125 protein-coding genes, 2 tRNA genes and 1 pseudogene (2 of these 128 running past the window's edge) are annotated in these 112,987 nt (G+C 41.3%); 75 read left to right on the top strand and 53 right to left on the bottom strand.

Going from position 1 to position 112,987, the window contains the following annotated elements; all coding sequences use genetic code 11:
* Positions 1-1,124, bottom strand: the 5' portion of a protein-coding gene (locus ACRAD_RS09770; RefSeq protein WP_005019325.1) for a deoxyguanosinetriphosphate triphosphohydrolase. It extends 208 nt beyond the left edge of the window; the window shows 1,124 of its 1,332 coding nt (coding positions 1-1,124); it begins with the start codon at positions 1,122-1,124; its stop codon lies beyond the left edge, outside the window.
* 2 nt (positions 1,125-1,126) lie between these two features.
* Between ACRAD_RS09770 and ACRAD_RS16490 the strand changes: the two genes are divergently transcribed.
* Entirely contained in the window at positions 1,127-1,291 is a 165-nt protein-coding gene (locus ACRAD_RS16490) for a hypothetical protein (RefSeq protein ID WP_010699840.1), read from the top strand.
* Positions 1,292-1,674: 383 nt separating this feature from the next.
* On the top strand, positions 1,675-5,508 hold the full coding sequence (purL, locus tag ACRAD_RS09765) for a phosphoribosylformylglycinamidine synthase (RefSeq protein WP_005027044.1): 3,834 nt from the start codon (positions 1,675-1,677) through the stop codon (positions 5,506-5,508).
* A 57-nt stretch (positions 5,509-5,565) separates the two neighbouring features.
* Here purL and ACRAD_RS09760 read toward each other — a convergent pair whose 3' ends face one another.
* Positions 5,566-6,417, bottom strand: coding sequence for an SDR family oxidoreductase (locus ACRAD_RS09760; protein WP_005027042.1), 852 nt, complete (start codon positions 6,415-6,417; stop codon positions 5,566-5,568).
* A 118-nt stretch (positions 6,418-6,535) separates the two neighbouring features.
* Between ACRAD_RS09760 and ACRAD_RS09755 the strand changes: the two genes are divergently transcribed.
* Positions 6,536-6,850, top strand: coding sequence for an NIF3 1 (locus ACRAD_RS09755; protein ID WP_005027041.1), 315 nt, complete (start codon positions 6,536-6,538; stop codon positions 6,848-6,850).
* A gap of 228 nt (positions 6,851-7,078) precedes the next feature.
* Here the strand turns inward: ACRAD_RS09755 and ACRAD_RS09750 are convergent, their stop codons facing one another.
* Together ACRAD_RS09750 and ACRAD_RS09745 are read right to left on the bottom strand one after the other, a co-directional pair.
* Complete coding sequence (locus ACRAD_RS09750) at positions 7,079-7,861, bottom strand: nitroreductase family protein (protein ID WP_005027039.1); 783 nt, start codon at positions 7,859-7,861, stop codon at positions 7,079-7,081.
* 107 nt (positions 7,862-7,968) lie between these two features.
* Complete coding sequence (locus tag ACRAD_RS09745) at positions 7,969-8,817, bottom strand: enoyl-CoA hydratase (protein ID WP_005027035.1); 849 nt, start codon at positions 8,815-8,817, stop codon at positions 7,969-7,971.
* 98 nt (positions 8,818-8,915) lie between these two features.
* Between ACRAD_RS09745 and ACRAD_RS09740 the strand changes: the two genes are divergently transcribed.
* Entirely contained in the window at positions 8,916-9,485 is a 570-nt protein-coding gene (locus ACRAD_RS09740) for a nicotinate-nicotinamide nucleotide adenylyltransferase (RefSeq protein WP_005019331.1), read from the top strand.
* A 183-nt stretch (positions 9,486-9,668) separates the two neighbouring features.
* Here the strand turns inward: ACRAD_RS09740 and ACRAD_RS09735 are convergent, their stop codons facing one another.
* The 5 genes from ACRAD_RS09735 to dapD form a co-directional block, all read right to left on the bottom strand.
* Positions 9,669-10,136 carry a peroxiredoxin gene (locus ACRAD_RS09735; protein WP_005027032.1) on the bottom strand — a complete coding sequence of 156 codons (468 nt, stop codon included), beginning with the start codon at positions 10,134-10,136 and terminating at the stop codon, positions 9,669-9,671.
* Between the two features lie 51 nt (positions 10,137-10,187).
* On the bottom strand, positions 10,188-10,598 hold the full coding sequence (locus tag ACRAD_RS09730) for a hypothetical protein (RefSeq protein ID WP_005019333.1): 411 nt from the start codon (positions 10,596-10,598) through the stop codon (positions 10,188-10,190).
* A 16-nt stretch (positions 10,599-10,614) separates the two neighbouring features.
* On the bottom strand, positions 10,615-11,283 hold the full coding sequence (gene queC / locus ACRAD_RS09725; RefSeq protein WP_005019336.1) for a 7-cyano-7-deazaguanine synthase QueC: 669 nt from the start codon (positions 11,281-11,283) through the stop codon (positions 10,615-10,617).
* Positions 11,284-11,314: 31 nt separating this feature from the next.
* Complete coding sequence (gene queE, locus ACRAD_RS09720) at positions 11,315-12,025, bottom strand: 7-carboxy-7-deazaguanine synthase QueE (RefSeq protein ID WP_005027030.1); 711 nt, start codon at positions 12,023-12,025, stop codon at positions 11,315-11,317.
* A gap of 79 nt (positions 12,026-12,104) precedes the next feature.
* The gene (dapD, locus tag ACRAD_RS09715) at positions 12,105-12,926 is read right to left on the bottom strand and encodes a 2,3,4,5-tetrahydropyridine-2,6-dicarboxylate N-succinyltransferase (protein WP_005027028.1); all 822 of its coding nucleotides are present in this window, start codon (positions 12,924-12,926) and stop codon (positions 12,105-12,107) included.
* Positions 12,927-13,218: 292 nt separating this feature from the next.
* Between dapD and carO the strand changes: the two genes are divergently transcribed.
* Complete coding sequence (carO, locus tag ACRAD_RS09710) at positions 13,219-13,947, top strand: ornithine uptake porin CarO (protein ID WP_005027026.1); 729 nt, start codon at positions 13,219-13,221, stop codon at positions 13,945-13,947.
* An 87-nt stretch (positions 13,948-14,034) separates the two neighbouring features.
* On the opposite strand, the gene ACRAD_RS09705 is transcribed toward carO, so the two are convergent.
* The 6 genes from ACRAD_RS09705 to ACRAD_RS09680 form a co-directional block, all read right to left on the bottom strand.
* Positions 14,035-14,958: a CysB family HTH-type transcriptional regulator gene (locus ACRAD_RS09705; protein ID WP_005019342.1), complete on the bottom strand. Its 924-nt coding sequence runs from the start codon at positions 14,956-14,958 to the stop codon at positions 14,035-14,037.
* Between the two features lie 49 nt (positions 14,959-15,007).
* Positions 15,008-16,069 (bottom strand): sulfate/molybdate ABC transporter ATP-binding protein, encoded by a 1,062-nt coding sequence (locus tag ACRAD_RS09700; RefSeq protein WP_005019343.1) that lies wholly within the window; start codon positions 16,067-16,069, stop codon positions 15,008-15,010.
* 11 nt (positions 16,070-16,080) lie between these two features.
* A complete protein-coding gene (gene cysW, locus ACRAD_RS09695) occupies positions 16,081-16,974 on the bottom strand; it encodes a sulfate ABC transporter permease subunit CysW (protein WP_005019344.1) in 894 nt (297 codons plus the stop codon).
* Entirely contained in the window at positions 16,971-17,804 is an 834-nt protein-coding gene (gene cysT, locus ACRAD_RS09690) for a sulfate ABC transporter permease subunit CysT (RefSeq protein ID WP_005019345.1), read from the bottom strand. The genes cysW and cysT overlap by 4 nt, the downstream gene beginning before the upstream one ends.
* An 86-nt stretch (positions 17,805-17,890) precedes the next feature.
* Positions 17,891-18,502, bottom strand: coding sequence for an RBBP9/YdeN family alpha/beta hydrolase (locus ACRAD_RS09685; protein WP_005027023.1), 612 nt, complete (start codon positions 18,500-18,502; stop codon positions 17,891-17,893).
* A gap of 27 nt (positions 18,503-18,529) precedes the next feature.
* Positions 18,530-19,543 (bottom strand): sulfate ABC transporter substrate-binding protein, encoded by a 1,014-nt coding sequence (locus ACRAD_RS09680; RefSeq protein ID WP_005027021.1) that lies wholly within the window; start codon positions 19,541-19,543, stop codon positions 18,530-18,532.
* A 168-nt stretch (positions 19,544-19,711) separates the two neighbouring features.
* Between ACRAD_RS09680 and pabC the strand changes: the two genes are divergently transcribed.
* The 3 genes from pabC to tmk are packed head-to-tail and all read left to right on the top strand — an operon-like array spanning position 19,712 to position 22,189.
* Entirely contained in the window at positions 19,712-20,524 is an 813-nt protein-coding gene (gene pabC / locus ACRAD_RS09675) for an aminodeoxychorismate lyase (RefSeq protein ID WP_005027019.1), read from the top strand.
* A gap of 3 nt (positions 20,525-20,527) precedes the next feature.
* Complete coding sequence (gene mltG, locus ACRAD_RS09670; protein ID WP_005027017.1) at positions 20,528-21,571, top strand: endolytic transglycosylase MltG; 1,044 nt, start codon at positions 20,528-20,530, stop codon at positions 21,569-21,571.
* A gap of 9 nt (positions 21,572-21,580) precedes the next feature.
* Complete coding sequence (tmk, locus tag ACRAD_RS09665) at positions 21,581-22,189, top strand: dTMP kinase (protein WP_005027015.1); 609 nt, start codon at positions 21,581-21,583, stop codon at positions 22,187-22,189.
* A 30-nt stretch (positions 22,190-22,219) separates the two neighbouring features.
* Here the strand turns inward: tmk and nadB are convergent, their stop codons facing one another.
* Positions 22,220-23,878, bottom strand: a complete 1,659-nt coding sequence (nadB, locus tag ACRAD_RS09660) for an L-aspartate oxidase (RefSeq protein ID WP_169332033.1) — start codon at positions 23,876-23,878, stop codon at positions 22,220-22,222.
* Between the two features lie 220 nt (positions 23,879-24,098).
* Here nadB and ACRAD_RS09655 point away from each other — a divergent pair, with 220 nt between their 5' ends.
* From ACRAD_RS09655 to miaE, 11 genes are all read left to right on the top strand, one after another.
* The gene (locus tag ACRAD_RS09655) at positions 24,099-25,481 is read left to right on the top strand and encodes a Do family serine endopeptidase (RefSeq protein ID WP_005027010.1); all 1,383 of its coding nucleotides are present in this window, start codon (positions 24,099-24,101) and stop codon (positions 25,479-25,481) included.
* Between the two features lie 123 nt (positions 25,482-25,604).
* Entirely contained in the window at positions 25,605-26,048 is a 444-nt protein-coding gene (locus ACRAD_RS09650) for an acyl-CoA thioesterase (RefSeq protein ID WP_005019361.1), read from the top strand.
* A 174-nt stretch (positions 26,049-26,222) separates the two neighbouring features.
* The gene (gene lepA, locus ACRAD_RS09645; protein WP_005027005.1) at positions 26,223-28,040 is read left to right on the top strand and encodes a translation elongation factor 4; all 1,818 of its coding nucleotides are present in this window, start codon (positions 26,223-26,225) and stop codon (positions 28,038-28,040) included.
* A 21-nt stretch (positions 28,041-28,061) separates the two neighbouring features.
* Positions 28,062-28,889 (top strand): signal peptidase I, encoded by an 828-nt coding sequence (gene lepB, locus ACRAD_RS09640; RefSeq protein WP_005019366.1) that lies wholly within the window; start codon positions 28,062-28,064, stop codon positions 28,887-28,889.
* Positions 28,890-28,910: 21 nt separating this feature from the next.
* The gene (locus tag ACRAD_RS09635) at positions 28,911-29,276 is read left to right on the top strand and encodes a DUF4845 domain-containing protein (protein WP_005027002.1); all 366 of its coding nucleotides are present in this window, start codon (positions 28,911-28,913) and stop codon (positions 29,274-29,276) included.
* Complete coding sequence (gene rnc / locus ACRAD_RS09630) at positions 29,257-29,949, top strand: ribonuclease III (RefSeq protein ID WP_005019370.1); 693 nt, start codon at positions 29,257-29,259, stop codon at positions 29,947-29,949. The genes ACRAD_RS09635 and rnc overlap by 20 nt, the downstream gene beginning before the upstream one ends.
* Positions 29,950-29,954: 5 nt before the next feature.
* On the top strand, positions 29,955-30,983 hold the full coding sequence (gene era, locus ACRAD_RS09625; protein ID WP_005026999.1) for a GTPase Era: 1,029 nt from the start codon (positions 29,955-29,957) through the stop codon (positions 30,981-30,983).
* A gap of 40 nt (positions 30,984-31,023) precedes the next feature.
* Positions 31,024-31,197: an NF038104 family lipoprotein gene (locus ACRAD_RS09620; RefSeq protein ID WP_282437611.1), complete on the top strand. Its 174-nt coding sequence runs from the start codon at positions 31,024-31,026 to the stop codon at positions 31,195-31,197.
* A gap of 9 nt (positions 31,198-31,206) precedes the next feature.
* Positions 31,207-31,917, top strand: coding sequence for a DNA repair protein RecO (gene recO, locus ACRAD_RS09615; RefSeq protein WP_005026995.1), 711 nt, complete (start codon positions 31,207-31,209; stop codon positions 31,915-31,917).
* Positions 31,918-31,930: 13 nt separating this feature from the next.
* Entirely contained in the window at positions 31,931-32,656 is a 726-nt protein-coding gene (gene pdxJ, locus ACRAD_RS09610; protein WP_005026992.1) for a pyridoxine 5'-phosphate synthase, read from the top strand.
* Between the two features lie 2 nt (positions 32,657-32,658).
* Positions 32,659-33,315: a tRNA-(ms[2]io[6]A)-hydroxylase gene (gene miaE, locus ACRAD_RS09605; RefSeq protein WP_005026990.1), complete on the top strand. Its 657-nt coding sequence runs from the start codon at positions 32,659-32,661 to the stop codon at positions 33,313-33,315.
* Positions 33,316-33,432: 117 nt separating this feature from the next.
* Here miaE and ACRAD_RS09600 read toward each other — a convergent pair.
* A tRNA-Asn gene (locus ACRAD_RS09600) sits at positions 33,433-33,508 on the bottom strand.
* Positions 33,509-33,746: 238 nt separating this feature from the next.
* On the opposite strand from ACRAD_RS09600, the gene ACRAD_RS09595 reads away from it, so the two are divergent.
* Positions 33,747-34,205, top strand: a complete 459-nt coding sequence (locus ACRAD_RS09595; RefSeq protein WP_005026988.1) for a hypothetical protein — start codon at positions 33,747-33,749, stop codon at positions 34,203-34,205.
* Positions 34,206-34,384: 179 nt separating this feature from the next.
* Here the strand turns inward: ACRAD_RS09595 and ACRAD_RS09590 are convergent, their stop codons facing one another.
* Positions 34,385-34,822 (bottom strand): PaaI family thioesterase, encoded by a 438-nt coding sequence (locus ACRAD_RS09590; protein ID WP_005026986.1) that lies wholly within the window; start codon positions 34,820-34,822, stop codon positions 34,385-34,387.
* Positions 34,823-34,930: 108 nt separating this feature from the next.
* On the opposite strand from ACRAD_RS09590, the pseudogene ACRAD_RS09585 reads away from it, so the two are divergent.
* Positions 34,931-35,245, top strand: a pseudogene (locus tag ACRAD_RS09585) (winged helix-turn-helix transcriptional regulator); the annotation flags it as partial.
* Between the two features lie 113 nt (positions 35,246-35,358).
* Here the strand turns inward: ACRAD_RS09585 and ACRAD_RS09580 are convergent.
* Positions 35,359-36,594 (bottom strand): pyridoxal phosphate-dependent aminotransferase, encoded by a 1,236-nt coding sequence (locus ACRAD_RS09580; protein ID WP_005019381.1) that lies wholly within the window; start codon positions 36,592-36,594, stop codon positions 35,359-35,361.
* A gap of 212 nt (positions 36,595-36,806) precedes the next feature.
* Between ACRAD_RS09580 and ACRAD_RS16485 the strand changes: the two genes are divergently transcribed.
* A complete protein-coding gene (locus ACRAD_RS16485; protein ID WP_005026981.1) occupies positions 36,807-36,974 on the top strand; it encodes a hypothetical protein in 168 nt (55 codons plus the stop codon).
* A gap of 49 nt (positions 36,975-37,023) precedes the next feature.
* Here ACRAD_RS16485 and ACRAD_RS09575 read toward each other — a convergent pair whose 3' ends face one another.
* Positions 37,024-38,457: a sensor domain-containing diguanylate cyclase gene (locus ACRAD_RS09575; RefSeq protein WP_005026979.1), complete on the bottom strand. Its 1,434-nt coding sequence runs from the start codon at positions 38,455-38,457 to the stop codon at positions 37,024-37,026.
* Positions 38,458-38,678: 221 nt separating this feature from the next.
* A complete protein-coding gene (locus ACRAD_RS09570; RefSeq protein WP_005019388.1) occupies positions 38,679-39,482 on the bottom strand; it encodes an A1S_2505 family phage non-structural protein in 804 nt (267 codons plus the stop codon).
* Between the two features lie 193 nt (positions 39,483-39,675).
* On the opposite strand from ACRAD_RS09570, the gene uvrB reads away from it, so the two are divergent.
* From uvrB to proB, 8 genes are all read left to right on the top strand, one after another.
* Positions 39,676-41,697: an excinuclease ABC subunit UvrB gene (uvrB, locus tag ACRAD_RS09565; protein ID WP_005019389.1), complete on the top strand. Its 2,022-nt coding sequence runs from the start codon at positions 39,676-39,678 to the stop codon at positions 41,695-41,697.
* Between the two features lie 123 nt (positions 41,698-41,820).
* A complete protein-coding gene (locus ACRAD_RS09560) occupies positions 41,821-42,405 on the top strand; it encodes a lipocalin family protein (protein WP_005019391.1) in 585 nt (194 codons plus the stop codon).
* A 131-nt stretch (positions 42,406-42,536) separates the two neighbouring features.
* On the top strand, positions 42,537-43,472 hold the full coding sequence (rarD, locus tag ACRAD_RS09555) for an EamA family transporter RarD (protein ID WP_005026975.1): 936 nt from the start codon (positions 42,537-42,539) through the stop codon (positions 43,470-43,472).
* Positions 43,473-43,735: 263 nt separating this feature from the next.
* Complete coding sequence (locus ACRAD_RS09550) at positions 43,736-45,193, top strand: glyceraldehyde-3-phosphate dehydrogenase (RefSeq protein WP_005019394.1); 1,458 nt, start codon at positions 43,736-43,738, stop codon at positions 45,191-45,193.
* A gap of 149 nt (positions 45,194-45,342) precedes the next feature.
* Positions 45,343-46,053: an MFS transporter gene (locus tag ACRAD_RS09545; protein WP_171063941.1), complete on the top strand. Its 711-nt coding sequence runs from the start codon at positions 45,343-45,345 to the stop codon at positions 46,051-46,053.
* A 12-nt stretch (positions 46,054-46,065) separates the two neighbouring features.
* Positions 46,066-46,755: a hypothetical protein gene (locus ACRAD_RS09540; RefSeq protein ID WP_005026972.1), complete on the top strand. Its 690-nt coding sequence runs from the start codon at positions 46,066-46,068 to the stop codon at positions 46,753-46,755.
* Between the two features lie 224 nt (positions 46,756-46,979).
* On the top strand, positions 46,980-48,188 hold the full coding sequence (cgtA, locus tag ACRAD_RS09535) for an Obg family GTPase CgtA (RefSeq protein ID WP_005026967.1): 1,209 nt from the start codon (positions 46,980-46,982) through the stop codon (positions 48,186-48,188).
* A 17-nt stretch (positions 48,189-48,205) separates the two neighbouring features.
* Positions 48,206-49,339 (top strand): glutamate 5-kinase, encoded by a 1,134-nt coding sequence (gene proB / locus ACRAD_RS09530; RefSeq protein ID WP_005019402.1) that lies wholly within the window; start codon positions 48,206-48,208, stop codon positions 49,337-49,339.
* Between the two features lie 27 nt (positions 49,340-49,366).
* On the opposite strand, the gene ACRAD_RS09525 is transcribed toward proB, so the two are convergent.
* The gene (locus ACRAD_RS09525; RefSeq protein WP_005026966.1) at positions 49,367-50,020 is read right to left on the bottom strand and encodes an HAD family hydrolase; all 654 of its coding nucleotides are present in this window, start codon (positions 50,018-50,020) and stop codon (positions 49,367-49,369) included.
* Positions 49,987-51,171 (bottom strand): DUF1615 family protein, encoded by a 1,185-nt coding sequence (locus tag ACRAD_RS09520; protein ID WP_005019404.1) that lies wholly within the window; start codon positions 51,169-51,171, stop codon positions 49,987-49,989. Before ACRAD_RS09520 ends, ACRAD_RS09525 begins: the two co-directional genes overlap by 34 nt.
* A gap of 240 nt (positions 51,172-51,411) precedes the next feature.
* On the opposite strand from ACRAD_RS09520, the gene ACRAD_RS09515 reads away from it, so the two are divergent.
* The 3 genes from ACRAD_RS09515 to ACRAD_RS09505 all read left to right on the top strand — a co-directional run bounded on the left by ACRAD_RS09515 (position 51,412) and on the right by ACRAD_RS09505 (position 54,995).
* The gene (locus ACRAD_RS09515; protein ID WP_005019405.1) at positions 51,412-52,647 is read left to right on the top strand and encodes an acetamidase/formamidase family protein; all 1,236 of its coding nucleotides are present in this window, start codon (positions 51,412-51,414) and stop codon (positions 52,645-52,647) included.
* A gap of 294 nt (positions 52,648-52,941) precedes the next feature.
* The gene (locus ACRAD_RS09510; protein WP_005019406.1) at positions 52,942-53,124 is read left to right on the top strand and encodes a hypothetical protein; all 183 of its coding nucleotides are present in this window, start codon (positions 52,942-52,944) and stop codon (positions 53,122-53,124) included.
* Between the two features lie 344 nt (positions 53,125-53,468).
* Entirely contained in the window at positions 53,469-54,995 is a 1,527-nt protein-coding gene (locus tag ACRAD_RS09505; RefSeq protein ID WP_005026963.1) for a TerC family protein, read from the top strand.
* A gap of 145 nt (positions 54,996-55,140) precedes the next feature.
* Here ACRAD_RS09505 and ACRAD_RS09500 read toward each other — a convergent pair whose 3' ends face one another.
* A complete protein-coding gene (locus tag ACRAD_RS09500; RefSeq protein ID WP_005026961.1) occupies positions 55,141-56,715 on the bottom strand; it encodes a sensor domain-containing diguanylate cyclase in 1,575 nt (524 codons plus the stop codon).
* A 382-nt stretch (positions 56,716-57,097) separates the two neighbouring features.
* On the opposite strand from ACRAD_RS09500, the gene ACRAD_RS09495 reads away from it, so the two are divergent.
* Together ACRAD_RS09495 and dusB are read left to right on the top strand one after the other, a co-directional pair.
* Positions 57,098-57,280, top strand: coding sequence for a hypothetical protein (locus tag ACRAD_RS09495; protein WP_005019410.1), 183 nt, complete (start codon positions 57,098-57,100; stop codon positions 57,278-57,280).
* A 566-nt stretch (positions 57,281-57,846) separates the two neighbouring features.
* A complete protein-coding gene (gene dusB, locus ACRAD_RS09490; RefSeq protein ID WP_010699835.1) occupies positions 57,847-58,821 on the top strand; it encodes a tRNA dihydrouridine synthase DusB in 975 nt (324 codons plus the stop codon).
* 56 nt (positions 58,822-58,877) lie between these two features.
* On the opposite strand, the gene ACRAD_RS09485 is transcribed toward dusB, so the two are convergent.
* Positions 58,878-59,939, bottom strand: coding sequence for an NAD(P)H-dependent flavin oxidoreductase (locus tag ACRAD_RS09485; protein ID WP_005026956.1), 1,062 nt, complete (start codon positions 59,937-59,939; stop codon positions 58,878-58,880).
* Between the two features lie 309 nt (positions 59,940-60,248).
* Here ACRAD_RS09485 and ACRAD_RS09480 point away from each other — a divergent pair, with 309 nt between their 5' ends.
* The 3 genes from ACRAD_RS09480 to ACRAD_RS09470 are packed head-to-tail and all read left to right on the top strand — an operon-like array spanning position 60,249 to position 62,900.
* Positions 60,249-61,508, top strand: a complete 1,260-nt coding sequence (locus tag ACRAD_RS09480) for a putative DNA modification/repair radical SAM protein (RefSeq protein WP_005019414.1) — start codon at positions 60,249-60,251, stop codon at positions 61,506-61,508.
* Positions 61,509-62,315: a TIGR03915 family putative DNA repair protein gene (locus ACRAD_RS09475; RefSeq protein WP_005026952.1), complete on the top strand. Its 807-nt coding sequence runs from the start codon at positions 61,509-61,511 to the stop codon at positions 62,313-62,315.
* A 54-nt stretch (positions 62,316-62,369) separates the two neighbouring features.
* Positions 62,370-62,900 (top strand): hypothetical protein, encoded by a 531-nt coding sequence (locus tag ACRAD_RS09470; protein WP_005026949.1) that lies wholly within the window; start codon positions 62,370-62,372, stop codon positions 62,898-62,900.
* A 33-nt stretch (positions 62,901-62,933) separates the two neighbouring features.
* Here the strand turns inward: ACRAD_RS09470 and ACRAD_RS09465 are convergent, their stop codons facing one another.
* Positions 62,934-64,145 (bottom strand): YeeE/YedE family protein, encoded by a 1,212-nt coding sequence (locus tag ACRAD_RS09465; RefSeq protein ID WP_005026947.1) that lies wholly within the window; start codon positions 64,143-64,145, stop codon positions 62,934-62,936.
* Between the two features lie 302 nt (positions 64,146-64,447).
* Here ACRAD_RS09465 and ACRAD_RS09460 point away from each other — a divergent pair, with 302 nt between their 5' ends.
* On the top strand, positions 64,448-64,705 hold the full coding sequence (locus ACRAD_RS09460) for a hypothetical protein (protein WP_005026946.1): 258 nt from the start codon (positions 64,448-64,450) through the stop codon (positions 64,703-64,705).
* A gap of 45 nt (positions 64,706-64,750) precedes the next feature.
* Here the strand turns inward: ACRAD_RS09460 and ACRAD_RS09455 are convergent, their stop codons facing one another.
* Together ACRAD_RS09455 and ACRAD_RS09450 are read right to left on the bottom strand one after the other, a co-directional pair.
* Positions 64,751-65,959 (bottom strand): IS256 family transposase, encoded by a 1,209-nt coding sequence (locus ACRAD_RS09455; protein ID WP_004672268.1) that lies wholly within the window; start codon positions 65,957-65,959, stop codon positions 64,751-64,753.
* 114 nt (positions 65,960-66,073) lie between these two features.
* Complete coding sequence (locus ACRAD_RS09450) at positions 66,074-68,566, bottom strand: acyl-CoA dehydrogenase (RefSeq protein ID WP_005026943.1); 2,493 nt, start codon at positions 68,564-68,566, stop codon at positions 66,074-66,076.
* 422 nt (positions 68,567-68,988) lie between these two features.
* Between ACRAD_RS09450 and ACRAD_RS16480 the strand changes: the two genes are divergently transcribed.
* Positions 68,989-69,153, top strand: coding sequence for a hypothetical protein (locus ACRAD_RS16480; RefSeq protein ID WP_005019422.1), 165 nt, complete (start codon positions 68,989-68,991; stop codon positions 69,151-69,153).
* A 66-nt stretch (positions 69,154-69,219) separates the two neighbouring features.
* Here the strand turns inward: ACRAD_RS16480 and lipA are convergent, their stop codons facing one another.
* The gene (gene lipA / locus ACRAD_RS09445; RefSeq protein ID WP_005026942.1) at positions 69,220-70,233 is read right to left on the bottom strand and encodes a lipoyl synthase; all 1,014 of its coding nucleotides are present in this window, start codon (positions 70,231-70,233) and stop codon (positions 69,220-69,222) included.
* A 205-nt stretch (positions 70,234-70,438) separates the two neighbouring features.
* Between lipA and sthA the strand changes: the two genes are divergently transcribed.
* On the top strand, positions 70,439-71,854 hold the full coding sequence (sthA, locus tag ACRAD_RS09440; protein ID WP_005019425.1) for a Si-specific NAD(P)(+) transhydrogenase: 1,416 nt from the start codon (positions 70,439-70,441) through the stop codon (positions 71,852-71,854).
* Between the two features lie 152 nt (positions 71,855-72,006).
* Here sthA and ACRAD_RS16700 read toward each other — a convergent pair whose 3' ends face one another.
* From ACRAD_RS16700 to map, 4 genes are all read right to left on the bottom strand, one after another.
* Positions 72,007-72,141 (bottom strand): hypothetical protein, encoded by a 135-nt coding sequence (locus ACRAD_RS16700; protein ID WP_005019426.1) that lies wholly within the window; start codon positions 72,139-72,141, stop codon positions 72,007-72,009.
* Positions 72,134-73,348 (bottom strand): MFS transporter, encoded by a 1,215-nt coding sequence (locus tag ACRAD_RS09435; protein WP_005026940.1) that lies wholly within the window; start codon positions 73,346-73,348, stop codon positions 72,134-72,136. Before ACRAD_RS09435 ends, ACRAD_RS16700 begins: the two co-directional genes overlap by 8 nt.
* A 169-nt stretch (positions 73,349-73,517) precedes the next feature.
* On the bottom strand, positions 73,518-74,618 hold the full coding sequence (locus tag ACRAD_RS09430) for an OmpW/AlkL family protein (RefSeq protein WP_005026938.1): 1,101 nt from the start codon (positions 74,616-74,618) through the stop codon (positions 73,518-73,520).
* Positions 74,619-74,899: 281 nt separating this feature from the next.
* A complete protein-coding gene (map, locus tag ACRAD_RS09425; RefSeq protein ID WP_005026935.1) occupies positions 74,900-75,727 on the bottom strand; it encodes a type I methionyl aminopeptidase in 828 nt (275 codons plus the stop codon).
* Positions 75,728-75,934: 207 nt separating this feature from the next.
* On the opposite strand from map, the gene rpsB reads away from it, so the two are divergent.
* Entirely contained in the window at positions 75,935-76,681 is a 747-nt protein-coding gene (gene rpsB / locus ACRAD_RS09420; protein ID WP_005019432.1) for a 30S ribosomal protein S2, read from the top strand.
* Positions 76,682-76,824: 143 nt separating this feature from the next.
* Positions 76,825-77,700 (top strand): translation elongation factor Ts, encoded by an 876-nt coding sequence (tsf, locus tag ACRAD_RS09415; RefSeq protein ID WP_005026932.1) that lies wholly within the window; start codon positions 76,825-76,827, stop codon positions 77,698-77,700.
* Between the two features lie 158 nt (positions 77,701-77,858).
* On the opposite strand, the gene ACRAD_RS09410 is transcribed toward tsf, so the two are convergent.
* The 8 genes from ACRAD_RS09410 to ACRAD_RS09375 form a co-directional block, all read right to left on the bottom strand.
* Positions 77,859-78,311 carry an Mpo1 family 2-hydroxy fatty acid dioxygenase gene (locus ACRAD_RS09410; protein ID WP_005026930.1) on the bottom strand — a complete coding sequence of 151 codons (453 nt, stop codon included), beginning with the start codon at positions 78,309-78,311 and terminating at the stop codon, positions 77,859-77,861.
* Positions 78,312-78,581: 270 nt separating this feature from the next.
* A complete protein-coding gene (locus ACRAD_RS09405; RefSeq protein WP_005019438.1) occupies positions 78,582-79,193 on the bottom strand; it encodes a septal ring lytic transglycosylase RlpA family protein in 612 nt (203 codons plus the stop codon).
* Positions 79,194-79,479: 286 nt separating this feature from the next.
* Positions 79,480-80,481: a lytic murein transglycosylase B gene (gene mltB / locus ACRAD_RS09400; RefSeq protein WP_005026928.1), complete on the bottom strand. Its 1,002-nt coding sequence runs from the start codon at positions 80,479-80,481 to the stop codon at positions 79,480-79,482.
* 17 nt (positions 80,482-80,498) lie between these two features.
* Positions 80,499-81,641, bottom strand: coding sequence for a rod shape-determining protein RodA (gene rodA / locus ACRAD_RS09395; RefSeq protein ID WP_005019443.1), 1,143 nt, complete (start codon positions 81,639-81,641; stop codon positions 80,499-80,501).
* A gap of 180 nt (positions 81,642-81,821) precedes the next feature.
* Positions 81,822-82,472 (bottom strand): hypothetical protein, encoded by a 651-nt coding sequence (locus ACRAD_RS09390; RefSeq protein WP_005026924.1) that lies wholly within the window; start codon positions 82,470-82,472, stop codon positions 81,822-81,824.
* Positions 82,473-82,497: 25 nt separating this feature from the next.
* Positions 82,498-83,310 (bottom strand): NADPH-dependent 7-cyano-7-deazaguanine reductase QueF, encoded by an 813-nt coding sequence (gene queF, locus ACRAD_RS09385; RefSeq protein ID WP_005026922.1) that lies wholly within the window; start codon positions 83,308-83,310, stop codon positions 82,498-82,500.
* Positions 83,307-84,080, bottom strand: a complete 774-nt coding sequence (locus ACRAD_RS09380; RefSeq protein WP_005026920.1) for an ABC transporter permease — start codon at positions 84,078-84,080, stop codon at positions 83,307-83,309. The genes queF and ACRAD_RS09380 overlap by 4 nt, the downstream gene beginning before the upstream one ends.
* Entirely contained in the window at positions 84,077-85,012 is a 936-nt protein-coding gene (locus tag ACRAD_RS09375) for an ABC transporter ATP-binding protein (RefSeq protein WP_005026918.1), read from the bottom strand. The genes ACRAD_RS09380 and ACRAD_RS09375 overlap by 4 nt, the downstream gene beginning before the upstream one ends.
* Positions 85,013-85,190: 178 nt before the next feature.
* On the opposite strand from ACRAD_RS09375, the gene ACRAD_RS09370 reads away from it, so the two are divergent.
* Both ACRAD_RS09370 and ACRAD_RS09365 read left to right on the top strand, forming a co-directional pair.
* Positions 85,191-85,267: transfer RNA gene (locus ACRAD_RS09370), tRNA-Arg, on the top strand.
* A 167-nt stretch (positions 85,268-85,434) separates the two neighbouring features.
* Complete coding sequence (locus ACRAD_RS09365) at positions 85,435-86,715, top strand: tyrosine-type recombinase/integrase (protein WP_005026917.1); 1,281 nt, start codon at positions 85,435-85,437, stop codon at positions 86,713-86,715.
* On the opposite strand, the gene ACRAD_RS09360 is transcribed toward ACRAD_RS09365, so the two are convergent.
* The 10 genes from ACRAD_RS09360 to ACRAD_RS09320 all read right to left on the bottom strand — a co-directional run bounded on the left by ACRAD_RS09360 (position 86,710) and on the right by ACRAD_RS09320 (position 93,993).
* The gene (locus tag ACRAD_RS09360) at positions 86,710-86,979 is read right to left on the bottom strand and encodes a helix-turn-helix transcriptional regulator (RefSeq protein WP_005026915.1); all 270 of its coding nucleotides are present in this window, start codon (positions 86,977-86,979) and stop codon (positions 86,710-86,712) included. The genes ACRAD_RS09365 and ACRAD_RS09360 overlap by 6 nt on opposite strands.
* A complete protein-coding gene (locus ACRAD_RS09355; RefSeq protein ID WP_005026912.1) occupies positions 86,976-87,338 on the bottom strand; it encodes a hypothetical protein in 363 nt (120 codons plus the stop codon). The genes ACRAD_RS09360 and ACRAD_RS09355 overlap by 4 nt, the downstream gene beginning before the upstream one ends.
* Entirely contained in the window at positions 87,331-87,729 is a 399-nt protein-coding gene (locus tag ACRAD_RS09350; protein ID WP_005026910.1) for a hypothetical protein, read from the bottom strand. Before ACRAD_RS09350 ends, ACRAD_RS09355 begins: the two co-directional genes overlap by 8 nt.
* Entirely contained in the window at positions 87,729-88,049 is a 321-nt protein-coding gene (locus ACRAD_RS09345; RefSeq protein WP_005026907.1) for a hypothetical protein, read from the bottom strand. The genes ACRAD_RS09350 and ACRAD_RS09345 overlap by 1 nt, the downstream gene beginning before the upstream one ends.
* 80 nt (positions 88,050-88,129) lie before the next feature.
* Entirely contained in the window at positions 88,130-89,053 is a 924-nt protein-coding gene (locus tag ACRAD_RS09340) for a hypothetical protein (RefSeq protein WP_005026905.1), read from the bottom strand.
* Positions 89,053-89,196 carry a hypothetical protein gene (locus ACRAD_RS16475; RefSeq protein ID WP_005026903.1) on the bottom strand — a complete coding sequence of 48 codons (144 nt, stop codon included), beginning with the start codon at positions 89,194-89,196 and terminating at the stop codon, positions 89,053-89,055. The genes ACRAD_RS09340 and ACRAD_RS16475 overlap by 1 nt, the downstream gene beginning before the upstream one ends.
* A 57-nt stretch (positions 89,197-89,253) precedes the next feature.
* Positions 89,254-90,882: a recombinase RecT gene (locus ACRAD_RS09335; RefSeq protein ID WP_005026901.1), complete on the bottom strand. Its 1,629-nt coding sequence runs from the start codon at positions 90,880-90,882 to the stop codon at positions 89,254-89,256.
* 20 nt (positions 90,883-90,902) lie between these two features.
* A complete protein-coding gene (locus ACRAD_RS09330; protein ID WP_005026899.1) occupies positions 90,903-91,721 on the bottom strand; it encodes a RecB family exonuclease in 819 nt (272 codons plus the stop codon).
* The gene (locus ACRAD_RS09325; protein ID WP_227548688.1) at positions 91,721-91,915 is read right to left on the bottom strand and encodes a hypothetical protein; all 195 of its coding nucleotides are present in this window, start codon (positions 91,913-91,915) and stop codon (positions 91,721-91,723) included. Before ACRAD_RS09325 ends, ACRAD_RS09330 begins: the two co-directional genes overlap by 1 nt.
* A gap of 317 nt (positions 91,916-92,232) precedes the next feature.
* Positions 92,233-93,993: an AAA family ATPase gene (locus ACRAD_RS09320; protein ID WP_005026895.1), complete on the bottom strand. Its 1,761-nt coding sequence runs from the start codon at positions 93,991-93,993 to the stop codon at positions 92,233-92,235.
* Positions 93,994-94,004: 11 nt separating this feature from the next.
* On the opposite strand from ACRAD_RS09320, the gene ACRAD_RS09315 reads away from it, so the two are divergent.
* Positions 94,005-95,213, top strand: a complete 1,209-nt coding sequence (locus ACRAD_RS09315; RefSeq protein WP_004672268.1) for an IS256 family transposase — start codon at positions 94,005-94,007, stop codon at positions 95,211-95,213.
* Positions 95,214-95,235: 22 nt separating this feature from the next.
* Here the strand turns inward: ACRAD_RS09315 and ACRAD_RS09310 are convergent, their stop codons facing one another.
* Both ACRAD_RS09310 and ACRAD_RS09305 read right to left on the bottom strand, forming a co-directional pair.
* The gene (locus ACRAD_RS09310; protein WP_005026893.1) at positions 95,236-95,742 is read right to left on the bottom strand and encodes an SMEK domain-containing protein; all 507 of its coding nucleotides are present in this window, start codon (positions 95,740-95,742) and stop codon (positions 95,236-95,238) included.
* A gap of 67 nt (positions 95,743-95,809) precedes the next feature.
* Complete coding sequence (locus tag ACRAD_RS09305; RefSeq protein WP_005026892.1) at positions 95,810-96,511, bottom strand: LexA family protein; 702 nt, start codon at positions 96,509-96,511, stop codon at positions 95,810-95,812.
* Positions 96,512-96,603: 92 nt separating this feature from the next.
* Between ACRAD_RS09305 and ACRAD_RS09300 the strand changes: the two genes are divergently transcribed.
* The 29 genes from ACRAD_RS09300 to ACRAD_RS09170 form a co-directional block, all read left to right on the top strand.
* Positions 96,604-96,792 carry a Cro/CI family transcriptional regulator gene (locus tag ACRAD_RS09300; RefSeq protein ID WP_005026888.1) on the top strand — a complete coding sequence of 63 codons (189 nt, stop codon included), beginning with the start codon at positions 96,604-96,606 and terminating at the stop codon, positions 96,790-96,792.
* Between the two features lie 58 nt (positions 96,793-96,850).
* On the top strand, positions 96,851-97,339 hold the full coding sequence (locus tag ACRAD_RS09295) for a phage regulatory CII family protein (RefSeq protein WP_005026886.1): 489 nt from the start codon (positions 96,851-96,853) through the stop codon (positions 97,337-97,339).
* A gap of 46 nt (positions 97,340-97,385) precedes the next feature.
* A complete protein-coding gene (locus ACRAD_RS16470; RefSeq protein WP_005026884.1) occupies positions 97,386-97,547 on the top strand; it encodes a hypothetical protein in 162 nt (53 codons plus the stop codon).
* Entirely contained in the window at positions 97,544-98,344 is an 801-nt protein-coding gene (locus ACRAD_RS09290) for a replication protein (protein WP_005026882.1), read from the top strand. The genes ACRAD_RS16470 and ACRAD_RS09290 overlap by 4 nt, the downstream gene beginning before the upstream one ends.
* On the top strand, positions 98,341-99,702 hold the full coding sequence (locus ACRAD_RS09285; RefSeq protein ID WP_005026879.1) for a replicative DNA helicase: 1,362 nt from the start codon (positions 98,341-98,343) through the stop codon (positions 99,700-99,702). Before ACRAD_RS09290 ends, ACRAD_RS09285 begins: the two co-directional genes overlap by 4 nt.
* Complete coding sequence (locus ACRAD_RS09280) at positions 99,699-100,244, top strand: hypothetical protein (protein ID WP_005026877.1); 546 nt, start codon at positions 99,699-99,701, stop codon at positions 100,242-100,244. The genes ACRAD_RS09285 and ACRAD_RS09280 overlap by 4 nt, the downstream gene beginning before the upstream one ends.
* 68 nt (positions 100,245-100,312) lie before the next feature.
* On the top strand, positions 100,313-100,654 hold the full coding sequence (locus tag ACRAD_RS09275; protein WP_227548687.1) for a hypothetical protein: 342 nt from the start codon (positions 100,313-100,315) through the stop codon (positions 100,652-100,654).
* Positions 100,651-100,956, top strand: coding sequence for a hypothetical protein (locus ACRAD_RS09270; protein WP_005026870.1), 306 nt, complete (start codon positions 100,651-100,653; stop codon positions 100,954-100,956). Before ACRAD_RS09275 ends, ACRAD_RS09270 begins: the two co-directional genes overlap by 4 nt.
* On the top strand, positions 100,953-101,231 hold the full coding sequence (locus tag ACRAD_RS09265; RefSeq protein ID WP_005026867.1) for a hypothetical protein: 279 nt from the start codon (positions 100,953-100,955) through the stop codon (positions 101,229-101,231). Before ACRAD_RS09270 ends, ACRAD_RS09265 begins: the two co-directional genes overlap by 4 nt.
* Positions 101,231-101,698, top strand: coding sequence for a hypothetical protein (locus tag ACRAD_RS09260; RefSeq protein WP_005026864.1), 468 nt, complete (start codon positions 101,231-101,233; stop codon positions 101,696-101,698). Before ACRAD_RS09265 ends, ACRAD_RS09260 begins: the two co-directional genes overlap by 1 nt.
* The gene (locus tag ACRAD_RS16465) at positions 101,691-101,867 is read left to right on the top strand and encodes a hypothetical protein (protein WP_005026862.1); all 177 of its coding nucleotides are present in this window, start codon (positions 101,691-101,693) and stop codon (positions 101,865-101,867) included. Before ACRAD_RS09260 ends, ACRAD_RS16465 begins: the two co-directional genes overlap by 8 nt.
* Entirely contained in the window at positions 101,860-102,372 is a 513-nt protein-coding gene (locus ACRAD_RS09255) for a RusA family crossover junction endodeoxyribonuclease (RefSeq protein ID WP_005026861.1), read from the top strand. Before ACRAD_RS16465 ends, ACRAD_RS09255 begins: the two co-directional genes overlap by 8 nt.
* 11 nt (positions 102,373-102,383) lie before the next feature.
* Complete coding sequence (locus tag ACRAD_RS09250) at positions 102,384-102,626, top strand: hypothetical protein (protein ID WP_005026858.1); 243 nt, start codon at positions 102,384-102,386, stop codon at positions 102,624-102,626.
* Positions 102,627-102,644: 18 nt separating this feature from the next.
* A complete protein-coding gene (locus tag ACRAD_RS09245) occupies positions 102,645-103,085 on the top strand; it encodes a hypothetical protein (RefSeq protein WP_005026857.1) in 441 nt (146 codons plus the stop codon).
* 281 nt (positions 103,086-103,366) lie between these two features.
* Positions 103,367-103,669, top strand: a complete 303-nt coding sequence (locus ACRAD_RS09240; protein ID WP_005026855.1) for a hypothetical protein — start codon at positions 103,367-103,369, stop codon at positions 103,667-103,669.
* A 141-nt stretch (positions 103,670-103,810) separates the two neighbouring features.
* Complete coding sequence (locus tag ACRAD_RS16460) at positions 103,811-103,969, top strand: hypothetical protein (protein WP_005026852.1); 159 nt, start codon at positions 103,811-103,813, stop codon at positions 103,967-103,969.
* 111 nt (positions 103,970-104,080) lie between these two features.
* Positions 104,081-104,302, top strand: coding sequence for a hypothetical protein (locus ACRAD_RS09235; protein WP_005026850.1), 222 nt, complete (start codon positions 104,081-104,083; stop codon positions 104,300-104,302).
* Entirely contained in the window at positions 104,244-104,519 is a 276-nt protein-coding gene (locus ACRAD_RS16630; protein ID WP_010700307.1) for a DUF968 domain-containing protein, read from the top strand. Before ACRAD_RS09235 ends, ACRAD_RS16630 begins: the two co-directional genes overlap by 59 nt.
* Positions 104,519-104,746 carry a hypothetical protein gene (locus ACRAD_RS09225; protein ID WP_016801212.1) on the top strand — a complete coding sequence of 76 codons (228 nt, stop codon included), beginning with the start codon at positions 104,519-104,521 and terminating at the stop codon, positions 104,744-104,746. The genes ACRAD_RS16630 and ACRAD_RS09225 overlap by 1 nt, the downstream gene beginning before the upstream one ends.
* Before the next feature lie 518 nt (positions 104,747-105,264).
* Positions 105,265-105,798 carry a terminase small subunit gene (locus ACRAD_RS09215; protein ID WP_005026847.1) on the top strand — a complete coding sequence of 178 codons (534 nt, stop codon included), beginning with the start codon at positions 105,265-105,267 and terminating at the stop codon, positions 105,796-105,798.
* Positions 105,788-107,191, top strand: coding sequence for a phage terminase large subunit (gene terL, locus ACRAD_RS09210; RefSeq protein WP_005026845.1), 1,404 nt, complete (start codon positions 105,788-105,790; stop codon positions 107,189-107,191). Before ACRAD_RS09215 ends, terL begins: the two co-directional genes overlap by 11 nt.
* Before the next feature lie 9 nt (positions 107,192-107,200).
* Positions 107,201-108,664 carry a phage portal protein family protein gene (locus tag ACRAD_RS09205; RefSeq protein ID WP_005026844.1) on the top strand — a complete coding sequence of 488 codons (1,464 nt, stop codon included), beginning with the start codon at positions 107,201-107,203 and terminating at the stop codon, positions 108,662-108,664.
* Positions 108,664-108,867: a hypothetical protein gene (locus tag ACRAD_RS09200; protein ID WP_005026842.1), complete on the top strand. Its 204-nt coding sequence runs from the start codon at positions 108,664-108,666 to the stop codon at positions 108,865-108,867. The genes ACRAD_RS09205 and ACRAD_RS09200 overlap by 1 nt, the downstream gene beginning before the upstream one ends.
* A complete protein-coding gene (locus tag ACRAD_RS09195; protein WP_005026840.1) occupies positions 108,845-110,050 on the top strand; it encodes a phage head morphogenesis protein in 1,206 nt (401 codons plus the stop codon). Before ACRAD_RS09200 ends, ACRAD_RS09195 begins: the two co-directional genes overlap by 23 nt.
* Positions 110,051-110,109: 59 nt before the next feature.
* A complete protein-coding gene (locus tag ACRAD_RS09190; protein WP_005026838.1) occupies positions 110,110-111,093 on the top strand; it encodes a hypothetical protein in 984 nt (327 codons plus the stop codon).
* Positions 111,094-111,096: 3 nt separating this feature from the next.
* Complete coding sequence (locus tag ACRAD_RS09185) at positions 111,097-111,471, top strand: hypothetical protein (RefSeq protein WP_005026836.1); 375 nt, start codon at positions 111,097-111,099, stop codon at positions 111,469-111,471.
* 5 nt (positions 111,472-111,476) lie between these two features.
* Positions 111,477-112,556, top strand: coding sequence for a major capsid protein (locus ACRAD_RS09180; protein WP_005026833.1), 1,080 nt, complete (start codon positions 111,477-111,479; stop codon positions 112,554-112,556).
* 10 nt (positions 112,557-112,566) lie between these two features.
* Positions 112,567-112,938 carry a hypothetical protein gene (locus tag ACRAD_RS09175; protein ID WP_005026830.1) on the top strand — a complete coding sequence of 124 codons (372 nt, stop codon included), beginning with the start codon at positions 112,567-112,569 and terminating at the stop codon, positions 112,936-112,938.
* A gap of 8 nt (positions 112,939-112,946) precedes the next feature.
* Positions 112,947-112,987, top strand: partial view of a gp436 family protein gene (locus ACRAD_RS09170; RefSeq protein WP_005026825.1) — the start only. 400 nt of this gene lie beyond the right edge of the window; only the first 41 of its 441 coding nucleotides appear in the window; it begins with the start codon at positions 112,947-112,949; its stop codon lies off the right edge, out of view.

Genomic DNA, 112,987 nt, shown 5'->3' with positions numbered 1-112,987 from the left:
TCCAGAATGTGCTGCAAGCTCATATGCGCGATAATTTCTAGATCTGATTTCTGCCGGTGCTCAAAAATCTTGTTTCGGGCCATATTCTTGGCAGTTTCTATACCTTCACAAATATCTTTGGGGCAATACTGCAACAAGCTGCCTTTAAGCTGGCCAGTTAAAATTTCAAAATGATGGCGTGCAAAAGCAGAAGTTACTTCGTCTACCAGACGTTTCATGGCCCGACCACGTAAGGCCGCGATTTTTTGCTGCCAGGTGGTATTCTCAAAATTCAGTTCTTCTGGCTGACCATAATCTGCAATCAGATTCAGGAAAATCGGCTCGACTTCTTCATAACTCAGCATATTTAAAATAATGCCATCTTCCAGGTCGATCAGGGCGTAACAGATATCATCCGCCGCTTCTAGTAGATAAGTAAGTGGATGGCGGCAATAATGATAATCACCGAGCTGAATCAGTCCAAGCTGTTCGGCAATCTGCTTTAAAATTTCTTTTTCAGACTGATAGCAGCCGAACTTGGCCCGTTGGTGTGATGGCTGGTCATCAATGCGTTTAGACAGCCAGGGATATTTTAAATAAGCGCCCAAAGTCGCATAAGTCAGGCGCATTCCACCATCATTCGGATGATAATCAATTCGGGTGAGCAGACGCAGTCCCTGTGCATTACCTTCAAACTGACGGACGTCGGCTTCCTGCTCAGGAGTTAATTCTCTCAGCAAGTCATTATGAGATGCATCATCAAACCATTCCCGAATCGCATATTCACCTGCATGTCCAAAGGGCGGGTTACCAATATCATGGGCCAGACACGCAGCCTGAATAATGGCTCCTACATCTGCTGGGGAAATCCATACCGGTAACTCATCCTTGATTTTTTCAGCTGCAAGCATACCCATTGAACGGCCAATACATGATACCTCCAGTGAGTGGGTCAGACGAGTATGGATACCATCATGCTGGGTAAGCGGGTGCACTTGGGTCTTGCGGTTTAACTGTCTAAAGCTTTGCGAAAAAATAATGCGGTCATAATCTTTATGAAAAGGGCTACGGGCCAGTTCTGAAGTACTCTTTTTACTTCCCAGACGCACCGCCGAGAGAAGCTCTAACCAACGCATTTGTTCCATTTATGATTATTCAGTTGATTCAAAACCTGATCATGCCAAAAAATCCTATAATTCGCCAGCCAGAAGCGACAGTAATTGTCGGGCTTGGCTTAGATGTTTTATATTCAGCCGAGCTTGGCCTTTTGGCTGGCAGACAGAACAGTCATTTAAAACTGCGTTTAACTTAAGTCTCTAAAGTATTCATAAAAGCAGTACCCTAATAAATTTCCTAAATATCGCCTCTAATGCCAGATTAGACATCAGAAATAGCTGAAAATTACAGTAAATTTTTATATTTTTAACTCTGGAATAGTTTGAAAATTATACAATATTTAGAAATTACATGAAGTAAGAATATTTATTTTTAATCTGTGAATAGTATGCCTGAACACCGAGATGATAAGAGCTAGGCGAAGGTTAAGCTCTTATTTTTTTAAAATAAAGCGTAGGAAAATGAGCTTTTCATGGCTTTATCACTAGCCCCAAATAGGCTTTCACAGTAGAATATGCGCTCTCTTCAAGTCACATTGCGGCATGGTCGCTCAGGCCTGCCCGTGGAGCCAAAATCAGCATGTTTATCGTGGCCGGTGCACCAGCACATTCTTCTTTCAAGAAAACTCAACTATTATCACGTTTAGCGTCAATTAGTTCTGTTCAATCTTTTGACAGCCAGTGGGTTTATCTGTTTGATCAAGCGCTCAGCGAGCAGCAGCATCAATCTGCTTTGCAACTTCTGAATGATGGTGAAATCTTTGAATTGCGCCAAGTTTCAGATGATGAAATACAAATTCTGGTAACACCACGCGTGGGAACCATTTCGCCATGGTCATCTAAAGCGACTGATATTTTCAAGAACTGTAATGTGCCGGTACATCGTCTGGAACGCGGTATTCTTTATACTTTAAAAGGAATTCCTGAGGTTTCTGCTGATGTGAAACTGGCTCTGCATGACCGTATGACCGAAAGTGTATTTGCTCAGATTGAAGATGCACAGGCGTTATTTAATGAGACTGCACCAAAACCTTTAAATTCAATTGATATTTTAGGGCAAGGTAAAGAGGCACTGGTTAAAGCCAATAATGAGTTTGGTTTTGCCCTGTCTGATGAAGAGATTGATTATCTGACCCAAGCTTTTACTAATATGGGCCGTAATCCGAATGATGTTGAGCTGATGATGTTTGCTCAGGCTAACTCTGAACATTGCCGTCATAAAATCTTTGGATCAGAATGGACAGTAGATGGTGAAAAACAGCCATTATCCTTGTTTCAAATGATCAAAAATACTTATAAAGAATCTCCAACCGATGTTCTGTCTGCTTATAAAGATAATGCCTCTGTAATTGTAGGCTATGACACACAACGCTTTTATCCAAAACAGGATGAAAGTGGTCATTATGTGTATAAATATAAAAGTCAGGCTGCCCATATTTTAATGAAGGTAGAAACCCATAATCACCCAACAGCGATTTCTCCATTTGCTGGTGCAGCTACAGGCTCAGGTGGCGAAATCCGTGATGAAGGCGCAACAGGCCGTGGAGGTAAGCCAAAAGCAGGTTTAACCGGCTTTACTGTGTCTAACCTCAATATCCCTGGCTTTGAACAGCCTTGGGAAGAAAATTATGGTAAGCCATCTCGTATGGCGTCTCCGTTACAAATCATGATTGAAGGGCCACTGGGTGGCGCTGCCTTCAATAATGAATTTGGCCGTCCGGCATTAAATGGCTATTTCCGTACCTTTGAACAAAACGTAAATGGTGAAGTTAAAGGATTTCATAAACCCATCATGATTGCTGGCGGTTACGGCAATATTCGTCCTGACCATGTTGAAAAAGATGCGATTCAACCGGGTGACCTGTTGATTGTACTCGGTGGGCCAGCTATGTTGATCGGTTTAGGTGGTGGTGCAGCATCTTCTGTTGACAGTGGTACGATGGGAGAAAATCTTGATTTTGCTTCGGTACAGCGTGAAAACCCTGAAATGGAACGCCGTTGTCAGGAAGTGATTGATACCTGCTGGCGTCTGGAAGATTTCAACCCGATTGTTTCTATTCATGACGTCGGCGCGGGTGGTTTATCTAATGCCATGCCTGAATTGGTCAATGACCATGAGCTGGGAGCTGTACTTAACCTGCGCAAGATTCCTTCGCTTGAGTCAGGCATGTCGCCAATGGAAATCTGGTCGAATGAAGCTCAGGAGCGTTATGTACTGGCAATCCGTCCAGAATCTCTGCAGCAATTTGAAGAAATCTGTGCTCGTGAACGCTGTCCGTTTGCTGTATTGGGTGAAGCAACGGAAGCACGTCATCTTACGGTTGAAGACCCGCTATTTGCGAACAAACCGGTAGATATGCCGATGCAGGTTATGCTGGGCGGCACACCACGCATGCAGCGTTCTTATGAGACAGCGCCTCGTCAGGGTAATGATTTTGATGCCTCAAAAGTTGATTTAAACGATGCAATTTTCCGTGTTTTGAAAAATCCGACAGTTGCTTCAAAATCTTTCCTCATCACCATTGGTGACCGCTCAATTACCGGTATGGTTGCGCGTGACCAGATGGTAGGGCCTTGGCAGGTTCCTGTCGCTGATGCAGCAGTAACTACCACCAGCCTGCAAGGCTATACGGGTGAAGCAATGGCAATGGGAGAGCGTCCTCCTGTAGCTTTACTGAATCCGGCAGCATCAGCACGTCTGGCAGTAGCAGAAGCAATTACCAACATTGCCTGTGCCAATATTGAACAGATTAGTGATATCAAGCTTTCTGCCAACTGGATGGCTGCAGCAGGCCAAAAAGGTGAAGATCAGGCCCTGTTTGAAGGTGTAAAAGCGATCGGTATGGAAATGTGCCCAGCCTTAGGAATTGCAATTCCGGTTGGTAAGGATTCACTTTCCATGCGTACCACTTGGAATGATAACGGTGAAGATAAAGCTGTAACTTCTCCAATGACCGGTGTGATTACAGCATTTGCACCTGTTGGTGATGTGCGTAAAACCATGACGCCCGAGCTGAAGAAACTTGAAGATTCAGTACTGGTACGTATTGATCTGTCTAAAGGCCAGTTCCGTCTGGGTGGTTCTATTTTGGCACAGGTTTATAAAGCAATCGGTACAGTTACACCAGATGTAGATAACTTTGATGAGTTTAAAGCGTTTTTTGCACTGATTCAGGATTGGAACAACCGTGGCCTGATTCAGGCATATCATGACATCGGTGATGGTGGCCTGCTGGCAACTGTTACAGAAATGATGTTCGCCTCACGTCTGGGTGTGGCACTAGAAGAGCAGTCAGTTGAAAGTCTGTTTGCAGAAGAAATTGGTGCAGTATTACAACTTAAGGCCACTGATTGGGAAGCACTGCAGGCAGAAATTTCCGAGTCTCTACTTAAAGACGCTATCAGCCTGATTGGTTCGGTGAATACGACCGATACTTTAAATGTAAATGGTTTAACGCTAGCACGCTCTGACTTGCAGCAGGCCTGGTCGGAGGTTTCTCATCAGATTCAACGTTTACGTGATAATGTTGAAACGGCAGATCAGGAATATTCACTGATTACCAATGCTGACCATCAAGGTATTATTGCTAAACCAACCTTTGACTTAAATGAGCCAATTGAGGCACCATTTATCAATACGCGTCGTCCAAATATGGCAATTCTGCGTGAACAAGGTGTAAACGGACATGTAGAAATGGCCGCGGCATTTGATAAAGTGGGTTTCAACAGTATCGATGTGCATATGAGTGACCTTTTAGCTGGTCGCGTAAGTCTGGATGAATTCGAAGGTCTGGTAACCTGTGGTGGTTTCTCTTATGGTGATGTGCTTGGAGCAGGTGGAGGCTGGGCAAAATCAGTCCTGTTTAATACCAAGTTGCGTGACCAGTTCGAGCAGTTTTTCCATCGTGAAGAAACATTCTCTTTAGGGATCTGTAATGGTTGTCAAATGTTGTCACAGTTGGCGCCGTTGATACCTGGCGCAGAAAACTGGCCACGTTTTCACCGTAATACTTCTGAAGTATTTGAAGCCCGTACTGTAAACGTACGAGTAGAAAAATCAAATTCTGTAGTGTTAGAAGGAATGGAAGGTTCTATTCTGCCAATAGCCGTTGCACATGGTGAAGGTCGTGCAGTAATTTCTGATAACAGCTTGAGTAGCCTGAATGCTAATGGTCAAATTGCTCTGCGTTATGTCGATAGCCATGGCAACCCGACCCAGCAGTATCCTCTTAACCCGAACGGTTCTCCAGAAGCAGTGACTGGTGTAACCTCTAGAGATGGACGCGCGACTATTATGATGCCACATCCAGAGCGTACTTTCCGTGCGATCCAGCATTCATGGAAACCGGAAGAGTGGAAGGAAGATGGAGCATGGTTACGCATGTTCCGTAATGCTCGCAAGTTTATCGGTTAATTATACACATATAAAAAAGCCACCTCAGGTGGCTTTTTTTTATAAAAAAATTTTTGACTATTTATCCTCAGATGCCTTGGTATAGGGCTCAAGCTCATAAGCCTTTTCAACTTGTGGATGACGTTTCTTGTCGGTACTCACTTTTTTGGTCCAGAGTTCATCTTCAGATTTCTGTAACTGATCATTCATCTCCTGAGGCACAACATTTCTAAACAGATCACTTTTACCTTCAACGACGTCAGCAATAACCTGATAAACTATTTCAGGATCAAACTGTTCATGAGGAAAGGCCATTTGAGAGTAATCAAAGATCCACTCTTCAGGGTTATTTCCCCAAGTTTTCCAGTCTTCAAACATCCGGTCATTGAAGCCTGTCAAAAAAGGTCCCGGATTTACAGTTGCAACCTGTACGCCAAATTCTTGCAGTTCACCATCCAGTGCTTTGGCAAATGCTTCAATCGCATGTTTGGAGCCTGAATAAGCTCCAATCAGGGGCCCGGCAGAAAGTCCGGCAACACTTGAAATGAAAATAATTTTTCCGCTATGTTTATCTACCATTTTACGAGCGAACTCTTGTGTTAACAGCATTGTGCCGAAAACGTTCACTTCAAATTGTTCACGCAAATTTTTCTCAGGTATATCGACCAAAGAGCCGGCTTTTGAAATCCCTGCATTATTAACCAAGACATCAATGTCCCAAGCTGCAGCTTTTTCACGATCTTTTGGATCCGCAATATCAAGCTTTTCAAAGCGAATATTATCAAGTCCCTGAGCCTTAGCTTCCTGTTCCAGACTAAAAATCTGTGCTGCAATCTCGACACCTGCAATCACTTGATAATTCTTTGCCAAGAGAAATGCTGCGCCTTTACCAAAGCCAGTGCCCGCACCTGTAATTAGTACTGTTGCCATAAAATAATCCTGAGATTGTCATGAATTTTTTTACTATTCGGTAATTTATTCAGCTTGCCTAGTGACAATAACGTTGGCTATACGATATTAAAGATAGAGATAACAAAAAGGAGGTTCTATGTTAAAGCTGATTTACTTCGTTCCTGATGAGTATCTGGATTCTACCAAACAAGCAATCTTTGCCGCCGGAGCAGGAGGAATAGGAGATTATGAACATTGTGTATGGCAGGTAAAGGGAATTGGGCAGTTTAGACCAATGCAAGGAGCGGACCCACATATTGGTCAGGTCGGAAAAATTGAACAAGTAGAGGAATGGCGGGTAGAATCAATTGTACCTGAAGAAAAAGCTGCTGCTGTTGCTCGGGCGCTAAAGAACAGCCATCCTTATGAAGAACCAGCATTCGAGTTTATTCAACTTCTCAACATACAATAGCAGAGCTGTTTTCAGCATCTTTTATGAACAAGCTAAAGCTGTAATAGGCGATTGAAGCAGGTTTTATTTTAAGAAAAATTTCCTTTTAAAATCTATTACCTTAGCCTACTTACCGCTCTATACAAAATAACTTGTTTATACTTGTCTGCTTACTTTTATTAATAAAGTAAGCAGAAGCAAGAAAACCTATTTTACTTACTTGTACTCGATGACGCTCATGAAAACTTTTTAAACTTTTTGTATAAAAAGTTTGCGATCAAAACGGTACTGTGGAAAGAATACACCATCTTTGGCCCGTTCACCTGCAGCAATCACCATGATTGGATATTGCTGGTCATTTAGTTCCAAAATCTGGCGTACCATCGGCTCATCAAAACCTTCCATCATGCAACTGTCAAAACTGTAGGCACGTAAAGCCAGTACCAGATTTTCACATGCCAGCGCTGTGGTCTTGCTTGCCCAGAGTTTGGCATCTGCAGGACTAAATGCAGAGACTGGCATCTGCTTATCCAGACTGCGCGCCACTTTAAAAGCAACTTTCTTAAAGTTGCCAAAAGCATTCAAATAGCCCGTTTTATAGTTATACGGAATATACTTGTAGTATTTCTTGATTGCTGGCGGCGCTTCTGGAAAAGGAAATTCATTGACATTACGTTTTGCCATTTCATCAATGCGGTCTGTACGTGCAACACAGACAATCAGTTCAGATGCAGTTTTGGCAGCGAGCTGGCTCATACAGGCTTTTATCAGCTGCTGTTTTTTATCAGGATCTTGAACTACGTAAAAAGTCCATGGTTGCAGGTTGGATGAATTGGGTGCCAGTAAGGCTAAATCCAGACATGCATCCAGCACATCTTCTGGAATGGGCTTGTCAGTAAACTTGCGTACTGAACGGCGACTTTCTACAACTTTTTTGAACTGCTCAACGTTAATATCCTGAGGTGCAGGTTCATAGTAACGTTTCTTTTCTGGCTGTTCACTGTCTTGGGTATAATTTTCAGTATTTGGCATAATTAAACAGTTCAATAGGAAGATTTAGAGAAAATCCTCAGAGACAGAGGAGTATAGACAACAAAAAATCTGGACACATCTCATGTATCCAGATTTGAGCATAAAACTTAATTGAACTGTGTAAAGTCAGGTTTACGTTTTTGCATAAAAGCCTGTACAGCTTCCATCATTTCAGGAGATTTAACGCGCTGCATAAAAATTTCAGCTTCTTCATCAATGCACTCAATAATATTAGCTAAATCTTTTTTCATTAGCGCTTTAGTCTGTTTAAGGGAGGCAAGCGGTAACTGGGTCAGATATTCGGCAGCTTTGTGAGCATAATCATAAACATCATTTTCAATAATCAAGTTAATAATTTTGGCATCTTCATAGATGTCATCCTTAATCACACGATTGACCAAGCCTACCTGTTCGGCAGTTTTTGCTGTGAATTTTTTAGCACTAAACAGCAGTTCAGCAGCACGATGGTAGCCTGCTTGCTTAACAAGAAGCTGGCTTGCTGCGCCTTCTGGAGAAAGACCTAAACTTACAAATGGAATCTGGAAAATAGCATCATCATCACTGTAGACCAGATCGGCATGCAACAGTATAGTTACTCCTATACCAATAGCTACCCCATTAACCGCTACAATTAAAGGCTTTGAAAATTTTGCTGCTGATTTAAGCAAGACAAAAGGGGGCATATTGCCTGCTTTATCCTGTAAAGGCTGCTGGGTAAATTGCATGAAATCTTTCATGTCATTTCCTGCAGTAAAGTCATCATTTAAGCCACGAAATATTACTACACGTACATCACTAGAAATATCTGCTTCATCAAGTGCCTGAGCAATCCATAAATAAAGCTCACCATATAAGGCATTCTTGGCTTCAGGCCGGTCAATAGCCAGCGTAAGAATTCCGTGATCCAGTTTTGCTTTTAAATGTTGATGTGGTTGTTGTATACAGCTTAATGTCATCGTACTATCCATGCTTTAAATCATGATTTTATTATGGCTTATTATGTCGCATATCTTTTTTGAAAATGCAACTGATGAGTCATTAAAGCTCAGAACTTATGTCATATACTTTTGATTATCTTGTCTTCATCGGGCGTTTTCAGCCTTTTCATTATGCACATTTGCAGACGGTACAGGTTGCCTTAAGTCAAAGTCAGTATGTGATTCTGGCTTTGGGTTCAGCTCAAAATGAACGGAATCTCAAAAATCCATTCACAGCTTCTGAACGTGAAGAAATGATATTGTCCAACTTTTCACCAGAAGATCAGAAGCGAATTATTTTTGTTCATGTCATTGATGTCTACAATGATGAAAAATGGGTAAAGCAGGTTAAAGCTTTAGTTAATCAGGTGGTTCAAACTGGCTCTAAAATTGGTCTGATCGGCCATTTTAAAGATGCATCATCATATTATCTGAAACTATTTCCAGAATGGACGATGGTTGAACTGGAGAGTCTGGAAGGTGCCATTTCTGCGACGCCACTGCGCGAAGCCTATTATCAGGGTATAATTAAAACAGAAGCTTTCCCGGCGGGTTCACAAAATTTTTTGAAGAATTTCCAGCATGGTCTGGTGTACCGTCAGCTACAGCAAAAATATAAAGAGCAGGACTATAGCAATATACAGTAATGAAGATTAAAACCTTTAGATAATTTAGCGATATTAGAGAGTTTATATGTCGAACCGGTTAAACTTGAAAACACACCTGTAGTCTGCTTCACACCTTTCTTAAAGAAATCAAGTAAGACTGAACACCACAGATCTATAAAAATGCCGGCTAAAGTGCCGGCTTGCTATTAGAGTTTTTATGGTTTATTCCACTTCACTCATTGTGCGGATATCATCTAATACTTGAGCAGCATGACCAGCTGCGGTGACTTTACGGTAACTCTTCATTAGCTGGTTGTTATGGAACAGGAAGGTAGAACGCTCGATACCCATAACTTTTTTGCCATACATATTTTTTTCTTTAATGACATCAAAATGTTTGCACAGGATTTCATCTGCATCACTGACTAGTTCAATTTGCAGTTCCTGCTTATTGGTAAAATTCTGGTGAGATTTGACTGAATCACGAGAGATACCCACGACAGTAGCGCCCATAGCATCAAACTGATCTTTTAATTCAGTAAACTCAAGGGCCTGAGTAGTACAGCCGGGTGTAGAATCTTTAGGATAGAAATAGAGAACCAACCATGCAGATGGCACTTCAGATAAGTTGATCTCACCATTTGCGGTTGGGAATACGTGGTCAGGTAATTTAATATCTTCAGTACTCATGGTTTTCTCCAAAAACTAGCCACGAATGTGGCTAGCAAAATAATAAGGCAATTATTTTTTTGCCTGCGCTGATTTCATGGCTTCTTGGGTCAGGTTTTGCAGTTTTGAAGTTAACTGTGGACCGAAGCATGCTTGTAAATCACTATTTTGTTTTTGAACAAAAGCTAAACTGCTTGGGCTTTTCTTCTGGTTAATTGTGCTCTGGATTTCCCATTTTTGAGCATTGGTCAATTTACCATCTGCTTCTACAGCACAGGTACAGTATTTGCTTACTTCAGCAGCAGAGAGTTTCTTGCTTTTACCTGTTTCTGTTTTACAAACATTGATTAGGGCAGATTTAACATTTGTGCTTTTATAAGCCTGCTGAAGAGGATTTGCTTCTGCAGCATGGGTATTTACTGTTAACAGAGTAGCTGCTGAGAACAGGGAGGAAAGGAAAAGTTTTGATGCTAAGTTCTTCATAAATTGTACCTGGTGATTACGGTATATAACGTGTAGGGTCTTCAATACCTGCTTCTTGGAAACCTTGTTTACGAAGTCGGCAGCTATCACATTGTCCACAAGCACGTCCTTGGTCATCTGCCTGATAGCAGGAAACCGTCTGGCTATAGTCTACGCCATGTTCAATGCCCAAACGTATAATATTCGCTTTAGATAAATGTAACAGGGGTGTTTCAAATTTTAAAGGTTTGCCTTCTACTCCCACTTTAGTGGCCAAGCGCGCCATATTGGCAAATGCTTCAATAAACTCAGGACGACAATCCGGATAACCTGAATAATCTACGGCATTAATCCCGATTACTATAGCCTCTGCATCAAATACTTCTGCAGCTGCCAAGGCATAAGACAAGAAGATGGTGTTACGGGCAGGAACATAAGTTACGGGTATGCCTGACTGTTCCTGTACAGGGACATCAATATTATGATCTGTCAGTGCCGAACCACCCAGATTGCCCAGGTCAATATTAATAACGCGATGTTCTACGCCGGCACGCTGAGTAAGTGCTTTAGCTGCATCCAGTTCAGTAGTTGAACGCTGACCATACATAAAGCTAATAGCGATACACTCATAACGTGCCTGTGCCCAAGCCAGACAGGTTGTTGAATCTAATCCACCAGATAATAAGACAATTGCACGCGAGCGCATATATTGTTTCTCCAATCTTTCTGTACCGTGATTAACGGCCAGTTTCATCATTCCAAAGTAGCTTGTGTAGTTGTAACTGAAAGCGAACGGGAAGCTGGTCATCTAGAATCCACTGTGCTAATTCACGAGCCAGTTTAGGTAATTGGGCTGCACCTTTTTCCACTGCAAACGCAGGAGAGAACCAGACTGTACTGACTTTCTGTTCTAGGGAGTACAGCGCAAGCTGCTCTTTGGCCCATTGATAATCATCACGGTTACAGATAACAAACTTGATTTGATCATTTGAAGTCAGAAATTCTAGATTTGACATTAAGTTACGTATAACTTCTCCAGAACTTGGAGTTTTTAAGTCTAGAACTTTTGATACGCGTGGATCAACTTTAGATACATCGAGTGCACCACTGGTTTCTAAAGAAACCTTATGTCCTAAATCACATAAACGTTGTAGTAAAACCAGACAATTCGGTTGTGCCAGCGGTTCTCCGCCGGTTACACAGATGTAAGGTGTATTATAACTTCGGGCAGTTGCAATGATTTCTTCAAGTGACTGACGTACCCCTCCTTCAAAAGAGTAGGTCGTATCGCAATAGGTACAACGTAAAGGGCAGCCAGTCAGACGAATAAATACTGTTGGTAACCCCGCAGCGTTTGCTTCTCCCTGCAACGAATAAAAAATCTCCGTAATACGTAAACCAGCTGCCGGATCAGACACTGGAATAACGGAAGAACGTAAGGGATTCATAGCCCAATATCACCTTCTATAAAAAACAAAAATCTCTACGATCAGGCATGACCGTAGAGACCTTTAAACAGACAGAAAATTAGTCAGCGCGAAGCAGGTCATTTAGACTGGTTTTAGCTCGTGTCTGAGCATCTACCTTTTTCACGATAATTGCAGCATAAAGGCTGTATGTTCCATCTTTAGATGGCAAGTTCCCTGGTACAACAACTGAACCTGCAGGAACACGGCCATAATGGATTTCGCCAGTTTCACGGTCATAAATCTTGGTAGATTGGCCGATGTAAACGCCCATTGAAATGACAGAACCTTCTTCAACAATAACACCTTCAACAATTTCAGAACGTGCACCGATAAAACAGTTATCTTCAATGATAGTCGGGTTGGCCTGAAGCGGTTCAAGTACACCACCGATACCAACACCACCCGACAAGTGAACATTTTTACCGATCTGTGCGCATGAACCTACAGTTGCCCATGTATCCACCATTGTGCCTTCATCAACATAGGCACCAATATTCACATAAGAAGGCATAAGAACCACATTCTTAGCTTGAAAACTACCACGGCGAGCTACAGCAGGTGGTACTACACGTACGCCGGCTTCTTTAAACTGCTCTTCAGTCCAGCCAGAAAATTTGGTCTCGACTTTATCATAAAAACGTAGGTCACATGATTCGATTGGCTTATTATCATTTAATTTAAAAGATAATAAGACCGTTTTCTTCAGCCATTGATGAACAATCCATTCACCATCAATTTTTTCAGCTACTCGCAGTGTACCGTTATCCAGACCTTTAATGGCTTCTTCTACAGCTTGACGCACTTCTGAGGGACAATCTGCTGCGGTAAAGTTGGCGCGGTTTTCAAAGGCCTGCTCAATAATAGTTGAAAGCTGAGTCATGATATTCCTTCCTGAAAAAATTTATGAGAGTTTACACTATTTGTGTATAAAAACAGCCAAAAACTAGCAAACTTTTCATCTATAAAGGTCTCTGGTACGAGTAAAGTAAATATGAAGCTTTTTGGAAATATTTTTACAAAAAAACATGTAAAAACAAGAAAAAACGTTAAATGTATCAAAAAATAACAGAAACCACGTAATTTGTGTCTAAAAACCCACTTAGGTTTTATCTAACATACAAGACACGAAACAATTATAGATTAAAAAACAAACTCTTCTGAGGAGATTAATAATGAAAGCTTTAAGAGTTTTAGCGACCGCTACTGTTTTAACCGCTTTTGCAGGTTCTGCATTGGCAGCTGATGAAATAATTGTCACTGAAGAAGGGGTTTCAACTTTCTCTTTCTTTAAACCTGCTTCAGTACGTGCAGAAGTTGGTACTACTGGTTACGGTGGCGCGATTTCATATAATGCCAATCCGTATGTTGGTGTAACTTTAGGTTACAACGGTGGAGATATCTCTTGGTCAGATGACTTATCTGTAAATGGTTCAGATTATGACATCGATATGGATAACAATAATGTTTACTTAAATGCTGAGATTCGTCCTTGGGCAAACTGGTTCTATATGGCTGCTGGGGTAGCTTATGTAGATAATGATTATGATTTGGATCGTCGTGTAGGTGCTGATGAAAAATTTAGTGTAAATGGTACTGAATTCCGTGCAGGAGCTGACGGTGCCCGTATTAATGGTCAACTTTCTTATAAAAATAATTTAGCACCGTATGTAGGGATTGGTTTCTCTCCAGCGATTACTAACCGTTGGGGCGTATTTGGTGAAATCGGTGCATTTTATAATGGTAACCCAAATGTCAACTTGACAGCTTCTGGTACAGCTATCACTACTGAGCCTGGTACTGACTTTGCTACAGCAGTTGAACGTGAAGAACGTGATATTGAAAATGATAACAAATATGAATGGTTACCAGTAGCTAAACTGGGTGTAAGCTTCCGCTTCTAATCCAGTCAGCAATAAAAAAACGGACTAAGGTCCGTTTTTTTATTGCTTTTATAATTATTCAATCAAATTTAAAAATTGCTTAAAAACTTACTCTTCTGGATAGGCCACTTTCTTGAGTGCTTTTATGTCAGCTTCAGGTGAACACAACGAAATAAACTCGTAACCATAACCACGTAACAAATGTCCCTTACGAACTGCTAACCAAGTGGTATTTAAACCAAAAATATCAGTTTGAATCTGTTTCAAGCGATAGTCGCGCTCTGCATCATAAGCGACGTTATTAACGATGCCTACCCCCATACCGAGTTCTACATAAGTTTTAATAACATCTGCATCAAGTGCAGACATTACTATATCAACTTCAATATTGGCTGCTTCAAAAGCCTTGTCAATTTTAGAGCGTCCAGTAAAACCGCCATGATAAGTAATGATTGGATAGTTAGCCAGATCTTCTAGACGAATATTTTCCAGTTGGGTTAAGGGATGATGCTGTGGAGTAATAATGCTATGTTCCCATGTATAATATGGAACACTGGCCAGATTTTCTTCTGTTGTCAATGATTCTGTAGCAATGCCAATATCAGCTTCCCCCTGTAAGAGCATTTCTGAAATCTCTACCGGACTGGCTTGTTGCAGGATGAGATGAACTTTGGGAAAAGCTTTTTTAAACTGGTTAACAATCGGTGGAAGTACATAACGCGCTTGGGTATGAGTGGTAGCAATGGTAAGTGTACCTTCATCAACTTTGTTGAAATCATCAGCTAACCGCTTGATATTTTCTGCATCGACCAGCATACGTTCAACAATATTTAAAAGAGATTGGCCAGGTTCTGTCAGACCTAGCAGACGCTTACCTTTACGAATAAAAAGCTGTACCCCCAGTTCATCTTCAAGATCTTTAATGTGTTTGCTAACACCTGACTGTGATGTATAGAGTGCCGCTGAGGCTTCAGTCAGGTTGAAATTCTGTCTTACCGTTTCCCGAATAATTCTAAGTTGCTGAAAGTTCATCTGGATTACCTCAAAAAAGAGTGGGGCATATACAGCCCCTTTATTATATTTACGCGACCTGATCTTCAAACAGGTGTAGGGCAGAAGCACTGATCCATACATTCTGCTGTGCCCTGAACTGATGCTGTTTTACTTCTTCTGGTGAAAGCGTGATTTCAATCAGATTACCATTGCGGTCCTGTAATTCTGCTACAACATTACCAGCAATCCAGATTTCACGCAGAAATGTTGCCTGAATTGTATTATCTTGCGGTTGAGCGTGAATACGTAATTCATCAGGACGTGCAAATGCAACCACTTTTCCCTGTGCAACTTCTACACTATGAGGAAGTTGGATACGGTCTTGTCCGATCTGGATAATGCCTTGCTGATATTGTCCTTCAAAACGGTTGGCCTGACCCAAGAAGTCAAATACGAATGGCGTAGCTGGTTTCTCATAGACTTCCCGAGGTGAACCAATCTGTTCAATATTACCTTTATTCATCACCACGATTTGATCAGCAACTTCAAGCGCTTCTTCCTGATCATGGGTAACAAAGATGGAAGTGATATGAAGTTCGTCATGTAAAGTTCGTAACCAGCGACGTAACTCTTTACGAACTTTCGCGTCAAGCGCACCGAAAGGCTCATCTAATAATAAAACTCGCGGTTCTACTGCAAGCGCACGCGCTAAAGCAATACGCTGACGTTGTCCACCTGAAAGTTGGGCTGGATAACGATCTGCCAGAAATCCTAATTGCACCAGATCTAACAGGCGGGTTACCCGTTTTTTAATTTCAGCTTCCGATGGTCGAGTACTGCGGGGACGTACACGCAAGCCAAAAGCAATATTGTCAAATACGCTCATATGTCTAAATAGCGCATAATGCTGAAATACAAAACCTACCTGACGTTCACGAACATGTACATCAGTCGCATCGCTACCTTCTAGCAGAACCTGTCCGCCGTCTGCCGATTCAAGACCGGCAATAATCCGGAGTAAAGTCGTTTTACCACAACCTGAAGGGCCAAGCAGGGCAACCAGTTGACCTTCAGGAAAATCGAGTGAAATATTTTTTAGTGCATGGAATGCACCAAAGTGTTTTTCAATATTTTTAACTTGAATACTCATGGGGGCATTCCTTAAGAAGAGGCTGAATCATCATTACGCTTAGCTTGTTTTTCCTGCCCGAGTTCTACCCAGGTTTTCAGGATTAATGTCACAATTGCCAGTAATGCCAGTAGTGATGACACAGCAAAAGCGGCACTGAAGGTATATTCGTTATAAAGAATTTCGACATGCAGGGGTAATGTATTGGTTTCCCCACGGATGTGACCAGATACAACTGAAACTGCGCCAAATTCACCCATAGCTCGTGCATTACATAAAATTACGCCATAAAGCAGACCCCATTTAATATTGGGTAAAGTCACTTTCCAGAAGGTCTGCCAGCCAGACGCACCCAGTACAATTGCAGCTTCTTCCTCTTCATTACCTTGTGATTCCATTAATGGAATCAGTTCACGTGCTACAAATGGCACAGTAATAAATATTGTGGCTAAAACAATCGCAGGAGTGGCATACAAAATTTTAATATCGTTATCTATCAGCCATTCTCCCAGCCAGCCTTGAGATCCAAAAATTAGGACCAGCATCATACCGGCAATAACAGGCGAAACCGAAAAGGGCAGATCAATAATGGTGGTCAGAATAGACTTGCCTCTAAAGTTAAATTTGGCTACACACCATGCAGCAGCTACGCCAAAGACTACATTAAGAGGTACTGCAATCGCTGCTGTCAATAAAGTCAGTTTGACTGCAGATAAAGTATCCGGATGGACCAGCGCCTGAAAGTAAACCCCGACACCCTGCTTAAAAGCTTCAACGAATACCAGAATAAGAGGAAGAACCAGACAGCTTAGAAAAAATAGCAGACCGATAGTGAGTAATAGATAGCGTACCCAAGCTGCTTCCCTGGTCGCATCGCGTGACTGCAGTTTTTCTGCCAGTGCATTACTATTGGTGGTTAAACTCATCTTGCGGTTCTCCCGGTACGACGGCTGGCCCAGGCCTGCAACAGATTAATCAGAAATAAAATCGCAAATGAAATTAAGAGCATAACCACAGCAATAGTGGTCGCAGCCGCATAATCATACTCTTCCAGCCGTGAAATAATCATAAGGGGAGCAATCTCGGTTTCAAAAGGCTGATTGCCTGCAATAAAAATTACAGAACCGTATTCGCCCACTCCCCGAGCAAAAGCAAGTGCAAAACCGGTTAAAAGAGCTGGAAATAGAATAGGTAAGATAATTTTAGTAATAGTCTGAAAACGGGTTGCACCTAATGCAGAAGCCGCTTCTTCCAGTTCAGTTTCTACATCGCTTAAAACTGGTTGTACCGTGCGCACGACAAAAGGTAGACCAATGAAAATCAGTGCCAGTGTAATTCCGATAGGGGTATAAGCGACCTGAATGCCTAAAGGCTCCAAATACTGTCCAATCCAGCCAGTGGGTGCATAAAGAGAAGTTAAGGCAATACCTGCAACTGCAGTAGGTAGCGCAAAAGGCAGATCGATCAAGGCATCTACCAGCCGTTTTCCTGGAAAACTGTAACGTACCAGACACCAAGCCAGTAGTAATCCAAAAACAACATTAATAAAAGCGGCCAGCAATGCAGTCGTAAAACTGAGCTGCAGAGATTTTAAAATACGCTCTGAACTCAGAATTTCCCATAAACCATCCCAGCCAATACCTAGCGACTTGATAAATACCGCAGAAAGAGGGATCAGAACAATTAAAGACAGATAAGCAAGGGTAAAGCCTAAAGAAAGACCAAATCCTGGCAGCACTCGGGAACGCTGCAACATGTTAACTCCTCAAAAGAGAGTATGCCCACTTAAAATAAGTAGGTGAAATAAAACTGAAAAAACTGCTCAAGCATATTCATGAGCCTTTAAATTGCAAATCTGAAAAACAACTCAGTGTTATCAGTAATATTGATATTTAAGCTATTTTTCTCTGCAATTAAAAAATCGAAAATCTCCGGAAAAGGCCCGAAGCCGGAAGCTACATTAATATGACCTACTTTACCCAAGCTAACTGGTTTTAGATTCCAGGCATTAGCAAAAAACTGGGCATCTTCAAGCTTAAACCACGGATCATTGTCACTGATGATTAGCTGGGCCGGGACACGGATTTTTAGATTTTGAAAATATTCTGCATAGTTATATTGACTGTTCCGTGCAAAACCGGCCTCACCAAAACGTTCAGGATTAGCTGGAGCGACCAGTACCAGATTTTTGATTCTGTGTGCCAGGTCGGGATATTCGGCAAGTGCGGCGACGCTGGTCAGACAGCCAAAGCTATGCGCTACAATCTGGAGAGATTCCTGATGTAAACTTACAGTTTTCACAAACTGGGCAATCCATTCCTGAAGTATTGGCATATTCCAGTCTGTTTGCTGTACACGGGAACAGGACCTGAGCTGTCTTTGTAACCAGGATTGCCAGTGTTCATATTCACTGCCACCTACGCCCGGTACAATTACTGTATGTATTGAACTCATGTCTGATCCCCCGGTTTACACAGAACTCTACTTTTGACTGTTATTGATTTTTACAATCTGGTCAAATACACCGCCATTTTCGAAATGCTGCTTTTGTACCTTATTCCAGCCACCAAATTCCTGATCAATTGTGACCAGCTTCAGCGGTTTAAAAGTACTACTATATTTTTTCAGGACTGCCTCATTACGTGGTCGGTAATAATTACGGGCAACCAGATCCTGTGCATAAGGTGAATACAAGAAGTTCAGATAACCTTTTGCAACATTCAGATTCCCTTTTTTGGCTGCATTTTTTTCTACAATCGCTACAGGCGGTTCAGCCAGAATAGATAAAGAGGGCGTAATAATTTCAAACTTGCCAGGCTGTTCACGTACTGCCAGAAAGGCTTCGTTTTCCCAAGCCAGTAGCACATCACCAATACCACGTTCAGCAAACGTTGTAGTGGCTCCACGTGCGCCAGAGTCAAGCACTTTGGTATTTTTATAAATCTGGCGAACAAACTCCTGTGCCTTGGCATCATTACCCCCTGGCTGGTGCTTTGCCCATGCCCAGGCTGCCAGATAATTCCAGCGCGCGCCTCCAGATGTTTTAGGGTTCGGAGTAATAATTCCTACTCCCGGTTTTACCAGGTCACCCCAGTCTTTTATTCCCTTCGGATTACCTTTACGTACCAGAAATACAATAGTTGAAGTATAAGGAGTGGAATTCTGTGGTAATTTTTTCTGCCAGTCAGCAGGTAATAATTTTGCTTTTTCAGCAATTACATCGATATCAGCAGCAAGTGCCAAAGTCACCACATCAGCTTCCAGTCCATCAATCACCGAGCGTGCCTGCTTACCTGAACCGCCATGAGACTGGCGTAAATTCAGGTCTTGACCGGTACGTTGTTTCCAGTAAGCACCAAACTGCTTATTTACCTGATCATAAAGCTCACGCGTTGGATCATAAGACACATTGAGAAAATCTTTAGCTGCAAAGCTTGCAGTAGAGGCCGAAAGTAATGCTGCAATTATTCCAATTTTTACTTTTGAAAATTTCATATTTTATCCCCAATATTTTGCATAAGCATAAAAACATGAAAGCAGAATAGCGCTAGTCTTTATCCATAAAAAATAATAAAAAACGAATTCATTATGAAAAATAAAGAAAAAGAAAATATACTTCTGTTTCTAAACTAAGTTGCAGAATCAACTGGATACTTCATATCGATGCTGTTTTTCAAGAATGCTAAGAAAATAGAAAATGTTCCTATTGAAGACCGGGCTTTTCAGTATGGAGATGGCTGTTTTACGACAGCCCGGCTGCGGAATAACCAGATAGAGCTGCAAGATTTACATTGGGCTCGGCTGAGGAACAGTTGTGAGCGTCTATATCTTGATGCTGATTTTGACCTGATTGATAAAACGCTTGAACAGCTACAAAATCATTATCCGGTATTGAATGGTACGTTAAAAATACTGATCAGTCGCGGGACGGGGCAGCGGGGTTATAGTTTGCCTGAACATCCGGCCGATATTTATATACTGTTTTATCCTAAAGCCAGTGAAGTGATTAGACCGCAGCTGATCCGAAGTGGTGTGCTGAATCAGGCTATGGGTTTATGTATGCCGAGTCTGGTAGGTATTAAATCTTTGAATCGTCTGGAGCAGGTGCTACTTAAAAAGGAAGCCGAAATGCAGGGTTGGGATGAGGCACTGGTCACCGATGTGCAGGGAAGTGTTGTTGAAGGCGTGAGCAGTAATTGCTTCGTTTTTCAAAACAATACATGGTTTACACCGGAACTTCGCTATAATGGCATCCACGGTGTGATGCGGGCGACAATCCTGTCACGCATGCAGCGGGAAAATATCGTCTGCGAGCAGCGTTTCATCGACATGGAAAATATTGGGCATTTTCAGAGCCTGTTCTTCTGTAATGCATTAAGTCCCATGAAAATTGTTACTCAACTTGGACAGCGGAGCCTGGATTCCCAGCCTTGTCTGGATTTATTCCGTATTTTGCAACTGGATCAGATTAGCTAGTTTATGCCGAAACCTCACTCAACTCCGAAAAAAAAGAATGCTAAACCTACGTTCCCTGCTGTACTGACGATTATTGCAGGCCTGTTCATACTTGGCTTGGTGTTGCTCTGGTCAAGCCTGTTTAAAAATTATCCGGTAAATGGGCCAAAACAAATGCTGGCAATTAATCCGGGAGACACCTATTCAGGCTTTATTGACCGGCTGGCTGAAGACGACAAAATCAGTTTTCCAATTATTTTAAAGCTTTACCAGAAACTGGTCATCCATGACACATTAAAGGCTGGTGTATATGAAATCCAAAAAGGCATGAGTGTTCGGCAAGTACTTGAACTGATCTCGAACGCTGAAAATGCCCAGATGAACCGGATTTTAGTGATTGAAGGCACGACCTTTAAGCAGTTACTTGAAAATCTGAAAAAAGACCAGCTGGTTACTCATACTATTACTCATTTACCAGAACAGCAGCTATTAAAGGAATTGAATATTCCTTACAGCCATCCGGAAGGGCTATTTTCACCAGACACTTACTTCTTTGCAAAAGGTGAAACCGACCGCAAGATTCTAACCCATCTCTATACACGCCAGATGAAAGCACTGGATGAGGCATGGCAAAACCGGGCCAGTGGTCTACCGTATAAAGATAAATATGAAGCACTGATCATGGCTTCTATTATTGAAAAAGAGACCAGCATTGATAGTGAACTGCAACAGGTTTCCGGAGTGTTTGTGCGCCGCCTGAAAATGGGAATGCGCTTACAGACTGACCCGACCGTAATTTATGGTATGGGGGATAACTATAGAGGTAATATTACCCGAAAGGATCTGCGTACACCAACGCCTTATAATACCTATACAATTTCTGGCTTGCCGCCAACGCCAATAGCTTTGCCAAGTAAAAAAGCAATTGAGGCAGCAATGCATCCGGATAACTCAAATAATATTTACTTTGTTGCCACCGGCAATGGGGGGCACAAATTTAGCGCCAGCCTCGAAGAACATAACCGTGCAGTACAGCAATATCTATCTGTACTTCGAGCTAAAAATTAGGAGCGTAGGATGTTTATCAGTTTCGAAGGTACAGAAGGCGTAGGAAAAACTACTCTAATCCGTGAAATTTATGCACATTATGAGCAAAAGGGTGCCGAGATCATACTCACTCGTGAACCGGGTGGAACATCTTTAGCTGAACAGATTCGTGCACTATTACTCTCTGTTAGTCATGATGAAAAGATGAGTGATGATACCGAGCTTCTGCTGATGTATGCAGCAAGAGCCCAACATTTACAACAGGTCATTTTACCTGCGCTTCAGGCCGGTAAAACGGTTTTGTGTGACCGTTTTACCGATGCCAGTTTTGCCTATCAATGTGCTGGACGTGGTCTGAATGAAAATAAACTGGCGCTTCTCAACCAGTCTTTTGTTTCTCGTATGCCAGATATTACATTATGGCTAGATGCACCGGTTGAGCTGGGAATGTCTCGTGCCCGTGAGCGTGGTGCACTAGACCGTTTTGAACAAGAAAAGGTCAGTTTTTTTGAAAAAGTGCGCGCAGGTTACACTAGATTATGGCAACAACATCCGGAACGGATTAAGCGCCTTGATGCTACACAAGCACCAGAAAAGGTACTTGAACAGGCGTTGGAACAGATTGGAAAACTGGCCTGAATTAAAGGCCAGTTTTAGAAAAGGATTGGATTAACCAAGTGCTGGTTCGACTTCCTCATTAACCCGCGGTTGACTAACTTTGAAATCTGGTGGCATTAGGATGGTTTTTCGAAGTTCAGGCGCCAGCTCCGGATAATCCAGCGTATAGTGCAAACCACGCGATTCTTTACGTTCCATCGCGCAGCGTACAATCATCTCGGAAACCAGTACCAGATTACGCAGCTCAATCAGGTTTTTACTGACCTGATAATCTTCATAATATTCAGTGATTTCCCGTTTAAGCATCTCAATTCGATGCAATGCACGCTTGAGGCGTTTACTGGTACGGACAATACCAACGTAATTCCACATGGTCTGACGCAGTTCGTCCCAGTTTTGCAGTATTACAACATCTTCGTCTGCATCGGTAACCTGCGAGTCGTCCCATTCAGGCACAGCAGGCAAGCTAACTTCAGGGTTAAACTGGCTCTGGATATGCTGGGCTGCACTCATGCCATAAACAAAACACTCTAGCAGGGAGTTACTTGCCATTCGGTTCGCACCATGCAGACCGGTATAGGAGGTTTCCCCAATGGCATATAGGCCAGAAATATCGGTCTGGCTATACTCATCCACAATCACGCCGCCGCAAGTATAATGCGCAGCTGGCACCACGGGAATCATATCTTTGGTAATATCAATACCCAGTTCAAGCAGACGGGTATATAAGGTCGGGAAGTGTTCTTTTACAAATTCAGCCGGTTTATGGGTAATGTCCAGCCACACATGACGAATACCCAGCCGCTTGATTTCAAAATCTATGGCACGAGCCACAATGTCTCGAGGGGCCAACTCGGCACGCTCATCAAAACGCAGCATAAAACGTTCACCCTCTGGCAGACGCAAATAAGCACCTTCACCACGCATGGCTTCTGTAATCAGGAAAGAGCGGGCTTGAGGGTGATACAGACAGGTTGGATGGAACTGGTTGAATTCCATATTGGCCACACGGCAGCCAGCACGGTACGCCATGGCAATTCCGTCACCGGTTGCAATATCAGGGTTAGATGTATACAGGTAGGCTTTCATAGCTCCTCCGCAGGCCAGTGCGGTAAATGGGGCTAAAAAAGTATGGACTTTGCCAGTCTTTTCATTAAGTGCGTAAAGGCCGACGGCCCGATTTTTTTGCTCATCTATTCCTAATTTTTCGGTAGTAATCAGGTCAATTGCAATATAGTTTTCAAATATGGTCAGATTTTTCTGTTCTCGGGCACGCTGCACCAGTGTCGTTGAAATCGCTTTGCCGGTTGCATCGGCAGCATGAATAATCCGGCGCTGAGAGTGTCCGCCTTCACGGGTAAGATGCAGTTGTTCGGCATCATCCAGCGTAAACTGTACGCCATGTTTGAGCAGAAAATCGACTGAAGGTTTACCACCTTCTACAGTATGTTTAACCGCGTCCAGCTCGCATAACTGGGCGCCTGCAATCATGGTGTCATCAATATGCTGTTGAATAGAGTCAGTTTCATCCAGAACTGCGGCTACGCCACCCTGTGCATAATATGTGCTGGCTTCTGTCAGGGGAGCTTTAGCTAAAACAGCAATGTTATAATGGTGAGGTAATGATAATGCCAGGCTTAATCCGGCTCCACCGCTACCTATAATAATGACGTCAAACTGATGAGTTGTATTTAAACTGCTCATATTCATCGGCTATTTGATAGAAATTCGATCATCAGACCGTTTTTTGCCTAAGAATGCAAGACTTAAAACGCTCAGGTTTAACCAGAATTTCCAATTAAATTTAAATTTTGTAACGTTTTGGCTAAAACCTTGTTTTAAATTATTCATCAAACATATTATTAATCAAAATTAAAAAACCGTTCAGCTAAAAAATTATCATTTAACTGCAGTATGTGAGTTGTGCTTCATGAAAAATCGCTTATTACAAAAAGGAATGTACGCTGCTGTTTTTACTATGGCAGCGGTACAGACACAGGCGGCTTCTACAGTCGATTTCTCTAATCTGGTTGAGCAGGTCAGTCCGGCTGTTGTGAGTGTAAATGTTGTCAAGAAAATGACACAGGAAGAGCTGTTACAGCAGCAGGTACCGGAGTTATTACGCCGCTTTTTTGGCAATCAGGTGATTATTCCGCAACAGCAAGTACCGCAAGAAAAAACCGGCTACGGCAGTGCCTTCTTTATTAGTAAAGATGGTTATCTGCTGACCAATCATCACGTAGTTGAAAATGCCTCACGTATCAGCATCACCTTGAATGATCGTCGTGAAATTGATGCTACTGTAGTTGGAAGTGATGAACGAACCGATGTGGCTTTACTTAAAGTTAATGGCTCAAGCTTTCCAGCTCTGCGAATTGGCAATGTAGACCAGCTCAAGGTTGGTGAACCGGTGTTGGCAATTGGCTCGCCATTTGGTTTTGATTATTCTGCGTCAGCGGGAATTGTCAGTGCTAAATCCCGAAGTATGATGGGAGAAACCTCTGTACCATTCATTCAGACAGATGTTGCGCTTAATCCCGGTAATTCTGGGGGGCCACTATTTAACCAGCGTGGTGAAGTTGTAGGTGTAAATTCACGTATTTTTAGTGGAACGGGTGGCTATATGGGCCTGTCTTTTTCCATACCAATTGATGTCGCAATGGATGTCGCTGAGCAATTAAAGAGTAATGGTAAAGTAATCCGCTCTTATCTGGGGGTAATGCTGCAAGATATCGACCGTAATCTGGCAGAAGCGTATAAATTGCCTAAACCGGAAGGTTCACTTATTACCCAGGTCGCACCAAATTCTCCAGCGGCCAGAGCAGGACTAAAAGCTGGTGACATCATCTTGCAAATTAACGGGATGGCGATCTCCCGTACTTCAGATCTTTTGAATTATCTCAACCGTCAGGCTCCAAATCAGAGTATTCGCTTGCAGGTATTACGTGACGAGAAATTGAGTAATATTACTGCTACGCTCACTACGGCACCAGATAATACGCCAGCAAAAACCAATACACCTGTACAAAATAAAGGACCTGTTTTAGGTATAGCTATTCGCAATCTGACCGAGGCTGAAAGCAGGCAGTTGGGTATTGAGGGCGGAGTATATATTCAGGAAGTTATGCGAGGGGGGCTGGCAGCACAATCCCGCTTGATGCCAGAAGACATCATTACTCAAATTAATAATACGCCTGTGCGAAACAGCGATGAGTTCGTAAATGCAGTAAGTAAGCTGAAAAAGAATACGGTAGCCCGGGTTGCGCTGATCCGTCAGGGGCAACGCGCTATCTTGGGCCTGCGAATCCAGTAACAAACTATACCAATGTTTAAAGCCATCCTGCAGGATGGCTTTTTATTTAAGTACCATTAGCCGGATGATGCCTTTACACTAGATGTTTTATGTGAGTTGATGCAAGACAGGAAAAAATTGCACGTGAATACATTTTTTGATTTAAACATTCAGGTTCAGCCAGAGCATATTGATAGTTTGGGACATGTAAACAACGTCGTATATGTCGCCTGGATGCAACAGGTGGCAGAAGCACATATTGAGGCACTTGGACTGGGACTGAAACAGTATCAGGAACTTAAACATGCCATGGTCGCAGTTGAGCATCAGGTACAATACCGTAAAGCTGCATTTGAAGGGGAGGAACTGATTCTACGTACCTGGCTCTATGATATTAATGCATTGTACTCATACCGTCAGTACGCTTTTTACCGTCCACAAGACCAAACCCTGCTGTTTACCGGTCAGACCAAATGGGCATGTATCGAAATAGCAACGGGTCGCCCAAAACGTATGTCGCCCACTTTTACTCAGGCTTACCAGCCAATTTCAGCAGAGATAAACCCGATGGATTTCTCGACAATCTAAATTGGTCGATATGGTTTTTCCAGATTTTGCTGATTTACAGCTCAAAGCAAAAGCGCATGATTTATGGATACTTTAAAAATTCCATCTGTTATAATCGCTCGCAATTTCCCGAAACAGCTTTTGCTATGTACCTTAAATTTTGTACATAGCCGTATACATTTTTCAAGGTAGCCCATGGCGCAAGCTAAAAAATCTGTTGATATCAAAAACATTCGTAACTTTTCGATTATTGCGCATATTGACCATGGCAAGTCGACCCTGGCAGATCGATTCATTCAAATGTGTGGTGGATTGCAAGACCGTGAAATGCAGGCACAAGTGCTTGACTCAATGGAGCTTGAACGTGAACGCGGTATTACTATTAAAGCCGCTTCTGTAACACTCTATTATACGCATCCGAATGGTCAGGAATATCAGCTCAACTTTATTGATACCCCAGGGCACGTTGACTTTTCTTATGAAGTCTCACGGTCACTGGCAGCCTGTGAAGGTGCTCTACTGGTAGTCGATGCAGCACAGGGTGTTGAGGCACAGTCAGTTGCCAACTGTTATACCGCAATCGAACAAGGCCTTGAAGTTCTGCCAATTCTTAACAAGATTGACCTGCCACAGGCTGAGCCTGAACGCGTCATTCACGAGATTGAGGAAATTATCGGAATTGAAGCGACTCATGCACCGACTTGCTCTGCAAAAACCGGTATGGGTGTGGATAAAGTTCTGGAAACACTGGTTGAGGTTATTCCGGTGCCAGAGGGTGACCGTGATGCACCTTTACAGGCTCTGATTGTTGACTCATGGTTTGATAATTATTTGGGTGTAGTTTCCCTGGTTCGCATCAAGCAGGGGCGTGTGCGCAAAGGCGATAAAATGCTGGTGAAGTCAACAGGCCAGACTCATATTATTACCTCTGTGGGTATTTTTAATCCAAAACATACTGAAACCGGAATGCTCGAAGCAGGCGAAGTAGGTTTTATTATTGCCGGTATTAAAGATATTTTTGGCGCTCCTGTTGGTGATACCATTACTCTGGCCTCTACGCCAGAAGTAGGTACGCTGCCGGGCTTCAAAAAGGTAAAACCTCAGGTATATGCGGGTTTATTTCCGATTGACGCCAGTGATTTTGAGCCTTTCCGTGAAGCATTGCACAAGCTTCAGATTAATGACTCGGCACTATTTTTCGAACCTGAAAGTTCTGATGCGTTAGGATTCGGTTTCCGCTGCGGCTTCTTGGGAATGCTGCATATGGAAATCGTTCAGGAACGGCTGGAACGCGAATATGATCTGGACCTGATCACTTCTGCCCCTACAGTAGTTTATGAAGCATTAACTAAAGCAGGTGATACGATTTATATCGACAGCCCGTCAAAAATGCCTGATGGTTCTACTGTTGAAGATTTGCGTGAGCCAATTGCAGAATGTCATATCTTGGTGCCACAAGAATATCTGGGTAATGTTATGACGCTGTGTATTGAGCGTCGTGGCGTTCAAAAAGACATGAAATTCTTGGGTAATCAGGTCTCTATTACTTTTGAAATTCCAATGGCAGAAGTCGTCATGGACTTTTTTGACCGCTTAAAGTCCTGTTCACGTGGTTTTGCATCACTAGATTATAACTTTGTCCGTTTTGAAAGCTCCTCACTGGTAAAAGTAGATGTGCTGATTAATGGTGAGAAAGTTGATGCTCTGGCAATGATCTGCCATCGTAATGATGCGCGTCACCGTGGTATTGCTCTGGTCGAAAAAATGAAAGATCTGATTCCGCGTCAAATGTTTGATGTAGCGATTCAGGCAGCTATTGGTGCACAGATTATTGCCCGTTCTACTGTAAAAGCCATGCGTAAAAACGTCTTGGCGAAATGTTATGGTGGTGACGTGTCACGTAAGAAAAAACTTCTGTCTAAGCAGAAAGAAGGTAAGAAACGCATGAAGCAGGTGGGTAGTGTTGAAATCCCTCAGGAAGCGTTCCTTGCAGTCTTAAAAGTAGAAAGATAATAATAAGAGGTCATCTAGCTCATGGATTTTGATTTTAACTTGATCCTCGTTCCAGTCACTGTCATTTTTTTCCTGGTGTGGCTGCTCGATAAACTTGTTTTCAAGCAACGCAAAACGAGGGGCCGTGGCAATGAAAATTTTATCATTACCTGGGCTTATGACTTCTGGCCAGTACTAGCCATCGTGCTTGTACTGCGCTCTTTCTTTTATGAACCTTTTAATATTCCGTCAGACTCTATGGTACCAACCTTGGAAACCGGAGATTTTATTCTGGTCAACAAGTATCAGTATGGAATGCGTCTGCCGATTATAAATAAAAAATTCATTGATATTGGTGAACCTGAACGTGGTGATGTGGTGGTATTCCGTTATCCGCCGCAACCAAGTATTAGCTATATTAAACGTGTAGTCGGCTTGCCGGGTGATCATATTGTATATGACCATGGACAGCTGAGTATTAATGGACAGCCAGTTAAAAAGGTTCCGGTTGAGTTCAGCCGTGAAAAGGATATTCAGGACACGCCAGCTTCGATCTATCATAAAGAAACTTTGGGCAAACATACTTTTACCATGCGTGAGCTTGAAGGGGTAAATGTTGCGCGTCAGGCTCCATTTATTAACTATGTTGAAAATGGAAAATACTCGGGTGAAGATGGTCTTTACTGGGAAGTCAAAGTTCCAGAAGGTCATTATTTCGCTATGGGAGATAACCGTGACCAGAGTGCAGACAGCCGCTTTTGGGGGTTTGTGCCTGAAGAAAATCTGGCCGGTCGAGCAGTTTATATCTGGATGCATAAGGAACCCGGCTTCAAGATACCAAGCTTTGCACGTAACGGTAAAATTGATTAACCATTTGGGTGGGTAATAACAATGCGTAATGCTCAGCAAGGCACTTCTTATATTACAATTCTATTTGCGATTATTGTCTTTGCAATGGTGGTAAAGGCTGTAGTAGCCATATGGCCAGCATATTGGGATAACCGTGTGATTAACAGCCAGATTGAAGAGTTATTAAAAGACAGTCCAGCAGATATAACGCCAGCAAAATTTACCCAGCAGATGGATCAGCGTTTGGACATGAACAATATTGATGACTTGCAGTTCAAAGATATTGCCCAAGTTTCAAATGATCAGGGTTTACATGTAAATACCCGCTATGAAGTGAGAAAACCTTTCTTGCTTAATATTGATTTAGTACTAAAGTTCGAGAAGAGTTTTGATCAAAGGTCACTCTAAGGTAAGTGATTTTCGCTTACCCAGCCGTATCGGCTATCAGTTCAAGCAGCCTGAGTTGTTGCAGCTTGCCCTGACTCACCGGTCGGTTAGTCACAAATATAATTATGAACGTCTGGAGTTTTTGGGCGATTCACTATTAGGCATGATTATTGCCAACTATTTGTATCATGCGTATCCTTTTGAAAATGAAGGCCGACTGACCCGCATGCGTGCTACTCTGGTCAGGCAGGAAGCATTAGGCAAGATTGCAAACGATTTGAAACTTAGTCAGTGTTTAATATTAAGTACAGGTGAATTAAAATCGGGAGGACACCACCGTGAATCGATTCTGGCCGATACTGTAGAAGCCATTATCGGAGCAATTTATATTGACTGTGGTGAGCTCAAGATTTTACAAGACATCGTACTGAAGTGGTATGGTCCATATTTAAACAATATTGAGCCAACCGACCAGTTAAAAGACCCGAAATCCCGGTTACAGGAATATCTGCAAGCCCGTAAAAAACCTCTCCCTGTTTATGAGGTGGTCGATATTCAAGGGGATGCACCGAACCAGCATTTTAAAGTGGAGTGTTCGGTCGACAGCCTGCCTAAATTTATCGGAGAAGGGTCAAGTCGTCGCTTTGCTGAGCAAGCAGCAGCAGCGGAAATATTAAAGTTATTGGAGCAATAGACTGCATGTCGATCCAGCCAGATCAAAACAGTACAGATCAAGAGTCAAACACACCGGACAATAACCTGATTGACCAGTTCTTTAGTTCACAGGGTGTGACTATACCTGCTGATTTTAAGAGTGGGTTTGTGGCTATTGTCGGACGTCCGAATGTCGGTAAATCAACTTTGATGAACCACCTGTTGGGACAAAAACTCTCTATTACTTCCCGTAAGCCCCAGACAACACGACATAAAATTATTGGTATTGATAGCCGTGAAAAGTCACAGGCCGTTTACGTAGATACTCCGGGAATGCATAAGAAAGAAGTGCGTGCCATCAATAAGATGATGAACCGTGCAGCACATTCAGCCCTACGTGATGTAAATCTCGTTCTGTTTGCGGTAGATGCCCATAAGTGGACACAAAATGATGACCTGGTGCTTGAGAAGCTGAAAAATGCTGAAATGCCAGTCATTCTGGTTATCAACAAGATTGATACTATTGAAGAAAAAAGGACATTACTTCCTTTGATTCAAGAACGTACTAAACTCATGAATTTCGTGGAAATTGTACCAGTTTCTGCATTGCGTGGTGCAAATCTGGAACATCTGCGCGATACAATTGACAAGTATTTACCTTTCCAACCGCCGCTATACTCATTTGACCAGATTACTGACCGTTCAGAGCGATTCCTGGCATCAGAAGTAATTCGTGAAAAAATTATGCGACAGCTTGGTGAAGAGCTTCCATATGACCTGACTGTTCAGATTGAATCTTTTAAAACTGAGGAGCCGGCATTAAATGAGAAGACTGGCCGGATGAAAGCTGCCTGTACCTATATCGATGCCACCATTTTTGTTGACCGTCCTGGACAAAAAGCCATCGTGATTGGTGAAAAAGGTGCTAAGCTGAAAAAAATCGGGATGGATGCCCGTATTGATATGGAAAAAATGTTCGAACAGAAGATCATGCTGACACTGTGGGTAAAAGTGAAAGGTGGCTGGTCTGATGATGAACGCGCGCTCAAGAGCCTGGGATATAGTGATATCTAAGGCTTAAGCTTTTTGCAGGAGTTCCGTAGTGATCAAGACAATGGCAATACTGATAAGCATTCTAATGCTGCAAGGCTGTATTCATAAGATTGTTACGGTTCCTGTAAAGGTGGCTTATAAAACCACGAAAGGGGTAGTCAAGGGGACTGCGGCAGTGGTGGGTGCAGTTATCCCTGATGGGGATGATGAAGATCAGGCATCAGATCGGGACTAGCTCAACCCTATGCGCAATGAAGCTTTGCATGGTTACCTGATCCATTACCGTAAATATCGTGAGAAGAGTCACCTTGTCTATTTATTTACTGAGGAATATGGCCGGATTGATGGAATTTTACGTCAGGTTCCCCCGCCACAGTATCAACCTTTAGCACTTCAGGCTTCTGGTAAAGGTGAACTCAAAAATTTCAGTAAACTTGAAATCGTAAATCAGCCTATTTTCTTTTACGGTGATGCATTCTTCTCTGGCTTTTATTTAAACGAATTATTACTTCGGTTATGTCCGCTTGAAGAGCCGATGCCACAGACTTATCAGCAGTATCAGTTGACATTGGTCAAGTTACAGCAACTGGCAGTAAATGCACAGCCCGGGCTGCTATTAAGACAAATTTTACGCCAGTTTGAACATATTTTGCTTGAAGAGCTTGGTTATGCTATCGATTTTTCGGTAGATGCCCATCAGCAGTCAGTTGAACCGGAACGACATTACCATTTTCAGATTCAGGAAGGCTTTATACCTGTACAAAAAGCCAGTTCAGCTACCTTGGCTGGCCAGAGCCTTCTTACAATGCTGGACTATGAAAAAGGTGCAGATTTCTCCCAGCCACAGTTACAGCTATTATCTCGACTTTATCGCCAGATGATTACATCTTTACTGGGTGACCGGCCATTGAAGAGCCGCCAGTTATGGATTCAAAATACTCATTCTCAATCTTAATCAGGAATTTATTATGGCTGCATTGCTTGGTGTAAACATAGATCACGTTGCTACTTTAAGACAAGCACGAGGCACCGTTTATCCGGACCCGGTGAATGCGGCACTGATTTGTGAACAGGCCGGTGCAGAGGGTATTACCCTGCATTTACGTGAAGACCGCCGTCATATTCAGGATAGTGATGTACGCCGTATGCGTCCAGCTTTGAAAACCCATATGAATCTTGAGATCGCCGTAACTGATGAAATGGTTGAGTTTGCTAAAGAAATCCGTCCACAGTATGTTTGCTTTGTACCGGAGAAGCGACAGGAACTGACCACAGAAGGCGGTCTGGATGTAGTGACTAATTTTGAAAAAGTTAAAGCAGCAACTCAGGCATTATTGCAAGTTGGTTGTGATGTTTCTCTCTTTATTGATGCCGATCTGGCACAGATTGACGCGGCTATTGCCTGTGGTGCACCTACCATCGAGATTCATACCGGTGCTTATGCAGATGCTCATAATGAAGCAGAACAACAGGCAGAGCTTGAACGTATTATTAAGGGAACTGAATATGCCGCAGGTAAAGGCCTAGTGGTAAATGCAGGACATGGTTTAAACATTGACAACGTGACGCCAATTGCAGCAATTCCACAGATCCATGAATTAAATATTGGACATTCGATTATTGCAGATAGTCTTTTTATTGGCCTGGCACAAGCTGTACAGCAAATGAAAGCAGCAATTAAGGCAGCACGTTAATTATGTCGACTTTAAACTATGATGAACTGATGCAGCCAGTAAAAGCTTTTCTTGGTTGTGAAACCCCGAAAGCCTGGCTGGATGAAGCACTGAATAATTTAGAGCTACTGATGCAGGACCATGCCAACTGTGAAAAAAAAGCAGCTGGTACAGCAATGAACCTGATGTTCCGTTACAGCTTTTTTACTGACTTGCAAGTCAAGCTGGCACAGTTAGTTCGTGAAGAGATGCTGCATTATGAACAGGTACTTGAGTTTATGGCTAAACGTGGTCAAGAATGGAAAGCGGTCAGTGCTGGACGTTATGCGGCCGGCTTGCGCAAAGAAATTCGTACTTATGAGCCAGAAGCTTTAATTGATGTACTGATTATTGGTGCTTTTGTAGAAGCACGTTCTTGTGAGCGGTTTCATGCACTTGCACCGCTGGTCGATGAAGAGTTAGGGCGTTACTATCGCTATTTGCTTAAATCTGAGTCTCGACACTTCGAGGATTATCTGGCTTTGGCGCTCGACGTGGCCAAGACAGCAAAACTTAAAAATGCTGAAGAAGATATCCAGACACGCATTGAACATATACGGGAAATTGAAAAAGCTCTGATTTTAAGTTCAGATGATCTTTTCAGGTTCCACAGTGGTGTTCCGGCTAAAACTGCAGCTTAACCCCGAGTGCTAATAAGAAATCCTTCTTTATGAAGGATTTTTTTAGTTTGAAAAATAGTAGTTATTAAAAAACAGACAATAAAAAGCCCACTTTAATGCTGTGGGCTTTTATATATTTGGCTCTCCCACCTGGGCTCGAACCAGGGACCTGCGGATTAACAGTCCGTCGCTCTACCGACTGAGCTATGGGAGAATCTGAATGCGATTATAGAGGGATTTTAAAGTGGGTCAAGCTTAAATTGTCATATTTCTGATGCTGGAGTCCCATATGCTTTTTATTTAGTCAAATATTGAAATAAAACAGAAAAAAGCTTTACAGTGCGAATCAACTGTTGCTAGATTAATAACAGAACAGAGCGCTTGAGTAAAACCAAGCAGTGTGGATTTAAACCAACTTGCCAGCACTAAAATGGCTAAACAGGAGAAGGCGAATGAATACGCTATCTATTTCTCAGATTTTCTCTCATTTTTCTTTATATCAGAAAAATTATCTTTCTATTATTCAAGATGCTGAACAGTATTTTACACCGGTAACAGAAGCCTTTATTGAGCTTTGGCCAGCTGGTAGACATCAACTTTACTTAGGTGATCTGCTACAACTCTGGTTGAGTGAAAAGTGGTTAATAGAAAAAACCCATTCCTCAATTTTAGATACTCTTTCAGCAACACCGCAACAGATTCATCAGCTGAAGAAAGATCAGTATATTTATCAAATCGCAGGCAGCAACTTATCTGGTCGGAATCAGGCAAAAGTCTGGTCAGCTTCACAGCAAGATGTAGTCTCAGTGCCGTTAGACAGCGCCTTTAAGTTTTACTGTATTTATAAGGGAATGACCCGTCCGCAGAAGCACCATATAAATTCGGGTAAATTTCTGAAATCAGCAATTTAGAGAGAACCTAGAAATCCTAAGATAATAATTAACTTTATAGCTGGCCTATGGAGATGAAACGCTTAAAGAGAGCATTATTTTAATACTTTGAAAGCGTAAAGCTAGGTTAGAGTTTGCTGAAAAACAGGCTTGCTCGATTCAGGATTTTTAATCTGGAGCAAGCCGGAGAAGAATAGCTGCTAATTACGGAGAATCATGCAAGTGGCTGTTGCAAAAGCATAAAGTTTTCCTTCTTCATCGAAAATTTTTCCTTCAGCAATACCAAGGTTCTTGCTGAGATTGATGAGGGTTCCTGTAGCTTGTAATTCTTTGTTTTTAGGGATTGGACGGCACATTTTAATATTTAAATCTATAGTTCCATATCCTGCACCTGCTTCTAGCATACTGTGAACTGCACAGCCTGTAACAGAATCCAGAACAGTTGCTGCAAAGCCTCCATGTACACCACCTAACGGGTTCAGATGCCGCTCATCTGCTTTCACCTTGAAGGTAACAGTACCCTGGGTGACTTCTACAGACTGCATGGGCATGGTTTTGCCAATGCTGGCTGAGGGCAATACCCCATCACGCATTGCTGTGAGCAGTTCAAGACCAGTCATTTGTTTGGGATCTTTCATTTTTCTTCCTGTTCTACTATTAATTTATAAAGTTCTAAAAAGGAACTTGTTATTAACTTAGCGGATCGATTAAATTAAAGTCAATAAATTTTTATATGTTAGACAGAAATGAAATGGTCTGAAACCCAGCAGCAGAACTGTCCTGTAGCACAAACACTTGCCATGATTGGTGACCGCTGGACTTTATTAATTATTCGTGATGCATTTTTAGGACTGTCCCGTTTTGAACAGTTTCAAAAATCATTGGGAATTACCCGGCATGTACTTGCAGAGCGTTTAAAACGTTTGGTTGAAGAAGGCATACTGGAAAAACAAAGTTACATAGACCGCCAGCAACGTTTTGAGTACGTGCTGACTGCCAAAGGTAGGGACTTAAAACCTATTTTAATGGCAATCGTCGAGTGGGGTGTGCAGTGGACAGATGCAAAAGAACCAAAATTTTATTTGAAAAAGGAAATATTGGAAGAATTAAAATAGACAGTGAACCCGAGCTAAAAAAAGCCTGCTATGTAAGCAGGCTTTTCTAATTACAGGATTTATTTGGCAGCTTTTTCAGCCTCAACAGAAGCAACAGCTGCATCTACACCTTCAATCGAGTCTGCTGCTTTTTTAATACGTGCCAGAGCATCTACCAGTACTTCATCAGCAGTAGCATAAGAAATACGCATAAAACCTCCCAGACCAAATGCATCACCTGGAACTACTGCAACACCAGTTTCTTCCAGTAACCATTCAGAGAATTCTGTGCAAGATTTAAGACCTTTAGCACGAATAAGAGGTTTAATGTTGGCATAGGCATAAAAAGCACCATCTGCAGGCAGACAAGAAATACCATTGATTTCATTAAGACCATTTACAACAAGGTCATGGCGGCGCTTAAATGCTTCAATCATTGGCTCAAGTACATCTTGTGGGCCATTAAGTGCAGCTTCTGCAGCCACCTGTGAAATTGAGGTCGGGTTAGAAGTTGACTGAGACTGGATCTTTTTCATTGCCCCAATCAACTTGGCAGGACCTGCTGCATAACCAATACGCCAGCCAGTCATTGCATAAGCTTTAGATACGCCATTTAATACGATGGTGCGGTCATATAAATCTGGCGCAACAGTTGCGATATTATAAAATTCATCATCCCAGCGGATCGGTTCATACATATCATCAGATGCAATATAAACTTCCGGATATTTGCGAAGGACCTCAGCTAGAGCTTCCAGTTCAGCTTTGGTATAAATCATGCCTGTAGGGTTGGAAGGGCTGTTTAATACTACCAGACGGGTTTTGTCAGTAATTGCAGCTTCCAGCTGTTCAGGTGTAATTTTGAAACGCTGCTCTTCACCGCATTTCACAATAACAGGTACACCTTCAGCAATAATCACCATATCTGGATAACTGACCCAGTAAGGTGCAGGAATAATTACTTCATCACCTTTATTTAAAAGTGCGAGTGCAAGGTTAAAAAATGACTGTTTACCACCGCAAGAGACCAGAATCTGGTTTGGTTGGTAATCCAGATTATTGTCACGTTTAAACTTGGCAATAATTGCTTTTTTTAGGCCTGGCGTACCGTCAACAGCGGTATATTTAGTAAAACCATTATTGATCGCTGTAATAGCAGCGTCTTTGATGTGTTGTGGTGTATCAAAATCAGGTTCACCTGCGCCCAAACCAATCACATTCTTTCCAGCAGCTTTTAACTCAGCCGCTTTATTGGTTACAGCAAGCGTTGGGGACGGTTTGATGGCATTTACACGATCAGAGAGACGTACGTCCACGGCAATATTCCTTCTTATGGGGATTAAAAATAAAAAGCAATATTATCTTAGCGTAAAAACTGCTTAAAGGGCGTGTAAAAATTACTATATCAGTAAAAAAATGAAAAAGATGGAATCACCTCATGATGAAGCTACAAAAAATCCCGGAATGTCTGTTCGATTTGAACGGAAAAGCACGTTACAATATGGATTGTTTTATTTTGAGTTAGTGTATGAGCCAAAACAAAAAGCCACTGGTCAAGCTCCCGTTTCCAGTGCCGGCAGCCGATCATCCAGAGCAGGTTGCTGTGCATAACCACGTTCGCCCTAAAGCTGAAAACTATGCCGACCGTACATGGGCTCCGCCACGTGGCACTCGGCGCTCTATGGGTAAGCGTTAGTTATAAAAGCAGATAGATCGCCTGTTTTTATAACCCCACACAGTTTAATTTATAGCGTGCTGTTTTGGTAATAATGTTGTTTTTTCTGATACATCTGCTGATCAGCACGTTTTAATAAAGCTTCTATGCTTTCATTTTCCCTGCTCGTAGCACATCCCATGGAAATACTGATAGGTTGGCTGGCATAATACTGGTTATCAATCTTGAACAGTTCTTCAATAGTTTGCGTTGCAGTCAGTGTTTCAGCTTCTGTAGCTGTAGGTAAGAGAATGACGAACTCATCACCTCCAATGCGTGATGCAGTATAACGGGTGTTTTCAATCGCCTGATTAAGTACGTTTCCGACTCTGCGCAATAGCCCATCACCAATATCATGACCTAAGGTGTCATTAATTTCCTTTAAACTGTTCATGTCTATAAAAATACAGGAAACAGGACGCAAACGGCTACGTTCAAGACGTTTGACTTCCTCAGAAAAGAAGGCCCGGTTGCAGAGCTGAGTCAGCACATCATGCCTGCCCAGATATTCCAGATAATTTTCAGCCTTTTTACGTGCGCTGATATCAGTTAAAGCGACCTGCACCATTCCCCAGTCTTCTTCATAACCGGGAAATACGGTAAATTGCAAAATAACATGACGGACACTGCCATCAAGCGCATAATTAACTGCTTCACGCTGGTGATGCAGATTACCATTCCAGAGTTCAATCAGCTGTTCACGGAAGGTCTGCTGCATCTCGTCAGCAAAAATCTGATCAGTATTTTTTAATAAACTCTCTTTATCTGGCGCTTTAAACAGGTCCAGTGTTGCCTGATTTACGTCGATAATCACAATATCATCGATACACTGGTTAACGAACTCACTATGAACATCTAAAAAGGTATGGAAATCCTGAATATTTAGCTGTTTTAGCTGATCAAAACGCTGTTTGATGCGACTGAAATCTTCTACCCATAAAGAAGTCGGTGAATAGATAAATAATGATTCGGCAAGAATACGGTTCTTTTCTTCCTGACGTCGGGCATTTTCGTAGTGGGTAATATCTTCTGTGGTTAGAAGCAGGCGTGAAAGATCATGTTCATAACCAGGTAAAACGATAGCTCTTAACTGAATATCTAAACGTTTACCAGTTAGGGTATAATTTACAGCAGTACTAAAAAATTCGGTTTCTCCCTGCCATAGTGCTACTAGTTCCTGAATGTGGGTTTGATACATGTCCTGCTGAAAAATATTTGCAGTATGTTTAATCAGATCTTGCTGGCTGTCTGCTTCAAAAACTTCTAAAGTTTTGGGATTGACCCGAATGACCTTGATTTTATGAGCACAGCTGCGTACCCGTTCTACATCTTCTTTGAGAAATGCGGCCAGATCATTTATACCCTCTGAACGCCAGACATCGAACTGTTTTTTGATTTCACTATAATCTTCAAGCCACATGGGAATTGGAGACAGATCAAATATTGAAGAATCAAACAGTTCCATGCTTATATCCACATTTTAGGTGACTGGCGAGAGTATAGGGGTAAACAGATTTTTTTAGAACAAATAAGCCGATGAAAATAAGTGGTTATCTGGATAACAGATATTTCTGAAGCTGTAATTACTGAGCTGAATAAGTTAATAATCTAAAAATCTGTCATATTTTACTTTTAATATTTCTAGTTTCAGCCCAGTAATTTATAAATATATAATAAAATTAAATTTTAAGCTTTGGCAAGCCGATTGACCGGATGCTCAATTTCAATTTCTCCTTCCCAAAGGCGAATAAAATCCTGTTCATTAAAATCATAAAGTTCCATCAATGCGATGATGACACCAGTAAATACCAAGGCTCCTTCAGTATTTTCCGGGAAATCATAAATTTTACCATTGAATTTAGATAAAATATCACTGATTTCATGTTCGCGGCCACGTCCATAGCGGTCACGAGGATACATATCTTCATTAAGTACAATCAGGGCAACGGCTTTTTCAGCTTTTTTCAACCGGGTTTTGTCTAAAGCCGCCTCAAACGAGTCACTACCATGATTAAAATAGAAAATGACCTCATCATTAATAAATTGTCTTACCATATCTTGGGTCAGGGTCGGAAACTGTTTTAAAGCATTTCGTTCTACATAAGGCTTAAAAGATTCAGGAAGTATCACATTTTTTGAAATACCTTTAAAAAATGGAGCAATATCTGAAACTTTGTAGCCTGCAATACCACAACCCAAGGCGGTAATAAAATATTTCATTTTAGGGTGGTTACGGGTATAAACCTTGAAATCCTCTACATAATGCTCAATCTGGCTAAGTGGCATTTGCTGAATATGCTCGTTTAAAGTGGGGATAGCATAACTTTGCCCCGCCCAACCTCGACCCACACCTTTTACTGCTCCAAAATACTGGTGGGCTACCCGGGCAGCGCCATCACTGTGTTCGCCTGCCAGATTACTGCCAAATACAAATACAGTATCTTCAGGCAAAGCTTTGATAATACTTTCATCGTGATATTGGTAGACCATATTAACCAGACTTTTTAGAGAAGTGTGTTGTCATGTTGCCGCTGAAAATGCATAGGGTCAAGTGAAATCTTGAGCGCTTTGAAGTGTAACCAAAACATAGCAAAAAGCTATCAGGAAACGCTTAAACATAAAAGAGTTAGTGCCCGAATTCTGTTAAAATATACAGGTCAATCATGAGCAGAGAAGAGTATCAGTGAGCGAGAGCCGTCCTTTTGAATTGGTTACACAGTATGCGCCTGCCGGAGACCAGCCACAGGCTATTGAGAAACTGGTTAAAGGCATCCAGCAAGGGTATAAAAGTCAACTGTTACTTGGGGTGACGGGTTCAGGTAAGACCTATACTATGGCGAATGTCATTGCACAAACCCAGCGGCCCACCATTGTAATGGCACATAATAAGACTTTAGCTGCCCAGCTCTATGGCGAATTTAAAGCTTTTTTCCCCAATAATGCCGTTGAATACTTCGTCAGTTATTATGACTATTATCAACCAGAAGCTTATGTTCCGTCCTCTGATACCTTTATTGAAAAAGATGCGGCAATTAATGACCACATTGACCAGATGCGGTTGTCTGCTACCCGTTCTTTACTAGAACGTCGTGATGCTATTATTGTCGCTTCGGTCTCTGCTATTTATGGCTTGGGTGATCCTGAAGCCTATATGAAAATGCTACTGCATATTGTTCAGGGAGACCGTGTTGGCCGTGACGATATTATCCGCCGTCTTGTAGAGATGCAATATACCCGTAACGAGCTTGAGTTTGTGCGTGGTACCTATCGGATCCGCGGTGAAATTATGGATATTTTTCCGGCAGAGTCAGAACAGAATGCGATCCGTATTGAACTGTTTGATGACGAAGTAGATTCAATACGCTGGTTTGACCCTTTAACTGGCAAAATGCTGCGCAAGGTACCCCGTGTAACAATTTACCCGAAAAGTCATTATGTGACACCAAAAGATAATCTGGTTCGTGCAATTGATACTATTCGTGACGAGCTAAAAGACCAGCTTAAATTCTTTCGCGAACACGATAAACTGCTTGAAGCCCAGCGTATCGAACAACGTACCCGGTATGATCTGGAAATGATGCAACAGCTGGGTTATACCAACGGTATCGAAAACTATTCACGCCATTTATCTGGACGTCGTCCGGGTGATGCACCTCCGACTCTGTTTGACTATGTACCTGATGATGCTCTGCTGATTATTGATGAATCACATGTTACTGTACCGCAAATTGGAGCCATGTATAAAGGAGACCGTTCCCGTAAAGAGAACCTCGTAAATTATGGCTTCCGTTTGCCTAGTGCGCTGGATAACCGGCCCATGAAATTTGAGGAATGGGAGCGGATTATACCCACTACGGTCTTTGTAAGTGCTACACCTGCCCGTTATGAACTGGAAAAGTCAGAACAGGTAGTAGAGCAGGTAGTACGGCCAACCGGACTGATTGATCCGGAAATTGAAATACGTCCAGTATTAACTCAGGTCGATGATGTGCTATCAGAAATCAACATACGTAAAAATTTAAATGAGCGTGTACTGGTGACCACTCTTACTAAGCGTATGGCTGAAGATTTAACTGCTTATTTGAAAGAATACGGGGTAAAAGTAGCCTATCTTCATTCAGATATCGATACTGTGGAGCGAGTAAAAATTATTCATGAACTTCGTACCGGGGTGTTTGATGTATTGGTCGGCATTAACCTGTTACGAGAAGGCCTAGATATGCCAGAAGTATCCCTTGTCGCGATTCTGGATGCAGATAAGGAAGGTTTTTTGCGTTCCGAGCGTTCACTCATTCAGACCATTGGTCGCGCCGCACGTAATATTAAGGGCAAGGCAATCTTATATGCTGACCGCATTACGGACTCTATGCAAAAAGCAATTGATGAAACAGAACGTCGCCGTAACAAACAGATTGAATTTAATGAATTGCATGGAATTATTCCGCGTAGTGCAGTGCGTCAGGTCATTAAAGAAATTGATACTGGAGAAGTATTAGCTGAGGACGAGATTGATGAGAAAATCACCGCGCAGGCACTTTCTCTGACAGCCGATGAACGGCATATTTTAGCTGATCCAAAACTTCTAAGTAAGCATATGGCGAAGCTGGAAAAAGAAATGCTTAAAGCTTCTAAAGAGTTACAGTTTGAACAGGCAGCCCGTCTTCGTGATGAAATTCTGCGGCTAAAAGCCCAAATGTTACAATAGTGGCAGGCTGAAAGTTTTTCGCAGCAAATTCATAACATAACACTACAAAGAGTGCAAAAAGAACAAGTTAAGTTAGATTATTCTGTGAAATAACTCTTTCATTTCTACGAGGTTTCATGTGCTATGACTAAAAATATATCAAAAGCAGGTTGGCAATTAACAAAGATTGCAGTAGGGGGAGCATTGCTAACTGGTCTTGCTGTCGGGACAATGGCGTATGCGCAAAGTAAAACCATGCCTGTGGTTGAGCGAGTTGAACTGGATAAGTATCTGGGTGTATGGTACGAAGTAGCCCGAAAACCTATGTACTTTCAGCGAAAATGTGCGCGTGATGTTACAGCTACCTATACTTTAAATGAAAATGGCAACATAACAGTAGATAATCGCTGCTATACCCAGGAAGGTAAAATGATGCGTTCACTAGGTGAAGCATATGTGATTAACCCTCCATTTAACAGTAAACTTGAAGTCAGTTTCCTGCCAGAGGCAATTCGTTGGTTACCCTTAGGCCGAGGCGATTATTGGATCTTGAAGCTTGATGACAATTACCAGACAGTACTGGTAGGGGAACCTTCTCGAAAGTACCTTTGGGTACTGTCACGTACACCACAGGTTAAACAGGACGTGGTAAATGAATACCTGAATTACGCTTCTTCATTGGGTTATAAGCTTGATGATATTATTCATACTCAACATACGACTAAATAATAGATTTGTCTTGATCTTCTGAGTCTTAGAAAACATGTTTAAGTATGATTTTTAAATAAATAGATGAATTTTCCATTTATCTTTTCTGCTCCTTTATAATGCAAGATTAAAAAATAGAGGGGCAGTAGAAAGTGTTTAAAGGCGTTGTGCTATCCGTTACAGCATCACTCACCTTCGGGGTTCTCTATTTTTTTACAACCTTTCTTGCTCCTCTTAATAGTGAGCAAACCTTTGCTTGGCGTATGCTATCAACTTTGCCATTTCTGACATTTTTTATGTATTGGAGTGGTGATTTTAAATATATTTCTGCTATTTGGCAGCGGCTTAAAGCCAAACCTCAATTTATTCTAATGTTATTGGTTAGCTCCATTTTATGTACTTCCCAGTTATGGCTCTTTCTGTGGGGTCCAATGAATGGACGAGGCTTACAGGTTTCATTGGGCTATTTCTTATTACCACTGGTCATGGTGCTGATAGGGTGTATTTTATTTAAAGAAAAGTTGTCAAGATTTCAGGTAGTGGCAGTGGCACTGGCAGCTATAGGTGTTGGCCATGAACTCTGGCGAATCGGCGGTATAGCTTGGGAAACAGCCTATGTCGCCGTAGCCTATCCCTTTTACTTCTTTTTGCGAAAAAAAATTCATACAGATCATCTGGGAGGCTTCTGGTGGGATATTGTATTAATTCTTCCGGTTGCAGTTTATTCGAGCAGCATTGGTCTACATAGTTACAGTCAGTTTCTTGCTTATCCCCACCTATTCCCGGCGATAGCAGGTCTGGGAGCGTTAAGTGCATTAGGCTTGGGCAGTTATATTTTGGCAAGCCGTTATTTGCCTATGGTAATTTTTGGCTTGCTCAGCTATCTGGAACCTGTACTGCTAGCCTTGGCTTCAGTTGCCTTGGGCGAAGCAATCTCAGGCGATGAATGGCTGACCTATATTCCTATCTGGTGTGCAGTATTGGTGTTAGTAGTAGAAGGAAGCTTACATTTATACCGACAGCAAAAAAATAAACAGGATCTGGTACGTAATCTGAAATCTTACCAGACCCGTTTAAAAGATGACTAGCTAGAGTCTTGAGTAAGAACTACATGATTTGCTAAGTGATTTTATTCACCCAATTTAAGTATTCATATCTCTAGAATTCTGAACAGATAAGCCTGTAAGATAATTTTGTAAAAAATTAGCGATATTTTATGAAATTATAAGCAATATATTGGAAAATATGACCAGCCCTTTCAGCTTTTGTTTCATTCTTGCCGATAATTCCATTACAATTATCGGGTTTTGAAATTCACGCCTAGATACATTATTAATTAGAGGACGTATTTGTGAGCAAAGACACTATCATCGCCCTGCACGCAGAACACCAAGGTCGCTGGAAAAACCGTGAAGAAATTGCGGAACGGATGATTGCGCTGATTGGCCAGTTATACCGTGAAAAAAATATTGTCACTTCTGTTTATGGCCGTTCTTTAGTTAACCGTTCAGTAATCCAGATTTTAAAAGCCCATCGTCGTACCCGCGTAATGGATGTAGAGCTTTCTGTTGTTCATACTTTTCCAATCCTTGAGGCATTGGTAAAAATCGACAATATCGGTTCTGCTGAGATTGATCTGGGTAAACTGGCTGTTGAATATAAGGAACAGGGTGGTGATGTTGACTCTTTTGTAAAAGAGGCTGTCAAGTCACTAGAAGGTAACCCTGCTTCTGCACAGCCTAAAGATGTTGTACTTTATGGCTTTGGCCGTATTGGCCGTATTCTGGCGCGTCTGATTATCAGCCAGTCTGGTCTGGGCCGTGGTCTGAGCTTAAAAGCAATTGTAGTACGTAAAAGTGCAGATGGTGATCTGGCGAAACGTGCTTCTTTGTTGCGTCGTGACTCAATCCATGGTTCATTTGCGGGCACCATCTCAATTGATGAAGAAAATGAAGCAATCATTGCCAATGGTAACTATATCAAAGTGATCTACGCTTCTAGCCCGGCTGAAGTAGATTATACTGAATATGGTATTGAAAATGCTTTAGTTATTGATAATACAGGCAAATGGCGTGATGCAGAGGGCTTGGCTCAGCATCTGAATTGCCCAGGTGCTGCACGTGTTATTTTAACTGCACCTGGTAAAGGTGAAATGAAAAATGTCGTGTACGGCGTAAATCAGGCAGATATTCTGGATGAAGACAAAATCATCTCTGCTGCTAGTTGTACTACTAATGCGATTACTCCGGTTCTTAAAGTACTGGATGAAAAATATAAAGTTATTAATGGTCATGTTGAAACAGTACACTCATTTACCAATGACCAGAACCTGATTGATAACTACCATAAAGCTGACCGCCGTGGCCGTGCAGCAACACTTAACATGGTAATTACTGAAACTGGAGCTGCTAAGGCTGTTGCTAAGGCATTGCCTCAGCTTAAAGGTAAGTTAACCGGTAATTCAGTACGTGTGCCAACACCAAACGTATCACTGGCAATTCTTAACCTGACTCTGGACCAAGAAGTTGATCGTGAAGAAGTGAACGAATTTATTCGTCAAATTTCAATCAACTCTAACTTGCAGGGCCAGATTGGCTATACCAACTCTACTGAAGTGGTATCGAGCGATTTCATCGGTTCACGTACCGCAGGGGTATTTGATGCACAGGCAACAATTACTTCTGGCAACCGTTTGACTGCTTATGTATGGTATGACAATGAAGTTGGCTATAGCTGTCAGGTATTACGTATTGCTGAGCAGATGGGTGGCGTAAGTTACCCTAAGATTCCTGCTGAAACTAATGCATAAGTCATAAGTATTTTAAAAAAACCTGGGTTCACCCGGGTTTTTTTATATCTGTACAAAAAAACTGCTGAACAACACATAGAAATTTATAACAATATTGATGAGTAAAAAAATAATATGTTGTTAAGGAAGATATTTTGCAAATAAAGACCATGCTAAGTGGAATAGCCTTTATTCTACTCGCGACCCTGTGCGGGGTGCTGATTGCCATTTGGGCATTTAAACATTTCAAGATCAACATTCCCTTACAAAATCAGGCAGTTGATATTGAATTACAGGAACCCTTGCAAGCACGCGTTAAAATTCATGAGGCCCTAGATGTGAATGTCAAAGGAAAAGTGAATGCCAGTATACCGATTCATGAACAGCTTGATATTCCACTATCTCAGACTTTAAATCCACGGGTATATTTTGATAATGAAGTACCTATCAATACTGTTATACCGGTAAAAGAAACACTTAAGGTGAAACAGGAACTGCCTATTGATACCAAGGTCAAAGTCAGAATTTTGGGCAAAGATGTAACGTTACCGCTCAAAGGTAATATTCCTATTGATCTTGATGTGCCGATTGATATTAAAGTGCCTTTAAACCAGAAAGTACATTTAAAATTTACGGCTCCAGTCAAAACGGTGATTCGTGAAAATCTGAATATTCCATTGAATACAACATTGAATACAAGTATTCCCATTCAAGGTAGACTCAGTGTTCCAGTTAATGCGCCACTTTCTGCTTCGGTTGATGTCAAGAATATTCTGCCGGTAAAGATACGTAAGGGAGAGCTTTCAATACCCCTTGAACATATAGCACTTAAGCGGGTCACGGCTGAACCGGCCAGTTCGCAAGCTCCCACCTTAAAATAGGAGAAGTTAAGGATGAATATCAGTAACTTCTCGTTAAAAGTTTGGCTGGCCAGTTTTATTTTAGTGAGTAGCTTAATTGCGCTAGTGTTCTGGCTGTATTTAAATGTGCAGGCTTCTCTAGAGGTGAGCTCGACCCAGACCGATATTACTTTACCCCATTCTCTAGGTACCCGTATTCATGTAGGAGAATATCTGACTGCACAGACTATAGGGCGAATCAGTTCATCAATTGATCTTGATCACCACTTGGTTTTACCATTGGATGGCAAATATCTGGCAGATTTAAAATTTAATGTGACCACTCCTGTATCGGTACAAATTAAATATTCGACCATGCTCAAAATTAATCAAGTGATGCCCATCGAAACGACTACAGATTTGATCTATAAAAACAAACTACTTCCAAAATTTCCTTTAAAACTCGATGTACCGGTAAATATTGATGTTCCATTTGAACTGAACCGGACTTATGAATTGCCCATCCAGATTGCATTTAATGGCCCGGTGTATTTCGAGTTTAACCAACAACCGATTAATGTGCATGTAAAGCATCAGCTTAATCCTTCTTTAGAACTGAATGATCCGATTAATATTCCTAAGATCGCTAACTTCGAAGCCACCATGTATAACGTTGAGCGTAATACCAAAGCCAATCTGGATATGAAAATGCTACTGCCGTTAAGTTATATTCAATATCAATAGAACAGTTAAAAGTGGAATTAAATTATTTAGGTTGCTTATTTAAAACTAAGCGAGTTGCTGATTTAAAGCTCTAAAAACCCTATAGAAAAACCGTCAAACTTTATAAGCATTTATGAAGCTTGCAAATACCGGCTTATAATAAACAATTGCTATATTTTCTATTCGAGAATTTAGTAAAAATATGGCAGAATAGGCGGTTTTAAGAGTTTTTAGAGGATTGGCATATGCGCTTTGTTGATGAAGCAGTCATTACCGTAGAGGCTGGCGACGGTGGCAATGGCGTAGCCAGTTTTCGCCGTGAGAAATTTGTACCTTTTGGTGGACCGGACGGTGGTGACGGTGGCCGTGGGGGAAGCATTTATATCCAGGCGGATGACAATACCAGTACGCTGGTCGACTATCGTTATACCCGTAAGTTCCGTGCTGAACGTGGCAAGAACGGAGCAGGTGCAAACTGTACCGGACGTGGTGGTGAAGACGTTGTTTTATATGTTCCTGTAGGAACGACTATAGTGGATACAGAATCAGGCGATATTATTGGTGATCTAGTTGAAAGTGGCCAGAGAGTACTGGTTGCCGGTGGTGGTGAAGGTGGGCTGGGAAATACTCATTTTAAGTCATCAACCAACCGTGCTCCACGTAAATGCACAACTGGTGTAAAAGGGGAGTACCGTGAGATCCGTCTGGAGCTTAAAGTACTGGCTGATGTAGGACTGCTGGGGATGCCGAATGCTGGTAAGTCGACCTTTATTCGTGCTGTTTCTGCAGCTAAACCTAAGGTAGCAGACTATCCATTTACCACTATGGTGCCAAACCTGGGTGTCGTTGATGCTGATCGTCACCGTTCATTTGTAATGGCTGATATTCCTGGTCTGATCGAAGGCGCGGCAGAAGGCGCAGGCTTGGGTATCCGCTTCCTGAAACATTTGGCACGTACCCGTATTTTATTACACATCGTCGATGTGCAGCCGATTGACGGTTCAGACCCGGTACATAATGCCCAAGCAATTTTACGTGAACTTGAAAAGTTCTCACCAACACTGGCACAGTTACCTGTGGTTCTGGTTCTCAACAAACTCGACCAGTTACCAGAGGATAGCCGTGAAGAATGGTGTGAACATATTCTGAATGAATTGAAGTGGGATGGCCCGGTGTTTAAGACTTCAGGTCTGCTAAGTGAAGGAACAAAAGATGTTGTTTATTATCTGATGGACCAGATTGAGCAGCAACGTGAACGTGAAATTGAAGACCCTGAATATGCAGCTCAGGTTAAGGCATTCCGTGAACAGCTTGAAGCTGAAACACGTGAGCAAACCATCGCCGCCAAAGAAGCCTATCGTGCAATGCGTCGTGCGCAACGTCTTGCAGATCATGAGGATGATGAGGACTTCGATGATGACGATGATGAAGTGGAAGTAATCTACGTACGTTAAGTAGAACTGAGGACATGATGATAGAAGTGGTAGATGGGCAGCGACAGCTCAAAGCTTGTAAACGTATCGTTGTAAAAATCGGCTCATCTTTACTCACAGCAAATGGTCAGGGACTGGATCTTAATGCAATTTCGCATTGGGCTAATCAGATTGCTGACCTGCATAAAGCCGGACATGAAATTATATTGGTGTCTTCCGGTGCTGTGGCAGAAGGGATGGTGCGCATGAAATTGAGCAGTCGACCCACAGATTTACCCAGTCTTCAGGCATGTGCTGCCATTGGCCAGATGGGATTAATCCAAACCTGGTCCAGTGTATTGGAAAAGCATGGGATTCAAACTGCACAGGTACTTTTAACTCACGATGATCTGGCAGACCGCAGACGTTATTTAAACTCATGTGATGCATTACAGCATCTGATTGACTGGCAAGTGGTGCCAGTTATTAATGAAAACGATACAGTCTCGACGGATGAAATCCGCTTTGGCGATAATGATACACTTGCTGCAATGGTGGCAGGACAAGTACATGCTGACCTGTTAATTATTCTGACAGACCAGCAAGGTATGTTCGACTCAGATCCGCGTTCCAACCCGCAAGCCAAACTACTTTCTACAGTGCGTGCACTCGATGATAGTCTGTTTGAAATGGCAGGCGGTGGCGGCGTACTTGGCCGGGGCGGTATGGTCACTAAAGTTCGTGCTGCACGTTTGGCTGCAAGATCAGGTTGTCCTACCCTGATTGCTAGTGGTGAAAGTGACAACGTACTTTCACGTCTGATGAGCGGTGAAATGCTGGGGACTCTATTTGCCACTGATAAAGATCGTATGACTGCGCATCAACAGTGGCTGGCTGCCCATTTACAGACCGCCGGGCGGCTTGTAATCGATGATGGTGCGATAGAAGCTATTCGTGAAAAACACCGTAGTCTGTTACCCGTGGGTGTTCGTGCCGTGGAAGGCCATTTTAACCGTGGTGATGTTGTGGAGTGTGTAGATAGCCGGGGCAAACGGATTGCAGTAGGCCGAGTGAATTTCAGTTCGCGCTCTGCGGAAATTGTAAAAGGTCTATCTTCCAATAAAGTTTATCAAGTTCTTGGTGAAGCACGCTCTCTAGAAATGATTCATCGCAATCATATGGCGATTTACTGAGATTCTTGTATTAATAAAAAAGCTCGCTCAGGCGAGCTTTTTTATAGGCTCTAATGTAGGCAGTTCAGCATCTTCTCCAACCATATAGCAGTAATCAGCCAGACTAAACATTTCTAGGTCTTCATAACTGTTCCCATACGCATAAACAGACTGGTAATCGGTTAATGTATATTTTTCTTGTATCCTTAACTTTTTCTGCTCGCAACTGCAATCTGGACTGCTATAAAATCCGCTCAATTTGCCCTGATGTACTTCAGTTTCAGTGCAAATCAGGTCTACTCCAAGCAGCCTGCAAAAAGGTTCAAGATAAAGATCGATTGAAGCCGATACAATAACAACATCGTCACCTTGTGCTTGATGTTGTCTCAGACGCCTTAACAATTCAGGATTAAGCTGGTGTACTAACAAGTGTGCATACTGTTCTGCCATTGAATGTATATTTTTGGCATTACTATCTTTAAACATGGCCGAAAACAATTTCGGGCGCATCTGGTGTGCAGGGTATAGCTTGAAATAATAGGCCTGAATCCAAGGGAGAATTTTCAGGCCTTGACGCATGATATGTCGTTTAGAGAGCGTATAAAAGATAAAGCCAGTAAAGCTGTCACTACGGCACAATGTACCGTCAAAATCAAATAGCGCAAGGTTTATAGCTTGATACGTTTGGCGCGTTGCATGCATGTCTGATATCGTCCATTGACGCGTGTGGCAAACCAGTTGGTATTATAGTCACGGCTTAATTTTGGTCCGGAAATGACTACTTCTGGCATAATGGCATAAATTGGTTCTTTACCTGTTTTTTCCTGGTAGAGTTTTTTTACTGCAAGGTAAGTTTGAGTATCTTCAAAGTCTTGCTCTTTTTCCTCCTTTAAATCAGAGCGAATTTGGCGTGGCGTAATCAGAACATTGTTTGCAGCAAAGACCGCAATCAGCTCACGTTCAGACTGGCTTTTGTTTGAACGGATGCTACCGTCTTTATTATAAAGTAGCAGGTCACCATCTAGGTCTAGCTCTGCTTCAGTTAAGTCATTAAGCATACTCTGAAAGGCTGCATTACGGCTTGAATAGCGTCCAGAGTTATAATCTGCAAAGCGGTAGAGCGGCTTGTCATAATCAGCAGGGTACATCATCAAACGATGGATCCCATAATATAGGCCGCCATTTTGGGTATACAGGTCGCTACGCAATTCAGCCATGTTCATACCAGAACGCTTATGCTCTTTGGCATAACCGATATGAACCTGCATTGAACCCAAGGTTGTAATCGGATTTAAACGTTCAGAAACATCTTGTCCTACCAGACGGGCGGCTCCGGTTAGAGCACTTACATGATAGTGTTTACTAAAATGATTAAACATTTCACGGTAGAGTTCATCCAGTTCACGTTCTGTTTTAACCTTGCGCATTCTGCTCAGGTAGTTATCATCCGGAGAAGGTTGGGTTTTCAGCATATTCTTAAAATATCCGGCCAGTGTTACACCCAGTTTATCTTCAAGACGCTGATCAACTTCACGTATAGCTTTTTCACCCAAACCCGGTACTTGCGGGTCAGCAACAAAGTTAGATTCTTGATCGACTACTGCAATAATTGTACAGATATTTTCCTTGGTTTTAGGTATTCCCAACTGGTCAGTAATCTCATATAAGTCGCCAGCCCAAGAGCCACGGTTTTGTACACGAGTAGGAATAAGCCGTTTAATCTGCTCTTCTTTTAATTCTGGCTCATCATTTTTAGACCACCACGAGCCTTCGCCGCAGGCAATCAGACTGAGTGACAGAACAAGAACACTTAAGGATTTAACGGCGGTTGTGCAGCGTAAATTTTTTTTCATGACAATGAAGACAGATGAGTACAGGGATAAGCACCTAAGGCGAATGAAGTATACTATGTCGCTAATAAAATGTACGAATATATATGTATATTAGAGAAGCCCGTTTAAAAAATAATTCTATATCCCTGTACATATTATTAAGCGACAGAGAATTGATGAATAAGATTTAATAATTCTAGTTGGCATGACCCTTGCTTTTAAAAAGATGAATATTCAACTTTTTAAATTTAGGGAAATAGGATGTATAAACCGCTTACTTTATCACTGGCTATATTGTCAGCTTTACTAGGCTCTACTTCAACTTTTGCAGAAGAGTTTAAAGTTCTTAAACAGATAAGTAATCAGCCGGGACTTTTAACGCAGGGAAAGTATAAAGATCAATATTATATACCCAGTACTTTAAAAACTATTCAATGGGGTTATCTGCCTAATAAAGATTCTCGACCAGTTCTAAGTGTGCCTACCGATAGTACTGTTATTTTTGATACTGTTTCCCATGAAGGCCTGCTCGAAGATCAGGGGCGTAATGCAGAAAAATATTTTCGTTCCCAGGGTGTAAAGCCAGAATATATTCTAGATGAAGCAAAGATGATTACGCAGTCTGCTTTAAAACATGATTTTAGTAAAGATGGACCACATATTGTGACGGGGCCTATTGAAATACAGGGGGCAATGCCGGGTGATATATTAAAGGTAGAAGTACTCAATGTTGAACCACGAGTTCCGTATGGGGTAATTTCTAACCGTCATGGTAAAGGCACTCTAGTAGGAGAATACCCTAAAAAAACAGTACAGGAAGGTGCTTCCCACTTACACCCGGAACGTTATGGCAATGTATCAGTTTTTACACCTATTGAGAAAAATGCTCAGGGAGAATATGAAGGTGTACTAAAAACACAACAGGGCAAGTCGATTCGTTTCCCTCTTGCACCATTTATGGGAATTATGGGTGTGGCTGCTAATACCAGTGAACCAGTAAATTCAATTCCACCTGCTTTCTTTGGCGGAAATATTGATATTAACGAGTTAGGTAAAGGCTCAACTGTTTATTATCCGGTCCAGGTTCCTGGCGCACTTTTCTATACTGGTGATAGCCATTTCGTTCAGGGCGATGGTGAAGTCGCTTTAACGGCACTTGAAGGTTCAGCACGCGCTACATTGAAATTTACACTGCTAAAAGCTGGAAAGGACAAAATTCCTGGTAAGGAGATTAAACATGTACTGGCTGAAAATGATCAATTCTGGATTACACCAGGATTAGATGAAGACCTTGATATAGCCATGAAAAAATCCACCCGTGAAGCTATCCGGTTCTTAAATCAGGAATATGGTATTGATGAAGCACTTGCTTATGCTTATTTAAGTGCTGCTACTGATTTTGAAGTTTCACAAGTAGTAGACCGGACTAAAGGAATTCACGCTATGATTCGAAAAGCTGATTTCAAAGAATTTAATCAGCCAGAAAAAAGCAGATAAATGGGAGAAGAGAGAAAATATCGATGAGGATATTTTCTCTTGCTCTTAAAGAAATATAGGGATACTTAAACTGAACTAACTAGCCTAATAATATGTTATGACTCTACATTTTTTATTATAAAAATATACATTCAGTCTTTAAGTGTCACTTTTATTTAATCAAATGATTATTCAGGTTGCCTAAGTAATTATAGGGGCTAAGCCCTTACATTTCTCGACCATCCTCTTACAGACCCAGCTTAATAGGGGGTATTAAATGACTTATAAAGCGATTTAAAAAGTAGAGGAATCAAAATGAAGAATATTTACGCAGTTCTTATACTTTCTTTAACTGGTACGTCATTTACGTCTTCTGTTATTGCTGCTTCTACCGCGGATCGACCTGCACCAGAAGCCATTGCTGCAGCCGAAGCCCAAAAAGCTGCTTTAGACTATCAATATGAACAAGAGCACAAATCATCCGCCTCTTCAGATTAGACAATACAGGGCTTTATAAGATATAAGCTGTGAACTTTAAAGCCCTGCTTTCAAAAACAGTTTTATTATAACTATATTAAACCTGTTCAAATTATATAATATTTATATTTTCTAAATAATAAAAAATTACTCTCTGTTTAATTATAAATGAATCTAATAATTCATAAAGGCTATAGCAGTTATACATAAAACCTTTCATCTCATTATAAAAAAGTAATTACAATTTACTAAAAGTGTGCATAATAATTTTATCTTTAGTTGAAAAGGTTCACTTATATGGATCCATCGCCGTGTCGATCAAAAATTATTTTTAATCAGCCTCATTTATCCGGAGGTCTAAACTAATGGAATTTTTATTAGATCCGGGCATATGGGTGGGTTTACTTACCCTGATTGTTTTAGAAATTGTTCTAGGTATTGATAACCTGGTTTTTATTGCCATTTTGGCTGACAAGCTCCCTCCTGAAAAACGGGACAAAGCCCGTGTAATAGGTCTTTCTTTAGCCCTAGTAATGCGTTTGGGCTTATTATTTGCTATCTCTTGGTTAGTCACTTTGACTCAACCGCTTATTACTGTCTTTGACTGGACTTTCTCCGGTCGGGATCTGATTCTTTTATTCGGTGGTCTGTTCCTGCTTTATAAAGCAGTCAGTGAATTACATGAACGGATGGAAGGTAAAACTGAAGTTAAAGTTACTACAAATGTAGCTTATGCAAGTTTTACTGCGGTTGTAGCCCAGATTGTTATACTCGACGCTGTATTCTCTTTAGATTCGGTGATTACTGCAATTGGAATGGTTGACAATATTTATGTCATGATGGCCGCCATGATTGTCGCTATGGTAGTAATGTTGCTGGCTTCCAAACCATTAACTGAATTTGTAAACCGTCATCCGACCGTTATTATCCTGTGTTTAAGCTTCCTGCTCTTGATTGGTATTAGCCTGATTGCTGAAGGATTTGGTTTCCATATTCCTAAAGGCTATATTTATTCAGGTATAGGTGTTGCAATTCTTATTGAGATATTTAATCAGTTTACTTCGCGAAATGCAGCAAAGCATGAGGCAAAAATTCCTCTGCGTCATCGTACAGCGAACTCGATTTTAAAACTGATGGGTGGACGTGTAGAAACTGTGGCTGATGCACAATCTACAGAAGCGCAAGATGCATTTGTAGATGAAGAGCGCTATATGATTGGTGGAGTATTGACACTTGCCGAACGCTCAGTAGCCTCAATTATGACTCCCCGTAACCAGATTTCCTGGGTAAACCTTGAGGATTCACCTGAACAGATTCGTGAACAGGTATTATCTGTTCCTCATAGCCTGTTTCCTGTATGCCGTGGTAGCCTTGATAAAGTAATCAGCGTGATACGTGCCAAGGAACTGCTAGATGTACTTGAAGATGAAGTCCAGCTAAAAGCCCTGTTAAAACAGCAACGTCCAATCTACATTTTTGAAAAAATGAAAGTGATTGATGCGATTAATACTTTGCGTACTTCCAAAGGCTCGCTAGTATTGGTCAATGATGAGTTTGGTAATATCCAGGGACTTATTTCACCACTAGATGTATTTGAGGCAATTGCAGGTGAGTTTCCAGATGCCGATGAACAGCTTGACCTGGTAAAGATTGATGAAAGCACTTGGAAAGCTGCTGGAAGTCTGGATTTGTATCAACTAGAACTGGAGCTTGGCATGCTAGACTTGGTAGAAGATGATGCAGACTATGTGAGTGTAGCTGGTCTGATTTTAGATAAAATTCAGGATAAGATCACAATCGGTACTCAACTAGATTTCCGGGGTGTACATTTTGAAGTGACAGAACTGGAAGGTAACCGAATCAAGACTGTTCAGATTACACATCAATCATAATCTGGTCTTTTAAAAAGAGCTTCTTTAAGAAGCTCTTTTTTATTTTAATGTATTCATATGCAAGCCTAAATTTAAACAGAGAAGAGCAAGCATCGTTTAAATAACTAGAATAGCCCGTTATATGCCGGTTTATATAAACTATACTTTATGGACCACGAACACAGTTACGACCTTCACGTTTAGCTTGATAAAGATAGTGATCAGCAATTTTGAAAACTTCTTCAGTGCTTTTGGAGCTCTCTGGCCAGTATGCGATACCAATAGAAATAGTTACCGGGCCAGACAGGTTGGTAATATTCGATTCTATTTTTTTTCTTAAACGTTCAGCACTGTTATAGACTGCTTTTTTATCAATAGTAGGCATGAGTACAGCAAACTCTTCTCCTCCACAACGACAGCAAATATCATCTTTACGAAAATTGGTTCTTAAATGACCGGCAATTTGTTTTAAAACTATATCACCTTGAATATGGCCATAAGTATCATTAATTTTTTTAAAATAGTCGACATCAATCAGGATAATAGAAAAAGGTGTATGGTTATCTACCATTTCTTTAATAAAGATATCGATACCCCTGCGATTGTACAAGCCAGTGAGAGGATCAGAATTAACATGATGATTCATTTCTGAAATTTTCTTACTAAAATTTTGTGCACTTAAAAGTAAAGATAGTTTGAATTTCTGTACTTCATAATACCAAGGGCTAATCGCTTGAATTTTCTGTTCTATTTCTGGCTGGTTAAGACGACTCGCCATTTTAGCCAAGTGATTCAAGGGGGAAGAAATGAATAGTGAAAGTTTCCAGATCACCAAAAAGATCAATAGATAAAATAATAGGATAACAACTGATACTTTATAAATTACTGAATTTGCCTGTTTAAGTAACTCTCTGGTTGGCTGTTGAGAAACCACAATCCAGTTAGTAGTAGAAATACGAGCGAAACCTGCTAAATTTTCTATTCCTCGACTGTTAATGAGCTCTACTCGCCCTCTATTGATCTGGTTCATATAAGAGAGGGCAGTATTGTTAGTCATAATGCTACCTATTCTCGCGGAATCGGGATGAAAGATAATCTGTCTGCTTTGATCGATCACATACATATAATTTTTTTTATAACCGTATTCGCTGGCAAGAAGGTCACTGATAATATTTTTTTCATTTAAATTGATAACAACCCCCATATAGCCCTGATAAATATTTTGCTTGTTGAAGATTGGTTGAGCTATAAAAATAATTAAATTGTGCCTGATAGAATAATAAGGTTGAGAAATATAGGGTTGTTTACTCTGTGCTAGATGCTTGAAGTTTAGAAGATCCTGATTTGTCAGTTGACCGCTATCAAAACTGGCCGGACTAAAATTAAGAATATTTCCTCGACGGTCACCAATGATTACCGCATTAAAATAATGAGCTTGATTCTTCAGGCGATCGACTTCATATTGCCGTAATTTATTATTATCAAAAGAATAACTAACGGCTAAAGTACTATGCTTGAGTTCAGATAAAAGATTTCTAAAATAGTTGTCAGTACTATTCGCGATCTTAAAAGCATATTCATAGTTCAAGGCAAGTGAATCATTTATTAATTCTTTTTTAGCAATATAGTGACCAATGAGTAAGGAGATAATAAATAAAGAAGAAACAGCAAATATGGTAAGAATAAGGATTAGTTTTCTTAAGTTAAGGTTAAGGGCATGAATAAAGCTAATATGTGACATGGTGCATGAAATCTATATCAACAGTGAAATATTCTATCTTATTTTGTATGTTCTTGGTTAATATTTGTTCTTTTTATTTTTAGATATGGGTTAATTAACCGAGTTAAAAGATATTAAAATTAGATAAATTAATAAAAAAATTCTATTTTAGAACTCAACCTTATGACATTTTATATATTTTTAATATATTAAAAAATAATAAATAATTTTTTTAACTATTTATAATAAGGCTATAGTTTTTAATCACTTAATAGTTCCAATAAAAATTTATTCATTATGATGAAGTTTAATTTGTATTTTGATACATATTTTTATTATTTAAGTTAAAGCAAAACAGCCACTTATGCTAAGCTAAATATAAATAATAAATGAGGATAACTATATGAAAAATATACCAAATGGAACCCAAGTCATTCATCATCTAAATTATGAAGAACAAGTATTTTATAAAGAAGAGAATGGAAACTTACTATTTTGGAATGAGAGTAAATGGGAAAAAGCCCTGATAGAAAGTATTGAGATGATGATCATTAAAGATTTTGAATTAACTGATCTAAGAAACTAAAAGACTATCCTGAAGGGGACGTTTTAAGATAGATCAATTTATAGCTGTAGCCCTGCCAATACAGGTGATTGAGCAGGGTTTATCATTTCTAATGTACTGAATTTATTTAATTTATCTGAAACTCAAGTTAAGTTAACCTATATTCTAGCTCAGGTAGACTTTTATAAAAGATATTAGTTAAGCTTTTGATTATATACCGATATTCTTCAAGATAAATGCGATAGTTGAATTTTAAAAACTCAACAAATTAAAAAATGGATATTCTTTCTGTAAATAATTAAACTAGTTGGTCCGCTATTTGATCTGTTCTAATTTGGGCTTTAGCTTAAAATATCTCTGACTACTTTTTCTCTCCTGTACTGTAATTTTATTAAGCCTAGCTTGTTCAAGGTATAAGTTGGGGGAGCTAAGCAGGCCATTAATTAAGTGTTATCAGGTTTTAAAGTAGATCTAAAGATGAATAGCTTAGTAAATAAGTTGAAAGTGAGGTTGGAAATTTGAGTCAAAATACCGTAATCAGAGAGCTATTTGATCGGCCAATCGAACAAAAAATTTGGGTCGCGCCAATGGCAGGGGTGACAGATCGACCATTTAGAACCTTATGTAAATACTTTGGTGCAGGCCATGCTGTTAGCGAAATGATGACAGCTGATAAGACACTGAGGATGAGTAAAAAGAGTTTATATCGGGCTAATTTTGATGGTGAATTAGCTCCAATTTCTGCCCAGATAGCAGGATCTGATCCAGAACAACTGGCTGAAGCAGCACGTTATCAGATTGCTAATGGTGCTCAGATTATTGATATTAATATGGGATGTCCGGCAAAAAAAGTTTGTAATAAACTTGCAGGCTCTGCTTTATTACAGGATGAAGAACTGGTTGCGCGTATTTTAGATACCGTAGTTGCCGCAGTTGATGTGCCAGTTACCCTTAAAACTCGTTTGGGGTATTTAAATGGTCAAGAAAATATTCTGCGTGTGGCGAAGCGGGCAGAAGAGGCTGGTGTTGCGGCACTGGCTTTACACGGTCGGACTCGTGAAGACATGTATTTAAATCATGCACGTTATGATTTGATTCGTGAAGTTAAAAAAATTATTCATATCCCAGTAATTGCTAATGGCGATATCGATAGTCCTGAAAAAGCCAAATTTGTATTGGAACATACAGGCGCCGATGCGATCATGATTGGGCGTGCAGCACAGGGGCGTCCATGGATATTTCGAGAAATTGCCCATTATTTAAATACTGGAGAATACCTAAAAGCCCCTGATATTGAAGAGGTAAAACATGTATTACTTGGGCATTTAAGTGAGCTCTATGAATTTTATGGGGAGTATTCTGGCTGCCGTATCGCCCGTAAACATATAGCTTGGTATACCAAGGGCTTATATGCCAGCAATGAGTTTCGTCAGAAAATGTATCAAGTAGAAAGTACGTTAGAGCAGGCAAAAGTAGTAGAAGCTTATTTTAACCAGTTATTGGCCCAAGGACGTTTAATGAGTGATGTACAGCAAGAAACTGTTAACCTGCTTGATCCTTAAGCCAAAAAGAGGCTAGGCATGAATATTGTATTGCTCTAGCCTCCGGTTAAAAACTGTTAATCTGAATTTAAATGAGTGGCCTGATTAATTTCAAGATTTAGCAGGTTAATCAGGTCAACAGCATTTAGCTGTCGAATCTGGGCAACATTACTGCCGGCCCAGAATGCCCCATACTCATAATGACCCTGTTTGGATGCAATTTGATGCAGTTGTTTTGCAATATCATAAACATATGGATAGGCGGGTAGACTTGGCCGCTGAACCAGATCAACTTCGGTATGCCATGCATTAATCAGGCCGCGTGCCGGGCGTCCTGAAATAGTTGAGGTAATTTGAGTAAGAGGCCGGTTAAATAAAGCTTCGCGATAGGCTGCATTGGCATTTGAGCTTGGACATTGCACGAAGGCAGTTCCTAACTGTACAGCTTGAGCACCAAGTGCAAGACATTGCTGTGCCTGGCGGCCGTTCATGATTCCGCCCGCTGCTACGACTGGTAAATCAAGATATTGTAAAATTAAGCGTACCAAGTCAGTCGTTTTAATGGCGCTGTCACGATGCGGGTTAAAGCAGCCACGATGTCCACCGGCCTCTACCCCTTGAGCAATAATGACATCAATCCCTGCTTCTGCAATTGCTTTTGCTTCCGCCAGATTGGTTGCAGAAACCATAGTTAAAATCTTTGCTTTTTTAAGTGCTTCAATTTGATGTGGGTGTGGAATACCAAAATGAAAACTGACGGCTGCTGGGCAAGTCTCTAAAACAAGATTAAGATAATCATCTGAGTCCTTAAAGCTTGGATAGATATTTTTTAACTCGTTAGGCGCAGAGGCATCAAATTTTCTAAAGTGCGGTTCTAGATATTCAATCCATTCTTGTGCAGTATCCTGATCCAGTATTTTAGAGCGATGACAAAAAAAATTAAGCTGAAAGGGCTGTCGGGTTAGCTGTTGTGTTTTTAAAATCTGTTCACGTGCCTGCTCAACTGTATTGGCTCCTAGGCCTAATGAGCCCAAAGCTCCGGCATTAGAGACTTCAGCCGCCAGCTCGGGTGTACTTACACCTGCCATAGGCGCCAAGAAAATAGAGTGTTTCAAGCTAAGTCTTTCGATCAGATTCATATTCTTATTACCTAAATTTTATTTTAAGATTTACGTCAAACGCTCGAGAGATGCAACCAATATCCAATATTTTGTTAATAAATAACGTAATTTCAGGCATGGCTAATTTCCTAATGCCTTTTTTATATGAAGGCAGAGCAGGCCATAAACTTGAGTTTCTCTATCACTACCAGATTATATTCAAACTAAAATAGCCTAAGTTAAATTAACTTAACGACATGCCCTGTCGCAAAGAAATAAATGCAGGCTTTGCAGTCGCAACAGACTAGTATAATTAATGATTATCTCTCTACATGGATGATTGGGTCTATGTCTGAACGTATTCGCGAGAAACTGCAAATTCTGGCTGATGCCGCCAAATATGATGTATCCTGCTCATCAAGTGGCAGTAATCGAAAAAATAAGGATAAAGGACTCGGAAATACCGGTTCCGGGATCTGTCATAGCTATACTGAAGACGGTCGTTGTGTCTCTCTGCTTAAAGTCTTATTTTCAAATATCTGTATTTACGACTGTGCTTACTGTGTTTCAAGGCGTTCAAATGATGTGAAACGTGCTGCCTTTACTGTGCAGGAAGTCGTAGATCTTACTATTAATTTTTATCGTCGTAACTATATTGAAGGCCTGTTTCTAAGTTCAGGGATTTTTAAATCGGCTGACCATACTATGGAACGCATGTTGCAGGTGGTTAAAAAGCTTCGGTTAGAAGAAAATTTTAATGGATATATACACTTAAAGACTATTCCAGGAGCTTCACCTGAACTGATTACAGAAGCTGGACTATATGCTGACCGGATGAGTATTAATCTGGAAATGCCAACAGCAGATGGACTACAAAAGTTTGCACCTGAGAAAAGTCACAGTGAGGTGCAGAAAGATCTGGGAATTGTCCGTGACCGGCTTATCCAGTTTAAGGATGAGCGTAAAATTATTAAAACAGTACCCAAATTTGTTCCGGCAGGTCAAACCACACAAATGGTTGTCGGGGCGCATCATGAAACTGATCAGGACGTGATTTTAATGGCAGACCGCCATTATAAAGAGTTTAAACTGAAGCGTGTCTATTATTCTGGTTATATTCCAATTAACTCTGAAGATCAGGCTTTACCTGCCATTGGATCAGCACCACCATTATTACGTGAAAACCGGTTATACCAGACTGACTGGCTCATGCGCTTTTATGAGTTCGATGCTCATGAACTGGTTGATGACGAACATCCGAACCTTGAACTGGATGTAGACCCAAAATTGGCTTGGGCACTACGTCATCCTGAACAGTTTCCGGTAGATATTAATACGGCTGAATATAGAATGATCTTGCGCGTGCCGGGTATTGGCGTACGTTCTGCAAGAAAGGTCATCCAGGCGCGGCGCTTTGGCAGTATTCATATTGATCAGCTTAAACGCATGGGGATTGCTTATAATCGGGCCCAGCACTTTATTCGCTGTGCAGATACACCCAAATTTATCAAAGAAATGTTGCCGAGCCAGATCAGGCAGCAGATTCTGCTGGCCGGCCAGTCCAAATACAATGCACAGCTCTCTCCACAATTAGGACTAGGCTTTTAAGTGGCCCAGTATGTTTTTGATGGCAGTATGACCGGACTGCTAAGCTGTGTTTTCCGGGCTTTTCAATTTAAAGAGTTTTCAGTAAAAATTAGTATAAAAGGGCGCTTCCAGTCGGGACTGTTTGATGAGGTGATTCATGTAAGTGCAAATGATGAACATGCACAACGTGTATGGAATGCTTTAAAAATTAAAGTTGAATATACGAGCCTGAAAAATTTTTATTACACTTTTTTATCTGAACAGGAACAGGCATTTCAGCAGCTCTTTGAATTTTGTATATATGTATTTCAGTCTGCTTTACCCGTAGACTACAACTATGGTCATGCTGCGGTATTGGGTCTTTCCCAATGGACCAAGCAGGTAGGGCGTGAGAAGCACCGCATGGAAGCTTTTGTCCGTTTCAAAAAAGCCAAGAATGGTCTTTTCATTGCGCTGGTACGGCCAGACTTTAATGTATTGCCTCTTATTGAACGGCATTTTAAGGACCGTTATCAGGACCAGTCTTGGCTGATTTATGATGAGAAAAGGAATTATGGAATTTACTATGATTTAAAACAGGTCCATCAGGTGCATATGCAGGTAGAACAAGTGGACCAGACATTACATACTGGGTTTAGTCAGAAATTTACAGTGGAACTGGATGATGATGAATTGCTTTATGACCAGCTCTGGAAAGACTATTTTTGTGCTATTAATATTGAAGCTCGACGTAATATAAAACTGCATATACAGTATGTCCCTAAACGTTATTGGCGTTATATGAATGAGAAAATATTGTCCGAAGACTCATTTTTGCAAAAGAGATGAGAAAAATTTCATAATCGAATAAAGTAACGCACAGTATTAAGCTTAGAGTTAATGATGAAATTCTTCCATGTTGTTTTAATTTCTTTATCTCTTGTTTTGCTGGGAGCATGCGCAGAAAAACGGCCTGATGATTTCCATAGTACGCCAGCTGATTATCGGGTAAATAGTGCAGTAGAACTGCAAACCAAAATAGATCATCTTAACCAGGAATTACAGCAACAATTCTTAACTTTCAAATCTCAATATCCTGATGCGTTTTCTGATCCCAAGGCTGAGCTAGATGTTCATAATTTGCATACATTAAACGAGCATCTGGTGAGCCGGTTTGCGTTGAAGAATGCAAAAAATGGTTATTGCAACATGATGAACAGCTATTTCGTGAAGATGTTTCAAATTGGACACCAGAATCTCAATCTGGTTGAACATCTTAAACTTGAACATCTACCTGCTCATGAAAATCTGAAAGAAATTTTTGCTCAACCCGAAAATTTCTATCAGTTTATTATTAATCGTTATACCAGCTATCGACAAGTGCAAGAGACCATGAATTATGGCTGTAACCTAAAAGGTGCTCTCGAGCCGTAAATAAAAAACCCATCATATCGATGGGTTTTTTATTTAGCAGCTAGTCAATTTTTCTGGTTGGGGTGCTTCCTCTGGAAAGAAGACAGGACGTAGTTTTACACCAATAGTATTACCTAAGAAGGCAAAGATCAGCCATAACCATCCATGTAAACTACCTGAAGCAATCCCACTGAAATAGGCACCAATGTTGCAGCCATATGCCAAGCGGGCACCATAGCCCAGCAAGATACCGCCCAGAACTGCAGCCAGCAGTGAACGACGCGGTATGTTGAAGTTAGGAGCAAACTTACCGGCCAGACTCGCAGCCAGCAATGCACCCAGCATGATACCGAAGTTCATCATGGAGGTTACATCAAACCAGAGTGGTTCAGTAAGGGCTTTAGCATTGGCAGGTTGTTGCCAATATGCCCATGAGGCGACATCTATACCACCCAGACTAGCTGCTTTGGCAGCCCATACAGCTAAAGCCGAGGTTACTCCCCAAGGCCTGCCAGCCAAGGCCAATGTGGCAAAGTTCAGTAAGGTCAATAAAATCCCGCCCCAAACCAGTGGCCAGGGACCACGTAAAAAGCGTTTCCAGCCAAACTCTGATGGGGGAGAGCCGATTTCTAATGCACCATGGCGCTTTTTCTCAAAATAAACAGTTGCCAGCGCGATGACTGCAAAGAGAGCAAAGTTCAAAAGTAAAGCAGGCATTACCCCCAAACTTTTAACAACAGAGACAGGCGCCAAGTGCGGCAGGTTAAACCACCAGTCCAGATGCAAGGTTGCCAACAGGGAACCCAGACAGAAAAATATCAGGGTAACCACCATGCGGGCACTACCGCCACCGACCGTATAAAGCGTTCCAGATGCGCAACCACCCCCTAATTGCATGCCTATACCAAAAATAAAAGCACCAATCACAACCGAAGTGGAAAGTGGAGACACAAAACCGGTTACCGGCTGACCAAAAAGCTGGCCAGCTCCTAAAGCAGGAAAAAATAGTAATACAGCCAGTGCCAGCATGATCATTTGCGCACGCAAACCACGACCTCGACGCTCCTTGATAAAAACGCGCCAGCTGGAAGTGAAGCCAAAGGATGCATGGTAGAGTGTCATCCCTAATGCTCCACCAATGAGAAGCAGCAGGGCTTGATTCAAGCCAACAATCTGGTATGCACTCATTGCACCAATTAACAGCAGCAGCAAAGCGACCCAGACCGTAACTTGAGAACGATTGGATTTTTCAGCAACAAGATTCATGGGAGAAAAATAATACGAAGAGAATGAGTCTATTTTAACTTATTTTGATGCCTTAATTATTATGTAAATCTATAAAATATATAATATATAACTGAGAATAAGTGATAAGTTATAGTAGTTAAACTGATACAAAAGTCTGAACTAAAAAACAGAAATTTTAATTATTTCTCTCTGTATGCAAACCTGATGAAATAAATAAACAATACACATAGTTTAAATATCAGATCAATGTCAGAAAAGATAAAATATATTAAAGATAAAAAAATGCACTACAGATGTATTAAATAATGAAGGAAGAAAAAATGGATATTATTCCAGCCGAGCAGGCAAAACTATGGACTTTAGAAGCGGGTCTGACTATGACGGTAGTACGAGACAAGCTTAATGATCTGATTGAACAGGCAGCCAGACAGGGGAATACTGTTATATTCATGATTTTACCTAAATACATTGCACTTGAAGACATACATGCTCTCTCAGCAGAGCTGCATGAAATAGGTTATCAGGTCAGGTTTGGACTCGAAGAGAGCTATTATTATTTCAATATCCATTGGCATTAAAACTAAAACAGGCGAGGGTGTAAATAATTCTGTGTAAATACAGTTTTAAAAATACTTGGTTACACGCTCTTCAAACATGATACTAAAGCGATTCATGGCAGCTTTCCAATTCTGAATAGGCATCGTCCATTTTTTGCTTGCTGCCATAATTGCTAAATATACCACCTTTTTCACGGAATCATCAGTTGGGAAGATTTTTCTTTTCTTGGTTGCATGGCGGATAACGCTGTTCAATGATTCAATCGCATTGGTCGTGTAAATCGCTTTGCGAATATCCATAGAGTAAGCGAAAAACGTGTTTAGATTCGACCAGTTGGCAAGCCATGACTTGCTGATTTGAGGATACTTCTCATCCCATTTTTGTCCAAATTCATCTAAAGCCTGTAAGGCTGCGTCTTCTGTAACAGCTTGATATATCTTTTTTAAATCGGCTGTGACAGCTTTGTAGTCTTTCCAACTCACATATTTAAGATTGTTGCGTACCATGTGAATGATACACAACTGAATATGCGTATCAGGGTAAATTGTATTAATCGCATCAGGAAACCCTTTCAATCCATCTACGCAGGCAATCAGAATATCCTTTAAACCACGATTTTTCAGTTCTGTAAGCACTGAGAGCCAAAATTTAGAACCCTCGTTTTCTGACATCCACATACCTAATAGGTCTTTCTGTCCGTCTGTATTGACACCTAATGCCAGATATACCGCTTTGTTAATAATCGTACTATCTTGACGCACTTTCACGACGATACAATCCATATAGACAATAGGATAAAGGGCATCCAATGGTCTATTTTGCCATTCTATTACTTGTTCTTTAACTGCATCCGTCACTTTGGAAATAAGCGTTGGGGAGACGTCCGCATCGTACATTTCCTTGAATGTGGCAACAATATCTCGTGTCGTCATGCCTTTGGCGTATAGGGATAGGATTTGGCTATCCATTTGTGTGATACGGGTTTGACTCTTCTTGATCAACTGGGGCTCAAAAGTGCCATCACGATCTCTAGGCGTGTCTAGTTCAAATTCACCATCATCAGTAAATAGCCGTTTAGTTGTATAGCCATTACGTGTATTTTTGCCTATACGAGGGCTATTCTTCTCATAGCCTAAATGTTCAGTCAGTTCAGCATTGAGTGCAGTTTCAACGGTGAGTTTCTTTAAAGCTTTACTGAAATTATTCAGGTCAGCTTCTGTTTTTAAGTTCTTAGCAAATTCTTTTGCCAATGCCAGCATTGCTTCATCTTTCATGGTAAACACCTGTGTTGCCCCCAACAGCGTTGAGGGATAGTTTAAGCGTTTACACAGTTTTATTTACAGTCTCAAACAGGCTCCTAAAGAGCCTGCCTTTTAAATCAAAGATTTTTAGACCGATGTCATGCCACCTTCATGCTTGACTTCAAGATGTTCAGGCAGATGTGGATTGGTTAATGCAAAGGCTTCTTTTAACTGCATATCAAAGTTATCTGTAAGCATACTGTCAAAACGCTTGGCATTATAGCGGATAAGTTGTTCAGCTTCTTCATCAGTAATAAAGCCCCTGCTGACCGCATCTTCTACATGCTCTTCAAAAGTTAAACCGACAAACTGTCCCTTGGATTCAGCTTTTTTAAATCTGTCCCAAAGCGGTTCAATCTGTAGCAGCATTTTAAAAGTAGATTCTAGTCGGCCATTTACATCATCTTCTCGGACATTATAGTAAACATGAGCTTTTAGTTGTTCGCGGAACGGATTTTCCATCATAATCCACTGAGCCACCTGTTGTTTGAGCTTATCATTGGGTTTGGCCACAGGGCGACCAAAGGGAAAGCAGACCAGTTTAACCAGCCCGGCTGCTGCAGGCACTGGAAAATTGGCAAATAGACCGTAAAAAGCCTCTTGTACCTGATGAAACGCTTTTTCCAGAGCCAGTTGTGCGTGATCCTGTTCAGCTTCAGTCCTACTGCCACGTTCATAATATTTTAAAATAGAAGTCGCAATGAATAGATAGGAGTGGATATCAGCCAGACGGCCAGACAGCATTTCTTTGCGTTTGATATCACCAGCAAGTAAACCCAAAGACATATCGGCAGTTAAGGCAAAGCAGGCACTAAAACGGTTAACCAGCTTATAGTACGGTAGAGTAAAATCATCGGCTGTAAAAGCTGCACGTGAAGAACCACCTGTAAATGCGTAGGCCAATGCCCGTGCACCCCGGTTTAAGGTATAGCCTAAGTGATGATAAAGCATTTCATTAAACTTGTTTAAGGCACCAGTCTTATCTGGAGATTGCAATAGCTGTAATTCTTCAAACAGATAAGGATGGCAACGCATTGAGCCCTGTCCAAAAATCATTAGGGAGCGGGTTAGAATATTTGCCCCCTCTACAGTAATGGATACAGGAACTGCCTGATACTGTAGAGCCAAAAAGTTGCGGGGTCCAAGTTGAATTGCACGACCACCGACTACGTCCATGCCATGATTGACTACTTTACGCATGGTTTCTGTTGCATAATGTTTTGCCATTGCCGTCATGACAGCTGGCGTGCCACCCTGGTTCAAACCACAGGTGACCATATAACGGAAAGCTTCCAGCATATAGGCATCACTGGCAATATCACTCGTCGCTTCCTGTACACCTTCAAACTTCCCGACTGAAAGTTTAAACTGCTGACGAATGCGGGCAAAAGCACCGACAGTCAGGTAACACATTTCGCCTGCTGCGGTAGAGAGGGCAGGCAAGGAAATACCACGGCCAACTCCCAGGCATTCCATCAGCATGCGCCAGCCTTTACCTGCATTTTTGGGTCCGCCGATAATCCAGTCAATTGGAATGAATACATCCTTACCATCGACTGTACCATTCATAAAAGGCGAGCCCGGATAATGGCGCGGTCCAATTTCTATACCGGGATGGCTGGCTGGAATCAGGGCACAGGTAATTCCATATTCATTTTTGTTTTTATCACCAAGCAATCCGTCTGGATCAAACAGCTTAAAAGCCAGACCGACCACAGTTGCAATGGGTGCTAGAGTAATCCAGCGTTTGGAAAAATTTATTTTTAAGCCGAGTACCTGCTCACCGTCATACTCGCCATAGCAAACTACACCGGTATCGGGGATAGCACCGGCATCAGAACCTGCTTCCGGGCTGGTCAGACCGAAACATGGAATTTCAGTACCATTAGCTAACCCTGGTAAATAACGTTCCTTCTGCTCTTCAGTGCCGTAGTGCATTAACAGTTCACCTGGCCCAAGTGAGTTAGGTACCATACAGCTTACTGCCGCCGTCATGGAGCGTGAAGCAATTTTGCTCATAATCCGGCTTTGTGCAAAAGCCGTAAATTCCAGTCCACCATAAATTTTAGGTATGATTAGACCTAAAAAGCCTTTCTCTTTAATAAACTGCCAAACGTGTTCTGGCAGGTCTTTATCATGATGATGAATTTGCCATTCATCTAGCATGTCACAAAGTTGTTCGACTTCATGGTCAAGAAAAGACTGTTCTTCTTCAGATAGATGCGGATAAGGATAACGGTCAAACTGATCCCAGTCTGGCGCGCCCATAAACAGTTCTTTTTCCCACCAGCTGGTACCGGCCTCTAATGCTTCGCGTTCGGTTGTGCTAATACTCGGCATCGCATTACTTAACCGGTCAAAAGCCGGACGTGTGATGAGATTCATACGTAATGAATTAACAAGTAACACCAGGCTAAGTAGAAGGAACGGTATCCCCAAAATTAAGGACCATGGACTGATCACAGCTGTAATAATGACAGCTCCGATCATTGTTATGGCACCCGTAACTCTGGATAACCCATAAAAAAATATGGCCCATATGGTAATCAGCTGTAGCAAAATGCTCAGAATAAATAGCATAAAAACACTCCTCTAAATCATTACATCTGATATGTAAAAACGACCAGCAGGAATCAACAGTTAAGAAGGCATCATTTTTCTGTTTATATCACTTGAGGTTTTTTCAGTGAGTCAGTGCAATTATTTTTAATTAGATTAAAATATTTAACCTGCTGTATTAATCCTTTTAAAGCTATATAAACTCAACCATAAATAGTTAAATTTTTGTCACCAAAAGTATAAAAATACCTCTCAATAAAAGACTATATAATTGATAGAAATGTATTTATTTGGTGGTTTGATACCTATAAAACCTGAAGATATATTTGAAATGAGGTTACATAAAATATGTTAGAGCCATACAGAGATTGACACTTTATGTGATGAATAATTTTTGAACATATTATAGAAATAAATATAGATCAAAAAATAGGAGAACTATTATGTCACGTGGAGACAAGTCAGCTTACACAGAAAAACAGAAACGGCAGGCTCAGCATATTGAAGAAAGTGAAAAAGAGCGTGGGCATTCAGAGGATGAGGCAGAACGGATTGCTTGGGCTACCGTAAATAAACAGGACGGTGGTGGCAAAAAGAAATCGGATTAACAGCCAACACATTATAAAATTAGTAAAAAGGCCCTCACTAGAGGGCCTTTTAAAAGCTTAAAACAATTAGGCTTCAATCGTTTGAACTGCAATTTTTTTTGCTGGATCTGTTTTGCGACGCACTTCAGGAACCGGTTCACCATAATACTGGCGATCTGCAAAATAGCTTGAACGTACCATAGGTGCTGACCAGATATTTCTAAAGCCAAGCTTACGGCCATGTTCAGCATAACGCTCAAATTCTTCTGGCGTGACAAATCGGTCAATCGGTGCATGCTGTTTGGAAGGCTGTAGATACTGACCAATAGTGATATAATCTACATCATGCGCACGAAGGTCATCTAGAAGAGCAATTACTTCCTCTTCTTTTTCACCAATACCCACCATTAGCCCACATTTAGTTGGAATATCAGGGCAGTATTCTTTAAACATTTTTAACAGGTTTAAAGAGTGCTGATAATCTGAACCCGGGCGCATTGCTTTATATAAACGTGGCACAGTTTCAATATTATGGTTAAACACATCCGGCGGACATTCAGTCATAATACGTAATGCAATATCCAGACGGCCACGAAAATCTGGAACCAGAATTTCAAGTAAGGTATTTGGACTAAGCTGACGTGCTTCTTTAATACAGTCAACAAAATGCTGTGCGCCGCCATCAAGTAAGTCATCACGGTCAACTGAAGTGATAACTGCATATTTTAGACCCAAATTTGCAATTGTTTCTGCCATATGGCGTGGCTCATCTGCATCTAATGCATTTGGACGGCCGTGAGCAACATCACAAAATGGACAGCGTCGGGTACAGATGTCACCCATAATCATAAAGGTTGCTGTACCGCCACCAAAGCATTCTGGCAGGTTCGGGCAGGCAGCCTCTTCACATACAGTATGCAGTTTTTGCGAACGTAAAGTTGTTTTGATACGTTGAACTTCTTCTGGTGCAGTCATCTTCACCCGGATCCAGTCCGGTTTACGAGGCACTTCAACCGTAGGTACAACTTTTACAGGTATTCTAGCGACCTTTTCTGCGCCACGAAGTTTAATACCCTGTTCTGGTTTACGGTTTTCAGACATATTCAACTTTTCCACTGTTTGAGGAGAGATCAGATTGACAGGCTTCTTATTATAACGGACTTAGCTTTAAATAGGAAAAAAACGCTATTCATTTAAAAAATGTAGCCATCACATAATATAGGTGGGGGAAATACAGCAAATTCATCAGGATTACGTCATAATATAGGCAAGATAAGAGATAACGTTTTCATGTAAGGAGCTTTGAATGCCACGTAAGAAAGAGGTCGTTAGTGGGAATTTCGTTAAATATGATGCGGTAGTTCTCGGTTCTGGACCTGCGGGCGAAGGCGCGGCAATGAAGCTGGCGAAAGCAGGTAAGCGTGTAGCTATTGTTGATATGCGTGAGCAGCTCGGTGGTAACTGTACGCATGTCGGTACTATTCCAAGCAAAGCTTTACGTCAAACTGTATCGAGTATTATCCGTTATCAGCGTGATCCGATGTTTAAAAAAGTGGGAGACTGGAAACAGTTCACCATGAAACAAGTGCTACGCAATGCACATAAAGTGATTCAGCAACAGGTCGATACCCATTCACGCTTTTATGACCGTAATAAAATTGATATTTATCATGGACGTGCCTATATACAGGACAAAAATACAGTTTTAATCTTCAGCGATGACGGTATTAAGGAAACGCTGGTATTCAAACAACTGGTGATCGCAACAGGTAGCCGCCCGTATCATCCGGCTGGACTCGATTTTAATCATCCACGCGTATTTGATTCAGATAAAATTCTGGATCTTGATTTTGCTATTCAAAAAATCATTATTTATGGTGCTGGTGTAATTGGTTGTGAATATGCCTCTATTTTTATTGGTCTGGATCATAAAGTTGACCTGATCAATACACAGCATAAACTGCTCAGTTACTTGGATGATGAAATTGCCGATGCATTATCTTACCATTTGCGTGAACAAGGCGTACTGATCCGTCATAATGAACAGATTGATTATCTGGAAACTTATGATGATCACGTGGTATTGCACCTGCAGAGTGGCAAGAAAATCAAGGCAGATGCTATTTTATGGTGTAATGGCCGTTCCGGTAATACAGATGGACTCGGCCTGGAAAATGTTGGCCTTACACCAAATAGCCGCGGACAGCTTGCGGTCAATGATCAGTACCAGACTGAAGTTGAAAATATTTATGCTGCGGGCGATGTGGTAGGCTGGCCATCACTGGCTTCAGCAGCATACGACCAAGGGCGTTGTGCTGGTGCCAATATGAGTGGTGAGCTCAATGTAAAACCGGTAAAAGATATTCCAACCGGTATTTATACCATTCCAGAAATTTCTTTCTTCGGCAAAACTGAGCAGGAACTCACCGAAGAGAAAATTCCTTATGAAGTAGGGCAGGCTTCTTTTCGTCATCTGGCACGTGCACAGATTACTGGTGACACTGTCGGTGAACTAAAACTTCTATTTCATCGTGATACTCTGGAACTTTTGGGAGTCCACTGTTTCGGTAATAATGCTTCTGAAATTATTCACATTGGTCAGGCAGTCATGCAAAGTCCAAACAACACTTTAAAGTATTTTATAGAAACAACGTTTAACTACCCGACTATGGCGGAAGCTTATCGTGTAGCTGCATTAAATGGTCTTAACCGTTTATTCTAAAATGTTGTATATAAAAACGCCCATCAACTGATGGGCGTTTTTATAGATTTTTTTACAGATTAAGCCATCTTTAAATGACAGTTCTATGAAAGGTTTATGACGATTTAATAATATTCAATCTTGAAAACTTTTAAGTAAATGCTTGCTGTGAGTCAATGTGCACAGAAAGCCTGATTAAAATATTCAAAAAGCTGTGGTGTATTGCTCCACAAATAAAAAGCCAGAACAAAAAGAAGTACAATACTAATAGCAATCATAATATTCAGGCTGTCAAACGATTTAGTCATAAATTACGGCCTCTTCATTAACAAAGAAATGTACAAATACTCCGAGCACACTTAAGACAATTGCGGTTAGCCATACTGCATTGTAATTACCTGCAATATCATGATTGACGCCACCCAGCCAGCCACCAAAAAAAGAACCAATCTGATGGGTGAAAAACACGATACCACTTAGCATGCTCAAGTATTTTACTCCGAACATGTTTGCAACAATACCATTAGTCAGTGGAACTGTAGATAACCACAAGATTCCCATGACCATACCAAAAATATAGACACTAATTGTTGTTAAGGGAAGAGCCAGAAATGCAATAATGGCAATACCGCGAATACCGTATAGCAGCATTAAAAGCTTAGGTTTAGAATAACGATCACCTAACCAGCCGGCACCGTAGGTTCCAATAATATTAAATAATCCAACTAAGGCTAAAAAGATAGTGCCGGTCGTGGCGTCAAAGCCGTGATCGATCAAATAACCTGGCAGATGTACACCCAGAAAGACTACCTGAAAACCACAGACCAGAAAACCAAGAGCCAGCCACCAGAAGGGTCGATGTTTTCTAACTATGTGTAAGACTTGCTTAAAAGTAAGAGCGGGCTTTAAAGCCTCACTGATTACTTTGGGCGGCTGGTAATGGGGAGCCTTAAGCATCCATGCCAGCGGAATAATGAAAGCCACTAGAACAGCACAGACCATAAGTGCAGCAGACCAGCCTATACTTTTAAGCAGCAGCAAAGTAGCAGGCAACATAATGAATTGGCCAAATGAACCCGCCGCACTGGCAATTCCCATGGCCATACTGCGTTTTTCTGGAGGAGCGGCCCGACCAACGGCTGAAAGGAGTACAGAAAACGAAGTAGCTGACAAGGCAAAACCTAAAATCAAGCCTACACTTAAATTAAGAAGTAAGCCTGTTGAGCTGAAAGCCATAAGAACTAGGCCAGCGGTGTATAATGCACCTCCAATGGCCACAACAATTTTACTTCCATATTTATCTGCAAGGGCACCTGTAAAAGGTTGAACTGCTCCCCAGATCAAGTTTTGCATGGCAATCGCCAGACTAAAAACATGATGTCCCCATCCAAACTCATGGCTCATTGGTACAAGATATAAACCAAATGAATGCCGCACCCCTAGTGATAAAGCCAGAATGAAAGCACTGGCAATGAGCATATATATAAGCGGTTTGGAGAATTGTGTGGTTGACATATAACGTCCATGGAATGATCGCACGAGACTATAATATTCGATTCGGACAAGAGAAAGAGTGAAATAAAAAATTGGTATGAATAAATTAAAGTTATAAATATTTTAAAAATAAAATTCTTACAGAAAATAGTAAGGCGCTCAAAATAAAAAGCAGGAAAAATTCCTGCTTTTATCGATATAAATTAATTTCGAAACGGTAGCCTACACCTGCATATGCCAAGATCGGATTTACCTCAATATCAGCTTTAGATTTAATCAGCTCACCCAGTTGAGCATCTCTCACCGTGATGGTTGTATCGTTTTTTAAGTGAGCATATGAAACTGAACCTACTGCAAACCACTTATCATTAAAGTCATAAGTAAAGCCTAATGTTGCGACAGGGGCAAAAGCATCACTGGCTTCTACCTCTACTTCTGGGTTGGCTGTACTTGGTGTCCCTTCAAGGGCAGCGCCTGCCTTTCCTTGCTTAATATTTGCAATCATATGTCCGGCAGCAATTAAGTCCTGTTCAGTACGTGGATTAATTTCCAGTTCATTAAAGTAAGCATACATAAGACCTACACCTACATAAGGACGGAACTTATTTACACCTGTTTTGCCAAAATGATACTGAAGTTCAAAAGCTGGAGTCCAAGCACGTGCCGAAGCAGCTGGGCCATAAGCTTCTAAATCTGTAATAAAGATATCATTTTGTAGTGCAATATCTAAAAATTCTAATGGTAAACCCCCTAACTGAGGAGTGGCGATGGCTGAAAACGGCGCATAAATTTTACCTTTACCTTGTAAGTCAACTTTAGGAGGAATACCTGCTTTAATTTCTAGAGAAACATTATCTGTGAAAAAGTAATTAGATATGATTCCTAAGGTAGTTACATCATCAGCTTCAAGTCCAGTTCCAGGATTACTCCACTCTTCCAGACCATTAATAACGGAGCTACCACTTATCGCGGAGTCTAATTCACCACCAGAAAAGAAACCTAAAAAATTTAAAGTATCAGCTAAAGCTTGTTGCCTAACATTAGGATCTAGATTATTTAAAACCGTATCAACTTGAATAGTACCATTTCTTGCTTTCGTATTATTTGCAATAGCTGTATTAACTTTAAAGGGTTGTGCTTTACCTTGAGGCATAACATGTAAAGCACCGACGGAAACAGAGAAGCGTTTAAAGCCATCTGCTTTCATACCAAACCAGTTATTTTCAGCAAAAGACAATTGTGGTAAACCAAACAGAACACTCGTTGTGAGTGCTAGGGCAGTATATTTCATATCTAGACAAGCTCCATGTCTTTAAGACATTAATTTTTTTTGTTGGTAGGTGCAGTATCGGGAAATTAGAGTAATTACTCTGTATTTTAAATGCTTGGTTAATGCATGCTTTTGTAGGGAATTGTGGTTTTTAAGTTAAAATTTAATAGAAAAATGAAATAATTAAAAATTATGTAATGTTTATTAACACTAAATTCAATTTTTATTCATATTTAAAAAATATGGAATATTAAGTTAAAATAAAAGGCTACCTAAGAAGTAGCCTTTTTAATAAATTTTAATTAACGTTGAAAGCGAGAAAGATCTTCTTCCGAGCGTGCTGTTAAAACTTCAATGCCTGTTTCAGTTACTAAAATTGTATGTTCATATTGAGCAGAAAGTTTATGATCCTTAGTAACCACTGTCCATTTATCTCCTAATAGTTTAGTCTGCCATACTCCGGCATTTACCATGGGTTCAATGGTAAAAGTCATACCGGCTTCCAAACGCATGCCAGTACTCTTCTGGCCATAATGCAAGATTTGTGGCTCATCATGAAATACTGTGCCGATACCATGACCGCAATATTCCCGTACTACACTAAAGCGCTCGGACTCTACATATTTTTGAATTGCATAGCCAATATCACCCACATATGACCCTGCCTTAACTGTTTCCATCCCACGATACATTGCTTCCTGAGCAACTTTACACAGGCGATTTGCAAGAATAGAGGTTTCGCCACCTACGATATACATCATGTTAGTATCGCCATGATAACCATCTTTAATAACAGTTACATCGATATTGAGGATATCACCCTTCTTGAGAATTTTAGCTTCTGAGGGAATACCATGACATACCACGTGGTTTACTGAAGTACAGATTGTATGTTGAAACGCTGCGCGCCCTGGCGCAGCCCCATAACCTAAACAGGCAGGGATGGCCTGTTGCACATTCACTATATAATCATGACAAATCGTGTCTAGTTCTAATGTGCTGACTCCAGGTTTAATATAGGGCTTAATCATATCGAGTACTTCTGCCGCCAAACGCCCCGCAATACGCATTTTTTCAATCTCTTCAGGGGTTTTTATTAAACGGGCAGGAGCTGAATAAGTACTGTTCATGATCACTAAAAACTTTTGGTAATTTGTAAGTGTCTATGGTATAAATAGCCGCCCGTTTTATCAAATGGTTTTTTGTGATCTCTAGATACATGAAAACCGTTTAAAAACGGAAAAATCCGCACATATGTCGTCACATTGCTCTGGGTGCCCTGCGGGGTGGAGAATGCGGACATATGGAGGCCTAACCCAAACTTTAAGGTAAAGAAAATGGCAGATTACAACGTAAGCATGCGCGACCTTCTTACAGCTGGCGCACACTTTGGTCACCAAACTCGTTTCTGGAACCCAAAAATGCGTCAATATATCTTTGGCGCGCGTAACAAAATTCACATCATCAACCTTGAGCATACTGTTCCTGCGCTAAATGATGCTTTGAACTTTGCTAACCAGTTAGCAAGTAAAAAGAATAAAGTTTTGTTCGTTGGTACTAAACGTGCTGCTTCTAACATCATCCGTGAACAAGCTCAACGCGCTGGTCAACCATATGTAGATCATCGCTGGTTAGGTGGTATGTTGACGAATTGGAAAACTCTTCGTCAATCAATCAACCGTTTGAAAGATCTTCAAACTCAGTCTCAGGACGGTACTTTTGCTAAGCTGACTAAACGTGAAGCTCTTGAGCGTGCACGTGAGATGGAAAAACTTGAGCGTTCTTTGGGCGGCGTGAAAAACATGGGTGGCTTACCTGACGCATTATTCGTAATCGATGTTGATCACGAAGCAATTGCTATTAAAGAAGCTAAGAACCTGGGTATTCCTGTAATCGGTATCGTAGATACAAACTCTAATCCAGACAACGTAGACTACGTTATTCCGGGTAATGATGACGCGATCCGCGCAGTAACTCTTTATGCTTCTGCTATGGCTGACGCGATTATTGCTGGTAAAGAATACGCTCAATCACAAGCAAATGCACAAGCTAAAGCAGAAGAAGCTCCAGCTTCTGAGGCTTAATGCGTTTGACGCTAGCTTGTCATTTTTGCGACATGTGATGGTGGCAAAGTAAGCGTTAAGTATGCAGGCGGCCCATGAGAATCCTCTGGGCCGTTTCTGTTCTAAAAGAATTTGTTTTCTACCACCGAATTTAGGAGATTAACATGACTGCTGTTACTGCAAGCATGGTTAAAGAATTGCGCGACCGTACTGGCCTTGCAATGATGGAATGTAAAAAAGCTTTAACAGAAGCTGATGGTGATATCGAACTTGCGATTGATAACCTTCGTAAATCTGGTCAAGCAAAAGCAGCTAAAAAAGCGGGTAATATTGCAGCTGATGGCGCGATTACGATTGTTCAGGAAGGCAATAAGGCAATTCTTGTAGAAGTAAACTGTCAGACTGACTTTGTTGCTAAAGACGAAAACTTTGCTGGCTTCTCTGCAAAAGTTGCTGCTGCTGCGCTAGCTGCAAATGAAACTGATGTTGCTAAAATTGCTGAACTCAAGCTTGAAGATGGTGCTACTGTTGAAGAAGCACGTATTGCACTTGTTCAGAAAATTGGTGAAAACATTCAGGTTCGTCGTGCTGCGATTGTTGAAGGTGAAAACCTTGCAGTTTATAAACACGGTCTGAAAATTGGTGTTGTTGTAGCTTACACTGGTGATGCTGATACAGGTAAAGGTATTGCAATGCACGTTGCTGCATTCAATCCAGTTGCTGTAACTGCTGAACAGGTTCCTGCTGAGCTTGTAGCGAAAGAAAAAGAAATCGCTGAAGCAAAAGCAATCGAATCTGGTAAACCAGCCAATATCGTTGAAAAAATGGTATCTGGTTCAGTAGATAAATATCTGAATGAAGTTGTACTTGAGCGTCAAATGTACGTAATTGACAACGACAAGAAAGTTGCTGAAGTACTTAAGGTGACTGGTACAACTGTAGCTCAATTCGTACGTTTCGAAGTGGGTGAAGGTATCGAGAAAAAAGCAGAAATGAGCTTCGCTGAAGAAGTTGCTGCTGCTCAGGCTGCTGCTCAATAATATTGAATCAGCAGGTCGTAAAAAAGCCCTCAGTTTGAGGGCTTTTTTGTATTTATAAAACTCAATATTCTTGAGTGGTTTTATGTTTAGCTTGCTAAAGTAAAGGAATAACCAATTGGAATGCAGTTTTCGAATAATTTAAACGATGATATGGCTTATTAAGCGCTAGTAAGCGCTCTATGCCGTGTTTTCCACTTAGGTAGGAATTTACCTAAATAAGCATCCATGCACCATACGGGGCCAATCAGGAGAAACTGGAGGTCTTTTAAAAAAGAAGGCTTTTTACCCTCAACTTTATGTCCATAAAACTGGCCAATCCATGCCAGAACAAAAACTCCAATATAAAAGCCTATTCCTAATGGCAAGGTATAAATAAGCCAACCCATAACCAGAATTAACGCTGCCATTGCTACAGCTAGTACCAAGTCAAGACGGGCATAGAAAATTATAGTTAAAACTACGAGCAGAGTCGCAAGCAGGGTGCTGAAGTGTGCGATGATCCCGATAATTGAAAATAGGATAGTTGGAACACAAATCCAGTGAATCGCTTTATTGGTTTTATTCTGGTGGCTTTCAGAATATTCTTCAAACCATTCTTCCACTGTCTTCATTATCCACTCCTTGTGTGATTTTTATTAGTCTTAAAATATAAACAGAATATAAATCAAAAAGACAGAATGCGTCAAAGTTTTCTGACAGGGGAGTATTTAAAGATAAATAAGGCTATTTTTGATACAGACCCATAAAAATTGCTAACCAGGTATTTTAAAAATTGGAAGGAGTTTTAAGCAGAGAAATGGAAGTTAGTAAAGTTTAGAAGAAACTATAAAAACAAAAGCCACTAATTGTGGCTTTTAATCTTCTTATGCAGTAAGACAGATTTAAGAGTTAGGACCATCTACACGTTCAATACTTACTTTCGCCGTACCGGCATTAGTTACACCAATACTTTTGGCAGCGCCATACGACAAGTCAAGTACACGGTTACCATGGAAAGGTCCACGATCATTAACTTTAACAATTACACTTTTACCATTAGAGCGGTTGGTTACGCGAATATAACAGTTTAGTGGCAGGCTGCGATGAGCTGCTGTCATGGCATTCATATCAAATGTTTCACCGCTTGCAGTCTTGCGGCCATGGAATTGACGTCCATACCAAGATGCTACGCCGGTCTGGCTGAACTTACGAACAGTATTAGACGCTACGGTATTCAATTTTTCAATCACTGAAGGTTCTTCTTCAGGGATTTCAATTTTCGCTGCAATAGTCTGGCGGCGAATTTTATCACCGGTACGCTCAGTGATTGAAAGACTGTTAAGGTTTGAAAAGTGAGAGTTAAAGCCTTGTGCATCACGGTTTAAAACACGGGCTGCAAGATTTAAATTGTCATTATCATTGCTCAATGACGAAGCCTGTACCATTTCTGCTTGAGACTGCGTTACGGTCAGACCGATAGTTAACGCAAGTATATATTTTAGCGAAGTGGGCATTCATAAACTCCTAAAGATCAGTGCTGCTTTGCTGATAAAACTCCAGTAAACCAGCACATGTATCCAAATGTTCGTTTGTGTTACTGCATTTGACGATGGGGGATAATATTCATGTGTCACCAAAAGTGTCTAGTCTTTAACGAGAAATATTTACAAAAAGGACAAAATCTCACAAATATAGATTAAAAAATAATCAATATTGTAACATTTGATTTAAAAAGTAGAATTAATAGCCTTTTATCTATAAATAATTGTTGACTTTTAAAATAATGGGTAAATATTTGGTTTAATGATCGGCTACTTCTGTCCCTAATTGCCATACAGCAGTGGCATACATCCGGCTCTTATTATAGGTAGTAATAACCTGAAAATTCGGGTAGGTAATATAGTAAACCGGACCATATGAATCTTGAAGTTGAATGATATTAACCATATCCAGATCATCAATTTTTACTAAAGGATTAAGTGGGCTAATTCCTTTATTTTTCAAAGCTCCATAAGGTACAGGCTGGGTAAGATCAGTCGCAATAATACTGTCTGGATTTGAACCGGTGTATCGTGCAGCAAAACCGATAGGCTGGTCGCGTTGCCAACCATGATGAGCTAAGTAGTTAGCAATAGAACCGATAGCGTCTACTGCTGAGTTTCTGAGATCAATATGACCGTTGCCATCGTAATCTATACCCAGTTTAGTAATATTACTCGGCATGAATTGCGGATAGCCAATTGCGCCTGCATATGAGCCAATAATGCTGCTGGTTGGATAGTCTTCTTTATAGGTCCAGGCAATTAAAGCGCCTAATTCATCGCTAAAATATTCAGCGCGGCGTGGATAACCGAAGGCCAATGTAGCTAGTGCATCACGCGTGACGAAGGAACCTTTATTGGCACCATAACCAGTCTCTACTCCTAAAATACCTAAAATCACTGCCTTAGAGACTCCAAACTGCTGTTCAGCCCGGTTTAAAGCATCTGCATACTGGTTTTTAAAAGTAACTCCGCGGTTAATTGTACCTGCTGACATGAAATTAGTTTTATATTCATACCAAGGTTTACTTTCCCCAGGACGATTCATGATGTTAACAATGTTTGGTAAATTTTTACTGCCCTGCATGGCCCAGTCTACCTGCTGTGCAGTCAGACCATAATTTTGCATAGTTTTAGTTTTAAATGCTTCATAATTAGGGTGAGTAATAAAATCATTTGCCTGAGAGAAAGCGACAATACCGGCAGCACTCAAACCTATACTAAATTGCTTGAATTTTTTATAAATATTTAAACTAATCATTGGCTCTTAAATCTCAACTATCGATGCGTATGAATAGACATGACCAAACCAAAAGTGGCCATTAAAGTAATGATGGCGGTACCACCATAACTCATAAAAGGTAGAGGTACGCCAACTACAGGTAAAATACCACTGACCATGCCGGCATTAACAAACACATAAACAAAAAATGACAAACCCAGTGTTCCGGCTACAAGACGTCCATAATTATGAAAACAGTTGAGGCCGATCTGTAATACCCTGAAAATAATCGCAAAATAAAGAGTAATAAGGATGAGAACTCCAATTAAACCAAACTCTTCAGAATAAGCTGCAATAATAAAATCAGTATGGCCTTCAGGTAAAAAATGTAAATGGGACTGGGTACCTTGTAAAAAGCCCTTACCAAAAAATCCACCTGAACCAATTGCTGTTTTAGATTGGATAATATTCCAGCCTGTTCCTAAAGCGTCTGCTTCCGGATTCAGCAAGGTGAGTACACGTTGCCGCTGATAGTCATGCAGAAGAAACTGCCATGCTAGGGGAATAATCATGCACATGAGGCCTATAGCAGCTCCAATGAGCTTCCAGGAGAGGCCACTTAAAAACAGGACAAAGAGACCGCTGGCAAGAATCAGTAATGATGTCCCTAAATCTGGCTGCTCTGCAATGAGTAAAAATGGAACAATAATAAGAACCAGAGAAATAATGACGTTTTTAAAGCTTGGAGGAAGAGGATGGCGTGATAAAAACCAGGCAATCATCATTGGCATACCAATCTTCATAAACTCGCTGGGCTGTACACTGCCAAAACCAGGAATATCAATCCAGCGCTGTGCACCCATGCGCACTTCGCCAAATATCATGACTGATAACAGCGCTAATACACCAAAGATATAAAAATATGGCGAAAACGCCTGATAAACCTTGGGCGGAATCTGGGCAAGTGTAAACATGACAATAAAGCCAATACCGAAGCTCATGGCCTGCTTGCTAACTAGACCAACATCTTGCGCAGAAGCACTATATAGTACAGTTAAGCCTAATAAGGCATTGAGAAACAGAAAAAGGCATAACCACGGATCAATATGCAGCCGCTGCCAGCGAGACGGTTGCATGGCTGTACTCAGCCCATCACGAGGAGCTTGACGCAGGAATTTATATTGAGAGCTTGGAGACATGTAGGTTTGAAAACAGGCTAAATTAATGCATGCCGCATGCTAACACAAAGCTTGCACAAGACAATCGCTATGCAAACTTTGCAATAAAAAAACCTGGCATTAGCCAGGTTTCCGATTCTGATATTTTAATCTCAAGACTATCTGATCAGTCTTAATATAAACTGATGAATAAGTTAAATATTAATGGAAGAATAAAGTATCGTGATATTCTGCAAGTACCATTAACTCATCTTTAGTCAGATTTGGGATAAGCTTGTCGATAGCGATATGCACTGCTTTAGTGACCGCTGCCGCTCCGATATTAGCAGCTTTACGTTTAATCATGCCCAGATCAAGTGTTTTGTTGAAATCGCTCATAAAGTGACGGATGGTTGCGTCACCGAACTGTTTATAAAGCTCGGCCAGCACTGCACGGTCTACTTTATTGCCCGCCTTAATTTCAGCAAAATTATGCTTAAGGTTAGTGACCAGACTGGCATCCAGTGGTTCACCTACTCTATATTGGTTATCCGGACCTTTAAACATGCTACGTTCAGAGAATTCAATTGACTGCTGAACTACTTCATTTGGTGCTTTATTTAATAGTTGTTTCAATAAGACAGCCACAGTTGACTTAATATAACCTGCAAGTTTCTCTGCTGTATCACGTTTGTCACTGGCAGGGAAACGGCGTACCAGTTCGGTTAAAATAGCATCAATAATTTCATCATTGATTTGTAAAGCGATTTTATCCCGAAGAGGATAAAGCGGCTCCTTTGAATTCTTTTTTTCAACTGATGTCTGAAGATTGTTCAGTAAAGACTCAGACGGGGTAAAACCAAAAAATGGCATGATTAAAACCTCGGTATTTTTCGTTTTATTGTCGCGCCAATCGGATCGGGTTTGGCATCCAGGTTAAATCTGATACACGACATGGATTAATATCCAGCCCACCACGTCGTGTATAAGTTGCATACACCATCAACTTTTCCGGCTGTAAATGTTGCCATATATCTGCAAACATTTGCTCCACACATTGTTCATGAAAGCCATTATGTTGACGGTAAGAAATAATATAAGCTAACACACTACGATAACAAGGTTTTTTACCTTGATAGCGAATAAAAACCGTTCCCCAATCTGGCTGGCCAGTCACTGGACAGTTACTGCGTAGCAGATGCGAATATAGCTGGATTTCTCCTTCTTCATGGTCATCTGCATATTGCAGCAAACCTGCATCCGGATGATTCTTCAACTGCTGGGGTGTCAAATCATCAATGCAGATACCCTGCGGTTGACTAATTTCAAGGGCATCCACCTGAAAGAGCTCTAGTTTTACTGCTGCACCTGCAGCCTGAGATAAATCTTTCTCTACAATCTCTATGAAAATAGCCCGAGTTTCAAACCGATGAAAATTCAGGCTGTTAAAGTAGAGTTTTAAAGATTTGGATTCAATAAGATGAGGCGAAGAAGCGGGTAAGCTCATACGTCCAATAGCGACTTGTGGTATACCGTGGCTGTTTAACCATGAAATTTCAAAAATATGCCACCAGTCTTTACCTTGCTGAATACCTTCTATATGGGCATAGTCAGCGCGAGACTGCGCGCGTGCAATAGGAAAAAGAATATCAGGTTGATACTGGTTTGGATAACTGGTGTCTTTACCCAATAAAGACTGCTCTACACTCATTCACGCATTCCTGAACCACGAGACAATAGATAGTATGCAATGCCATAAAACACTGCGCAGAATAATGTAACTACCACAAGAGAAACTGAAACGTTTACATCACTATGGCCTAAAATTCCGAAACGGAAAGCATTCACCATATATACGATCGGATTGATCAGAGAGAGGTTCTGCCAAAATGGGCTTAATGAACTGATCGCATAGAACACTCCCCCTAAGTAGGTAAGTGGTGTTAATACAAATGTTGGGATAATTGAAATATCATCGAAAGATTTAGCATAAACAGCATTGATAAAACCGCCCAGAGAGAAGAGCAGGGAGGTAACAATCACGGTAAATATGGTCACAAACCAGTTAGTGATATGCAGATCAGTAAAAAACAGACTCATCGCTGTCACTATAATACCAACCAGTACACCGCGACATACTCCGCCAATCACATAGCCCCATAAAATCAAATGCAGAGGCATTGGACTCATAATGAGTTCTTCAATACTTTTTTGAAACTTGGCACTAAAAAAACTACTGGATACATTGGCATAACTATTAGTAATTACCGCCATCATAATCAGGCCGGGGACAATAAACTGCATATAGCTTACGCCGCCCATCTCTCCAATACGTGAACCGACCAGATTGCCAAAGATTACAAAATAAAGGCTCATAGTGATCGCAGGTGGAAGCAAGGTCTGGGGCCAGATCCGCATGAAACGTCGGATTTCTTTGCGAACTAAAGTTCCAAGTGCAGTTTGTAATTGACCTAGTTTCATGTTGTCGCTCCATCCAGATTTTTTTCGACCATTTTTACGAAAAGCTCTTCGAGACGGTTCGATTTGTTGCGCATACTGCGTACCTGAATATTCTGTGCCTGCATGAGCTGAAACAGATCATTTAAAGAATGGGCTTTATCCATTGTTACTTCTAGAGTCATTGGATCAATCAGATTAAAATTAACGCCAATAATATTCAGATGCAAAGGTTCAATAGGTTCAGCCAGATCAAAAATGAAGGATTCCTCATTTAATTGATTAAGAAAATCCTTCATAGTGGTATCTTCTTTAATTACGCCACGATCAATAATCGCGATCCGGCGACAGAGCATCTCGGCTTCTTCCAGATAATGAGTTGTCAGAATAATTGAGGTACCCTTGGCATTCATTTCTGTCAGGAAATCCCACATTGAACGGCGCAGTTCGATATCGACCCCAGCAGTGGGCTCATCCAGAATAAGTAACTTTGGTTCATGCATCATGGCTCGTGCAATCATGAGACGGCGTTTCATACCACCAGAAAGCATACGGGCCTGAACATGACGCTTGTCCCAAAGGCCAAGCTTTTCCAGATATTGTTCTGCCCGTTGTTCTGCCAGCTTTTTAGGAATACCGTAATAGCCAGCTTGAGTGACCAGAATATCAAAGGTTTTTTCAAAATGACCGAAGTTGAACTCTTGTGGCACGACTCCTAGGCATTGTTTGGCCTCAGAAGGATGGATGTCTAAATTGTAGCCAAAGATTTCTACAGTTCCGGAGGTTTTTTTAGCCAGTGAGCTGATGATACTGATCGTTGTAGACTTGCCTGCACCATTGGGCCCTAAAAGTGCATAGAACTCTCCTTCCGGTACAGTCAGATTAATTCCTTTGAGAGCTTGAAAACCATTTTGATAGGTTTTGGACAAATCCCTTAGCGTCAATGCATCAGTCATGAATTTCTCGCATGGTGAATAGAAAAGATATTCTGAGCGATCTGCTTCAATAAACCAAGTACATTAATGGTAATCGGCAAGCTAGAGATTAAAATTTGCTTAAAGCGTAAGCATCAGTGGTGTTTATCTGCATTTATGTACTTTACCTTGCTCATTTTTTTGTTATGATGTGCATCGCGCGTTCGTAGCTCAGTTGGATAGAGTACAGGTTTCCGAAGCCTGGGGTCGTGGGTTCGATTCCCGCCGAGCGCACCAAATTCTATGTTCAAACCTGTCAAAAGTTGTATAAACCTATTGTTTATAATAGACATCTAATAATAAACCTGTATAAAGTTGTATAAACCTTTTTAAAGTTGTAACGCATTAATGCATTACAGGATGCGTTACAACTAAGTTTGTACTCACAGGTGTAACGCAAAAAAATGCCAAAACAAGTAATTTCGCTGACAGACAGCAAAATCAAAGCATTTCTCCGTGATATAAAAAGTAATAATCCCAACGGGTTACAGAAGGATATTCGGCTAAGTGACGGTGCAGGTCTGAATCTTCTAATTCGAAAAAATGGTACTGTCATGTGGCGTTTTGATTACACCCGCCCAATTTCTAAAAAAAGAAATACGATGACTGTCGGAAATTACCCAGCGATGTCACTGGCCAAAGCACGTGAATATCGGGATCAGTTCAGGGCGTTACTGACTGAAGGAAAAGATCCTCAGGTAGAAAAGCAGGGTGTTGAGGAAAAAGAAAGATTAAAACAACAGGCAACTTTTAAATCTGTTGCTGAGCTATATAAAAGTAAACAACGTCTGGCCGAAGCTACTGTAAAGAGAAATGACGGTATATTTGAAAAACTTTATCGGGATATTGGCAATATGCCGATTTCAGATATTACTCCACGGGATCTGGCCAAAGTAATTGAGAAAGATGAGAACAAGGGGCATATTGAATCTGCAATGCGGATCAGATCTAAAGCCTCTCAGGTTTTTCGCTTTGCAGTGAAAATGGGTCTGTGTGAGCGTGATGTTGCTCAAGATCTGGCAGGTACCATTACCCAGAGAGAAAAAAATCACTATTCAGCATTAACAGATCCCTTTGATTTTGCGCGTTTGCTTTTTGATATAGATCATTATGAATCACAACTGGTCCACGTAAAGCTTGCATTGCAACTGGCACCATTAGTATTTGTCCGCATTGGCGAACTACGCAATGCCAAGTGGTCTGATATTAATTTTGAGACGGCTACCTGGTCTTATACGCCGTCAAAAACATCTGCGAAAACTGGACTGGACCATATTGTTCCTTTATCTAAACAGGCTATAGCAATTCTAAAAGAAGCTCATAATTTTACGAATAATTCAGACTTTGTTTTTCCTTCACGCTCTGACAAGCATCGGCCAATTTCTGATATGTCTATTAATATGGCATTGCGCCGTATGGGATATGGTAAAGAGGATATGACTGGCCACGGCTTTAGAGCAATTGCCCGGACATTATTAGATGAGGTTCTGGAGTTTCCACTGGATATTATTGAACAGCAGCTTGCACACCAGGTGCGTGATATGCACGGCAGGGCATATAACCGGACTAAGCACTTAGATAAAAGACGTGTGATGATGCAAAGATGGTCAGATTATTGCGATGAACTTAAAGCTCAATTTATTGCATCAAGAGACAAAAAGTTTACGGAAATAAAGCCCTCATGATGCGAGGGCTTGTTTCTTATTAAAGAATGTATAAATAGTGGACTTCCACCAGCGCTTATAGCCACTTTCACTCACCCAATCCGGCTCGGGAAAGCTCCCGTCTTCAACCATTTTAATGATAGAAGCTCTGGTTATTCCGGTCATTTTTGCCACTTCACTTGTTTTTAAAAGACGATCTTCATCAGCATGAAAAGCCTTTTTAATCTCTTGCATTTCATTAAAAATGGCTTCGAGCAAGTTGTTTTCAGATTCTGCTCGCATCATGACACCTCCTTTAAACTCTGCTTTACTGAATCGGGCAAGCCAAATACATCTTTAAATGCTTGGTCAAAACCACCGTCATTAATAAAGCTATCAATAGTGTTTCTAGATTGCTCATGCTTTGCGATATAGCTGGAAAGCATTTGGTAAATAGCGTCAGCATTTCCGTCATCAACTTGAATGGTTGTTATGCCGGATTTATGGGAGATAGATAGTCGTAAATCTCCCTCATATCCCTCTACTGCTAAAAAGAAAACATCAGCTTGTTGCTGTTCAAGCATCAAGTTAAAGGGCTTGTCCTTGTGCAGCTCGTCAATAATGAAGTTGGCCACAGCAATATTTGTTTGCTGGATATCACTCATTGCCTGGCTCCTTTGGATCTTCACCTAGCGCAGACCAGTGAGTAATTTTTTCCTGAATTAATGCTTCACCGCTAATAGGGCAAGAAAAACCAAAATGATTTTCCCAGTCAGCCGCTATCTGCTCACCTTCGATAAAAATTAGATAACGTCCATTGATGTGCGGTGATTGTTTTTCGTAATCAATCCAATTCGGCACCGCTTGGGCTCTTGCTTGCCATGTACACCAGCTCGAATTAATTTCATTTAGAGCTTCACGGTACTCTTCATCCCATTCAATTAGTTCATAAATATTTTCCAATTCGTTATATTGAATATTTGGTAAATATTTGAAATTAACTCCTTGTGAGAGGAGGTGTTTTTCATGAGCTTCTCTTTCTTTCTGAATATCCATCACACCGCTTCCTTCTTAAAGTGTTCACACATATTTCGGATAATTTGATGCAACCATTTTTCTTCTGACTTTGTATGTCGAGAACCCCGTAGAAATAGGTTTACTAAGTGTTCTTGATAACCGCGTTCAAACCAGATATCTGTGAAATAATCTTCAATACGATCATGGCCACAGCTTCCGCGATATGCTGTCCAAGCGTGGTCATAGCATCTGATTGTGATTTGATATGCCTGCTCGCCATACCACACCAAAAACACATCAATAGATGTGACCTTGTCTTTGGCCGGAATGTGGTGTGTTCTAACTTCTTTAATATCCATTTCACTACCAATATTTTATTAAAATAGAAAATTAAGTCTTAAAACTTCTCTACTTATTTATTTAAGTAGAGAAGTAGGTCTTAGCTAACAACTTCATATTTTGATAACTGAACACTCAGAATCTTGTTGCTCCTGATATTCCATTCAATCTCATCAAGACCAAATGTCTGCTGTAAAAGAGCAATGAGCTGTTCAAAGCTGAGGCATAGGTCACTACGTCTGGTTACTACGGTACTGATCATCTGTTTACAGTTTTCTAAAGAAAAAGGCTGATCTTCTTTAGTGATTAAAGGCTCAGTTTTAGGTGAAGATATATTTTCTGGCTCAGAACTTTTTAGAGGTTTCACTATTGCCTGTTCTTCGACTATTGGCTTGGCTTCTTCCTTAGATGTACCGGCCATAACTTTAAATGCTTCAGCTGCAGCTACGCTTTTTAAAAAACACTCAGCAGCTTCTTGTACTTTTGCATTCATTGAACGTTGAACTAGCTCTTGAGCATGATGAAAAAGGTAATCCCTATCAGCACCTGAGATATCCAGCATTTTTTTCAAGCCTAAGCATTCCCACTGAACAATGACGGCTGTACAACGGCTCATCTGTAATGGAATCTGACGTAATTCACTTTCAGAAAATTCGCTATAGGACTTTTGGGTCTTACTTAAAGATTCAGGTGCAACCTCCTGAGTTTCTCGTTTAACAACTGAAGCCTTAGGGGTTAAATCATCCAGAGTCTGATGCTTAGCAATCTGTTCCGTTGTATCCATCTTTGGTTCTGCATTTTTGGTTTTGAGAGCCTTAGGTAAATACCAGGCTTCATCTTCTTTATAGGCTGAAATATCAGTCAGAACTTCACGTACAGTTTTATTACTTAACTGGCAAATCGTCATTATCTGTGCGATTTGCAGGCCGGTAGGTGCATCATTTAGTGCACTGATTATTTTTTGCTTGGCTTTATCCAAAGCATTTTTACTGTTGTAACGTTTTAGATCAGCTGCTGAATTCATTACATTCTCCAGTTGGCTTCTTTAAATTTTGCGTTAGTGATAAGAGCTTCAATTTCAAACAGGCCCACATTGGTAAAGATATGATCCATCTTGCAGCCAAAGACAGTCAGGGTGCGGGTAATAGATGAGTATGTGTATTTCATAGTGATACCGCCGTATATCTATTATGGAATTTGCCACCCCATAGGGCGGCATGGCCCTTATTCACTGATCTCTGCATAGCGACGGTCATAAGCTTCATTGATCCGCGCCGTATCATCGTCTGGAAGGCTATTGATTGCCGGATCACTCATGATGTCATTCAGACGGTCTACATTTTGGGCAGCATCAATATGGGCTATATAGGAATCCACCAGACTTACCGCATCAGCGAAAATATCCTGCTGTGACAGCACTTCTTTGCGCTGTGCGTAGAGACTCAACAGGTCGTTATAATCTTCCACCGTCATTTTGGCCTTATGGTTTTTAATACTCTGAGCTGTTTCAGTCTCTAGCTGATGCACATCCTGAGTATCTGCAATCATTCGTTCCAGTCCTGCCCGGGTAGAAGTGCTCTTGATCTTGTCTACGGGTGCCTGTCCTTGCTGATAAACATTGAGCTCATCAAGACGCTGTTTGACGTAAGCCAATAAGTAATTTCTATCGACCTCAGTTAATTTAGTTTCCTTCTCGATCTGACTTTTTAAACCATTAATAGAGCTGGCCTGAACGGTACTGGTGAGCGTCTTCATATAGCTCTTTTTAATTTCAGCAGACTTGTTTACATCGACCTGAGCAGTTTCTGATGTTTTATTTTGCTGGATCAAGTTCTCAGCTTCTTGCTGTAGCCGTTTAAGATCTTCCACAGTCAACTCTGCCTCTACAACTTCATTCTCTGTAGAATTCTGGACATTTTCAGCTTCAACAACTTCAGCTTCAACAACTTTTGGCTGTTTACGTGTACGTGGTTTCTTTTCTTCTTGAACTAGCTGTTGCTCGGCTTGCTGTTCTACAGGTGCTTCTTTAACGACATTGGCCTTAAGGTCAGAGGTAGTCACCGGTGAGGTCTGCTGTACTGGTTCTGGCGTCACATCAATAATGGCGTCCTGTTCTTCTTCCTGAGTCCGGATACCCATTAACACTTCTGGTGCGTAGATCCGGCCAAAGAATGAGGCAGCACGATAACGCAGCATCTGTTCAGGCATGGTTTGCCATTTAGATCCGTTCTTTTGATACCAGCCTTCTTTTACTGCCATTTCCATTGAGATTTCAGCAGATTCAAGGCGCTCACCTGTAGCTGTTTCAATGGCCCATGCTTTACAGGTGATATTGCGTAGCTTGACAGTATGGACTTTTTCTTCTGGCAGACTCTTGCGGGCGCGTTCATTCCACTTCCATTCCTTGGTGGTGTAGGTCACTTCCACTTCACCACGGTCTTGCATTTCAAAGCGCAGCGGTGAGTACTTGCCAGAGGTATTAATTGCCCCGATCACGAATTGTGATGACCAGGCTGGACGACCTTCGACAATATAAAGGTTCTGCATAATCATCAGCGGATCGGCACCCATGCGGTTTGCCATATTCAGGGCAATGACACAGTTGGCCAGACCATTCGGATTAGGTTCACTACGGTACAGCCAGTTTCCATTCTGGTCTTTACCATCTTTGATCTTTAGTGTATCGCGGTAAACTTCCGGTACCATGGTTGAGGCGGCAAGCATTTTGGCAATACGTTGTGCCAGTTCAAAACCTTCCAGTGAAGTCAAACTGACTTCAACGGGTCTAGGTGCTGTTACAGCAGTCTGACGTGAGGTACGGATCTGTTCAGCAGTCATTACTTGAGAAGTCATTGTTTTAATCCTTATAAAAATTATTTGCGAAATTTGCAGGTGTGATAAACAGGGCAGTATTTGTCGTGACACATCATTGATTTTGAGTTGCCGTAAAATACGCCGTGCTTAATGAGTTTTGCTGCATGGTGCAGTAGTCCAGGTTCTTCTTCAGTACCTAGAAGTACCTCTGCAGGTGAGTCGATTTCACCGATACCGACATGCTGACCTTTATCTGTTTTTCCGGTAGTCAGGCCATAGATACGGGCAGGGGCCAGCACCGGTTCTTGCAGTGCATGACTGGCCAATACGGTATAAATCCCCATTTGTGGTGTATGGCCTACGGTTTTGACTGTACCGTCTGAAGCAACAGCATTCTTGCCAGATTTAAGGTCACCAATGCCCAGTTCACCCTCATTATTTTCATAGATGCGGTCAATGGTGCCTGTAAGCTCAATGCCCAGATCAGCAAGGATGAGAGATTCACAGCGCACTTCTACACCTATAAATTTTTGGGTTGGCGCAATATGAGTAATGTACTTTTGCACTAATGAATGACCAATTGCCTCAGCAGCATTCTGATCCAGGTCGGACCAATCTACTTCTTCACCTGGCTGCCAGATCTGGTGATGCAGGATCTCGCGGCATTCTTCCAAGGTGACGTCTTCTCCGATCAGGTTCAGATAGTCCCACTGGGTTACTGCTTCATGAACTGCTGTACCTAAGCGTGTGCGTGCACCGGCTGGAGTGCGTTTGTTTAAAAGATTCTTGGCTTCCCAGCGTGCCGGACAGTCAAACAGGTCTGACAGGGAGCTGGCCCGGATTGGAATAATTTTGTCTGGATTTATGGCTGCATTCATTAACGCGTCTCCACAACCTGAACTAAAGCAGAATCAGTTTTAGAGAATTTCGCGTTATAGGTATGGGCTTGGACTGCCTGAGTTTCTGTATCATCGGCACAGCTGCGGAGCATGGCGACCAAGCCAATGAGCAGGCTTAACAGCAAGAGGAAAGTGCAAAGGTCAGCGAAGATTGAGCGCGGTTTACCGTACATCTCTTCTTCTGTAGGTTCTTGAAAGAGGATCTGAGTCGTTTGACTCTGAATAGGTTTTTGTTTCATAATTCACTTACTCACAGGTTAGGTGTGGGTCATAGCTCCAGGTTGTTACTGCAACGCTGGGGCTTTTTGTTGTCTGTATGAGATTTAGTTTACCAAAGGAAACTTTGTAGTCAAGAGGAAAGTTTATTTAAAGAAACTTTTTATTCTTTATGGAAACTTTTATACTTTAATAGACAAAAGAAAACCCACACGGGGTGGGTTGAGGGAGTATTGGGTAAGCTAATAACAGCTCTAGATACAAAACCTATATATTAGGCACTTTTGATATATATACTTTGAGGTAAGTATTGCTCTATTCGAAAGAATCTATCTTTTTTCGAAACCCTCACAATTACATTTTCTTTGAAATCTTTAAGACCTGCAAATTTGTCATCAATAATTGGGAAAATAAGTTGTCCATTGGATCCTTTAGCAATTGATGCTAAATTATACAATTCTTGAATATCGATAATTTCAATTTTATCCTGTGTTGAAAAGCTTGGGTAAGGTAACTTTATTGCTTCATCTTTGATAAAAGCAGAGTAAGCTAGATCAAAAGCAACAACTAAAGATAGTTTTTTCCCACTACCAAAATTTTGATCCAAGGAGTTAATTTTGAATTTATGAATACCTTTATCATTAGGATCTGCAGAAAGATAATATGTTTGATTGAATAAGATTTTACAATATTCAGAAAAGTATTTATTAAAAATCCCTATATTATTTTGAATAATATTAATATTATTTTCAATTAAGCTATTAAGTTTCTTTAACTGTATATTTAAAGAGTCAAATTTCTTATTAAGATCAATTGATTTTTCATGCAAAGCAAGTGCATTACTTAATTTAGATTGCATCTCATTAATTTGATTGTTCAGCTTTGTGTATTCAGCCAATGACCCATATTTTGCTAATTTATCTAAAGTTATAGAATAATCTAAAGAAAATTTAGATCTTTTGTTATTAAGATCATTTTCTTCTTGGTAAAGTTCAGAGACCCTAGTGTTAATATACTCAATTTCATTTTGAAGCATTTTATTATGAAAATTAACAGTTTCTTCAAACTTTTTTTCTAAATTTAAATTATAAAGGTTGGCCTCATTATAAATTAATGAAATTGCATTTGTATTGTCATTAAACTCTTTATTCAGTAAAATATTTTTTCGCTCATTAAGTGCATTAATTTCAAAATTAATTACGCTAATTTTTTCATCAATATCATTGATAAGGTTTTGATAGGTATTCAGCCTATCTTCTTCGGTACTATATTTTTCATTGATTTTGAAATTATCCCGCTTTCTGATAAGTTCATCGAGATCTTTTTGCGTTAATAAAATAACTTGATCTAAACCAGCTGGTTTAATTCTATCAAATACTTTAATATCATTTTTTTGTTGCCTAACTTCTTTTTCTAATTGAAATTTTTTCTCAATCTCAATAGGGTTTGGGTAACCAAATAGAAAAAAATGAATAACTTCATAATCTAGATCTGAAGTAGCTTGATGCAAGAAACGAAGTATATAGTTAATTTGTTGATCATCTTTCCTTATAAATTTGCTGATGAGCTGGCGAAAAGTTGGTTTGTTAGTATTATAGTTGAATAGAATTTCTTTCAATTGATAATTGTATTCATCATTTGTGACTTCATTGCCGTTAATGAAGTTTATAACTTTTAGTTTATTGGGGTGTTTAGTGGTGAAACCACTAATTCTTTTCTCAAAAATAACTTTATAAGCCGTCTTTGAATTCAAGTTATTTTTTAATTCTAGTTTAAAGATAGGCTCAACATAATAAAAAAAATTAAATACATTTTGGTCTATTGCTTCTTTGTTTTCCTTATCTTGATAAAAGGGTTTTTCATCCCCACCTAGACAAAAATCAATAGCTCTTAACAAAGTGGTTTTACCAATGCTATTTGTTGAGCCACTATCTACACATCTTTCACCAAGAATAATATTTAACCCCTTGTGAGAGACTGTAAATAAAACTGTGTAAACGCTTAAACTATCCCTCAACGCTGTTGGGGGCAACACAGGTGTTTACCATGAAAGATGAAGCAATGCTGGCATTGGCAAAAGAATTTGCTAAGAACTTAAAAACAGAAGCTGACCTGAATAATTTCAGTAAAGCTTTAAAGAAACTCACCGTTGAAACTGCACTCAATGCTGAACTGACTGAACATTTAGGCTATGAGAAGAATAGCCCTCGTATAGGCAAAAATACACGTAATGGCTATACAACTAAACGGCTATTTACTGATGATGGTGAATTTGAACTAGACACGCCTAGAGATCGTGATGGCACTTTTGAGCCCCAGTTGATCAAGAAGAGTCAAACCCGTATCACACAAATGGATAGCCAAATCCTATCCCTATACGCCAAAGGCATGACGACACGAGATATTGTTGCCACATTCAAGGAAATGTACGATGCGGACGTCTCCCCAACGCTTATTTCCAAAGTGACGGATGCAGTTAAAGAACAAGTAATAGAATGGCAAAATAGACCATTGGATGCCCTTTATCCTATTGTCTATATGGATTGTATCGTCGTGAAAGTGCGTCAAGATAGTACGATTATTAACAAAGCGGTATATCTGGCATTAGGTGTCAATACAGACGGACAGAAAGACCTATTAGGTATGTGGATGTCAGAAAACGAGGGTTCTAAATTTTGGCTCTCAGTGCTTACAGAACTGAAAAATCGTGGTTTAAAGGATATTCTGATTGCCTGCGTAGATGGATTGAAAGGGTTTCCTGATGCGATTAATACAATTTACCCTGATACGCATATTCAGTTGTGTATCATTCACATGGTACGCAACAATCTTAAATATGTGAGTTGGAAAGACTACAAAGCTGTCACAGCCGATTTAAAAAAGATATATCAAGCTGTTACAGAAGACGCAGCCTTACAGGCTTTAGATGAATTTGGACAAAAATGGGATGAGAAGTATCCTCAAATCAGCAAGTCATGGCTTGCCAACTGGTCGAATCTAAACACGTTTTTCGCTTACTCTATGGATATTCGCAAAGCGATTTACACGACCAATGCGATTGAATCATTGAACAGCGTTATCCGCCATGCAACCAAGAAAAGAAAAATCTTCCCAACTGATGATTCCGTGAAAAAGGTGGTATATTTAGCAATTATGGCAGCAAGCAAAAAATGGACGATGCCTATTCAGAATTGGAAAGCTGCCATGAATCGCTTTAGTATCATGTTTGAAGAGCGTGTAACCAAGTATTTTTAAAACTGTATTTACACAGAATTATTTACACCCTCGGATTTAAATGTTTATTTATCAATTCATGAATCTGAATCAATTTATCTATCTCTAAATTATTAATCTCAGCAAGTAAATCGGTATAATCCCATATATCCTCTTTTAAGTTAACTTTAAAATCAGTTTCACCTAAGGTTACTTCTTTATGCTTTGTTTTCTTAATTAGATTTAAAATAATTAATCTATCAACTTTTTTATTAAAATTTCTTTCACAAAACTTATTTAGAGTTTGTCTTACTTTATTTAAAGAGCTATCAGAAGTTACTTGTATAGCAATTCTATTATCTTCATCGAGTAAATCTATAGATGCAGCATTCTGTTCTTCAAAATTAGTATTAACTAAATTATAATTAAATAGCTCATTAAGCAATTCAACGAAAAATTGTTCTGCATGAACATTTATTGATAATTGATTTAATGATGTGCTCATAGATACTTCAAAGCTTAGACTTCCAAGTGCTCTCTTTATTTGCCCCATAATAATTTCATTATTCATCGTTTATACACCCCCATACAATTCAACAATTTTATCTATTCAATAAAAGCCGCATATAGCGGCTTTATTATTTTCTAAACTCTCTGTGGTGCTGAACAACTACACCAATAATCGAAATAGGATGCTTTTGTGAGTTGTGAATAGGGAAATCTGGATTAAGTGGAACTAACTCAAAAACCTCGCGACCATGTTCATCAAAACCCACAACCCTATATTTCTTAAAGGTAACTTCATAATCACCATTTTGAGCCACTACATAATCACCTGGCTGGGGTGCGATTGAGGCATCAATTACGATATCATCACCAGGTTGAAAATCTGGATACATGCTCATACCTTCGACGGTCACACTAAAAATAGTGCTCGGGTCCTTATTCTCATATGTGGTGAGGGTATACCCCTTTGGCTCACCACCATCATAGGCGACTTCTCGCCACAATCCTGCCTGAACAAAATCTAACACTGGAATCCTTGTAAGTTTTTTTCCATTAAATCTGACGTTGTTAAAACCTTTGCCATCTTCTTCTTTTATAGGGCCGCCAAGATTCTTAAGGCCCTCACCATCTAAAATCCATTCAGGTGATGTTTTTAAGGCTTTTGCAAGAGAAGTAATGCTCTTACCACTAGGGGTATTCACACCCGAGATCCATTTAGAGACCGTACCTTTGCTGAGGCCTGTAGCCTCAATCAAATCAACTTGCTGAAGGTTAAGTTCCTTCATTCTCATCAAGATACGCTCAGAAACGCTGCTCATTGCAAAAATACCCATAACTATTGTTTCCGATAGTAAACAACCTTGTTGACCCAAAAAGAAACTTATGGTTTACTTAGGGAAACTTTTAGTTTATTAAGGTAAACAATATGACCGTAGATGACGTAAAGGATCATTACGGAGCTGAGAGTGATGCTGACTTAGCACGAATTCTAAAAAAAACTCGTGGGGCAATCAGTAAATGGCGCTCTTACGGAATTCCAGCATCAACCCAAGCAATTCTCCAGATCCAGACCAAAGGCAAGTTAAAAGCCGATTTGCGCTTATTAACCACTTAAATCAATTATCAACAACTTAAGTTTTTTAGTAAACGTGAATAAAAACAAGGGTTCACATATGGAATTTAGCAAAGAAGCACAAGCTGCACTGTATAAGATGATCCGTCATACACCAGGTATTGATGCAAAACAGATTGCTGAAGTACTGGGCGACTCTCATAAAACCGTTCTGAATTATGGCAATCCAAATATGGACTATTTGCCGAGCCTTAAGAAATTTGAAGCTTTACTGGACTACACCAAAAACCCGGCAGTACTCCAAGTGTGGGCTCATAGCTTAAATATGGCTTTGGTTCCGGCAGGTTGTGATGGCGATAAACATCGTGAGCTTTCTATCTTTGAAGCAATGATGCAGCACAACATTTGCAGCGGCCAGGTCAATCAGAAGGTTTATGAGGCTTATGAAGATGGCGTGGTGACACCTGATGAATATCAAGAAATTCACGAAATTGCTCAAAGAATGATTGATTTCATTACTGCTGTTGATCAAGCAGCGAATAAGCAAATGAAGAAATATTTAGCTGCTGTACAAAATGAAAAAGCCTGATTTCTGAGATCAGGCTTTTAGTGTTCACCAACATTAGGAAATCTAAATGAACAAAAATATTTTAGCAGAGATAGAAATAAACCAAAAGATCTATCTGTTTCAAAAAGCGGTAGAGCGATATGCGGTAGAAAAAACCTTGCCTAATGCTCAGGCCGTGTCTCAAACCAAAGCGCAATTGCTTGCTTTCACTATTGGAGGTGGCAAATGAATATTGGCGTGGATTTTGAAAAATTCATACAACAGGCGGTTACTGTGGAAGAGAATTACACAAAGATGCCGAATATTGTGATTGATAGCATCATGCAAAACATAAGCCCAAATGCTTATAAATGCCTGAGCGTTATTATTCGCTGCACACTTGGTTATCAACGTGACAGCTATCAGATTGCACAAACTTTATTTTTAGAAATCACTGGCATTAAACGCAAGGAAACAGTGATTGATGCAATTCGTGAACTTGAACAATTAAAGATCATTTCTGTTGATCGTAGTACCCACATTAATACTTTTTCTCTTACTTTTGATCAGTACGAAAAAACCGTACTAGTACGGAAAAATAGTACTAAGTCAGTTAGTACGGAAAAACCGTACCAAGTTGGTACTAATAATCCGTACTTAGTTGGTACGGAAAATCCGTACTCTATTAAAGAAAGAAAGAAAAAAGAAAATAATATTAAATTTTCTTTCTCTGAATCATTAGAAAACCTAGGTGCTGATGAGCAGTTAATCAAAGATTGGTTGGCTGTCCGTAAAAACAAAAAAGCTGCTAATACCGAAACAGCTTTCAAAGGTTTTGAACGTGAATTCAACAAAGCAAATTTAAATATCAACACTGTGCTGAAGATCTGCATCGAACGTTCATGGCAGGGCTTCAATGCATCTTGGTTGCAGAACATCAACCTTGCTGAATACCAGGAGCAAGTTCCTACCCAAGCCACCATCCCTGAACAACCAGTTACCGCCTTTAAAGGCGTAGCCAAGAAATTTAAGGGGATGGACCAATGATTGAATTATTTTCTATCCCGGTTGAGCAAAGCATTCTTGCAACCATCATTGGTGCAGAGCAGGGCACTGACGAGTACATCGAGCAGCTGGACCCGAAAGATTTTTATGCAGTACAGCATCAAGTCATTTGTACTCACATCAAGAGCCAATTCGCTAAAGGCGAAGCTTACGATGAAGTTACTTTGTGGGAACTGATCCGCTCTAATGGGCTCGAGAACACTGTGATTGATGAGCAGTTTCTGGTGAACCTGATGAGCCGTATTGCTCAGTACAGTCTGCTGGGTACTCACATTAAAAAACTTAAGGATTTTTCAACTCGTCGCAAGATTCAGGATGCAAGTAAGCAGATTGGTGCGCTGGCACTGGACATGGTTTCACATACCTCAGAAACGGCACTGAATCGCGCACAGGCGTTAGTTACAGGTCTGGACATAGGTCAGGTCGATGACAAGCTGAAACATGCTCATGAGTTTTCTAAAGAAGCCGTTGGTGAATTCTTGGATCGCCATGCCGCACTTCATGAGAACAGAGCATTTGAAGGTGGAATCAAGACAGGTTTCATTGAACTGGATAACAAGCTTGGTGAAATCGGAAAAGGTGATCTGGTTATTATCGGCGCTCGTCCAAGTATGGGTAAAACCACATTTGCACAGAATCTGGCGGCAGACATGATGATTAACCAAAGCCTGCCTGTTCTGTTCGTATCAATCGAAATGTCAGGCAAGCAAATTGCCCAGCGTCTCATTAGTGGCATCGGACAGGTTGAGCTTCGCAAGGTTTTAAGTGGTCATGCCGAAATGGAAGATTGCGGAAAGATCAATACAGCCGCAGCCATTCTTGAAAAGGCTCCTCTTGAGATTGATGACAATGCCCGGACCACCACGTCAACTATCCGTAGATCGGCCCGAAAGATGTCAATGAAGTACGGAAAGCTTGGTGCAATCTTTGTTGATTACATCCAGAAAGTGACGCCACTGACTAAAAATAACTTTGGCCGCAGTGACAAGGATATCGGCGAAGTTTCAGCAGACCTTAAGCGTATGGCGCGTGATTTTGATTGCCCTGTATTTGCTCTGGCGCAGTTGAACCGGAATCTTGAAAACCGACCAAACAAACGCCCGGTTAATGCCGATCTGAAAGAGTCAGGTGATCTTGAGCAGGATGCAGACATCATCATGTTTATCTACCGCGATGAAGTTTATAACCGTGATTCTAAGGAAGCTGGAACCGCAGAAATCATCATTGGAAAGGCCCGCAACGGATCAACCGGAACCGTAAGACTGGCAACTGATTTGGCTCGTTCTAGCTTTGCTGACCTGAGTCCCGAGTATTACGAGAGTATGGGAGGTGGGGTGTGAATTTCCTTCAAGAGGTTAAGTTGGGCGATCTGCTTCGAAAAAAAATAGTGACCGAAACAACATACAACTCTGGTCGCAAGGTTAAGGAAGATGGGTATCTGTCTGGATTGGGTGTTAATCACAAGTGCTCATGTAGGGATGTTTTGTCGCTTGGTGAAGTTTTTGAGCGGAATTGGGTAAAGCAAAAAGACTCAATGGGTAGCGAGACTCAGTATTTAGAAGGCTTGGGTGCTTATGACAACTTGGCTTACAACACGCTCACTATCACAACGCAAAGGAAAAGAAATAGGTTTGGCAACTATGTGCGAATCCATGAGCTAGATATATCTGCTGGCCCGCATGGTGAGTCTGGGGAAATTATCCGCTTCCCTGAGGGCAGCACTATACGGGACGTTAAAAAGAAAGCGGCAGAGATAATTGTTGATTCGTATAAAAGCGGCAAATGGTACTTCTATTTGCGAGATGCAAGCGATGGTGAAGGCTGCTCTAAATGTGCCAAATCCGAATCTATCTTGTTTGATGAAACGTGGGGTGCCGCATGAAAGATCAACATGACAACAAAACCGTGGATTGGGTTCGATCAAAGCACGCAGTCAGACAAGGCGAAAAAATGATTCTAGTCTTGCGTCGCATGATTGCTAAAACAGGACGCACCTCAGTTAAAGAAGTAAATGAATGGATTGGTGGACATGAAATGGAATGGTCTTTCAATAAACCAATGAGCATCAAGGAAGTGATCAATGGTGCCAAGCATATCAAGGTTGAAAGCGATGGCATCAAGACACGCTGGCAAGGCGTATCAAAGCAATGGCTTGATGCAGTGGATGAAGATTTAAAAGGGCTTACAGCTGTGAGTGCGTGGGCTACTGCAACGTGTGTGGGGATGGTTGAGCAGAGAAATCCAGCAGCGGTGCTGCTAGGCAAGATGATCAGTTGGGGAGCCACCGCATGACTAAGCATGACAACGTGAGCCAAGAGGGAATTATGAAAGCAACTGAGTTTGTTAAGAATTTTGGATTAAACACCACAGAGAACTATGCCGACCATTGCGTAAATATTAATGACCTAAAACGCATTGTTGAGAGTCATGAGCTAGTTGAGAGGTGTGGCGGTTTAAACTCTCTAAAAGCATGGGTAAAAGAGACAAAGAGCAAACTCAGTCTTGCGACTTATTTTCATTGCAACAAGCCACTTGTTCTCATTCAAATTGAGAAGGCTGAACAAGCCATCGCAGACGTGGAGGCATGCCAATGAGATCAGTTGAGGATATGGCGCAGGAATGTCTGCTTAAGCTCCTGCCGAGTTATACCGCCAATGATTTGAGCGCGCCAGATCGAGAAAACTTGGTCTACGTCTGTGTTGAGCTAGCTAAAGAACTACAAACCGAACTCAACAAGCTCAACCGAGGCACACCAACCGCCATTCTCGAAACTGAACGCCGGAAGTGTGAGCACTGCTGGGTTGATGCAACAGTAGATGGTTCGGTACGGGACTGCATTAAGTGCGGACAGCGTAGGGAGGAAGGGTGATGGATAACTTTAAGGAAGTAGCTCATAAAACCGTGGCGGAACTCTTCGACATGTTGAAGGAAAAGCAATACACCGTGGATGCCTTGACTGAGATTGGTCATGAAAAGCAGCAGGTAATTGATAACCTAAAAGCCCAGCTCGAATGCTGCCGGAAAGAGAATGTAGTGCTGCAAGAAGTGATGCTGCGTGATAGCGCCTTGGCAACTAAAGCTCAGTTAGAAAGGAATGAGTTGCAGGAGCGGATTGATAAATACAGAAAGCTCACCATCAGTATAAGAAATGAGTTTGATCTATGGTCTGATGATAGTGAGTTTGCGGGTGTTATCGAGGCTCAAATTGAGAATTTAGAGGCCCTGCGAGGTGTCAATAACTCATTCACCGAAGCTCGCCAGAAGGCGAAAGATCAAATAAACAATGGTGCTCGCCTTACTAAGCACCAGATCGATTTGCGAGGTGAGCATGAATAATATTGCTATTTGCATACTGGTTGGGCTGATCGGATTTATATGGGGTTTTGCTTACTGCTATAGCTATTGGGCAGAACGAGCAGGCACAGGCCAGCCTTTTGATATCAAAGGAAAGGTTTACAAGATAGTTGAGCTTGATGTGGTCGAGAAGCGAGGTGCCAATGACTAACCTTCGCATTACTGCAACACAAGCGCTTAAAGCCGGACTAGGCCCTCGATTTGGTGTGAAAACCAAGTCGGGGAAAAAGAAATCCAATCCAGATCCAATGCCAAAGGTTCCGGCCCATCTGGTCGAAGGTCAGGGCTTTGGACCGATGAACAATGAACTGCTTTGGTGTGAAGTTTTAATCACGCCTCCTTCGGTGAATCACTACTGGATTAGAGGCAAGAACAAGACTAGCCGACTCAGTAAGCGTGCAATCCACTTTATTGACGTTATGAAGCGTTTTATTGAGCCGGCAGGGTATCAGGGCAGAGTTCGCGTAAAGATCGAATACGCGCCACCTGATGCGAAAATACGCGACATCGATAACATCGTAAAACCATGCTTTGATGCTTTGTCAAAAGGTGGGTTGATTCTGGATGATTCCCAGGTGGATGAATTGCTCGTGAAGCGGTTGCCATCAGAAAAAGGCGGGAAGCTGATTATTCAAGTTGAAAAGTTAAGGGTTTGAGGGTGGATGGGATGAGTACTAATAATTTTGATTGGGCGCTTTATTCAAATGGTAAGTATTGGCTTTATGAACACTGGAATGAGACCAATACAAATATCTATGGAAAAGCCAAATTTGATTCTAAAGAAGACTTCCTAAAACACGCAGGCAAACACTTAACAACAGAACAGATTGAAACTTTAGAACAGGGCCAAAGCGTTTCAATCCCTCAACAGGACGGGACCACATTGTTTTTTAAATACGTGAATTTGTAGGGCATAAAGGGGAACGGGATGAATGCGGCAGTGAAAACACAAGTAATGGATTGGGCGAAATATACAATTGATGGCTGGCTGGAGCAGTTCGGGGCTTGGTGTGAAACTGAGCGCATGAGAGGAGGAGACTATCCCGATGGTTTGCATATTAATCAGATTTACTGGTTGATGCGTGAAGCAGGCAAGGAAATGCCGAAGGGTAAGGCCTATATCCGTTGTGAGATTAGCGACTTTGAAGCAGATCAGGTGCAGGCGTTGTTGAGGAGTATCTTTCAATCTGAGTCAGTGGATTTTACAGCCAAGTATGCAGTGATGTGTCTGGTGAAGCACAAGGTGGAGAATCGTAGCCATAAGGCAGTAGGCGCACTAACTAATCAGGGGGAAACTCAAGCTCGAATGATGATTAATTGTGGTCGTCATTTTATTCATTCCCGCGATAACAGACTAAAAATTGGCTAGATATTGACACGCGCGTGCGAAAACGGTATTTTCTGTTAGAGTGGACGAAGTTATAGTAATTCACTCAATATTGATTGAATCCGTAGGCGATACGGTAAAATGATAAGTGCGTTACAGACTCGTGAAATTCGATGAAGATGCACAAGCAAGAGGTCGCAACTTGCCAATCAATAATTACGTTTTGGACCGGGGATTCCCAGTCGGCGTTCAAGAAGAAGCTCACAGAAATGTGGGCTTTTTTTGTGTCCTTAAAAAGACATTTACCCTGCTGAGGAAATCACATGACTGGTAATCGGTGGCATGCAACGCAAGACAATAATATGCGTCCAGATGTGGCTTTTAAGCCCTGTCCTTGGTGTGGGTCTAACTCGATTTGTGTTGATACGACGAAGGAAGAGGGAGAGCACTTGAGTACATGGTCAGCTCAGGCGAGTTGTCATGAGTGCGGCTCTATGTCGCCTGATACTGATTTTGCAGGCTGGCGACGCTCTCATCCGTTATTTGATGAGTGGGTTTGCTTGGATTGGGAAATTGAACGTGATGTCGTAAACCTTGCCGTTAAAGTCTGGAACAGTCGAGAATAAGGAGAATCAAATGCTCCAATTTATATTCTGTTTATTCGGCCTACACGGTGCGACTGAGATCGACCACACGATTGACGATGAAGAAATCAAAGTGTGTCGGGATTGCATGAAAGAAGTTAAATAATTAAGGGAGAGTACATTGTGAAAAATTGGGTAAAATGTTTTGTTCATAATTGCATTGTGCATCCGCTTATGATGTTCATGCCAAAAGATTTGGCGCATGAAATGCATGATCGTAACGCTGACTGGGCTTTTGGCTTGGATCGTTATGATGAACTTAAACTGGAGCAACAGAAATAATTGCTTCCAGCTGAATGTCGTAATTGCGGTAGCATTTGCCGGACGTATTACGGCAAATAAAACCCCTCGCATTCAATGTTGAGGGGTTTTCTTTTCTTATTGGTGGTGCTTATGGACATAGTAGAAGCAAAACGGAATTTAGAAGTTCTGGAAAAGAACCGCAGCCGATTGATGAATTACAACCATCTGTATTCAAGCTATGCATTTAAAGAAATGTGTGGCGCTGAACTTCGCAAAGTGAATAAACAGATCCACGGCATAGAAGAACAATTAAATGCGGAATCCAAAAAGACTCGCAGCAATCAGAAAGCTTCCATGCATTCGGTGTGGTAATCCCAATAGCCAGGCTGCTCATTCAAATAGTACCAAGCATGGTAAGGGTAGAGGGATTAAGGCTTCTGACCAGTTCACAGTTTGCCTATGCCATTCCTGTCATTTCAAGTTCGATACTTTCCAATTGGGCAATCGGGCAGAGAGTGAAGCCATGTTTGATCAGTGGTTGGTGAGAGTGAATCGGATGTTGGTGATGGAAGATAGAGAGGTGTTTTGATGGATTTACGGAAATTAATAGTGAACATCCTGATTGTTCCATTGCTACCCATTGGAATACTGGTGGCTCTCTATCAGCGTTTAACGTGCAAGCATGACTACAAAAAGATCAAAACAATTCATGGTGATCAAATTATAGCAATGGGATGGACGCGCAGCGTTTGGGTATGCCAGAAGTGTAACCATGAATACTGGTCTGGTAACCTGCATAAGATGACAAAAAGATAAATTTAATCAAGCTAAGTGTTTGAAAACATTATCGTACGATAATTCAGGAGAAAAGGAATGCTCCGATACATACGCCAGATATTCTGCTTCCATGAGTGGGAGTTTGAGAATGATGTGTTCAGGGTGAGAGAGTGTAGGAAGTGTGGGAAATGTGAGAGTGCGTGAGCGCTCTTTTTTGTTGTTTGAATTAAGCCCTCTTTAGAGGGTTTCAGTGTCTTAATTGTGCTGATTTTAGTATAATAATTAAACGTTATTATAGGGATAGGCGCATGCTTTATACTGAAAATATAGTGAAGCACAAAGCAACAGGGAAGCTATACGAATGCACATGCAGTGAAAAGAATGGCGTTATCTGTGTTAGAGATATTGACACTTTTATTTCTTTGAGAGACGGAAAAGGGATGTTTGAGGACGAACATCCAGCAACGGATTTCGAAAAGGTTGCGAGCAATAGGTTGCACCTAAAATCATTAAATCTTTGAACCCGCCTAGTGCGGGTTTTTTAATGTGAGGCATTTATGTCAGAACAAATCAATGAAGTGGAGCTTCCACCTGGTGCGCTTGAGTTGGAGAACGCGGATTATGAGAAGTTCTGTCTTGAGTACATCAAAACCAATAGTGTTGCTGAAGCTGGTCGAATTGTGGGTTGGGCCAAGCGTCAAAACTCGCACAAGATTTACTTGCGGCCAGAAGTTCAGGAACGCATCAAGTATTTAAAAAGTGAGATGCTGGCAGAATTGGGATTAGACACTTTTTACGTGTTGAAAAACCTGAAATCTGTTGTTGAGCGGTGTATGCAAGCTGAAGAGGTTTTGGATCGTGAAGGCAATCCTGTGTTTATTCAGGGGCCAGATGGTGAGTATGCGCCTCAATACAAGTTTGATCAGGCAGGCGCAAACAAGTCGCTTGAGCTCATTGGTAAACACATTGGTATGTTCAACGACAAGGTAGAACATACTGGCAAGAATGGCGGGCCAATCCAGACAGTCAATACAACCATTACTTTGGATGAGTTTAAAAAAGCCCGAGAGGATATTTTAAATGACTACTGAAGCGAGAGATGTGGCAATACAAGTTGAAGCTCAAGAGGATTTGTATTTCTTCTCTCGCTATATGTTCAAAGAACGTCGTAAGTATAAGTGGATGCATAACTGGCATCATCGGGTGGTCTGCGATGCACTTATGAAAGTTTTTCGCGGTGAAATAAAACGCTTAATCATTAATATTCCACCACGTTACTCCAAGACTGAATTGGCGGTAATTAATTTTATGGCTTGGTGCTTTGGTAAAGTGCCGGACTGCGAATTTATTCATGTGAGTTACTCTGCCACATTGGCTGCAAATAATGCATTTCAGACTCGTAATCTGGTCCAAGAGCCCGCTTTTAAAAAGATATTTCCCGACCTTATACTACGGGATGATAGTAAGGCTAAGGATGATTGGCGCACTGTTGCTGGTGGTGTGTGCTATGCACAGGGTACGGGCGGAACTATTACAGGTTTTGGTGCTGGCAAGATTAGAGAGTCTTTTGGGGGTGCAATCATTATTGATGACCCACATAAGGCAAGTGAAGCCAGCTCCGATACCATTCGTAAGAATGTCATTGAGTGGTTCCAAAATACACTTGAGTCTCGTACCAACTCACCAGATACACCAATCATTGTCATTATGCAGCGTTTGCATGAGGAAGATTTGGCAGGCTGGCTACTTGACGGCGGAAATGGTGAGGAATGGGAGCACTTAGAGCTTTCAGCTATTCAGCCTGATGGGTCAGCACTCTGGCCAGAGAAACATAGCATTGAAACGCTTGAAAGAATGGAGCTGGCAGCGCCGTATGTTTTTGCCGGCCAATATCGTCAGAGACCCTCACCACCAGCTGGTGGTTTTTTTAAGCCTGACAATATTGAAATTGTGGATGCATTACCTGCGGATATCACTCATCAGGTACGTGCTTGGGATTTAGCATCTTCTGAGAATGAAGGGGATTACACTGCAGGTGTCAAGGAAGCTAAAAGCCGAGATGGTTATATCTATATCGTCGATGTACAGCATGCTCAGCTAGGCCCTGACGGCGTTGAAAAACGCATCAAACAAACTGCGGAGCTGGATGGTAAGTCTGTAGCAATACGATTACCACAAGATCCGGGGCAAGCGGGTAAAGCTCAAGCGAAGAACTTCATTACCAAGCTATCTGGATTCAATGTAAAGGCAGAAACAGTATCGGGTGACAAGATTACTCGAGCTCAACCATTTGCAGCCCAAGTCAACGTAGGCAATGTGAAAATACTTCGTGGTGACTGGAATAAGGCATTCATTGAGGAATTACGAAACTTTCCCAATGGGAAACATGATGACCAGGTGGATGCCGGTAGCGATGCATTTAACGAGCTAAATGAAGCTAGAACTCCGAAAAAACCTGCAGGTGCAGGAAGTCGAACTTATTAAGGAACAAATATGGCAAAGTCTAAAAAAGACAAAGCGTCAAAGAAGGCTTTGTCTTATGGCAACTTATACACACAAGAGGCCGTTACTCAGTTTCTGGTAAATTTTGGCAAGCAGCCAGATACAGATGAAGTACTCCGTAAAGCTGGTATTACTCGTCATAGGTTACGTGTGCTACTCGATGATGATGAAATTGCACAAGTGGTTGAAACACGTATTGATGCACTACTTGCTACACCACTCAGAATTGAGCCGGGTGACACTAAAGAAGCTGAAATGCTGAATTTGGTACTCAAAGAATGGTTTCATGAGATTGCTACTGGTGCAATGAGTGCGCTGTTCTTTGGTTATTCAGTTCAAGAAGCTGTATATGAAGTTAAGCCTGAAGGTTATGTGGGCCTGCAGTGGATTGGTGAAAAGCCGATGCAGTGGTTTGAGCCTAAAAATGATGGTCGTTTGATTTATAGACAGGATGGCATTAACGGTGAGCATGAGGTAGACCAGGTATTCAAATTTTTCCTGACACGCCGTAAAGCCTCTTATGAGCAGCCTTACGGAAAAGCACTTCTAGCAACTCTCTACTGGCTATTTTTCTTTAAGCAGAACGGCTTTAAGTTCTGGGCTAAATTTCTGGAACGTTTCGGCACACCGATCTTACTGGGTAAATGTAAAGATACTGAAACGGATGATATGAGCAAAGCATTATTAAATGCCCATGCTCAAAGCGTCTTATCAATTGATATAGAGGATGATGTGCAAATACTCTCTGCACCAGGAACAAATGGTTCAGCGGGTGCAGCATTTGAAGCATTCAATAATCAGCTGATTCGCCAGATTCAGAAAGTTGTATTAGGGCAGACGCTTACCAGCAGTACGGATGGGAAAGGAAGTTACAGCCTTGGCCAAGTACATGAAAATGTCCGGATGGATAAGCTCAAGTCCGATATTCGACTTGTAACTCCTACACTACAAGCTGTAGTTAATGCATTATGCGCTTTAAACGGTTGGGGTGAGTATGAAGTGATGCTAGGTGAAAAGCCTAAACCACTTAACAAAGAGCAGGCCGAACGGGATGTTCACCTGAAAAATGCAGGTGCAAACTTATCGGATGACTACTTTATTCGCGAGTATGGCTTGCAAGAGGGTGATCTAAAGTCTGTAACTGACTTGAACCAACCCGATCTGCAGTTTAAGGCTTTACCCCATAAAGCCTTTAGCTTTGCAGCAACTACCAGAAAGCTATCACCTGAACAGCAGGAAGTAGAAGAGTTGACTGATGCACAGCGCAATATTGAACTCTTAAGCAATGATCAGGTAAACGAGCTCCTGCAGAAGAGTGAAACACCAGAAGATCTAGCCTTTCATCTAATACAGCTTATGCCTGAGGCCAGTCAGTCTCAGTTCACGGCGAATCTGGAACGGGCTTTATATGCAGGTGATGTGCTGGGGTATGTGATGGCGAGTGGAGGGAAGTGATGGAAGATATTCAGACGTTATATGATGAGTTTGAAGAGTTTTGCACCAAATATTGTGGACTGGTTTTCGATGAATTCTCAATATATCAGCGTAAGAAATTGGGCCATTACTTTGATATTCGTGATGAATATTTCAAGCTTTGGCTGAATGCAAGGCATGTTTATAGTAAGGATTCTGCCAATGCAACCAGTCACATTTCTTGAGGCCTTACAGTTTGCCCGGTCTCGTAAAATCGTATTGCCTGATGAGTTTTACTCTCTGGACCTCAAGACACGACAACTGGCCACCACGGTCAGTTTTTTATCGAGCATAGAACAGATCCAGACTGTGATAGCCGCTGTAAACAAGGCCATTGCAGATGGCTCGACATTTGAGGACTTTAAGAAAGTGGTCGCTGAAAATGAGATCAAGCTCAGTGAGCCTTATCTCAAGAATGTTTTTAGGACCAATATTCAGACGGCGTATAGTCATGGACGCTGGCAACAGCAGCAACGCAATAGGGACAAACGACCATACCTGATGTATTCAGCTATCGATGATAGCCGGGTCCGTCCAAGTCACCTGGCATTAAATCGGATTATTCGTCATATCGATGATCCATTCTGGCTCATGTATTACCCGCCGTGGAGCTTCATGTGTCGCTGTACAGTGATTGCCTTAACCGAGAAGCAGGCATTGAAATATGGTATTACGCCAGATGATCAGCTACCGGAAGTGGCTGAGGAAATGGGATGGAGTACCAGTCCAATGACCTATGGCGATCTATCTGGTCTGGTGGACCAGAAGATTCTGGATTCTGACCTGGATAAAGCATTTTTGCTGGAGCAGAAAGAGATCATCAAGGCCGAGTGGACAGCAAGTAAAAGGCTGGCCAGTTTATTTGCTCCAATGGATGATAGTACCCGGGACTTATTTGATGTGGTGGCCAATACAGTTATTCCACTTGATCCAGATATCCGGCCAAGTGCGATTCGTACATTTTTGGACTATATACAGGGCAATGATTCAGCTCTTACGGCGCAGTTAAAGCAACCACCTATCACTTTGGCTGAGGAAGTACTTAAACGCTGGTTGAAGGAGGATTTAGGCAGGCTACAGGCAGTAGCATCAAATAGTGCAACTACAGTGGCCGGATCAGCTTCACTAGCGTACGCTGCATCATTGGAGGTAGGTAAGGTCATTACACTGGATGCACCATTACTATTAGCAGATTCTGGCTCAAATATCTTGATTCAGATTGAGAATGCTAAAGGGTTAGGTATTGATCTGGAAAAGTTAAATGCAGGGCAAGGCGTACTGTTTCCTTTAGGCATATCTTTTCAGGTAGTTTCAAGGGAAATAGCGAATGGCCAAATGGTTTATACACTGAAAGCCTTAACTAACTAAACTTAGGAAATTAATTTGAACCACTCCATTCGGGGTGGTTTTTTTATGGAGCATGAAAAATGCCAGATCCAAATGAAGAGCGTTCCAAGCTCTTATTTAATGCCTCGGGAATTGAAGTTTTACAACCCGAGGGTGAGAACAAAAAACGAAAGTTTAAAGGTGTGGCTTATGCCGGTGGTCGTGTAGATGGTCACTGGTATTGGGGGCGTTCTGGTGTGGTCTTTGATCTTGAGGGTATTGAGATTGATCAACCAACCGCCTTGCTGGAAGAGCATTTCAGTTCAAGCCGAGTTGGTGTTGTAAAGCAAGTCAACACTAGCGGAAAAATTGAAGTAGAGGGTGATTTCTTAAGTAATACGAAGGCTAAAGAAATTGTCCAGGATTCTGATGATGGCTTTCCTTTTCAGATGTCTATGTATATCGAACCGGGTTCTGTTGAGGAAGTTTCAAACGGCAAATCTGTAGTCGTAAATGGCCAGACATTCGAAGGCCCAATTACCATATTCCGGCAGAATCGTATTCGCGAGTTCACGATCTGCACAACTGGCGCTGATCGTAATACCTCAATCAATGCCTTCTCAGGTAAACCTAATTCTAATCAACCACCAGAAGAGGACACAGACGTGACCGAAATAGAAAAAGCACAACAGGCCAAACAGCAGGCAGAAAAGGAGCGTGATGATGCGCTAGAAGAGCTGAAACAGTTTAAAGCCCAGAAACGTGCTGATGAGATAGCAGCTTTAGAAACAGAGCTGAAAACACAATTCAGTGCTGAAGATAAAACGGCTTATACCAATATGGATGATTCCGTCTTTGCCTTTACTTCAAAGCAGCTTCGGCAATTCTCTGCAGGTGGGCAGCAGCCACCAGCTGGCCAACAGCAACAACAAACACCAAATGTAAATCCTGCACTGAACTACCTGTTCAATCATCAGGCTACTGGCGGACAGGGTGGACAAGGACAAGGCGGACAGGGTGGTAACCAAGAACATCAATTCACAGCAGGTGCAAAAGCCTTCGCTGAACAAAACAAGGGGAAATAATTCATGCCTATTCACTATGTTCCACCGGTGTCATTTACCACACGTAAACTGGTACTCGACAATGAAAAGCTGCGCCGTGCCAATGGTAAGGTGATGGCTGGTACCGCCTACAATTACGGCGATCTACTGACACTATCTGATGACAATGTACTGACTCATGCTGCAGATGAATCATCCTGGGATGTGATCTGTGGCCAGAACGTTACCGCAGCCGAAGCAACCATTAAAGCGGCTGACGGGATTGAAATTCCGGTGTATTACGGCGGTGTATTTAACGTTGAGGCCGTGTCTTTAAATGGGGCGTTGTTGGACAAGTCGAAATATGATGCTGCCCGCGCCAAAGCAACCAAAAACAAAATCGAACTTTCTAAGGTGTAATAAACATGCCACAGTCTTTTAATATTGACGGTACTCCGCTTGAACTTCTTGATGTGGGTGAGCTTGCTCTCATTCATAGCAATTACCGTCCGATGGATACATGGCTGCTAGATCGCCTGTTTCCAAACCGTCCACTGTTTACCCGGGATGATGTGCCACTAGCTGAGCTTTCTGCTGATCATGATCTGGCACCGCTGGTATCACCGAATCAGCCAGGTAAGCCATTTGAAACTACTCAGTCTGCAAAAGTAACTCATGTTAAACCGGCATACTACAAACCTAAAAATCAGGTGACTGCTGCAGATACTTTTGAAATTGCCTTGTTAGAGCGTTTACGCACTGCGGGGATTATCTCTACCGGTAACCAGCAGCTCTCTGAACAGGAAAAGATGGTAATTGCTCAAATTGCTGTCATGAAACGCAACCATGATGCAATTGATAACTCGGTTCTGATGATGGCCATTGATCTTCTGAAAAATGGCAAATATCTGCTGCATTCCGATGATTATGAATACAACCTGGTTGATTATGAGCGTGATGCATCCCTAAATTATACGCCACTTGTGGCATGGGGACAGGCAGGTGCCAAGCCAGTGGATGATATCCGCCGTATGCTGGAACGTCAGCTCGAAGCAGATGGTGGTGAAGCAAAAATGGCGCTGATGTCCGGTCTGGTGTGGCAGGCTTTGTGGAATGATGCAGATTTTAAAAAGGAATTTGTGACACCATATGCAGGTATCTCTGTTCCAGTTGCACCAAGCTTCGGTGTAAGCCAGAAACCGACATTGAAAGGTACTTTTGATGGAGTGGAGTTCTGGGTTTACGATGCAACCTACCGTCATAAGGGTAAGGTAAACCGCTTCATTGAGAAAGACTATTTCAGTCTGATCTCGGATACTAATGGTTCGGTGGCCCATTGTAAGATTAAGAACATGACCGCTAATGGCGTGGCTCAGCAGTACTTTGACCGTCAGTGGTACTGTGAAGATCCAAGCGGCATTATGCTGATGACTGAATCTGCTCCACTGGTCGTTCCTTCTAACAAAAACGGCGTTGTTGGTGGCCGTGGCTTCATTACTCTATAAGGAGGCTAAAATGCCGAAGTACACAGCAAAACAATCCATCGGGCATTTTATGCCAGGTGATGAAATCAAAGGGCTTGAAGCTAAACAACTTCAGGCCCTTTTAGCATCTGGGGCTATTGAAGAATATCAGGAGCCGGAAGAGCCTAAAGCAGATGGTACCGCAGCACGTTTGGCTGAACTTGAAAAGGCCAATGCAGAGCTAACAGCGGCAAATACTAATTTAACTGAAGCCAATCAGACAGCTGCTGCTGATAAAGCTAAAGCTGAGCAGGAAATTGATGAGCTTAAGGCAAAGGTGGCTGAGCTTGAAAAGGCCAAGCCAGCGTCTAAGTCTAAGGCTAATGACAAGCCAGCTGAACAGGGTGCTGATACAGCCAAGTAAGGTGATCTATGTACGCAACAGAAGCAGACATGGTGAAGCGGTTTGCTGA

This window comes from Acinetobacter radioresistens DSM 6976 = NBRC 102413 = CIP 103788 (genome assembly GCF_006757745.1).
GTDB classification, from domain to species: Bacteria; Pseudomonadota; Gammaproteobacteria; order Pseudomonadales; family Moraxellaceae; genus Acinetobacter; species Acinetobacter radioresistens.
Note: the sequence above shows the minus strand (reverse complement) of the source record. Positions and strands in the feature narration are given on the sequence as shown.

What these genes read in the sequence shown, in the direction of transcription:
- ACRAD_RS09685 (WP_005027023.1), bottom strand. Translation starts at nt 18,502, where the DNA reads ATGAGTTCAATACATACAGTAATTGTACCGGGCGTAGGTGGCAGTGAA.
- ACRAD_RS09350 (WP_005026910.1), bottom strand. Translation starts at nt 87,729, where the DNA reads ATGGATATTCAGAAAGAAAGAGAAGCTCATGAAAAACACCTCCTCTCA.
- dusB (WP_010699835.1), top strand. Translation starts at nt 57,847, where the DNA reads ATGGCAGGGGTGACAGATCGACCATTTAGAACCTTATGTAAATACTTT.
- ACRAD_RS09430 (WP_005026938.1), bottom strand. Translation starts at nt 74,618, where the DNA reads ATGAAATATACTGCCCTAGCACTCACAACGAGTGTTCTGTTTGGTTTA.
- rodA (WP_005019443.1), bottom strand. Translation starts at nt 81,641, where the DNA reads ATGTCTCCAAGCTCTCAATATAAATTCCTGCGTCAAGCTCCTCGTGAT.
- ACRAD_RS09545 (WP_171063941.1), top strand. Translation starts at nt 45,343, where the DNA reads ATGCTAAGTGGAATAGCCTTTATTCTACTCGCGACCCTGTGCGGGGTG.
- ACRAD_RS09540 (WP_005026972.1), top strand. Translation starts at nt 46,066, where the DNA reads ATGAATATCAGTAACTTCTCGTTAAAAGTTTGGCTGGCCAGTTTTATT.
- ACRAD_RS09410 (WP_005026930.1), bottom strand. Translation starts at nt 78,311, where the DNA reads ATGAAGACAGTGGAAGAATGGTTTGAAGAATATTCTGAAAGCCACCAG.
- terL (WP_005026845.1), top strand. Translation starts at nt 105,788, where the DNA reads ATGACTACTGAAGCGAGAGATGTGGCAATACAAGTTGAAGCTCAAGAG.
- tmk (WP_005027015.1), top strand. Translation starts at nt 21,581, where the DNA reads ATGTTTATCAGTTTCGAAGGTACAGAAGGCGTAGGAAAAACTACTCTA.
- ACRAD_RS09745 (WP_005027035.1), bottom strand. Translation starts at nt 8,817, where the DNA reads ATGACATTAAGCTGTATACAACAACCACATCAACATTTAAAAGCAAAA.
- ACRAD_RS09380 (WP_005026920.1), bottom strand. Translation starts at nt 84,080, where the DNA reads ATGAAACTAGGTCAATTACAAACTGCACTTGGAACTTTAGTTCGCAAA.
- ACRAD_RS09520 (WP_005019404.1), bottom strand. Translation starts at nt 51,171, where the DNA reads ATGAAAAAAAATTTACGCTGCACAACCGCCGTTAAATCCTTAAGTGTT.
- ACRAD_RS16490 (WP_010699840.1), top strand. Translation starts at nt 1,127, where the DNA reads ATGATTATTCAGTTGATTCAAAACCTGATCATGCCAAAAAATCCTATA.
- nadB (WP_169332033.1), bottom strand. Translation starts at nt 23,878, where the DNA reads ATGAATATGAGCAGTTTAAATACAACTCATCAGTTTGACGTCATTATT.
- ACRAD_RS09495 (WP_005019410.1), top strand. Translation starts at nt 57,098, where the DNA reads ATGAAAAATATACCAAATGGAACCCAAGTCATTCATCATCTAAATTAT.
- ACRAD_RS09340 (WP_005026905.1), bottom strand. Translation starts at nt 89,053, where the DNA reads ATGAATTCAGCAGCTGATCTAAAACGTTACAACAGTAAAAATGCTTTG.
- ACRAD_RS09470 (WP_005026949.1), top strand. Translation starts at nt 62,370, where the DNA reads ATGAAATTCTTCCATGTTGTTTTAATTTCTTTATCTCTTGTTTTGCTG.
- ACRAD_RS09200 (WP_005026842.1), top strand. Translation starts at nt 108,664, where the DNA reads ATGGAAGATATTCAGACGTTATATGATGAGTTTGAAGAGTTTTGCACC.
- era (WP_005026999.1), top strand. Translation starts at nt 29,955, where the DNA reads ATGTCGATCCAGCCAGATCAAAACAGTACAGATCAAGAGTCAAACACA.
- ACRAD_RS09330 (WP_005026899.1), bottom strand. Translation starts at nt 91,721, where the DNA reads ATGAATGCAGCCATAAATCCAGACAAAATTATTCCAATCCGGGCCAGC.
- ACRAD_RS09245 (WP_005026857.1), top strand. Translation starts at nt 102,645, where the DNA reads ATGAATGCGGCAGTGAAAACACAAGTAATGGATTGGGCGAAATATACA.
- ACRAD_RS09480 (WP_005019414.1), top strand. Translation starts at nt 60,249, where the DNA reads ATGTCTGAACGTATTCGCGAGAAACTGCAAATTCTGGCTGATGCCGCC.
- ACRAD_RS09455 (WP_004672268.1), bottom strand. Translation starts at nt 65,959, where the DNA reads ATGAAAGATGAAGCAATGCTGGCATTGGCAAAAGAATTTGCTAAGAAC.
- carO (WP_005027026.1), top strand. Translation starts at nt 13,219, where the DNA reads ATGAAAGCTTTAAGAGTTTTAGCGACCGCTACTGTTTTAACCGCTTTT.
- rpsB (WP_005019432.1), top strand. Translation starts at nt 75,935, where the DNA reads ATGGCAGATTACAACGTAAGCATGCGCGACCTTCTTACAGCTGGCGCA.
- ACRAD_RS09290 (WP_005026882.1), top strand. Translation starts at nt 97,544, where the DNA reads ATGAATATTGGCGTGGATTTTGAAAAATTCATACAACAGGCGGTTACT.
- ACRAD_RS09655 (WP_005027010.1), top strand. Translation starts at nt 24,099, where the DNA reads ATGAAAAATCGCTTATTACAAAAAGGAATGTACGCTGCTGTTTTTACT.
- ACRAD_RS09485 (WP_005026956.1), bottom strand. Translation starts at nt 59,939, where the DNA reads ATGAATCTGATCGAAAGACTTAGCTTGAAACACTCTATTTTCTTGGCG.
- miaE (WP_005026990.1), top strand. Translation starts at nt 32,659, where the DNA reads ATGTCGACTTTAAACTATGATGAACTGATGCAGCCAGTAAAAGCTTTT.
- ACRAD_RS09250 (WP_005026858.1), top strand. Translation starts at nt 102,384, where the DNA reads ATGAGTACTAATAATTTTGATTGGGCGCTTTATTCAAATGGTAAGTAT.
- ACRAD_RS09285 (WP_005026879.1), top strand. Translation starts at nt 98,341, where the DNA reads ATGATTGAATTATTTTCTATCCCGGTTGAGCAAAGCATTCTTGCAACC.
- ACRAD_RS09570 (WP_005019388.1), bottom strand. Translation starts at nt 39,482, where the DNA reads ATGGTCTACCAATATCACGATGAAAGTATTATCAAAGCTTTGCCTGAA.
- ACRAD_RS09680 (WP_005027021.1), bottom strand. Translation starts at nt 19,543, where the DNA reads ATGAAATTTTCAAAAGTAAAAATTGGAATAATTGCAGCATTACTTTCG.
- ACRAD_RS09335 (WP_005026901.1), bottom strand. Translation starts at nt 90,882, where the DNA reads ATGACTTCTCAAGTAATGACTGCTGAACAGATCCGTACCTCACGTCAG.
- pabC (WP_005027019.1), top strand. Translation starts at nt 19,712, where the DNA reads ATGCTGTTTTTCAAGAATGCTAAGAAAATAGAAAATGTTCCTATTGAA.
- ACRAD_RS09235 (WP_005026850.1), top strand. Translation starts at nt 104,081, where the DNA reads ATGGACATAGTAGAAGCAAAACGGAATTTAGAAGTTCTGGAAAAGAAC.
- ACRAD_RS09510 (WP_005019406.1), top strand. Translation starts at nt 52,942, where the DNA reads ATGAAGAATATTTACGCAGTTCTTATACTTTCTTTAACTGGTACGTCA.
- lepA (WP_005027005.1), top strand. Translation starts at nt 26,223, where the DNA reads ATGGCGCAAGCTAAAAAATCTGTTGATATCAAAAACATTCGTAACTTT.
- mltB (WP_005026928.1), bottom strand. Translation starts at nt 80,481, where the DNA reads ATGATTAGTTTAAATATTTATAAAAAATTCAAGCAATTTAGTATAGGT.
- ACRAD_RS09595 (WP_005026988.1), top strand. Translation starts at nt 33,747, where the DNA reads ATGAATACGCTATCTATTTCTCAGATTTTCTCTCATTTTTCTTTATAT.
- ACRAD_RS09260 (WP_005026864.1), top strand. Translation starts at nt 101,231, where the DNA reads ATGGATAACTTTAAGGAAGTAGCTCATAAAACCGTGGCGGAACTCTTC.
- ACRAD_RS09750 (WP_005027039.1), bottom strand. Translation starts at nt 7,861, where the DNA reads ATGCCAAATACTGAAAATTATACCCAAGACAGTGAACAGCCAGAAAAG.
- ACRAD_RS16700 (WP_005019426.1), bottom strand. Translation starts at nt 72,141, where the DNA reads ATGACTAAATCGTTTGACAGCCTGAATATTATGATTGCTATTAGTATT.
- ACRAD_RS09635 (WP_005027002.1), top strand. Translation starts at nt 28,911, where the DNA reads ATGCGTAATGCTCAGCAAGGCACTTCTTATATTACAATTCTATTTGCG.
- cgtA (WP_005026967.1), top strand. Translation starts at nt 46,980, where the DNA reads ATGCGCTTTGTTGATGAAGCAGTCATTACCGTAGAGGCTGGCGACGGT.
- lepB (WP_005019366.1), top strand. Translation starts at nt 28,062, where the DNA reads ATGGATTTTGATTTTAACTTGATCCTCGTTCCAGTCACTGTCATTTTT.
- ACRAD_RS09575 (WP_005026979.1), bottom strand. Translation starts at nt 38,457, where the DNA reads ATGGAACTGTTTGATTCTTCAATATTTGATCTGTCTCCAATTCCCATG.
- ACRAD_RS09190 (WP_005026838.1), top strand. Translation starts at nt 110,110, where the DNA reads ATGCCAGATCCAAATGAAGAGCGTTCCAAGCTCTTATTTAATGCCTCG.
- ACRAD_RS09700 (WP_005019343.1), bottom strand. Translation starts at nt 16,069, where the DNA reads ATGAGTATTCAAGTTAAAAATATTGAAAAACACTTTGGTGCATTCCAT.
- ACRAD_RS16630 (WP_010700307.1), top strand. Translation starts at nt 104,244, where the DNA reads ATGCGGAATCCAAAAAGACTCGCAGCAATCAGAAAGCTTCCATGCATT.
- ACRAD_RS09465 (WP_005026947.1), bottom strand. Translation starts at nt 64,145, where the DNA reads ATGAATCTTGTTGCTGAAAAATCCAATCGTTCTCAAGTTACGGTCTGG.
- ACRAD_RS09405 (WP_005019438.1), bottom strand. Translation starts at nt 79,193, where the DNA reads ATGCCCACTTCGCTAAAATATATACTTGCGTTAACTATCGGTCTGACC.
- map (WP_005026935.1), bottom strand. Translation starts at nt 75,727, where the DNA reads ATGAACAGTACTTATTCAGCTCCTGCCCGTTTAATAAAAACCCCTGAA.
- ACRAD_RS16475 (WP_005026903.1), bottom strand. Translation starts at nt 89,196, where the DNA reads ATGAAATACACATACTCATCTATTACCCGCACCCTGACTGTCTTTGGC.
- ACRAD_RS09325 (WP_227548688.1), bottom strand. Translation starts at nt 91,915, where the DNA reads ATGTACGGTAAACCGCGCTCAATCTTCGCTGACCTTTGCACTTTCCTC.
- ACRAD_RS09185 (WP_005026836.1), top strand. Translation starts at nt 111,097, where the DNA reads ATGCCTATTCACTATGTTCCACCGGTGTCATTTACCACACGTAAACTG.
- dapD (WP_005027028.1), bottom strand. Translation starts at nt 12,926, where the DNA reads ATGACTCAGCTTTCAACTATTATTGAGCAGGCCTTTGAAAACCGCGCC.
- ACRAD_RS09270 (WP_005026870.1), top strand. Translation starts at nt 100,651, where the DNA reads ATGACTAAGCATGACAACGTGAGCCAAGAGGGAATTATGAAAGCAACT.
- ACRAD_RS09355 (WP_005026912.1), bottom strand. Translation starts at nt 87,338, where the DNA reads ATGAGTGATATCCAGCAAACAAATATTGCTGTGGCCAACTTCATTATT.
- ACRAD_RS09500 (WP_005026961.1), bottom strand. Translation starts at nt 56,715, where the DNA reads ATGTCACATATTAGCTTTATTCATGCCCTTAACCTTAACTTAAGAAAA.
- tsf (WP_005026932.1), top strand. Translation starts at nt 76,825, where the DNA reads ATGACTGCTGTTACTGCAAGCATGGTTAAAGAATTGCGCGACCGTACT.
- ACRAD_RS09755 (WP_005027041.1), top strand. Translation starts at nt 6,536, where the DNA reads ATGTTAAAGCTGATTTACTTCGTTCCTGATGAGTATCTGGATTCTACC.
- lipA (WP_005026942.1), bottom strand. Translation starts at nt 70,233, where the DNA reads ATGTCTGAAAACCGTAAACCAGAACAGGGTATTAAACTTCGTGGCGCA.
- ACRAD_RS09180 (WP_005026833.1), top strand. Translation starts at nt 111,477, where the DNA reads ATGCCACAGTCTTTTAATATTGACGGTACTCCGCTTGAACTTCTTGAT.
- ACRAD_RS09305 (WP_005026892.1), bottom strand. Translation starts at nt 96,511, where the DNA reads ATGGGTATTTTTGCAATGAGCAGCGTTTCTGAGCGTATCTTGATGAGA.
- sthA (WP_005019425.1), top strand. Translation starts at nt 70,439, where the DNA reads ATGCCACGTAAGAAAGAGGTCGTTAGTGGGAATTTCGTTAAATATGAT.
- ACRAD_RS16480 (WP_005019422.1), top strand. Translation starts at nt 68,989, where the DNA reads ATGTCACGTGGAGACAAGTCAGCTTACACAGAAAAACAGAAACGGCAG.
- ACRAD_RS09460 (WP_005026946.1), top strand. Translation starts at nt 64,448, where the DNA reads ATGGATATTATTCCAGCCGAGCAGGCAAAACTATGGACTTTAGAAGCG.
- ACRAD_RS09345 (WP_005026907.1), bottom strand. Translation starts at nt 88,049, where the DNA reads ATGGATATTAAAGAAGTTAGAACACACCACATTCCGGCCAAAGACAAG.
- ACRAD_RS09205 (WP_005026844.1), top strand. Translation starts at nt 107,201, where the DNA reads ATGGCAAAGTCTAAAAAAGACAAAGCGTCAAAGAAGGCTTTGTCTTAT.
- ACRAD_RS09275 (WP_227548687.1), top strand. Translation starts at nt 100,313, where the DNA reads ATGATTCTAGTCTTGCGTCGCATGATTGCTAAAACAGGACGCACCTCA.
- ACRAD_RS09265 (WP_005026867.1), top strand. Translation starts at nt 100,953, where the DNA reads ATGAGATCAGTTGAGGATATGGCGCAGGAATGTCTGCTTAAGCTCCTG.
- queC (WP_005019336.1), bottom strand. Translation starts at nt 11,283, where the DNA reads ATGCGCTCGCGTGCAATTGTCTTATTATCTGGTGGATTAGATTCAACA.
- ACRAD_RS09505 (WP_005026963.1), top strand. Translation starts at nt 53,469, where the DNA reads ATGGAATTTTTATTAGATCCGGGCATATGGGTGGGTTTACTTACCCTG.
- ACRAD_RS16470 (WP_005026884.1), top strand. Translation starts at nt 97,386, where the DNA reads ATGAACAAAAATATTTTAGCAGAGATAGAAATAAACCAAAAGATCTAT.
- ACRAD_RS09175 (WP_005026830.1), top strand. Translation starts at nt 112,567, where the DNA reads ATGCCGAAGTACACAGCAAAACAATCCATCGGGCATTTTATGCCAGGT.
- ACRAD_RS09375 (WP_005026918.1), bottom strand. Translation starts at nt 85,012, where the DNA reads ATGACTGATGCATTGACGCTAAGGGATTTGTCCAAAACCTATCAAAAT.
- ACRAD_RS09300 (WP_005026888.1), top strand. Translation starts at nt 96,604, where the DNA reads ATGACCGTAGATGACGTAAAGGATCATTACGGAGCTGAGAGTGATGCT.
- ACRAD_RS09390 (WP_005026924.1), bottom strand. Translation starts at nt 82,472, where the DNA reads ATGCCATTTTTTGGTTTTACCCCGTCTGAGTCTTTACTGAACAATCTT.
- ACRAD_RS09225 (WP_016801212.1), top strand. Translation starts at nt 104,519, where the DNA reads ATGGATTTACGGAAATTAATAGTGAACATCCTGATTGTTCCATTGCTA.
- ACRAD_RS09450 (WP_005026943.1), bottom strand. Translation starts at nt 68,566, where the DNA reads ATGCTATTTATTCTGAGCATTTTGCTACAGCTGATTACCATATGGGCC.
- purL (WP_005027044.1), top strand. Translation starts at nt 1,675, where the DNA reads ATGTTTATCGTGGCCGGTGCACCAGCACATTCTTCTTTCAAGAAAACT.
- ACRAD_RS09315 (WP_004672268.1), top strand. Translation starts at nt 94,005, where the DNA reads ATGAAAGATGAAGCAATGCTGGCATTGGCAAAAGAATTTGCTAAGAAC.
- ACRAD_RS09215 (WP_005026847.1), top strand. Translation starts at nt 105,265, where the DNA reads ATGTCAGAACAAATCAATGAAGTGGAGCTTCCACCTGGTGCGCTTGAG.
- ACRAD_RS09590 (WP_005026986.1), bottom strand. Translation starts at nt 34,822, where the DNA reads ATGAAAGATCCCAAACAAATGACTGGTCTTGAACTGCTCACAGCAATG.
- ACRAD_RS16465 (WP_005026862.1), top strand. Translation starts at nt 101,691, where the DNA reads ATGAATAATATTGCTATTTGCATACTGGTTGGGCTGATCGGATTTATA.
- ACRAD_RS09240 (WP_005026855.1), top strand. Translation starts at nt 103,367, where the DNA reads ATGACTGGTAATCGGTGGCATGCAACGCAAGACAATAATATGCGTCCA.
- ACRAD_RS09295 (WP_005026886.1), top strand. Translation starts at nt 96,851, where the DNA reads ATGGAATTTAGCAAAGAAGCACAAGCTGCACTGTATAAGATGATCCGT.
- ACRAD_RS09515 (WP_005019405.1), top strand. Translation starts at nt 51,412, where the DNA reads ATGTATAAACCGCTTACTTTATCACTGGCTATATTGTCAGCTTTACTA.
- ACRAD_RS09560 (WP_005019391.1), top strand. Translation starts at nt 41,821, where the DNA reads ATGACTAAAAATATATCAAAAGCAGGTTGGCAATTAACAAAGATTGCA.
- ACRAD_RS16485 (WP_005026981.1), top strand. Translation starts at nt 36,807, where the DNA reads ATGAGCCAAAACAAAAAGCCACTGGTCAAGCTCCCGTTTCCAGTGCCG.
- mltG (WP_005027017.1), top strand. Translation starts at nt 20,528, where the DNA reads ATGCCGAAACCTCACTCAACTCCGAAAAAAAAGAATGCTAAACCTACG.
- ACRAD_RS09310 (WP_005026893.1), bottom strand. Translation starts at nt 95,742, where the DNA reads ATGAATAATGAAATTATTATGGGGCAAATAAAGAGAGCACTTGGAAGT.
- cysT (WP_005019345.1), bottom strand. Translation starts at nt 17,804, where the DNA reads ATGTTGCAGCGTTCCCGAGTGCTGCCAGGATTTGGTCTTTCTTTAGGC.
- ACRAD_RS09740 (WP_005019331.1), top strand. Translation starts at nt 8,916, where the DNA reads ATGTCATATACTTTTGATTATCTTGTCTTCATCGGGCGTTTTCAGCCT.
- ACRAD_RS09760 (WP_005027042.1), bottom strand. Translation starts at nt 6,417, where the DNA reads ATGGCAACAGTACTAATTACAGGTGCGGGCACTGGCTTTGGTAAAGGC.
- ACRAD_RS09365 (WP_005026917.1), top strand. Translation starts at nt 85,435, where the DNA reads ATGCCAAAACAAGTAATTTCGCTGACAGACAGCAAAATCAAAGCATTT.
- ACRAD_RS09705 (WP_005019342.1), bottom strand. Translation starts at nt 14,958, where the DNA reads ATGAACTTTCAGCAACTTAGAATTATTCGGGAAACGGTAAGACAGAAT.
- ACRAD_RS09255 (WP_005026861.1), top strand. Translation starts at nt 101,860, where the DNA reads ATGACTAACCTTCGCATTACTGCAACACAAGCGCTTAAAGCCGGACTA.
- ACRAD_RS09735 (WP_005027032.1), bottom strand. Translation starts at nt 10,136, where the DNA reads ATGAGTACTGAAGATATTAAATTACCTGACCACGTATTCCCAACCGCA.
- cysW (WP_005019344.1), bottom strand. Translation starts at nt 16,974, where the DNA reads ATGAGTTTAACCACCAATAGTAATGCACTGGCAGAAAAACTGCAGTCA.
- queF (WP_005026922.1), bottom strand. Translation starts at nt 83,310, where the DNA reads ATGAGTGTAGAGCAGTCTTTATTGGGTAAAGACACCAGTTATCCAAAC.
- recO (WP_005026995.1), top strand. Translation starts at nt 31,207, where the DNA reads ATGCGCAATGAAGCTTTGCATGGTTACCTGATCCATTACCGTAAATAT.
- ACRAD_RS09360 (WP_005026915.1), bottom strand. Translation starts at nt 86,979, where the DNA reads ATGATGCGAGCAGAATCTGAAAACAACTTGCTCGAAGCCATTTTTAAT.
- ACRAD_RS09435 (WP_005026940.1), bottom strand. Translation starts at nt 73,348, where the DNA reads ATGTCAACCACACAATTCTCCAAACCGCTTATATATATGCTCATTGCC.
- ACRAD_RS09525 (WP_005026966.1), bottom strand. Translation starts at nt 50,020, where the DNA reads ATGCATGCAACGCGCCAAACGTATCAAGCTATAAACCTTGCGCTATTT.
- pdxJ (WP_005026992.1), top strand. Translation starts at nt 31,931, where the DNA reads ATGGCTGCATTGCTTGGTGTAAACATAGATCACGTTGCTACTTTAAGA.
- ACRAD_RS09620 (WP_282437611.1), top strand. Translation starts at nt 31,024, where the DNA reads ATGGCAATACTGATAAGCATTCTAATGCTGCAAGGCTGTATTCATAAG.
- ACRAD_RS09730 (WP_005019333.1), bottom strand. Translation starts at nt 10,598, where the DNA reads ATGAAGAACTTAGCATCAAAACTTTTCCTTTCCTCCCTGTTCTCAGCA.
- ACRAD_RS09195 (WP_005026840.1), top strand. Translation starts at nt 108,845, where the DNA reads ATGCAACCAGTCACATTTCTTGAGGCCTTACAGTTTGCCCGGTCTCGT.
- queE (WP_005027030.1), bottom strand. Translation starts at nt 12,025, where the DNA reads ATGAATCCCTTACGTTCTTCCGTTATTCCAGTGTCTGATCCGGCAGCT.
- proB (WP_005019402.1), top strand. Translation starts at nt 48,206, where the DNA reads ATGATAGAAGTGGTAGATGGGCAGCGACAGCTCAAAGCTTGTAAACGT.